Annotated in this window: 109 protein-coding genes (2 of these 109 only partly in view); 65 read left to right on the plus strand and 44 right to left on the minus strand. The window is 68.7% G+C overall.

Going from position 1 to position 111,736, the window contains the following annotated elements; genetic code table 11:
• The 3 genes in view from Q344_RS0103905 to Q344_RS0103915 are tightly spaced (each overlapping or abutting the next) and all read right to left on the minus strand, a layout consistent with a single transcriptional unit that may run on beyond the window.
• A protein-coding gene (locus Q344_RS0103905; RefSeq protein WP_028285516.1) for a glycosyltransferase family 2 protein crosses the window boundary here: on the minus strand, nt 1-2,182 show its 5' portion. Its footprint begins 146 nt before the window's first position; only the first 2,182 of its 2,328 coding nucleotides appear in the window; the start codon lies at nt 2,180-2,182; its stop codon lies beyond the left edge, outside the window.
• Nucleotides 2,179-2,820 (minus strand): sulfotransferase family protein, encoded by a 642-nt coding sequence (locus Q344_RS0103910; RefSeq protein WP_028285517.1) that lies wholly within the window; start codon nt 2,818-2,820, stop codon nt 2,179-2,181. The genes Q344_RS0103905 and Q344_RS0103910 overlap by 4 nt, the downstream gene beginning before the upstream one ends.
• On the minus strand, nt 2,817-3,842 hold the full coding sequence (locus Q344_RS0103915) for a glycosyltransferase family 2 protein (protein WP_028285518.1): 1,026 nt from the start codon (nt 3,840-3,842) through the stop codon (nt 2,817-2,819). Before Q344_RS0103915 ends, Q344_RS0103910 begins: the two co-directional genes overlap by 4 nt.
• Nucleotides 3,843-4,071: 229 nt before the next feature.
• Between Q344_RS0103915 and Q344_RS0103920 the strand changes: the two genes are divergently transcribed.
• The 6 genes from Q344_RS0103920 (at nt 4,072) to Q344_RS0103945 (ending at nt 10,360) form a co-directional block, all read left to right on the plus strand.
• Nucleotides 4,072-4,983: an AAA family ATPase gene (locus Q344_RS0103920; protein WP_028285519.1), complete on the plus strand. Its 912-nt coding sequence runs from the start codon at nt 4,072-4,074 to the stop codon at nt 4,981-4,983.
• Between the two features lie 91 nt (nt 4,984-5,074).
• Entirely contained in the window at nt 5,075-6,307 is a 1,233-nt protein-coding gene (locus Q344_RS0103925; protein WP_028285520.1) for a vWA domain-containing protein, read from the plus strand.
• Nucleotides 6,308-6,413: 106 nt separating this feature from the next.
• Nucleotides 6,414-8,261: an OmpA family protein gene (locus tag Q344_RS0103930; protein ID WP_028285521.1), complete on the plus strand. Its 1,848-nt coding sequence runs from the start codon at nt 6,414-6,416 to the stop codon at nt 8,259-8,261.
• A 356-nt stretch (nt 8,262-8,617) separates the two neighbouring features.
• Nucleotides 8,618-9,043: a PACE efflux transporter gene (locus Q344_RS0103935; protein WP_028285522.1), complete on the plus strand. Its 426-nt coding sequence runs from the start codon at nt 8,618-8,620 to the stop codon at nt 9,041-9,043.
• A 49-nt stretch (nt 9,044-9,092) separates the two neighbouring features.
• Complete coding sequence (locus Q344_RS0103940; protein WP_028285523.1) at nt 9,093-9,671, plus strand: nitroreductase family protein; 579 nt, start codon at nt 9,093-9,095, stop codon at nt 9,669-9,671.
• Nucleotides 9,656-10,360 carry an EI24 domain-containing protein gene (locus Q344_RS0103945; RefSeq protein ID WP_028285524.1) on the plus strand — a complete coding sequence of 235 codons (705 nt, stop codon included), beginning with the start codon at nt 9,656-9,658 and terminating at the stop codon, nt 10,358-10,360. Before Q344_RS0103940 ends, Q344_RS0103945 begins: the two co-directional genes overlap by 16 nt.
• Before the next feature lie 19 nt (nt 10,361-10,379).
• On the opposite strand, the gene Q344_RS23050 is transcribed toward Q344_RS0103945, so the two are convergent.
• Nucleotides 10,380-10,673 (minus strand): DUF1467 family protein, encoded by a 294-nt coding sequence (locus Q344_RS23050; protein ID WP_036538293.1) that lies wholly within the window; start codon nt 10,671-10,673, stop codon nt 10,380-10,382.
• Nucleotides 10,673-11,077, minus strand: a complete 405-nt coding sequence (gene mce / locus Q344_RS0103955) for a methylmalonyl-CoA epimerase (protein WP_028285525.1) — start codon at nt 11,075-11,077, stop codon at nt 10,673-10,675. Before mce ends, Q344_RS23050 begins: the two co-directional genes overlap by 1 nt.
• A 363-nt stretch (nt 11,078-11,440) precedes the next feature.
• Here mce and Q344_RS0103960 point away from each other — a divergent pair, with 363 nt between their 5' ends.
• The 3 genes from Q344_RS0103960 (at nt 11,441) to Q344_RS0103970 (ending at nt 13,976) form a co-directional block, all read left to right on the plus strand.
• Nucleotides 11,441-12,415, plus strand: a complete 975-nt coding sequence (locus tag Q344_RS0103960; RefSeq protein ID WP_028285526.1) for an XdhC family protein — start codon at nt 11,441-11,443, stop codon at nt 12,413-12,415.
• Nucleotides 12,412-13,416 carry a molybdopterin-binding protein gene (locus tag Q344_RS0103965; protein ID WP_028285527.1) on the plus strand — a complete coding sequence of 335 codons (1,005 nt, stop codon included), beginning with the start codon at nt 12,412-12,414 and terminating at the stop codon, nt 13,414-13,416. Before Q344_RS0103960 ends, Q344_RS0103965 begins: the two co-directional genes overlap by 4 nt.
• A 74-nt stretch (nt 13,417-13,490) precedes the next feature.
• Nucleotides 13,491-13,976 (plus strand): (2Fe-2S)-binding protein, encoded by a 486-nt coding sequence (locus Q344_RS0103970; protein WP_028285528.1) that lies wholly within the window; start codon nt 13,491-13,493, stop codon nt 13,974-13,976.
• A 138-nt stretch (nt 13,977-14,114) separates the two neighbouring features.
• Here the strand turns inward: Q344_RS0103970 and selD are convergent, their stop codons facing one another.
• The 6 genes from selD to Q344_RS23060 form a co-directional block, all read right to left on the minus strand.
• Nucleotides 14,115-15,170 (minus strand): selenide, water dikinase SelD, encoded by a 1,056-nt coding sequence (gene selD, locus Q344_RS0103975; protein ID WP_028285529.1) that lies wholly within the window; start codon nt 15,168-15,170, stop codon nt 14,115-14,117.
• A gap of 28 nt (nt 15,171-15,198) precedes the next feature.
• Nucleotides 15,199-16,245 carry a tRNA 2-selenouridine(34) synthase MnmH gene (gene mnmH / locus Q344_RS0103980; RefSeq protein ID WP_028285530.1) on the minus strand — a complete coding sequence of 349 codons (1,047 nt, stop codon included), beginning with the start codon at nt 16,243-16,245 and terminating at the stop codon, nt 15,199-15,201.
• 195 nt (nt 16,246-16,440) lie between these two features.
• Complete coding sequence (infC, locus tag Q344_RS0103985; RefSeq protein ID WP_229669130.1) at nt 16,441-16,932, minus strand: translation initiation factor IF-3; 492 nt, start codon at nt 16,930-16,932, stop codon at nt 16,441-16,443.
• Nucleotides 16,933-17,120: 188 nt separating this feature from the next.
• Nucleotides 17,121-17,573 carry a PaaI family thioesterase gene (locus Q344_RS0103990; protein WP_036538297.1) on the minus strand — a complete coding sequence of 151 codons (453 nt, stop codon included), beginning with the start codon at nt 17,571-17,573 and terminating at the stop codon, nt 17,121-17,123.
• Between the two features lie 61 nt (nt 17,574-17,634).
• On the minus strand, nt 17,635-18,312 hold the full coding sequence (locus Q344_RS23055; RefSeq protein WP_051630498.1) for a 3-oxoacid CoA-transferase subunit B: 678 nt from the start codon (nt 18,310-18,312) through the stop codon (nt 17,635-17,637).
• Complete coding sequence (locus tag Q344_RS23060) at nt 18,309-19,004, minus strand: 3-oxoacid CoA-transferase subunit A (protein WP_051630255.1); 696 nt, start codon at nt 19,002-19,004, stop codon at nt 18,309-18,311. Before Q344_RS23060 ends, Q344_RS23055 begins: the two co-directional genes overlap by 4 nt.
• A 292-nt stretch (nt 19,005-19,296) precedes the next feature.
• On the opposite strand from Q344_RS23060, the gene Q344_RS23065 reads away from it, so the two are divergent.
• The 4 genes from Q344_RS23065 to Q344_RS0104020 all read left to right on the plus strand — a co-directional run bounded on the left by Q344_RS23065 (nt 19,297) and on the right by Q344_RS0104020 (nt 24,093).
• On the plus strand, nt 19,297-20,961 hold the full coding sequence (locus Q344_RS23065) for an AMP-binding protein (protein WP_051630257.1): 1,665 nt from the start codon (nt 19,297-19,299) through the stop codon (nt 20,959-20,961).
• Nucleotides 20,962-20,970: 9 nt separating this feature from the next.
• Nucleotides 20,971-22,164 (plus strand): acyl-CoA dehydrogenase family protein, encoded by a 1,194-nt coding sequence (locus Q344_RS0104010; RefSeq protein WP_028285533.1) that lies wholly within the window; start codon nt 20,971-20,973, stop codon nt 22,162-22,164.
• A 9-nt stretch (nt 22,165-22,173) separates the two neighbouring features.
• The gene (locus Q344_RS0104015) at nt 22,174-23,280 is read left to right on the plus strand and encodes an acyl-CoA dehydrogenase family protein (RefSeq protein ID WP_028285534.1); all 1,107 of its coding nucleotides are present in this window, start codon (nt 22,174-22,176) and stop codon (nt 23,278-23,280) included.
• 132 nt (nt 23,281-23,412) lie between these two features.
• On the plus strand, nt 23,413-24,093 hold the full coding sequence (locus Q344_RS0104020; protein WP_308423303.1) for a nitroreductase: 681 nt from the start codon (nt 23,413-23,415) through the stop codon (nt 24,091-24,093).
• A 75-nt stretch (nt 24,094-24,168) separates the two neighbouring features.
• Here Q344_RS0104020 and Q344_RS0104025 read toward each other — a convergent pair whose 3' ends face one another.
• The 3 genes from Q344_RS0104025 to ilvD all read right to left on the minus strand — a co-directional run bounded on the left by Q344_RS0104025 (nt 24,169) and on the right by ilvD (nt 27,172).
• Nucleotides 24,169-24,867 (minus strand): dimethylsulfonioproprionate lyase family protein, encoded by a 699-nt coding sequence (locus Q344_RS0104025; RefSeq protein ID WP_028285536.1) that lies wholly within the window; start codon nt 24,865-24,867, stop codon nt 24,169-24,171.
• Between the two features lie 67 nt (nt 24,868-24,934).
• Entirely contained in the window at nt 24,935-25,261 is a 327-nt protein-coding gene (locus Q344_RS0104030; protein ID WP_028285537.1) for a TfoX/Sxy family DNA transformation protein, read from the minus strand.
• An 81-nt stretch (nt 25,262-25,342) separates the two neighbouring features.
• Nucleotides 25,343-27,172: a dihydroxy-acid dehydratase gene (gene ilvD / locus Q344_RS0104035; protein WP_028285538.1), complete on the minus strand. Its 1,830-nt coding sequence runs from the start codon at nt 27,170-27,172 to the stop codon at nt 25,343-25,345.
• Nucleotides 27,173-27,346: 174 nt separating this feature from the next.
• Between ilvD and Q344_RS0104040 the strand changes: the two genes are divergently transcribed.
• Nucleotides 27,347-28,252 (plus strand): DMT family transporter, encoded by a 906-nt coding sequence (locus Q344_RS0104040; protein ID WP_028285539.1) that lies wholly within the window; start codon nt 27,347-27,349, stop codon nt 28,250-28,252.
• A gap of 403 nt (nt 28,253-28,655) precedes the next feature.
• Here the strand turns inward: Q344_RS0104040 and Q344_RS0104050 are convergent, their stop codons facing one another.
• Together Q344_RS0104050 and Q344_RS0104055 are read right to left on the minus strand one after the other, a co-directional pair.
• The gene (locus Q344_RS0104050) at nt 28,656-29,645 is read right to left on the minus strand and encodes an NAD(P)H-dependent flavin oxidoreductase (RefSeq protein ID WP_028285540.1); all 990 of its coding nucleotides are present in this window, start codon (nt 29,643-29,645) and stop codon (nt 28,656-28,658) included.
• 143 nt (nt 29,646-29,788) lie between these two features.
• Nucleotides 29,789-30,481, minus strand: coding sequence for a GntR family transcriptional regulator (locus tag Q344_RS0104055; RefSeq protein ID WP_051630500.1), 693 nt, complete (start codon nt 30,479-30,481; stop codon nt 29,789-29,791).
• Between the two features lie 95 nt (nt 30,482-30,576).
• Between Q344_RS0104055 and dctP the strand changes: the two genes are divergently transcribed.
• The 11 genes from dctP (at nt 30,577) to Q344_RS0104110 (ending at nt 42,607) form a co-directional block, all read left to right on the plus strand.
• Complete coding sequence (gene dctP / locus Q344_RS0104060; RefSeq protein ID WP_028285542.1) at nt 30,577-31,554, plus strand: TRAP transporter substrate-binding protein DctP; 978 nt, start codon at nt 30,577-30,579, stop codon at nt 31,552-31,554.
• Nucleotides 31,551-32,120: a TRAP transporter small permease subunit gene (locus Q344_RS0104065; protein WP_028285543.1), complete on the plus strand. Its 570-nt coding sequence runs from the start codon at nt 31,551-31,553 to the stop codon at nt 32,118-32,120. The genes dctP and Q344_RS0104065 overlap by 4 nt, the downstream gene beginning before the upstream one ends.
• A complete protein-coding gene (locus tag Q344_RS0104070; protein WP_028285544.1) occupies nt 32,120-33,439 on the plus strand; it encodes a TRAP transporter large permease in 1,320 nt (439 codons plus the stop codon). The genes Q344_RS0104065 and Q344_RS0104070 overlap by 1 nt, the downstream gene beginning before the upstream one ends.
• A complete protein-coding gene (locus tag Q344_RS0104075) occupies nt 33,436-34,674 on the plus strand; it encodes a malonyl-CoA decarboxylase (protein ID WP_028285545.1) in 1,239 nt (412 codons plus the stop codon). The genes Q344_RS0104070 and Q344_RS0104075 overlap by 4 nt, the downstream gene beginning before the upstream one ends.
• Before the next feature lie 13 nt (nt 34,675-34,687).
• Nucleotides 34,688-36,193 (plus strand): malonate--CoA ligase, encoded by a 1,506-nt coding sequence (locus Q344_RS0104080; protein WP_028285546.1) that lies wholly within the window; start codon nt 34,688-34,690, stop codon nt 36,191-36,193.
• A 129-nt stretch (nt 36,194-36,322) separates the two neighbouring features.
• Nucleotides 36,323-37,648: a hypothetical protein gene (locus tag Q344_RS0104085; RefSeq protein ID WP_084178289.1), complete on the plus strand. Its 1,326-nt coding sequence runs from the start codon at nt 36,323-36,325 to the stop codon at nt 37,646-37,648.
• 94 nt (nt 37,649-37,742) lie between these two features.
• Nucleotides 37,743-39,032 (plus strand): ABC transporter substrate-binding protein, encoded by a 1,290-nt coding sequence (locus tag Q344_RS0104090; RefSeq protein ID WP_028285548.1) that lies wholly within the window; start codon nt 37,743-37,745, stop codon nt 39,030-39,032.
• Nucleotides 39,033-39,126: 94 nt separating this feature from the next.
• Nucleotides 39,127-40,053 carry a branched-chain amino acid ABC transporter permease gene (locus tag Q344_RS0104095; RefSeq protein WP_028285549.1) on the plus strand — a complete coding sequence of 309 codons (927 nt, stop codon included), beginning with the start codon at nt 39,127-39,129 and terminating at the stop codon, nt 40,051-40,053.
• Complete coding sequence (locus Q344_RS0104100) at nt 40,050-40,985, plus strand: branched-chain amino acid ABC transporter permease (RefSeq protein WP_028285550.1); 936 nt, start codon at nt 40,050-40,052, stop codon at nt 40,983-40,985. The genes Q344_RS0104095 and Q344_RS0104100 overlap by 4 nt, the downstream gene beginning before the upstream one ends.
• The gene (locus tag Q344_RS0104105; protein ID WP_028285551.1) at nt 40,982-41,710 is read left to right on the plus strand and encodes an ABC transporter ATP-binding protein; all 729 of its coding nucleotides are present in this window, start codon (nt 40,982-40,984) and stop codon (nt 41,708-41,710) included. Before Q344_RS0104100 ends, Q344_RS0104105 begins: the two co-directional genes overlap by 4 nt.
• Nucleotides 41,711-41,911: 201 nt before the next feature.
• Entirely contained in the window at nt 41,912-42,607 is a 696-nt protein-coding gene (locus tag Q344_RS0104110) for an ABC transporter ATP-binding protein (protein WP_028285552.1), read from the plus strand.
• On the opposite strand, the gene Q344_RS0104115 is transcribed toward Q344_RS0104110, so the two are convergent.
• The gene (locus tag Q344_RS0104115; protein ID WP_028285553.1) at nt 42,604-43,266 is read right to left on the minus strand and encodes a glutathione S-transferase; all 663 of its coding nucleotides are present in this window, start codon (nt 43,264-43,266) and stop codon (nt 42,604-42,606) included. The two genes, Q344_RS0104110 and Q344_RS0104115, sit on opposite strands and share 4 nt — an antisense overlap.
• Before the next feature lie 37 nt (nt 43,267-43,303).
• On the minus strand, nt 43,304-44,329 hold the full coding sequence (locus Q344_RS0104120; protein WP_051630259.1) for a ketopantoate reductase family protein: 1,026 nt from the start codon (nt 44,327-44,329) through the stop codon (nt 43,304-43,306).
• Between the two features lie 255 nt (nt 44,330-44,584).
• Between Q344_RS0104120 and Q344_RS0104125 the strand changes: the two genes are divergently transcribed.
• Both Q344_RS0104125 and Q344_RS0104130 read left to right on the plus strand, forming a co-directional pair.
• Nucleotides 44,585-46,732 (plus strand): anthranilate synthase, encoded by a 2,148-nt coding sequence (locus Q344_RS0104125; RefSeq protein WP_156954625.1) that lies wholly within the window; start codon nt 44,585-44,587, stop codon nt 46,730-46,732.
• A 340-nt stretch (nt 46,733-47,072) separates the two neighbouring features.
• Complete coding sequence (locus Q344_RS0104130) at nt 47,073-47,390, plus strand: H-NS histone family protein (RefSeq protein WP_028285556.1); 318 nt, start codon at nt 47,073-47,075, stop codon at nt 47,388-47,390.
• 1 nt (nt 47,391) lies between these two features.
• Here the strand turns inward: Q344_RS0104130 and Q344_RS0104135 are convergent, their stop codons facing one another.
• The 5 genes from Q344_RS0104135 to Q344_RS0104155 form a co-directional block, all read right to left on the minus strand.
• Nucleotides 47,392-48,663, minus strand: a complete 1,272-nt coding sequence (locus Q344_RS0104135; RefSeq protein WP_028285557.1) for an FAD-dependent oxidoreductase — start codon at nt 48,661-48,663, stop codon at nt 47,392-47,394.
• Nucleotides 48,663-49,487: an ABC transporter permease gene (locus Q344_RS0104140; RefSeq protein WP_028285558.1), complete on the minus strand. Its 825-nt coding sequence runs from the start codon at nt 49,485-49,487 to the stop codon at nt 48,663-48,665. Before Q344_RS0104140 ends, Q344_RS0104135 begins: the two co-directional genes overlap by 1 nt.
• A gap of 180 nt (nt 49,488-49,667) precedes the next feature.
• Nucleotides 49,668-50,432, minus strand: coding sequence for an ABC transporter ATP-binding protein (locus Q344_RS0104145; RefSeq protein WP_028285559.1), 765 nt, complete (start codon nt 50,430-50,432; stop codon nt 49,668-49,670).
• A 19-nt stretch (nt 50,433-50,451) separates the two neighbouring features.
• Nucleotides 50,452-51,480, minus strand: a complete 1,029-nt coding sequence (locus tag Q344_RS0104150; RefSeq protein ID WP_028285560.1) for an ABC transporter substrate-binding protein — start codon at nt 51,478-51,480, stop codon at nt 50,452-50,454.
• A 120-nt stretch (nt 51,481-51,600) separates the two neighbouring features.
• Entirely contained in the window at nt 51,601-52,377 is a 777-nt protein-coding gene (locus tag Q344_RS0104155; RefSeq protein ID WP_028285561.1) for a shikimate dehydrogenase family protein, read from the minus strand.
• A 71-nt stretch (nt 52,378-52,448) separates the two neighbouring features.
• Here Q344_RS0104155 and Q344_RS23070 point away from each other — a divergent pair, with 71 nt between their 5' ends.
• A complete protein-coding gene (locus Q344_RS23070; protein WP_051630263.1) occupies nt 52,449-53,600 on the plus strand; it encodes a chorismate-binding protein in 1,152 nt (383 codons plus the stop codon).
• On the opposite strand, the gene Q344_RS0104165 is transcribed toward Q344_RS23070, so the two are convergent.
• The 8 genes from Q344_RS0104165 to pepN form a co-directional block, all read right to left on the minus strand.
• Nucleotides 53,601-54,065, minus strand: coding sequence for a thioesterase family protein (locus Q344_RS0104165; protein WP_084178291.1), 465 nt, complete (start codon nt 54,063-54,065; stop codon nt 53,601-53,603).
• Nucleotides 54,066-54,067: 2 nt separating this feature from the next.
• Nucleotides 54,068-54,553: a thioesterase family protein gene (locus Q344_RS0104170; protein WP_028285563.1), complete on the minus strand. Its 486-nt coding sequence runs from the start codon at nt 54,551-54,553 to the stop codon at nt 54,068-54,070.
• Nucleotides 54,550-54,939, minus strand: a complete 390-nt coding sequence (locus Q344_RS0104175) for a rhodanese-like domain-containing protein (protein ID WP_028285564.1) — start codon at nt 54,937-54,939, stop codon at nt 54,550-54,552. Before Q344_RS0104175 ends, Q344_RS0104170 begins: the two co-directional genes overlap by 4 nt.
• 404 nt (nt 54,940-55,343) lie before the next feature.
• Complete coding sequence (gene gatB, locus Q344_RS0104180; protein ID WP_028285565.1) at nt 55,344-56,855, minus strand: Asp-tRNA(Asn)/Glu-tRNA(Gln) amidotransferase subunit GatB; 1,512 nt, start codon at nt 56,853-56,855, stop codon at nt 55,344-55,346.
• A 65-nt stretch (nt 56,856-56,920) separates the two neighbouring features.
• Entirely contained in the window at nt 56,921-58,249 is a 1,329-nt protein-coding gene (locus Q344_RS23075) for a hypothetical protein (protein ID WP_051630265.1), read from the minus strand.
• Between the two features lie 203 nt (nt 58,250-58,452).
• Nucleotides 58,453-59,013 (minus strand): type 1 glutamine amidotransferase domain-containing protein, encoded by a 561-nt coding sequence (locus tag Q344_RS0104190; protein ID WP_028285566.1) that lies wholly within the window; start codon nt 59,011-59,013, stop codon nt 58,453-58,455.
• Nucleotides 59,014-59,081: 68 nt separating this feature from the next.
• The gene (locus Q344_RS0104195) at nt 59,082-59,834 is read right to left on the minus strand and encodes an SDR family oxidoreductase (RefSeq protein WP_028285567.1); all 753 of its coding nucleotides are present in this window, start codon (nt 59,832-59,834) and stop codon (nt 59,082-59,084) included.
• Nucleotides 59,827-62,379, minus strand: coding sequence for an aminopeptidase N (gene pepN, locus Q344_RS0104200; protein ID WP_028285568.1), 2,553 nt, complete (start codon nt 62,377-62,379; stop codon nt 59,827-59,829). The genes Q344_RS0104195 and pepN overlap by 8 nt, the downstream gene beginning before the upstream one ends.
• A gap of 125 nt (nt 62,380-62,504) precedes the next feature.
• Between pepN and Q344_RS0104205 the strand changes: the two genes are divergently transcribed.
• Nucleotides 62,505-62,705, plus strand: a complete 201-nt coding sequence (locus Q344_RS0104205) for a hypothetical protein (RefSeq protein ID WP_028285569.1) — start codon at nt 62,505-62,507, stop codon at nt 62,703-62,705.
• 4 nt (nt 62,706-62,709) lie between these two features.
• Here Q344_RS0104205 and Q344_RS26745 read toward each other — a convergent pair whose 3' ends face one another.
• Together Q344_RS26745 and Q344_RS0104215 are read right to left on the minus strand one after the other, a co-directional pair.
• On the minus strand, nt 62,710-63,609 hold the full coding sequence (locus Q344_RS26745; protein ID WP_084178292.1) for an SRPBCC domain-containing protein: 900 nt from the start codon (nt 63,607-63,609) through the stop codon (nt 62,710-62,712).
• A gap of 12 nt (nt 63,610-63,621) precedes the next feature.
• On the minus strand, nt 63,622-63,969 hold the full coding sequence (locus tag Q344_RS0104215) for an ArsR/SmtB family transcription factor (RefSeq protein WP_028285570.1): 348 nt from the start codon (nt 63,967-63,969) through the stop codon (nt 63,622-63,624).
• Between the two features lie 288 nt (nt 63,970-64,257).
• Here Q344_RS0104215 and Q344_RS0104220 point away from each other — a divergent pair, with 288 nt between their 5' ends.
• Nucleotides 64,258-66,417: a malate synthase G gene (locus Q344_RS0104220; protein ID WP_028285571.1), complete on the plus strand. Its 2,160-nt coding sequence runs from the start codon at nt 64,258-64,260 to the stop codon at nt 66,415-66,417.
• Between the two features lie 164 nt (nt 66,418-66,581).
• Nucleotides 66,582-67,361, plus strand: coding sequence for a gamma-glutamyl-gamma-aminobutyrate hydrolase family protein (locus tag Q344_RS0104225; protein WP_028285572.1), 780 nt, complete (start codon nt 66,582-66,584; stop codon nt 67,359-67,361).
• A gap of 164 nt (nt 67,362-67,525) precedes the next feature.
• On the opposite strand, the gene Q344_RS0104230 is transcribed toward Q344_RS0104225, so the two are convergent.
• Nucleotides 67,526-68,278 carry an SDR family NAD(P)-dependent oxidoreductase gene (locus Q344_RS0104230; protein ID WP_028285573.1) on the minus strand — a complete coding sequence of 251 codons (753 nt, stop codon included), beginning with the start codon at nt 68,276-68,278 and terminating at the stop codon, nt 67,526-67,528.
• A gap of 100 nt (nt 68,279-68,378) precedes the next feature.
• On the opposite strand from Q344_RS0104230, the gene Q344_RS0104235 reads away from it, so the two are divergent.
• The 3 genes from Q344_RS0104235 to Q344_RS0104245 all read left to right on the plus strand — a co-directional run bounded on the left by Q344_RS0104235 (nt 68,379) and on the right by Q344_RS0104245 (nt 72,052).
• On the plus strand, nt 68,379-68,831 hold the full coding sequence (locus tag Q344_RS0104235; protein WP_028285574.1) for a methyltransferase family protein: 453 nt from the start codon (nt 68,379-68,381) through the stop codon (nt 68,829-68,831).
• Between the two features lie 131 nt (nt 68,832-68,962).
• Nucleotides 68,963-70,537, plus strand: a complete 1,575-nt coding sequence (locus tag Q344_RS0104240) for a Re/Si-specific NAD(P)(+) transhydrogenase subunit alpha (protein ID WP_028285575.1) — start codon at nt 68,963-68,965, stop codon at nt 70,535-70,537.
• A gap of 15 nt (nt 70,538-70,552) precedes the next feature.
• Nucleotides 70,553-72,052: an NAD(P)(+) transhydrogenase (Re/Si-specific) subunit beta gene (locus tag Q344_RS0104245; protein WP_028285576.1), complete on the plus strand. Its 1,500-nt coding sequence runs from the start codon at nt 70,553-70,555 to the stop codon at nt 72,050-72,052.
• Between the two features lie 191 nt (nt 72,053-72,243).
• On the opposite strand, the gene Q344_RS0104250 is transcribed toward Q344_RS0104245, so the two are convergent.
• The 4 genes from Q344_RS0104250 to Q344_RS0104265 form a co-directional block, all read right to left on the minus strand.
• Nucleotides 72,244-73,032, minus strand: coding sequence for a MauE/DoxX family redox-associated membrane protein (locus Q344_RS0104250; RefSeq protein WP_028285577.1), 789 nt, complete (start codon nt 73,030-73,032; stop codon nt 72,244-72,246).
• A 73-nt stretch (nt 73,033-73,105) separates the two neighbouring features.
• The gene (locus tag Q344_RS0104255; protein WP_028285578.1) at nt 73,106-74,083 is read right to left on the minus strand and encodes an ABC transporter permease; all 978 of its coding nucleotides are present in this window, start codon (nt 74,081-74,083) and stop codon (nt 73,106-73,108) included.
• Nucleotides 74,076-75,083, minus strand: coding sequence for an ABC transporter permease (locus Q344_RS0104260; RefSeq protein WP_028285579.1), 1,008 nt, complete (start codon nt 75,081-75,083; stop codon nt 74,076-74,078). The genes Q344_RS0104255 and Q344_RS0104260 overlap by 8 nt, the downstream gene beginning before the upstream one ends.
• 91 nt (nt 75,084-75,174) lie before the next feature.
• Nucleotides 75,175-76,884: a peptide ABC transporter substrate-binding protein gene (locus tag Q344_RS0104265; RefSeq protein WP_028285580.1), complete on the minus strand. Its 1,710-nt coding sequence runs from the start codon at nt 76,882-76,884 to the stop codon at nt 75,175-75,177.
• A 261-nt stretch (nt 76,885-77,145) separates the two neighbouring features.
• Between Q344_RS0104265 and Q344_RS0104270 the strand changes: the two genes are divergently transcribed.
• The 6 genes from Q344_RS0104270 (at nt 77,146) to Q344_RS0104295 (ending at nt 84,507) form a co-directional block, all read left to right on the plus strand.
• Entirely contained in the window at nt 77,146-78,969 is a 1,824-nt protein-coding gene (locus tag Q344_RS0104270) for an ABC transporter ATP-binding protein (RefSeq protein ID WP_028285581.1), read from the plus strand.
• Between the two features lie 245 nt (nt 78,970-79,214).
• A complete protein-coding gene (gene argE / locus Q344_RS0104275; protein ID WP_028285582.1) occupies nt 79,215-80,381 on the plus strand; it encodes an acetylornithine deacetylase in 1,167 nt (388 codons plus the stop codon).
• Between the two features lie 3 nt (nt 80,382-80,384).
• Nucleotides 80,385-81,551: a M20 aminoacylase family protein gene (locus Q344_RS0104280; protein WP_028285583.1), complete on the plus strand. Its 1,167-nt coding sequence runs from the start codon at nt 80,385-80,387 to the stop codon at nt 81,549-81,551.
• Nucleotides 81,552-81,566: 15 nt separating this feature from the next.
• A complete protein-coding gene (locus Q344_RS0104285; protein WP_028285584.1) occupies nt 81,567-82,736 on the plus strand; it encodes a M20 aminoacylase family protein in 1,170 nt (389 codons plus the stop codon).
• A gap of 17 nt (nt 82,737-82,753) precedes the next feature.
• Entirely contained in the window at nt 82,754-83,917 is a 1,164-nt protein-coding gene (locus Q344_RS0104290) for a M20 aminoacylase family protein (RefSeq protein ID WP_028285585.1), read from the plus strand.
• A complete protein-coding gene (locus Q344_RS0104295; RefSeq protein ID WP_028285586.1) occupies nt 83,917-84,507 on the plus strand; it encodes an SAM-dependent methyltransferase in 591 nt (196 codons plus the stop codon). Before Q344_RS0104290 ends, Q344_RS0104295 begins: the two co-directional genes overlap by 1 nt.
• Nucleotides 84,508-84,699: 192 nt before the next feature.
• On the opposite strand, the gene moaA is transcribed toward Q344_RS0104295, so the two are convergent.
• A complete protein-coding gene (gene moaA, locus Q344_RS0104300; RefSeq protein ID WP_028285587.1) occupies nt 84,700-85,707 on the minus strand; it encodes a GTP 3',8-cyclase MoaA in 1,008 nt (335 codons plus the stop codon).
• Nucleotides 85,708-85,792: 85 nt separating this feature from the next.
• Between moaA and Q344_RS0104305 the strand changes: the two genes are divergently transcribed.
• The gene (locus Q344_RS0104305) at nt 85,793-86,215 is read left to right on the plus strand and encodes a hypothetical protein (protein ID WP_036538308.1); all 423 of its coding nucleotides are present in this window, start codon (nt 85,793-85,795) and stop codon (nt 86,213-86,215) included.
• Here Q344_RS0104305 and Q344_RS0104310 read toward each other — a convergent pair.
• The 3 genes from Q344_RS0104310 to glmU form a co-directional block, all read right to left on the minus strand.
• Nucleotides 86,212-86,889 carry a DNA alkylation repair protein gene (locus Q344_RS0104310; RefSeq protein ID WP_028285589.1) on the minus strand — a complete coding sequence of 226 codons (678 nt, stop codon included), beginning with the start codon at nt 86,887-86,889 and terminating at the stop codon, nt 86,212-86,214. The genes Q344_RS0104305 and Q344_RS0104310 overlap by 4 nt on opposite strands.
• Before the next feature lie 175 nt (nt 86,890-87,064).
• Nucleotides 87,065-88,882, minus strand: coding sequence for a glutamine--fructose-6-phosphate transaminase (isomerizing) (gene glmS / locus Q344_RS0104320; protein ID WP_028285590.1), 1,818 nt, complete (start codon nt 88,880-88,882; stop codon nt 87,065-87,067).
• Nucleotides 88,883-88,888: 6 nt separating this feature from the next.
• Nucleotides 88,889-90,238, minus strand: a complete 1,350-nt coding sequence (glmU, locus tag Q344_RS0104325; RefSeq protein ID WP_028285591.1) for a bifunctional UDP-N-acetylglucosamine diphosphorylase/glucosamine-1-phosphate N-acetyltransferase GlmU — start codon at nt 90,236-90,238, stop codon at nt 88,889-88,891.
• 109 nt (nt 90,239-90,347) lie between these two features.
• Here glmU and Q344_RS0104330 point away from each other — a divergent pair, with 109 nt between their 5' ends.
• Both Q344_RS0104330 and Q344_RS0104335 read left to right on the plus strand, forming a co-directional pair.
• Nucleotides 90,348-91,016 carry an HAD-IA family hydrolase gene (locus Q344_RS0104330; protein WP_028285592.1) on the plus strand — a complete coding sequence of 223 codons (669 nt, stop codon included), beginning with the start codon at nt 90,348-90,350 and terminating at the stop codon, nt 91,014-91,016.
• 32 nt (nt 91,017-91,048) lie between these two features.
• Nucleotides 91,049-92,239 carry a DegT/DnrJ/EryC1/StrS family aminotransferase gene (locus tag Q344_RS0104335; RefSeq protein ID WP_028285593.1) on the plus strand — a complete coding sequence of 397 codons (1,191 nt, stop codon included), beginning with the start codon at nt 91,049-91,051 and terminating at the stop codon, nt 92,237-92,239.
• Nucleotides 92,240-92,448: 209 nt separating this feature from the next.
• On the opposite strand, the gene Q344_RS0104340 is transcribed toward Q344_RS0104335, so the two are convergent.
• Nucleotides 92,449-92,910: a CreA family protein gene (locus Q344_RS0104340; RefSeq protein ID WP_028285594.1), complete on the minus strand. Its 462-nt coding sequence runs from the start codon at nt 92,908-92,910 to the stop codon at nt 92,449-92,451.
• Entirely contained in the window at nt 92,910-93,389 is a 480-nt protein-coding gene (locus Q344_RS0104345) for a pyridoxamine 5'-phosphate oxidase family protein (protein WP_028285595.1), read from the minus strand. The genes Q344_RS0104340 and Q344_RS0104345 overlap by 1 nt, the downstream gene beginning before the upstream one ends.
• 153 nt (nt 93,390-93,542) lie before the next feature.
• Here Q344_RS0104345 and Q344_RS0104350 point away from each other — a divergent pair, with 153 nt between their 5' ends.
• From Q344_RS0104350 to Q344_RS0104455, 22 genes are all read left to right on the plus strand, one after another.
• On the plus strand, nt 93,543-94,706 hold the full coding sequence (locus tag Q344_RS0104350) for an isovaleryl-CoA dehydrogenase (protein WP_028285596.1): 1,164 nt from the start codon (nt 93,543-93,545) through the stop codon (nt 94,704-94,706).
• Complete coding sequence (locus Q344_RS0104355) at nt 94,703-95,176, plus strand: lysozyme inhibitor LprI family protein (protein WP_028285597.1); 474 nt, start codon at nt 94,703-94,705, stop codon at nt 95,174-95,176. Before Q344_RS0104350 ends, Q344_RS0104355 begins: the two co-directional genes overlap by 4 nt.
• Nucleotides 95,176-96,741, plus strand: coding sequence for an AMP-binding protein (locus Q344_RS0104360; RefSeq protein ID WP_028285598.1), 1,566 nt, complete (start codon nt 95,176-95,178; stop codon nt 96,739-96,741). The genes Q344_RS0104355 and Q344_RS0104360 overlap by 1 nt, the downstream gene beginning before the upstream one ends.
• Complete coding sequence (locus Q344_RS0104365; protein WP_028285599.1) at nt 96,738-98,345, plus strand: carboxyl transferase domain-containing protein; 1,608 nt, start codon at nt 96,738-96,740, stop codon at nt 98,343-98,345. The genes Q344_RS0104360 and Q344_RS0104365 overlap by 4 nt, the downstream gene beginning before the upstream one ends.
• Before the next feature lie 16 nt (nt 98,346-98,361).
• Nucleotides 98,362-99,324, plus strand: a complete 963-nt coding sequence (locus tag Q344_RS0104370) for a nitronate monooxygenase (RefSeq protein WP_028285600.1) — start codon at nt 98,362-98,364, stop codon at nt 99,322-99,324.
• The gene (locus Q344_RS0104375) at nt 99,321-99,818 is read left to right on the plus strand and encodes an O-acetyl-ADP-ribose deacetylase (protein WP_308423305.1); all 498 of its coding nucleotides are present in this window, start codon (nt 99,321-99,323) and stop codon (nt 99,816-99,818) included. Before Q344_RS0104370 ends, Q344_RS0104375 begins: the two co-directional genes overlap by 4 nt.
• Nucleotides 99,818-101,752, plus strand: coding sequence for an acetyl-CoA carboxylase biotin carboxylase subunit (locus tag Q344_RS0104380; protein ID WP_028285602.1), 1,935 nt, complete (start codon nt 99,818-99,820; stop codon nt 101,750-101,752). Before Q344_RS0104375 ends, Q344_RS0104380 begins: the two co-directional genes overlap by 1 nt.
• Nucleotides 101,749-102,405, plus strand: a complete 657-nt coding sequence (locus Q344_RS0104385) for a glutathione S-transferase family protein (RefSeq protein WP_028285603.1) — start codon at nt 101,749-101,751, stop codon at nt 102,403-102,405. Before Q344_RS0104380 ends, Q344_RS0104385 begins: the two co-directional genes overlap by 4 nt.
• Complete coding sequence (locus Q344_RS0104390) at nt 102,405-103,259, plus strand: hydroxymethylglutaryl-CoA lyase (RefSeq protein WP_028285604.1); 855 nt, start codon at nt 102,405-102,407, stop codon at nt 103,257-103,259. The genes Q344_RS0104385 and Q344_RS0104390 overlap by 1 nt, the downstream gene beginning before the upstream one ends.
• Nucleotides 103,260-103,261: 2 nt before the next feature.
• Nucleotides 103,262-104,044: a crotonase/enoyl-CoA hydratase family protein gene (locus Q344_RS0104395; protein WP_028285605.1), complete on the plus strand. Its 783-nt coding sequence runs from the start codon at nt 103,262-103,264 to the stop codon at nt 104,042-104,044.
• A gap of 616 nt (nt 104,045-104,660) precedes the next feature.
• On the plus strand, nt 104,661-105,026 hold the full coding sequence (locus Q344_RS0104400; RefSeq protein ID WP_028285606.1) for an NADH-quinone oxidoreductase subunit A: 366 nt from the start codon (nt 104,661-104,663) through the stop codon (nt 105,024-105,026).
• Nucleotides 105,017-105,637: a NuoB/complex I 20 kDa subunit family protein gene (locus Q344_RS0104405; protein WP_028285607.1), complete on the plus strand. Its 621-nt coding sequence runs from the start codon at nt 105,017-105,019 to the stop codon at nt 105,635-105,637. Before Q344_RS0104400 ends, Q344_RS0104405 begins: the two co-directional genes overlap by 10 nt.
• A 6-nt stretch (nt 105,638-105,643) precedes the next feature.
• Nucleotides 105,644-106,252, plus strand: coding sequence for an NADH-quinone oxidoreductase subunit C (locus Q344_RS0104410; protein WP_028285608.1), 609 nt, complete (start codon nt 105,644-105,646; stop codon nt 106,250-106,252).
• Nucleotides 106,249-106,440 carry a hypothetical protein gene (locus tag Q344_RS0104415; protein WP_028285609.1) on the plus strand — a complete coding sequence of 64 codons (192 nt, stop codon included), beginning with the start codon at nt 106,249-106,251 and terminating at the stop codon, nt 106,438-106,440. The genes Q344_RS0104410 and Q344_RS0104415 overlap by 4 nt, the downstream gene beginning before the upstream one ends.
• On the plus strand, nt 106,440-107,654 hold the full coding sequence (locus Q344_RS0104420) for an NADH-quinone oxidoreductase subunit D (protein ID WP_188781511.1): 1,215 nt from the start codon (nt 106,440-106,442) through the stop codon (nt 107,652-107,654). The genes Q344_RS0104415 and Q344_RS0104420 overlap by 1 nt, the downstream gene beginning before the upstream one ends.
• 65 nt (nt 107,655-107,719) lie before the next feature.
• The gene (locus Q344_RS0104425) at nt 107,720-108,010 is read left to right on the plus strand and encodes a hypothetical protein (protein ID WP_028285611.1); all 291 of its coding nucleotides are present in this window, start codon (nt 107,720-107,722) and stop codon (nt 108,008-108,010) included.
• Nucleotides 108,011-108,046: 36 nt separating this feature from the next.
• Nucleotides 108,047-109,225 (plus strand): NADH-quinone oxidoreductase subunit E, encoded by a 1,179-nt coding sequence (locus Q344_RS23085; protein ID WP_036538311.1) that lies wholly within the window; start codon nt 108,047-108,049, stop codon nt 109,223-109,225.
• 38 nt (nt 109,226-109,263) lie between these two features.
• Entirely contained in the window at nt 109,264-109,911 is a 648-nt protein-coding gene (locus tag Q344_RS23090; RefSeq protein WP_028285612.1) for a hypothetical protein, read from the plus strand.
• Between the two features lie 3 nt (nt 109,912-109,914).
• Nucleotides 109,915-110,163, plus strand: a complete 249-nt coding sequence (locus tag Q344_RS0104440) for a DUF5337 domain-containing protein (RefSeq protein WP_028285613.1) — start codon at nt 109,915-109,917, stop codon at nt 110,161-110,163.
• A 4-nt stretch (nt 110,164-110,167) separates the two neighbouring features.
• Nucleotides 110,168-111,466: an NADH-quinone oxidoreductase subunit NuoF gene (gene nuoF / locus Q344_RS0104445; protein WP_028285614.1), complete on the plus strand. Its 1,299-nt coding sequence runs from the start codon at nt 110,168-110,170 to the stop codon at nt 111,464-111,466.
• Between the two features lies 1 nt (nt 111,467).
• Nucleotides 111,468-111,719 (plus strand): DUF3291 domain-containing protein, encoded by a 252-nt coding sequence (locus tag Q344_RS23095; protein ID WP_028285615.1) that lies wholly within the window; start codon nt 111,468-111,470, stop codon nt 111,717-111,719.
• A protein-coding gene (locus tag Q344_RS0104455; RefSeq protein ID WP_036538314.1) for a hypothetical protein crosses the window boundary here: on the plus strand, nt 111,716-111,736 show its start. It continues 333 nt past the right edge of the window; the window shows 21 of its 354 coding nt (coding positions 1-21); its start codon is at nt 111,716-111,718; the stop codon falls past the right edge of the window. Before Q344_RS23095 ends, Q344_RS0104455 begins: the two co-directional genes overlap by 4 nt.

Below are 111,736 nucleotides of genomic sequence, written 5' to 3' on the forward strand. Positions count from 1 at the left end.
CATGCAATGCCTCGAGCGCGGGGTCGGCGCGCAGGCGGGCCATTTCGGTCTTCAGCCGGGGCAGGTTGCGTTGGATCGTGACGTCCCGCGTGTCGTTCCAGTCCATCCGGATCCAGTAGTTCAAGCCGATCGCGCGGTCGACATGCAGAGCCCGGCCGCGCTGGCGTTTCACGAGGTAGCTGTCGGCCGATCGCAGGGCATAGTGGTTCAGCTGCACGAGGTCGTAGCCGATCGAGCGCCGCGAATTGCGCCAGCCGTTCCGGACCACCTGCGGACCCATCGGCGCACCCGAGCCGTTCACCCAGGTGATCTCGTCCACGCGGTCGGGATCGGGCCTGTTGGGCCGGTGGCAGGAGAGCCGGGAATAGACCCCGTTGTTGCGGAAGAGGGTCTTGAAACCCCAGGCCGTATGCGGCTTCGGGGCGAATTTCGGGGCGCAGGAGGTGAACTGCGCGATCACCGGCCGGTCCTTTATCCGCGTCACGCCGTCATGCCCGAAGAGACGCCAGGTCATCGCGATGTTGGTCGCGTCGCCGGTGCGGGCGAAGAGGTCCCCGAGCGTCCCGTTGCCGCAGCGGATGTTCACGAATTCGTCCACGTCGATATGGGCGATCCATGCGGCGTTGCGGAAGACGGGCTCCGCCATCGCCGCATCGAGCGCGCATTGCTGCGGGGAATTGCCGGTCCAGCCAGTGTTGTCGCGATGATGGACCACGCCCATCTCGTCCAGACGGGCGAGTATGGCGTCGGTCCCGTCCGAGCAATCGTTGGTGTAGATCAGGAACGTGTCGAAGCCGATCGCACGGTGATAGGCGATCCATTCGAGGACGTAGGGCGCCTCGTCCTTCATGCAGGCGACGATCAGGTTGCCGGAGGAGCCGGGGCCGGGCGTCCGGGCCGGGGCAGGCGCGTAGGGCGTGCCGGGCGTTTCCTCGTCCACGCTGCCCAGGCGGTTGTGCGGCCGGAAGGGTGAGCGGAGGATCTCCTGATACTTGCGGATCGCCTCGGGCGGCATCTGCGCGCGGGCGGCCTCGGGCGGGAGGTCGGGCTTCTGGAGAGGTGCCGCCTGGCCGTCAAGCCGCGTGGCGGCCTTGGCCTCGGCGGTCGCCTTGTCGATCCGCCAGAGGAAGGCCGAGAGGTATTGCGAGGCGCGGAAGCCGTGGCGCGGGTCGGCCTCCTGCCAGGCGTCGGCGGGCGCGGGCGGCGGCGGTAGATGCAGGCCAGGATGGGACCGCTCCAGCCTCGAAAGCATCGGTGCGAACCTTTCGGAAATTCTGGAAAGAGACGCCGGATCAACCGGTTCTCCGTCTATCCTCATCTCTTCCATGAAACGCATCTGAAGCGGCCGCGGCAGGACCCGGTCGCGTCGCGCCAGCATCCGCAATGTGAGCGCGTTGAAGGCGCGGCCCCGGGCGAGCCATGCGGCCGATGGCGGCTCGGGCGGCGTGGCAGGCTCGGCCTTGCCGATCCGGGGCTCGATCCCGAAGGCCGTGCGGATCTCCTCCGTCGCGCCGGGGCCCCAGATGCTCTCATCGGTGGAGCGGAGCGCCACCCGTCCCGCTCCGAACACGCTTTCCCAATGGCTTGCGAGGCGTTCGTAATCCAGCCAGAAGGCCGGGCCCTGCACCTCGGCAAAGATCCCGGCCGCCGGATCGGCCCCGGGCGTCGCGGCAAGGGCAGCCTGCCACCACTCGGGCCCCAGCCCCAGCTCGACCTCCAACCCGGACGCGCGACCCTCGAGCACCTGCGCCGCGTAATGCCGGGCCAGCAGGGAGGCGGGCGCGTCCACGTGGGCCACCACCCGAATATCGTTCGACCAGCCCGAGAGCATGTCCCGCAGCCGCTCCAGCTCGGACCGCCGCGCAAGGCCCTGGCCCAGCTGGACGGCCGAGAGCACCAGCGTCTCCGGCCGCTGCGCCGCGATCTCCCTGGCGAGCCCCGCCGTCACGTCCTCCCGCAACCGCGCCTGGCGCGCAGGCTCGGCAAAGCCGCGGTTGTCGCGCAGCGTGTCGACATGATCCGGGTCGCTCACCGCCATGAAGAGGCGCGTGTGGTTCTCGTTCCCGGGACTGCGCGGGAAGAGCACGCCCTTCGCGGCAAGCTGCCCGCGCTTGGCCGCCAGCACCGATTGCAGCCGCGCGACCGCCCGCGTGTCGACCCCGATGTGCAGGACGATCCTCATCCCTTGCCCCCCGCAAGAGACGGATCGGGGTTCGGATTGGCGCGTCCCCACCACGGCAGTGCGATCCCGAGGAAATCGGCGAGCTGCTCGCGGGCATCCTCGGCCGCCACGTCGAGCATCAGGAACTGCTCCGAGCGCGCCCCGAAGATGCGCCGCAGGTGCGCGTAATGCGCCTTGATCCAGGTGACCCGTTCCAGCGTCGTCTCTCCATACCCATTCGGCAGCCCCGGGATCTGCGCCCGCTGGAGCCGGTCGTTCATGTTGCTCCATGCCAGCATGGAGCGCGCAAGCAGCTTCGGCCGCCGGTGCGTGGCGACGAAGCGGACGCCGTCGTGGTGGGTGCGGATCGCTTCGATCAGGCCGAAATCCATCTGCGGCCAGACCGACCGCGGGCCGGTGAGATACGAACATTCGGCGATCGCGTCGAAGGCGTCGAGCTCGGCCAGCGGATCGCCGGTGCGGAAATACCCGGCGTAGAGCAGATCGCCCACGAAACGCCGCCGCCTGTCCCCGGACCCAATCTCCGCCCCGGGGATCCGGTGGTCGGCGACCGAGAGCCCGGCGCGCTTCAGCGCCTCGCCCAGCGTGGTCGTGCCGCTCTTCGGCAGGCCGAGGTTGATGACCCTGAGCCGGCTCACGGCGCGAGCCCCAGCTCGGCCAGCAGCGCCGCCTCGCGCGGGGGGAGCGTGCCCGCGGCCTTCAGCTGCGCCCGCAGGGCGCGGTATCCGGGCTGCGTGTCCAGCGCGGCGCATTTCGCGCGGTGCAGCGCCACGGCCTCCGCGTGCAGCGCGGCGACGCCGGGCAGGTCCTTCAGCGCGGCGATCTCGCGCTCGAGCGCCGGCAGGTGGCGCAGGATGCTGCGGTCCTGCCAGGCGATGTCGGCCCGCTCGCGCCAGTAGGTGTCGTCGAAGGCGCGGTTCTCGCGGTTCACGTCGCCGCGGTCGGTCTTCACGAGGTAGCTGTCGAGCGAGCGCAGCGCATAGTGGTTGAGCGTGGCGAACGCGCGCGCGCCGCGGGCCGGGAACTTGCGGATCCGCCGCTCATGCGCCGCGCGCAGGAAATTGTCGGGCACCGGGCGGCCGGATCCGTCGGTCCAGACCGGGGCGGCCTTCGCGGATTTCCGGACGAAGGGCCGGTGCGCGCCGAGATACTGCAAGGGAAAGTCCCCGCGGACCAGCGTCTTGACCTCGATCGCGGTCTCGCTGCACCAGATGTCGGGATTGTGGGACCGGGTGAATTGCGCGATCACCGGCCGGTCCTCGAACCGCTCCACGCCATCGTTGCCGAAGAACTGGAAATGCACCGAGATCGCCTGCGGATCGCCGCAGGCTGCGATCAGGGCGGGAATCGTGTGGCCCTCGGCGTGGATGTTCAGGAACTCGTCCACATCCGCGACCCAGAGCCAGTCGGCCTCGGACACCACCGCCTGGCGCCTTGCGTCCTTCAGCGCCTCCATCTGGTAATTGCGCCCCTCGGCCGGGTTGGGCAGGTGCGTCACCAGCCCGTGACCCGCCAGCGCGTCGAGCAGCCTGTCGGTGCCATCGGTGCAATCGTTCGAATAGACCAGGAACCCGGTGACCCCGATCAGCCGGTTGAAGGCGATCCATTCCAGCAGGAAGGGCCCTTCGTTCTTCACGCAGGTGACGGCGGTTATGCGCATCTCCGCGCCTCCGCCTGTTTGCTCGGTGCCATTCTGTCGCTCGCAGCCTCTCGGGCGCGGTTGAACCGTCTTTCCTTGGCCAAAAGATGACCCGATCGGGGAGTTTGCGTCAATCGTCCGCCCCGGTTTCGCCACGGCAGCCGTGACTTCTGCACGAGGCGCGCGCCCGGCGGCTTGACTGCGCCGCGCCGGGGTGCAGGCTGGCGCGGGCAGAGGGGAAGGGACGCGCATGCAGGCACCCGGAAGTATCGACGCGATGCAGCAGACGCTGGGCCGGGCGGGCTACGTCGCCTCCCGTCCGCTTGCCACGGTGGCCTTCCTCGCGCTGCGGCTCGGGCGGCCGCTCTTTCTGGAGGGCGAGGCCGGGACCGGCAAGACCGAGATCGCGCGCACGCTGGCCGCCACGCTCGGGCGCGACCTGATCCGGCTGCAATGCTACGAGGGGCTGGATGCGACGACGGCGGTCTACGAATGGAATTTCGCCGCGCAGATGATCGCGATCCGCACCGCCGAGGCGGCGGGAAACGCCGACGCGGAGCTGCTGAACCGGGATCTCTTCGGCCCCGACTTCCTGATCGAACGGCCGCTCCTGCAGGCCATGCGCCCGCATGAGAACGGCCCGCCCGTCCTGCTGATCGACGAGATCGACCGCGCCGACGAACCCTTCGAGGCCTTCCTGCTCGAGGCGCTCTCGGACCACCAGGTGACGATCCCCGAGCTCGGCACGATCCGCGCGCCCGAACCGCCGATCGTGGTGCTGACCTCGAACCGCACGCGCGAGGTCCATGATGCGCTGAAGCGCCGCTGCCTCTACCACTGGGTCGATTACCCGGACTTCGCGGCCGAGATGGAGATCCTGGCCGCCCGCGTGCCCGAGGCCGGCGCCCGGCTCGCGCAGGAGGTCACGGGCTTCGTCCAGCGTCTGCGGGCCGAGGACCTCTTCAAGCGGCCCGGCGTGGCCGAGACGATCGACTGGGCGAAATGCCTGCTCGCCCTCGACGCGGTCGCGCTCAGCCCCGAGCTCATCTCGGACACGCTGGGCGCCGTGCTGAAATACCAGGACGACATCGCCCGGATGGAGGGCTCCGAGGCCGCCCGCCTCCTGTCCGAGGTCCGCGCGCGCCTCGGACCCGCCGCATGACCGGGCCCCTTCCTCTTGCCGGAAATATCCTCGGGGGGAGGCGGGCCGCAGGCCCGGCGGGGGGCAGACAGCCCCCCTGCACCCGCCCCGCATGAGCCGCGCCCCGGCAGAGGCGCCGCAGCTCGCCGCCAACATCGCCCATTTCGCCCGCGCCCTGCGGCGGGCGGGGCTGCCGATCGGACCCGCTCGCATCGCCGATGCGGTCGAGGCGGTGGCCGCCGCGGGCTTCACGGAACGCGCGGATTTCTACTGGACCCTGCACGCCTGTTTCGTCTCGCGCCCCGGGCACCGGGCGGTCTTCGCGCAGGTCTTCCGGATGTTCTGGCGCGATCCCCGGGCGCTCGAGACGCTGATGGCGGCGATGATGCCGGCCCTGCGCGCGGCCGGCGCACCCGAGACACGGCCCCCCGCGGAGACGCGCGCGGCCGAGGCGCTGCTCGACGGGCTGATCCCGGATCCCCCCCGCGAGGAGCGGCCCGAGCTCACGCTCGACATGCGCGGCACCGCGTCGCCGGGCGAACGCCTGCGCCGTCTCGACTTCGCCCAGATGACCGGGGCCGAGCGCGCGGCGGCCGAGCGGATGATCGCGACCCTCGCCCTGCCGGTCCCGCCGGTGCCCGCGCGGCGCGGCCGTGGCGCGGCGACGGGCCGGATCGACCGTGCCCGCACCCTGCGCCGCGCGCTGCGCCGGGGCGGAGAGCTCTCGGCCCCGGTCCGCGAACGCCCCCGCCCGCGCGCGCCGAACCTCGTCGTGCTCTGCGACATCTCCGGCTCGATGACGGCATATTCACGGATGCTGCTGCATTTCGTTCATGCGGTCGCCAGCCGGCGCGGGGCGGGCTGGGCGCGGGTCCATGCCTTCACCTTCGGCACGCGGCTGACCAACATCACCCGCCACATGGCCGCGCGCGACGTGGACGAGGCGCTGGCGGCCGCCGGCGCCGAGGCGCGGGACTGGCAGGGCGGCACCCGGATCGGGGACAGCCTGCGCGCCTTCAACCGGGATTGGTCGCGCCGCGTTCTGGGGCAGGGCGCCGTGGTGCTGCTGGTGACCGACGGGCTCGACCGCGGCGACCCGGTGCAGCTTGCGGCCGAGGCGGAGCGGCTGCGCCTGTCGGCCCGGCGTCTGATCTGGCTGAACCCGCTGCTGCGGTTCGACGGTTTCGCACCCCGCGCCCGTGGCGTGGCGGCCCTTCTGCCGCAGGTGGACGCGCTCTGTTCCGCCCATGACGTCGCCTCGCTGGAAGATCTTGGCGACCGGCTGTCGCGCGCCAGCGGAGACGGTGAAAAGACCCGTCTTATCAATATTTTGAAGCCCCGCTGACATCGGCGGGACATCGCCTGTCGCGATTCATGCATGAAACCCGATGCATCGTCGCGCGTTCCTCCCCTGATCCCGCATTGAGGCGGAATGGAGAAGGACCACACCGATGCAGAGCAAATTCCTGAAATCCACGACGGCGATCGTGCTGGCGCTCGCTGTCGCGGCGCCCGCACCGATCCTGGCGCAGGACGCACCGACCGAAGAAGAACTGCAGAAGCAGCTCGAGCAGGCCGCGGAAGAAGGCACCACCGAGGCCGTCACCGACGAGACCCTGCCCGCCGAGACCGAGGCCGAAGTCGACGCGGCCACGACGGAGAACACCGAGACCACCACCACCGAACAGCAGGCCGAAACCTCGACCGACGCCACCGCGACGGAAGAGCAGGCGGAGACCTCCACCGACGCCACCGCGACCGAGCAGCAGGCCGAGACCTCCACCGACTCGACCGCGACCGAACAGCAGGCCGAGACCTCGACGGACGCCACGGCGACCGAAGAACCGCAATCGGCTGACGCCGAAGAACTGCCCCAGGCCGAGGCCGCCGGCAGCATGAACGCAGAGGCCACGACCGAAACGCAGGTCGAAAGCGGGGACGCCACCACTGCCGAGGCAGGGGCCGAGCCGGAGGCCACGACGGAGGCCGATGCCCCCGAAGCGACCGCCGAAACCACGACCGAGACCGATGCGACCTCGGACGAGGCCGTGACGACCACCGAGGCGCCAGCGCAGGACTCCGCGACCACGGAAGCCGCTCCGACGGCCGAGGCCGAGGCCACCGGCGACGCAACCGCGACCGAAGAGGCGACCGCTGCAGGCTCCGAGACCGAGACGACCGCGGAAGAGCCCGTCGAGGCGCGGTCCGAGCCGTCCGAGGAGACGCTTTCGGGCGAAGCGCCCGAAGTTCAGGCCGCCGCCGGATCGGAAGAAGGTGAGCTGGTCGAAGAGACCGTGACCGAGGAGACCGCCCGCAGCTCGGACGAGGAGTTCGAAACGCAGGTTGACGCTCAGGCTCAGGCCCAGGCCGCGCCTGCGGCCGAGGCAGAGGCCGAAGAGGACGACGAAGGTCTGTCGACCGCGCAGAAGATCGCCATCGGCGGCCTTGGCGCGCTCGCCATCGGTGCGCTGCTGAACAACGGGCAGCGGGTCGTGTCGAACTCGGGCGACCGTGTCGTGGTCGACGACAACGGCACCTACCGCGTGCTGAAGAACGACGACAGCCTGCTGCGCCAGCCGGGCGCCGACGTGAAGACCTATTCCTTCTCGGACGGCTCGACCCGGACGGTCGTGACCAACCCGGACGGCAGCCAGGTCGAGACCATCCGCGCCTCGGACGGCCGGGTGCTCAGCCGAACCCGCATTCTCGCGGACGGGCGCGAGGTCGTGCTCTTCGACGACACGCGCTCCTTCCAGGAGGTGACGGTCAACGATCTGCCGCAGGTCGAGGACAGCCGCCGCAGCATCGACTTCCAGCAGACCGACGAGCAGGCGCTGCGCCAGGCTCTGCAGGCCCGTCTGGAGAACGATCCCGGCCGCAGCTTCTCGCTCGCGCAGGTGCGCAACATCCAGCAGGTGCGGGCGCTCGCTCCCGAGATCGAGGTGAACAACGTCAACTTCGACACCGGCTCGGCCGTGATCCGTCCCGAGGAGGCCGAAGAGCTGGCCGCCCTCGGCGCCGCGATGAAGGACGCGATCGAGCAGAACCCCGGCGAGGTCTTCCTCGTCGAAGGTCACACCGACGCTGTCGGCGGCGCGGGCTACAACCTCGCCCTGTCCGACCGCCGCGCGGAATCGCTCGCACTGGCCCTGACCGAGTATTTCGGCGTCCCGCCGGAGAACATGGTCGTGCAGGGCTACGGCGAGAGCGACCTGAAGGTCGAGACCGCCACGGCCGAACGCGCCAACCGCCGCGCCGCGGTGCGCCGGATCACCCCGCTGCTCGGCCAGAGCAGCTGATCCGACACCAGCCCGCGGGCTGACCGACAGACGCCCCCGCAGCCATCTGCGGGGGCGTTTTTCATCTCCGGGCCCGCCGGAGATGCCCGCCGCCGGTATAGCCTCTTCGCTCAGGCCGGCCGCGCCCGGGGCCGCTTTGCGGTCCGCGGGTATCTTTCGGGGCATTTTCATCATGCGCGTCGCGTTCTGCTGGCCGTCGCCCTCACTCTATTGATCTCCGCCGGCCTTCGCCCGGAGCTGGCAGGGCATCGCGCTTGACGGCATCCGCGCCCCGGCGGCTTGCGTTTTCCCCTCGCCCGCGTATGGATCGGCCGCGACGGTGGGGACCTGGCCCGACCGAGACGCGGAGGGCCGAGATGCGCAAGACGTCAGACCGTATCCGGCAGGCCGTGGCGTTCGAGCTTGTCGCGCTGCTGATCGTGAGTCCGCTCGGGGCCTGGGTCTTCGGCCACAGCCCGTGGGATTTCGGCCTGCTCGCGCTGCTCTGCTCGTTGGTGGCCGCGGTCTGGACCTTCCTCTACAACCTCGCCTTCGACCATGCGCTGCTGCGGCTGCGCGGCGGGGTGGACAAGACGCTGCCGCTGCGGCTGCTGCACGCCGTCCTGCTCGAGGCGGGGCTGATCGGCTTTCTCGTGCCGATCGTCGCCTGGGTGCTCGGACTCGGGCTCTGGGAGGCATTCCTGGTGGACATCTCGCTCTCGGCCTTCTTCCTCGTCTATGCCTTCGTCTTCTACTGGGTCTACGACCGGGTCTTCCCGGTGCCGCCCGAGCCCGCCACTTGACCCTCCGGGCCCGAGGGCCGACATAGGCCGGGCAAGTACGGAGACCCGCATGCCCGATCGCAACCAACCCGCCCTCGATTTCCTGCTGAGCCGCAGGTCGCGGCCGGCGAAGACGCTGACCGGCCCCGCGCCGGACCGCGACGCGCTGACCGAGATCCTGACCGCGGCTGCCCGCACGCCCGATCACGGCAAGCTGGAGCCCTGGCGCTTCATCGTGCTGGAACGCGGCGCGCTCGACCGTCTCGCGGATCTCGCCAAGGCCCGGGGCGAGGCGCTCGGCCATGAGGCGCGCGATGTCGAGAAGGCGGTCAGCCAGTTCGCCGACTCGCCGCTCGCCGTCGTGGTGGTCGAGAGCCCGGTCATCTCGGACAAGATCCCGGTGATCGAACAGACCTATTCCGCCGGTGCCGTGGCCCTGTCGCTCCTGAACGCGGCGCTGGCCGCGGGCTGGGGCGCCAACTGGCTGACCGGGTGGGTGGCCTCGGACCCGGTCTTCACGACCGAGGGCCTCGGCCTCTCGCCGCATGAGCGCGTGGTCGGCACGATCCATATCGGCACCGAAACCGCCGCGCCGCCCGACCGGCCGCGCCCCGACCTCGAGCGGATCGTGACATGGCGCTCGGCGTAATCCCCGCCGCCTTCTCGCTCACGATCGGACAGCTCGGAGACCCGCGCTTCCGGCGGGTGCTGTTCATCGGCGTGGGGCTGACCTTCGCGCTGCTCGTCGCGGTCACGGCCGGGGTCCTGCTGCTCGTCAACTGGCTGCTCGGCCCCGAGGCGAGCCTGCCGCTGATCGGCCCGGTGACATGGGTGAACGATCTGGCCACCGTGACGGGCTTCCTGGTGATGCTGGTGCTCTCGGTCTTCCTGATGGTGCCGGTCGCCTCGGCCATCACCTCGCTCTTCCTCGACGACGTGGCGCAGGCGGTGGAGGACCGGCATTACCCCGCGCTTCCCCCGGTCGGGCATCAGGGCATCGGCGAGGCGGTGAAGGATTCGGTCGCCTTCCTCGGCGTGCTGATCGCGGCGAACCTGCTGGCGCTGGTGCTCTACGTGATCTTCGCGCCCTTCGCGCTCTTCATCTTCTGGGGGCTGAACGGGTTCCTGCTGGGCCGGGAATACTACACGCTGGCCGCGATGCGCCGGGTGGGCCGGGAAGAGGCCGCACGGCTCCGGCGGCGCCACATGGGCACGATCTGGATGGCGGGCGTGCTGATGGCGATGCCGCTGTCGATCCCGCTGGTGAACCTCGTGATCCCGATCCTCGGCGCGGCCACCTTCACGCACATCTTCCACAAGCTGCAGGCGCGGGGCTGAGACCCCGCGCCGGGCGGGATCAGCCCTGCGCCTCGATCCCCGTCGGCGGGGCCATGCGTTGGAACCAGTCGATGTCGCGGACCGAGATCCGGCCCGAGACGATGATGCCGGCGATCACCAGCCAGAGCACGACCGAGACGCCGGTCGTGATCCACATCTTCTTCTTGAGGTGATGCACCTCGGGCGCGCCGGCATGGGTGCCGGGCACCACCTCGCCCTCGTCGCCCTGGGTGCGGACGCGGACGGGGGCGAGGATCAGCAGCACCATGAACCAGATCACGGCGAAGAGGACGAGGGCGGAGGTCGGACCCATCAGACCTGCTCCAGTTCCACCAGGGTGCCGTTGAAGTCCTTGGGATGCAGGAACAGCACCGGCTTGCCATGCGCGCCGATCTTCGGTTCGCCATCGCCCAGCACCCGCGCGCCGGTGGCCTGCAGGTGGTCGCGGGCAGCCAGGATGTCCTCGACCTCGTAGCAGACGTGGTGGATGCCGCCCGCGGGGTTCTTGTCGAGGAAGCCGCGGATCGGGGAGGCCTCGCCCAGCGGGTAAAGCAGCTCGATCTTGGTGTTGGGCAGTTCGATGAAGACGACGGTCACGCCGTGGTCGGGCTCGTCCTGCGGGGCGCCGACATTCGCGCCGAGGGCGTCGCGGTACTGCGCGCAGGCGGTCTCGAGATCCGGCACGGCGATGGCGACGTGGTTCAGGCGTCCGATCATGATGGTCCTCCGAATGGGTGTCGCGGCCCTTATGCGCCGCCGCGCCGCCTCCATCAAGCGGACGGAGGGTCGCGGGCGGTGCGAAACGGAGCGCCGCAAGCGGCGCACACGACATTTTGCGATTTGCCGCGGGCAAATCGCGATGTGCCTCCGGCGGGGAGTGAGGTGCCTTCCCGGAAAGGCGCCGGTGGCGCATTTCGGCACCGAACGGGCGGAGCCCGCGACCAGAGGAAGGGGGAGGGGCTGGTTCTGCCTTCCTCTGGTCAATATATCCCGGGGGTACGGGGGCAGAGCCCCCGATCGGCGGCTGCCCCCGGGCGTGGACCTCCGGAGGGCGCGCCGCCACCACAGAAGGAGAGACGCATGGACCGTTTCGACGACAGCCCCGAACAGGCGCTGGCCTTCCACCGCGCCGGCAAGGGCGCGGCGCTGGCCACGGTGGTGGAGACCTGGGGCTCGGCCCCGCGCCGGACCGGCGCGATGCTGGCGGTGTCGGGAGAGGGCGACCTCGTGGGCTCGGTCTCGGGCGGCTGCGTCGAGGGCGCGGTGGTGACCGAGGCGATCGAGGCGATCGGGGACGGACGTTCGCGGGTGCTGACCTTCGGGGTCTCGGACGACGACGCCTTCGCCGTGGGGCTCGCCTGCGGCGGCACGATCCGGATCCTCGTGGAGCCCGTCGGCGGGGCGGGCGGCATGCCGGTCGCGCTGCTCGAGGCGCTCTGCGCGGCGCGGGGTGCGCGCGAGAAGGCGGCCTATGTGGTCGATACCGAAAGCTGGAGCCGCTCTCTCGGCGATCCCGGCGCCTACGAGGCGCGGTTCCGGGCGGACCGCTCGGGCTTCGAGGAGGACGGGCGGACCTTCGTCGCGATCCACAACCCGCCGCTCAGGCTGATCTGCGTGGGCGCGGTGCATATCGCGCAGGCGCTTTTGCCGATGGCGCGGATCGCGGGCTACGACCCGGTGGTGATCGACCCGCGGCCGGCCTTCGCCGCCGAGCACCGCTTCCCGGGCGAGGACATCCGCGAGGCCTATCCGGACGAGGTGCTGGACGATCTGGGCCTCGACAGCCGGACGGCGCTGGTGCTGCTGACCCATGATCCCAAGATCGACGATGCGGCGCTGGAGCAGGCGCTGGCCTCGGAATGCTTCTACATCGGCGCGCTCGGCTCCACCCGGACCCATGCGAAGCGGGTGACGCGGATGGAGGCGGCGGGGCATTCGGAGGGCGCGATCGGGCGCATCCACGGTCCCATCGGGCTCGACATCGGGGCGGCGGGACCGGCGGAGATCGCGGTCTCGATCCTGGCCGAGATGACGAAAGTGCTGCGGCAGGCATGAGGTTCGGTCCGGTTCCCCTGCAGGAGGCCGAGGGTGCGACGCTCGCGCATTCCGTGCGGCTGGCGCGCGGACGTCTGCGCAAGGGGCAGGTGCTCACGGCCGAGGATGTCGCGGCGCTGAGCGCGATCGGGATGGAGACGGTGATCGTCGCGCGGCTCGATCCCGGCGACGTGGACGAGGACCGGGCGGCGGCGGCGGTGGCCGCGGCGCTGGTGCCGGACCCGGCGGCGCAGGGGCTGCGGCTGACCGAGGCCTTCACCGGCCGGGTGAACCTGATCGCCGAAGCGCCCGGCGTGGTGGTGCTCGATGCCGCGCGTCTCGACCGGCTGAACCGGATCGATCCGATGCTGACGCTGGCCACGGTCCCGGCCTTCCAGCAGATGACAGCCGGCGGCATGGTGGCCACGGTGAAGATCATCTCCTACGCGCTGGCCGGCCTCCATCTGGAGGCGGCGCGGGAGGTGCTTGCGGGGCCGCCCGCGATCCGGCTGCAGCCGGTCGTTCTGAAGACCGCGCGGCTGATCGTGACGGAGATCCCGGGCGGGGCGGGCGAGAAGGGGGTCGAGGCGGTCCGCGGCCGGCTCGAGGCGCTCGGGATGGAGATGGCGGGGCCGGTCGCGGTGCCGCACGCGGCGGAGCCCCTGGCCGGGGCGATCTCGGCGGCGGAGGAGGACCTGATCCTCATCCTGACGGGCTCGGCGACCTCGGATCCGCAGGACGTGGCGCCGTCGGGCCTGGCGCTGGCCGGCGGGCGGCTCGAGCATTTCGGGATGCCGGTCGACCCGGGCAACCTGCTCTTTCTCGGGGCTCTGGGTGACCGCCCGGTGATCGGCCTGCCGGGCTGCGCGCGTTCGCCCGCGCTGAACGGGGCGGATTGGGTGCTTGCCCGCGTCGCCTGCGGGCTCGAGGTCAGCTCGGCCGATATCGCGGGCATGGGCGTCGGCGGGTTGCTCAAGGAGATCCCGACCCGCCCGCAGCCGCGGCGTCGCAGACGTGAATAGGGCGGATCTTCCCTTTTCCTCCCTCCCGACGCGTGTTTAACTCCGCCCGAAGCAGCATCCACAGAGGTCCAGGCATGCCCCAGATCAGCATGAAGGTGAACGGCGAGACGAAGAGCGGCGAGGTCGAGGGCCGGACGCTTCTGGTCGAGTTCCTGCGCGAAAACCTCGGGCTCACCGGGACCCATGTCGGCTGCGACACCTCGCAATGCGGCGCCTGCACGGTGCATGTGGACGGGCTGCAGGTGAAGGCCTGCACCATGTTCGCGGGCGAGGCGGACGGGGCCGAGGTGGTGACCATCGAAGGCGTGGCGAAGGGCGAGGAGCTCTCTGTCGTGCAGCAGGCCTTCCAGGAGCACCACGGGCTGCAATGCGGCTTCTGCACGCCCGGCATGATCATGGCGGCGGAATCGCTGCTGAAGGTGAATGCGAAGCCCTCGGAGACGGAGATCCGCGAGCATCTGCATGGCAATATCTGCCGCTGCACGGGCTACCACAACATCGTCAAGGCGATCATGGCGGCCTCCGGGCAGGACGTGTCGGACCTGACGCCGGCGGACTAGCGCGACCCGTCGGCCGGTCGCGGGGCGACCGGCGACGAAAAAGGGGGGCTGTCTGCCCCCCTCTTGGCCTGCGGCCAATTCATCCCCCGAGGATATTTTCGGCAAGAGGAAGCCGGGGACCCCGGGTCCGGTCCTGCGTCAGGCCAGCGTGACGCCGGCCGGTCCGTCGGTGACGCGGCCGATGGTCGTGGCGTGGTCGAACCCATGCGCCCGGAAGCAGGTGAGGACCGTCTCGACGGCGTCAGGCGCGCAGGAGACGAGCAGGCCACCGCTGGTCTGGGGATCGGTGACGAGGTTGCGGTCGGGCCCGGAGAGCGTGTCGAGGGTGACGCCGTCGCTGTAGCTGGCCCAGTTGCGGCCCGAGGCGCCGGTGGCAATGCCCTCGTCCGCGAGGCTCCGGGCCTCGGCGAGCACGGGGACCGAGGCCCAGTCGATCTCGAGCCGGGCGTTGGCGCCGCGGGCCATCTCGAGCGCGTGGCCGCCGAGGCCGAAGCCGGTGACGTCGGTCATGGCGTGCACGCCCTCGATGCGGGCGAGGTCGGGGCCGGGGGTGTTGAGGCGGGTCATGGTGGCGACCATCTCGGCGTAGCCCTCGTCCGAAAGGGTGCCCTTCTTCAGTGCCGCCGACATGATGCCGACGCCGAGGGGCTTGCCGAGGATCAGCACGTCGCCCGGCTCCGCGCCCGCGTTGCGCTTGAGCGCGTCGATCTCCATCAGGCCGATGGCGACGAGGCCGTAGATCGCCTCGACCGAATCGATGGTGTGGCCGCCGGCGATCGGGATCCCCGCGTCGCGGCAGGCGCCGGCGCCGCCTTCGAGGATTTTGCCGATGGTCTCGGGCGAGAGGACGTCGATCGGCATCCCGACGACGGCGAGGGCGAAGATCGGCGTGGCGCCCATGGCGTAGACGTCGGAGATCGCGTTGGTCGCGGCGATGCGGCCGAAATGCTCCGGGTCATCGACGATGGGCATGAAGAAGTCGGTGGTGGCCACCAGCGCCTGGCGGTCGTTGATCCTGTAGACGGCGGCGTCGTCCGAGGTCTCGATCCCGACCAGCAGCTCCTCGGGGACAGGCAGCGCCTTCGTGCCGCGCAGGAGGCCCGAGAGGACGCCGGGCGCGATCTTGCAGCCGCAGCCGCCGCCGTGGCTGAGGCTGGTGAGGCGGGGTTCCCGGGCGGTCGAGGTGTCGGGCATGGGGAGGGCTCCTTCTGTCGATCCGGATCTAGCGCGTGGCGATCATCCCGGCCAGCCGGTCGGCGATCTGCGGCAGGGCGTCGGGGGCGAGGCTCGGGGCCTCCAGCGGGGTCACGGGGACATCCGCGCGGCGGCGGTGCTTCTCGTAGCGGGGGTCGTAATGGGCCTCCATGAGCCCGTCGGCGAGGGCGGTGAAGGCGCCGGCGCGGGCCATCTCCTCCCAGGCGTCGACCAGCGCGCCGGGCTGGAACGGCCGCAGCGCCTCGAGCGTGGCGATCAGGCGGGCGGGATCGGCGATGATGTCGGCATAGGCGCGGGTGAGATAGGCCGCGCGCTCGGGGCGCGGGACGCAGAGCGCGATCCGGGGGGCGCGCTGCATCGCCTTCCAGAGGCGCGGCGGGACGATGCATTCGCCGACCTTGGCGCTCTCGGCCTCAAGCACCACGGGGCGGGCCGGGTCGAGGGCGGCGATCTCGACCGCGAGGCGGGATTCGAAGGCGCGCTGGCCCGGCTGGTCGCCCATGGCGCCGAAGAGGGAGCCGCGGTGACGGGCGAGACCCTCGAGGTCGATCACCTGGACGCCGCGGGCGGCGAGGAGGTTCAGGATCTCGGTCTTGGCGGAGCCGGTGTTGCCGTCGAGCACGACGACGGGGCAGGGGAAGGCGCCCTCGGAGACCTCGGCCAGGACCAGCCTGCGCCAGGACTTGTAGCCGCCCTGCAGGGTTTCGACCCGCCAGCCGATCTGGGAGAGGATCGTCGCGAAGGATCCCGAACGCTGGCCGCCGCGCCAGCAATAGACCAGCGGGCGCCAGCCGCCCTGGCGGTCGGCCAGCGGACCGGCGATGTGGCGGGCGGCATTGGCGGCCACGAGGGCCGCGCCGAGCTTGCGGGCGTCGAAGGGCGAGACCTGCTTGTAGATCGTGCCGACGCGGGCACGCTCGTCGTCGTCCAGCACCGGGAGCGAGATCGCTCCCGGCAGGTGGTCGTCGGCGAATTCCGACGGGGCGCGGACGTCGATGATGTCATCGAAGCCCTGCGACGCCAGGTCTGAAACGGAGGTCAGGGTGACGGGCATTCAGGCCGTCCCGGCCCGGCGCCGAAGCGCCGGTCGCCGTGTCACTTCGCCGGCCCGGTGCCGGTCATTTGACCGGCCCGATCATCATGACCATCTGGCGGCCTTCGCCGGTGTCTGCCCTGCAAACACCCTCCGGCCCCGCCGCGCGCTGCGAGAGCGGCAGGCGTTTGCGCCAGCAAAGGCCGGGAGCGCGGGTCATTTGACCGGCCCGATCATCATGACCATCTGGCGGCCTTCCATCTTCGGCATGTTCTCGACCTTGCCGATTTCCTTGACGTCCTCGGCGACCCGCTCGAGCAGTTCGCGGCCAAGGTTCTGGTGGGCCATCTCACGGCCGCGGAAGCGCAGGGTGACCTTCACCTTGTCGCCGGCTTCCAGGAAGCGGACCACGTTGCGCATCTTCACGTCGTAATCGTGCACGTCGGTGTTGGGGCGGAACTTCACCTCCTTCACCTCGATGATCTTCTGTTTCTTCCTGGCTTCGGATTCGCGTTTCTGCGTCTCGTACTTGAACTTGCCGAAGTCCATCACCTTGCAGACGGGCGGGGTCGCGTTCGGAGAGATCTCGACGAGGTCCAGCCCCGCTTCCTCTGCGATCTGCATGGCCCGGGCGGGCGTCACGACGCCGACGTTTTCACCCTCGGCGCCGATCAGGCGAACTTCGGGGGCACGGATCTTGTCGTTCACGCGGGGTCCGGTATCACGGGTAGGCGGCGCGTTATGGGGTCTGCGAGCCAGTTTATCACTCCTTCGATGGTGCAGAATAGTGAGGCGGCAAGGTAGTGCCGTGCCCCGTTTCTTTCAAGCGCAATCGGTGCGGTTCTGCATTTACGGCAGAGCCTGCCCGCGGAAATTCCGCCTCTCCGGCAAGGCGTTCACTCGGGATCGACCGGCACGCCCTCGGGCGCCTCGCTGCCGCGCATGTACTTGAAGGTGCCGACGGAATGGGCGCAGAGGTTGCCCTCGTCGTCGCGCACCTCGGCGGCGACGGAATAGATCGTGCGGCCGGACCGGGTGACATTGGCCTCGATGTGGAGCCTGCCGCCGCGCGACATGCCGACGTAGTTCACCGTGAGCGAGAGGGTGGAGCCCTTGCGGATGCGCCCCGGGTAGGGGCAGTAGAGGCCCGCACCGGTCGAGCAGCTGTCGAGCACCGCGGCATAGACCCCGCCATGGGTGAAGCCGGCCTTGTTCATGTGTTCGGCGCGCAGCTCGAGATCGGCCTTCAGGTGGCCCTCGCTGCGCTCGATGAACCGCAGGCCGAGCATCGTGTTGAAGCCGCCCAGCTTGTACATGCCGGTGTCGGCATCGGGTGTCGCGTCGTCCATTCTCTCTCCTCATGCGAAGGGGCGCGCCCGCCGGACGCGCCCCCCTGGTCCGGGTCCCGGGTCAGGCCGCCCGGGTCATGTCCGGCATCACGCCGCAGCCCTCTGCGAAGCGCAGCGGTGCGGCCGAACGGTTCTGAAGCTCCTCGGGGGTCATGCCGTCGATCATCTCGGTCACGAGGAAGCCCTCGGGCGTGACCTCGATCACCGCGAGGTCGGTGTAGACCCGCTTGACGCAGCCCGAGCCGGTCAGCGGGAAGGTGCAGTTCTCGAGGATGCGCGGCGCGCCGTCCTTGGAATTGTGCTGCATCATCACCCAGATGCGCTGCGCGCCGACGGCGAGGTCCATCGCGCCGCCGACCGAGGCGATCGGATCGCCGTGGTCCCGGCTCCAGTTCGCCAGATCGCCGTTCTGCGCCACCTGGTAGCCGCCCAGCACGCAGAGCTGGAGGTGCCCGCCGCGGACGAGGCCGAAGCTCATGGCATGGTCGAAGATCGAGGCGCCCTGCAGCATGGTGATGGGCTTCTTGCCGGCGTTCACCAGCGTCGGATCCTCCTGGCCCTCGGGCGGGGTCGGCCCCATGCCGAGGATGCCGTTCTCGGAATGCAGCAGGATGTCGCGCCCCTCGGGCAGGAAGTTGGCGACGCCCTCGGGCATGCCGATGCCGAGGTTCACGTGCCAGCCTTCCTCGATGTCCTGGGCGAGGCGGGCGGCGATGGCTTCGCGGCTGAGCGGTGTCATGCGGCGGCTCCCCATTCATGGTCCGCCACGGGGCGGGTGAGCACCAGGCGATCGACGCAGATGCCCGGCGTGACGATTGTGTTGGGCTCGAGCTGGCCCAGTTCGACGATCTCGTCCGCCTCGACGATGGTGGTCTTCGCGGCCATCGCCATGAGGGGCGAGAAGTTGCGGGCGAGGTTGAGATAGGTGAGGTTGCCCCACCGGTCCGCCTTGTGCGCTTTCACGAGTGCGAAATCTGCCTGCAGCGCGGTTTCGAGCACGCAGCCCTTGCCGTCGATCTCGCGGGTCTCCTTGCCCTCGGCCAGCGCCGTGCCATAGGCCGTCGGCGTGAAGAAGGCCGGGATGCCGCAGCCGGCCGCGCGGATGCGCTCGGCCAGGGTGCCCTGCGGGTTCACCTCGATGACCAGCCCGTGCTCCTTGATGAGCCGCTGCACCTCGTCGCCCATGGCGCCGCGCGGGAAGGAGCAGACGAGCTTCTTCACCATTTCGCGCCGGAGCAGCATGGCCAGCCCCTCGTAGCCCGCGCCCGCGTTGTTCGAGACCAGGGTGAGATCCTTCACCCCGGTGTCCATCAGGCACTTGATGAGGTAGTTCGGCCGCCCGGCCTCGCCGAAGCCCGAAATCATGACGGTCGCGCCGTCCTCGATCCCGGCCATGGCCTCCTCGATGCTCTTGCACCGCCTGTCCAGCATGGAAACTCCTCCTGCAATCTGCCGCTGTCCTGCCCGTCCTGCGCGAAGTCATGCGTATTGACGCGCGAAGCCGGGCTTCATAGCCTGTGCTAAATCGCGAAACACATTTCCGCAACGCGGAATGGCGGGCGATTTTTGCAATGCGGAGGAGCATAGTCATGTCCACATGAGGGGTCACCATCCAATCGGGTGGCGGGACTCCGGTTTTCATACTCGTGGACGAGGACGGGCCTCGGGCGCCGGACGGGAGGGTCCGGGCGCCGCGGGGCGGCAGGTTGCTAGGGAGGACAGCATGACGCGCGAAACGCCGGTCTGGGCGAAATGGTACACGGAAGGAAAGGACCCCTTCTACGTGCCCGAGGACATCTGTGTGAACACGATGCTCAAGCGGACGTTCGAGGCGCACGCCGACCTCGTGCAGTTCGAATATTACGGCCAGGAGCTGACCTATGCGCAGGTCCGGGACAAGGCCGCGCAGGTGGCGGCCGGGCTCAAGGCCGCGGGCATCCGGCGCGGCGACCGGGTGGCGCTGCACCTGCCGAATTCGCCCTGGCATCCGATCTTCTTCTTCGGCGTGCTGACGGCGGGGGCGGCGGTGACGCATCTCTCCCCGCTCGACGCGGAACAGGAGATCGCCCACAAGGTCCGCGACGTGGACGCGAAGATGGTGATCTCGCTCACCACGCCGGAATTCGCCGGACGCTTCGCCCGCCTCGTGCGGCAGGCGGATTTCCCGCCGGTCTACCTCTGCCCCGATCCGGTGTCGGCGCAGGGCCGGCCCTGTCCCGTGCCGGACGGGATGCACGCGGTCGAGGAGCTGATCGCCGGTCACGAAGGCGCGCCCTACGATCCGCCGGTCATGCGGACGGACGAGGTGGCGCTCCTGCAGTTCACCGGGGGGACGACCGGCGTGCCGAAAGCGGCGATCCTGACCCACGGCAACATCTCGGCCTCGGTCCAGACCTACAATTACGGCTCGGAGGGGGAGCCCACGGGAGAACCGGGCATGCCCGGGATGCTCTTTGCCCCGCTCTTCCACATCATGGGCCTGACCTCGGGCATGCTGAAGCGGACGATGGAGGGCGGCAAGATGCACCTCCGCCTGCGTTTCGACGCGGCCTCGGTGGTGGATGACATCGAGAAGCACGGGATCGTCTCCTGCGGCGGGGTCCCGACCTCGTGGATCGCGATCATGCAGCTTCCGAACATCGAGAAGCGGAACCTCTCGAGCCTCCAGTTCATCGGCTCGGGCGGCGCGCCCCTGCCGAAGGAGGTCTACAACCGCATCCGCCAGCTCACCGGCCTGCAATTGCGCGGAGGCTGGGGGATGACCGAGACGGCCTCGAACGGGACCTCCGTGCCGAAGGGGATGCCCGACGAGAAGCTCGGCACGATCGGCATCCCGCTGACCGGCGTGCAGATGGCCATCGTCGACATGGAGGATCCGACGATACGGCTGGGTCCGAACGAGACGGGCGAGATGATCATCAAGGCCCCCGCCGTGACGGTCGGCTACTGGAACAAGCCCGAGGAGACCGAGAACGCCTTCGTCGACGGCTGGCTGCTGACGGGCGACATCGGCTACATGGACGAGGACGGCTGGTTCTACATCGTCGACCGCAAGAAGGACCTGATCCTCTCGGGCGGGTTCAACGTCTATCCGCTCACCATCGAGAATGCGATTCACCAGCATCCGGACGTGGCCGAGGCGCTGGTCATCGGCGTGCCGGACGATTACCGCGGGGAAAGCGCGAAAGCTTTCGTATGCCTGAATAAGGGCGCCCGGGAATTTACCCTGGAGGAGTTGCAGGGTTTCCTCGCCGACAAGCTGGGCCGCCACGAGATGCCGCGCTTCCTCGAGTTCCGGACGGAGCTGCCCCGCACATCCGTGGGAAAAGCCTCCCGCAAGATGCTCAAGGACGAGGAACGGGCCAGAAGGGAAGCCGCAGAGGCCTGAGGAGGAACCATGGAACTCAAATTCACACCCGAGGAGGAGGCCTTCCGTCAGGAAGTGCGCGACTTCATCGACGCCAACCTGCCTGACGCGACGCGCCAACATCTCAAGCTGGGGAACGCCCCCACCAAGGAGATGACGATCGAATGGCAGCGGACGCTCAACAAGAAGGGCTGGGCGACGCCGCGCTGGCCCGCCGAATGGGGCGGCCCGGGCTGGACCGTGACCCAGCAATACATCTTCCAGCAGGAGAACCAGCGCGCCCCGGCGCCCGATCCGCTGGGTTTCGGCGTCAACATGGTGGGCCCGGTCATCATCCAGTTCGGCAACGAGGAGCAGAAGAAGCGCTTCCTGCCGCGGATCGCGAACATCGACGACTGGTGGTGCCAGGGTTTCTCCGAACCGGGGGCCGGTTCCGATCTGGCCAGCCTGAAGACGCGGGCCGAGAAGGATGGCGATCACTGGATCGTCAACGGCCAGAAGACCTGGACCACGCTCGCCCAGCATGCCGACTGGATTTTCGCGCTGGTGCGGACCTCGAACGAGGGCAAGAAGCAGGAGGGCATCTCGTTCCTGCTGATCGACATGAAGTCTCCGGGCGTGGAGGTGCATCCGATCCAGACCATGGACGGCGGGCACGAGATCAACTCGGTCTTCTTCACCGACGTGAAGGTCCCGGCCGAGAACATGATCGGCGAGGTCAACAAGGGCTGGACCTATGCCAAGTTCCTGCTCGGCAACGAGCGGCTCGGTGCGCCGCGGGTCGGCGCCTCCCAGGCCAAGCTCCAGGAGCTGAAGGAGATCGCCAAGAACCGGATCGTCCGGGGCCGGCCGCTCTGGGATCATCCCCGCTTCCGCGACAAGTTCGTCGAGGCGCAGATCGAGCTGAAGGCGCTGGAGATGACCGTGATGCGGGTGCTCTCGGGCATCGAGAGCGGGGCCGACCAGTCGAAGCCCGACCCGGCGACGAGCGTGATCAAGATCAAGGGCGCGCAGATGGTGCAGCGGCTGACCGAGCTCTACGTCGAGGCGGCGGGCGAGCAATCGGTGCCGTGGCTCGACGACGAGGGCGACAACGCGCAGGTCGGTCCCGACTGGACGATCCGCGCGGCGCCCAACTATTTCAACATGCGCAAGTCGAGCATCTACGGCGGGTCCGACCAGGTGCAGAAGGGGATCATCTCCAAGGCGATCCTTGGGCTCTGAGGTAATATCATGAACTTCGAACTGAACGACGAACAGCGGATGCTGTCCGACAGCCTCTCGCGTTTCCTGGCCGACCGATACGATTTCGAGAAGCGGAAGAAATACATCGCCACGGCCGAGGGCTTCGACCGCAGGATCTGGCAGGGCTATGCCGAGATGGGCCTTTTCGCGCTGCCCTATCCCGAAGACGAAGGCGGCATCGGGGGCACGCCCACCGAGACCATGCTGGTGGCCGAGGCCATGGGCGGCGCCATCGCCGTCGAGCCCTGGACCGAGGCCATCGCCATCGTCCCGGCGCTCCTGCAGGCCGCGTCCTCCGAGCAGCGGGCGGCGATCGCCGAGGGCATCATCTCGGGCGAGGCGGTGCCGACATGGGCGCATCGCGAGACCGGCATGATCGAGCGCGACGAAAAGATGAAGACGACGGCGCGCGACGGCAAGCTCTCGGGCGCCAAGACGGTGGTGTCCTTCGGAGCCGAGGCCGACGTGATCTTCGTCTCGGCCGTGGACGACGCGGGCGAGACCGGTCTCTACGTGGTCCGCAAGGGCGCCGAGGGGCTCGAGGCCCGCGGCTACCGCACCCAGGACGAGGGCCGGGCGGCGGAGCTGACCTTCGACGGAACGCCCGCGGAGAAGCTCGAGGGTGGCATTCCGGCGGCGGAGGCGATTGCCGCCGCCGAGGCGCGCGGACTCGCGGCCTCGATCGGCGAGGCGCTCGGGATCATGGAGAAGGCCATCGAGCTGACGGTCGAGTACATCAAGGGCCGCGAGCAGTTCGGCCGGCCCATCGGGACGTTCCAGGCGCTCCAGCACATCGCGGCCCAGGCCGTGGTGGAGAAGGAGCAGGTGAAGTCCATGGCGATGTATGCCGCCCTCATGTGCGACGAGGGGGACGCGGAGACGCGCGACCTCGCCTTGTCCACGGCCAAGGTGAAGATGTGCGACGCCGCGCGCTTCGTGGGGCAGATGTCGATCCAGCTGCATGGCGGGGTCGGGATGACGATGGAATATTCCATCGGGCATTACTTCAAGCGGCTGACCATGCTGGAGATCCTCTGGGGCGACCGGGATTTCCACATGGACCGGCTGTGCGAGGCGGGTGGTCTCGCCGCCTGAGGCGGCGGCACCTGCGGTGAGCGGGGGAAGGGGGGCTTTCCGCCCCCCTCTTGGCCTGCGGCCAATTCACCCCCCGAGGATATTTTCGGCAAGAGGAAGCAGGGGACCCTGCGCGGAAGGGAAGGTGAGGCGATGATGCAGCTCGATCAGGCGATGCTGGACAGGCGGAGTATCCGGGGGTTCACGGACGAGCCCGTGGCCCGGGAGGTTCTGGAAGAGATCATCTCGCTGGCGATCCGTGCGCCGTCCTCGATGAACACGCAGCCCTGGCACATGCATGTGCTGACGGGCGATGTGCTGGAGAAGGTGCGCGCGGGCAACACCGAGCGGATGCTGGGCGGGGTGCCGCCGTCGCGCGAGATACCCGCGCACGGGAAATACGAGGGCATTCATCGCGACCGGCAGGTCGAGATCGCCAAGCAGCTCTTCGCGGCCATGGGGATCGAGCGGCATGATGCGGAGGCACGGCAGGACTGGGTGATGCGCGGCTTCCGCCAGTTCGACGCCCCGGTCTCGGTGGTGGTGACCTATGACCGGGCGCTCGACGAGCACGGGCCGGTGGCGATCTTCGACGCGGGCGCGGCGGTCTACGGGCTGGTGCTGGCGGCCTGGAGCCGGGGCCTGGGCGCGGTGATCAACGGGCAGGGGATCATGCAATCGCCCGTGGTGCGGGAGCACGCGGAGATCCCCGAGGACGAGGTGATCCTCACCTGTGTCGCGCTCGGCTGGCCCGACCACGGGTTCGAGGCGAACGCCGTGCGTTCGCTGCGCCGGGAGGTGTCCGAGGTGGCGACCTTCCAGGGGTTCGAGTGACCGGCGCGGGAGGTGGCCGGGCCTCCGCGGCCGCCTGCGTCCTCCGACCGGGACTGTCCCGGGGCTGCGGGGGGCCTAGATCCCCTTCGCCATCCGCGACTTCCGCGTCGCCGTGAGCCTCATCCCCGGCGCAGCCAGCGAGGCCTCGGCCCCGACCCAGGCATAGGCCAGCAGGCAGGGTTCGAGTTCGGCCGTGGTGATCCGGTGCTCGTCCCCGGGGCGGTTGAGGATCAGCGAGCCGGGAGCATGCACCGCGACCTCGTTCTCGGACCAGGCGCCGGAGACGGAGATGTAGCTTTCCTCGATCTCCTTGTGGGAATGCTGCGGATAGGTCGTGCGGGGCGCGAAGAGGACGAAGCCGAGGATCAGCTTCTCGGCCTTCACCGGGCCGCGCGGGCCGAGGATCTCGCAATAGCCGTATTTCTGCGCCAGCGCCTTCGGCACCTTCTCGTAGCCCCATTCCCATGTCAGCCCGTCCGCGACGCGCGACAGCGCCCGGGCGAGGCCCGAGACCGCGCCGCTTTCGGCCCGGTCGAGCGCCCGGTTCAGGTGCGCGGTGACGGGCTTCACCTGCGGCGCGCGCAGGGCGAGCTCGGGGTTCGTGTCGAGGATGGCCGAGAGGGTGTCGCGCACCCGCTTGCGGTGGCTTCGGATCGGTCTGGAGCCGCCGGCAGATCCGTGGCGGTAGAGCGCCTCGAACTCGCGCAGGAGGTAGAGCCAGTCGGGCCGGTCCATCAGGCGGAGGCGGGGGGCTTCGGCGTTGTCGTCGGTCATGGGCGGCACCTGCGGGTTCGGAGAGACCTCTGCCGAGCTCTTCACGGATTCGGCGCCGGGCGGTCGCTCATCCGCGACGGTCTCCGGTGCCGATTGCGTCAAGGATCGCCTCCATCCCGGCGTCGCGCCGCGCCTGTGCCTTCAGCGCATCGAAGCGGGGGCGGAGGGCGGCCTTCTCCTCGGCTGAGCAATCGTGCCATGGGCGGCCCTGCAGGCCCATCACAAGGGCGTAGAAGCCGATGAAATGCGGCTGGCAGCCCGCCTTCAGCGCGGCGAGATAGGCGGTGTCGGCGCCGAGCGCGCGCAGCTCTTCCGCGCTGGTGATCCCGGCCCTGGCGTAGTCGCGGTCCGCGGCGGGGCCGAGGTTGGGGATGGAGGACACCGGGCTCGCCATGGCGCTACCGCGGTTGCGCGCGCGGCCGGGTCCCGACGGTCCCGCGCGAGGGGGAGGGCAGGGATCCGGCCGCGGCCTGCATCAGATCTGGCGCACGGCGCCCTTGGAGGCCGAGGTGGTCAGCGCCGCATAGGCCCGCAGCGCGCCGGTGATCTTGCGCTTGCGCGGTTTCGCCGGTTTCCAGCCCTTCTCCTCCTGCGCCTCGCGGCGGGCGGCAAGGGTGGCGTCGTCCACGGCCAGGTTGATCGTGCGGTTCGGGATGTCGATCTCGATCAGGTCGCCCTGTTCGACGAGGCCGATGGTCCCGCCCTCGGCCGCTTCCGGCGAGCAATGCCCGATGGAAAGCCCCGAGGAGCCGCCCGAGAAGCGCCCGTCGGTGACCAGCGCACAGGCTTTCCCGAGCCCCTTCGACTTGAGGTAGGAGGTCGGGTAGAGCATCTCCTGCATCCCCGGACCGCCGCGCGGGCCCTCGTAGCGGATCAGGACGACCTCGCCCTCCTTCACCTTGCCGGTGAGGATGCCCGAGACCGCGTCATCCTGGCTTTCGAAGACATGCGCCGGGCCCGTGAACTTCAGGATCGACTCGTCGACACCGGCCGTCTTCACGATGCAGCCGTCCTCGGCGAGGTTGCCGTAGAGCACCGCGAGGCCGCCGTCCTGGCTGAAGGCATGGGCCTTCTCGCGGATCACGCCGCCTTCGCGGTCGAGGTCCACGGAATCGTAGCGTCGGGACTGCGAGAAGGCGGTCTGGGTCGGCACCCCGCCGGGGGCGGCGGCGTAGAATTCATGCACCGAGTTCGACTGGGTCTGCCTGATGTCCCACTGGGCCAGCGCGTCGCCCATGGTCGTCGCGTGGACCGTCGGCAGCGAGGTGTTCAGCAGGCCCGCGCGGTCGAGCTCTCCGAGGATCGCCATGATGCCGCCGGCGCGGTGCACGTCCTCCATGTGGACGTCGTTCTTCGCGGGCGCGACCTTGCAGAGCACCGGCACCTGGCGCGACAGCTTGTCGATGTCGGACATGGTGAAATCGACCTCGCCCTCATGCGCGGCGGCGAGCAGGTGGAGCACGGTGTTCGTGGACCCGCCCATGGCGATGTCGAGCGACATGGCGTTCTTGAAGGCGTCGAAGGTCGCGATGGAGCGCGGCAGGACCGAGGCGTCCTCGCCCTCGTAATAGCGCCGCGCGAGGTCGACGATCAGGTGCCCTGCCTCGACGAAGAGCCGCTTGCGGTCGGCATGGGTGGCGAGGGTGGAGCCGTTGCCGGGCAGCGACAGGCCAAGCGCCTCGGTCAGGCAGTTCATCGAGTTCGCGGTGAACATGCCCGAGCAGGAGCCGCAGGTCGGGCAGGCATTCTGCTCGATCTGTTCGACCTCCTCGTCGGTGTACTTGTCGTCGGCCGCGTAGACCATCGCGTCGACCAGATCGAGCGCCTGTTCCTTGCCGTTCAGCACGACCTTGCCGGCCTCCATCGGGCCGCCCGAGACGAAGACCACGGGGATGTTGAGCCGCATCGCGGCGTTCAGCATGCCGGGGGTGATCTTGTCGCAGTTCGAGATGCAGACCATCGCGTCGGCGCAATGGGCGTTGACCATGTATTCGACCGAGTCCGCGATGATCTCGCGCGAGGGGAGCGAATAGAGCATCCCGTCGTGGCCCATGGCGATGCCGTCATCGACCGCGATGGTGTTGAATTCCTTCGCCACGCCGCCGGCGGCCTCGACCTCGCGCGCGACGAGCTGGCCCAGGTCCTTGAGGTGGACGTGGCCGGGCACGAACTGGGTGAAGCTGTTCACGATGGCGATGATCGGCTTGCCGAAATCGCCGTCCTTCATGCCGGTCGCGCGCCAGAGGCCGCGGGCCCCTGCCATGTTGCGGCCATGCGTGGTGGTGCGGGAACGATATGCGGGCATCGGAATCCTCCTGTCTTGGCGGCACCTATAACGCCCGTGGCGGTCCGTGACCATCCTCAAGCGTCGCAACCCGGCCTTGTCCCATATGGGCGGCGGCGGCGCGGCGTTCGGGGGTGGCCGCGCCGGGGTCATCTGTTACACCCGGGCCCAGAACGGGAGAGAGGAGCCGGGACGATGCAGGCGGCGGGAGACATGCGGCAGGCCAACCTGACCGGGATCGCGCTGATGTGCGCGGGGGTCTTCTGCCTGTCGATCAACGACGCCATCGCCAAGACCCTGACCGAGGACTACACCGCCTGGCAGATCGCCTTCCTGCGCAATGTCATCGCGCTGCCGGTGGTGCTGCTCATCACGCTCCGGATGGGCGGCACGGCGGCGCTGCGGTCCTACCGGCCGGTGACGCACCTGTGGCGCGGCGCGCTCTGGGTCATCGGCATGTTCTGCTTCTTCACCAGCCTGAAATACCTCGGCCTGGCCGAGGCGACGGCGCTGATCTTCGTGGCGCCCGTGCTGGTCACCGCGCTCTCCGCGCTGATCTTCCGCGAGGAGGTCGGCGCGCGGCGCTGGACCGCCGTGCTCGTCGGTCTGCTCGGCGTGGTGATCGTGGTGCGGCCGGGGGGCGAGGCGTTCCAGCCGGCGGCGCTGCTGGTGCTGGGGACGGCGTTCCTTTACGCGCTCATGCTGCTCAGCGCCCGGTTCGTCGATCCGCGCGAAAGCGTCTGGACCCTGTCGCTCTACCTCACCGGCAGCGGCGCCCTGATCGGCGTCTTCATCCAGCCCTTCATCTGGGTTCCGGTCGCGCCCGACGATCTCTGGCTCTTCGCCGGTTCGGCCGTCTTCGGGACGGCCGGCATGACGATGATGACGCAGGCCTTCCGCTTCGCGACCCCCGCCGTGGTGGCGCCGCTCGACTACACGGCGCTGATCTGGGCCTCGATCCTGGGCTATGTCTTCTGGGCCGAGATCCCGGATCTCTTCACCTACCTCGGGGCGGCGGTGATCATCGCCAGCGGCATCTACATCGTGCTGCGCGAACGCGCGCTCGGCAAGGAGCCGGTGCCGGAGCGGCCTGCGCCGTGATGCCGGGCCGCCCGGCCGGCCACCGAAATCGCGAGATCCTGTAACGATCCACGGCAGAATCGTGATGCCTGAGCGCGGGAACCGGCCGGTATCCATGCGCGCCGCGCAAGGCTCTCGCTGGCGTGATCCGCGGGGGCTTGCCAAGTCGTCGCGGGCGGCGCATCTGGCCGGAATGCGCGGCCCCGATTGTCGCGTGCAGACCTACAGGCAAACCATGAGCAGCGCTCCGACCACCCCGAACACCCAAGGCCAGCAACAGCAGGGCCAGCAGGCCTCCGCGCCCCGGCCCGCCGCGCCGACGACTCGGTTCAGCGACTGGGCCTCCATCTGAGGCCCGACCTGATGCGCGGAAACGGAAACGGCGCCGGATGGAGGTCCGGCGCCGTTCGTCTGTCCGCGGGGCTCAGGACGCGCGCTTGACCTGCGCGAAGAGCCGCTCCTGCGCCGCGTCGTATTCGGCGGCGAGCCGGTCGATCAGCGTGGCGGCGGGAAGGACCTCCTTCACCATGCCGATGCCCTGGCCCGAACCCCAGATGTCCTTCCAGCGCTTGCCCTTGGAGCCGTCGCCCGAGCCGAAGTTCATCTTCGACGGATCGGCCGTCTCGAGCTGGTCGGGATCCATCCCGGCATTGGCGATCGAGGGCTTCAGGTAATTCCCCCAGACCCCGGTGAAGAGGTTGGAATAGACGATGTCCGACGCGCCGGACCGGGTGATCATCTCCTTGTAGCCCGCGACCGCGTTGGCCTCTTCCGTCGCGATGAAGCACGAGCCCGCATAGCCGCCGTCCGCGCCCATGGCCTGGGCGGCGAGGATCGAGTCGCCCTTGGCGATCGCGCCCGAGAGGTAGAGCGGCCCGTCGAACCATTCGCGGATTTCCTGCACCAGCGCGAAGGGCGACAGCGCGCCCGCATGACCACCGGCCCCGGCGGCCACGGCGATCAGCCCGTCCGCGCCCTTCGAGATCGCCTTCTTCGCGAAGGTGTCGTTGATGATGTCGTGGAGCACGATCGCGCCCACCGAATGCGCCGCCTCGTAGACCCATTCCTGGGCGCCGAGCGAGGTGATCCAGACCGGCACCTTGTGCTTCACGCAGAGCTCCACGTCGCGTTCCAGCCGCGCGTTGGTGCGGTGCACGATCTGGTTCACCGCGTAGGGTGCGGCGGGCCGGTCGGGGTTCGCCTGGTTGTGGGCGTCGAGCTCCTCGTTGATCCGGACGAGCCATTTCTCAAGCTCGATCTCCTCGCCCTCCTTCTCGCGCGCGTTGAGCGCGGGGAAGGAGCCGACGATGCCCGCCTTGCACTGGGCCAGCACGAGGTCGGGGTTCGAGATGATGAAAAGCGGGCTTCCGATCAGCGGAATGCGCAGGTTCTGAAGTACGGCGGGCACGGCCATGTGGTTCCTCTCCCTCGTGTCCGGACCGCGCGGCGGCGGCCCCTGAAGTCCTGTTCGCGCCCAGTTCTGTCAGGCAAGCCCCATGTTGTCACGAGGGCCGCTGCGTCATTGCTTGCAAATGCATGTACCTGCGGCGCCGCGCCTCAGCCCGCGCCGTCGAGCCGCAGCTGCGTCAGCAGGTGGTGGAACTTCTCGCCCTGGACGGCGACGTGGCGGCGCAGCTGTTCCGCCGCCTCCGCCGCATCGCCCGCGGCGATGGCCGCGACGATCGCCTCGTGCTCCTCCATCGACTGGGCCAGCCGCCCGCGCAGGTACAGCTGCATCCGTCGATAGGGCTTCAGCCGGCGGTGCAGGCGCGAGGCCTCCTGTTCGAGGAAGCGGTTGCCGGAGAGCGCGTAGATCAGGTGATGGAAGGTGCCGTTCTCGGCGTAATAGGCATCGGCGTCGCCCGCCTCCAGCGCCGCGTGGCAGAGCAGGTTCGCGGCGCGGAGCTTCTCGACATCGGCTTCCCTCGAGCGCAGGGCGGCGAGGCGGCCGCAGACCGCCTCGAGCTCGGCCATGACCTCGAACATCTCCATGATCTCGACCGCCGTGGCCTGCCTCACGAAGATCCCCCGGCGCGGCGCGTGTTCGACGAGGCCCGAGAGCGCAAGCCGCTGGAAGGCTTCACGGATCGGCGTGCGGGATACCTTGTGCTCCTCGGCCAGGGACGCCTCGTCCAGCCGGGTGCCGGGCGGGAAGCGCCCCGTCAGGATCTGCTCTTCCAGGAGCGCCGCGATGCGGTCCGCGCGACTGCGTCCATCGGCAGGATCCGGGTGATGCGTATTCGGTGTCATGGTTTTCGTATACAAGACGGTTGACATCGTAGGCAATCAAAAGCCTCATGACGTCACGCCTGTCCCGGGGAGGGGCAGCCATGGGAGGAACAACAATGAAACGCCTGATTTCGGCGAGCGCGCTCGCCATCCTTGTCGGCGGCGTGGCACATGCCGAGACGCTGAAGCTGTCGCACCAATGGTCCGAGGGCGATGTCCGCCACAAGGTCGCGCAGATGGTGGCGGACGAGGTGAAAGCCGCCGATGTCGACCTCGACATCCAGATCTACCCCAACCAGACGCTCTTCAAGGCGCGCGAGCAATACACGCCGCTGAGCCGCGGACAGCTCGACATGACGATCTTCCCGCTCTCCTACGCGGGCGGACAGCAGCCGGCCTACAACCTGACGCTCATGCCGGGGCTGGTGAAGAACCACGACCACGCCGCGCGGCTCTCGGCCTCGCCCTTCATGGAGGACATCGAGGAGATCATGGCCGGCGACGACGTGAAGACGCTGGTGCATGGCTACCTCGCGGGCGGCTTCGGCTCGAACAAGGGCTGCATCACCGGGCCCGAGGACGTGCAGGGCGTGACGATCCGCGCCGCGGGCTCGAGCTTCGAGCAGATGCTGGCCGGGGCAGGGGCCTCGATCTCGTCCATGGCCTCGTCCGAGATCTACTCGGCGCTCCAGACCGGGGTGCTCGATGCGACGAACACCTCGTCCGAGAGCTTCCTGAGCTATCGCCTCTATGAGCAGCTCAAGTGCTACACCCCCGCGGGCGACACCGCGCTGTGGTTCATGTACCAGCCGCTTCTCATCAACAAGACGACCTTCGACAACCTGACCCCCGAGCAGCAGCAGGCGCTGACCGACGCCTCCGCCAAGGCGGAAGCCTGGTATCTCGAGCAGGCCAAGGAGGGCGACGCGGTCACCACCAAGGCCTTCGCCGACGCGGGCGTGGAGATCGCCGAGATGACGCAGGAGGATTTCGACGCCTGGCGCGAGCTGGCGAAGACGACTTCCTACCCGGCCTTCGTCGAAGAGGTGCCGAACGGGCAGGAACTGCTCGACGCGGCGCTGAGCGTCGAATGACCCATACGCCCGCCCCCTCGGAGGCGGGCGCCACCTACCGCCCGCCGCTGGTGCTTCGCGCATTGACGGCGGTGTCGGTGGGCTTCGGCGTCGTCGCGGCCTTCATGATCCTCGCCGCCGTGCTGGTGACCTGCCACATGATCTTCGTGCGCAGCGTGCTCGGCCAGTCCACCATCTGGCAGACCGAGGCGGTGATCTACCTCGTCATCGGCGCGACCCTGCTGGGCCTCGCCTACGTGCAGAAGCTGCGCGGGCATGTCGGCGTCGACCTGCTGCCGGGCCTGCTGCCGGTGCCCGCGCGCCGGGTGCTCGCCGTGATCGTCACCGCGCTGACCATCGCCATGGCGGCGACGATGCTCTGGTACGGCTGGGAGATGTTCCACCTTGCCTGGGAGCGGAACTGGACGTCGGAATCCGTGTGGAAGTTCCCGCTCTGGATCTCCTATCTCGCGATGCCGCTCGGCTTCGGCCTCTACCTCATGCAATTGCTGGTCGACCTCTGGATCGCGGCCTTCGCGCCGCCCGGGGCTCTGCCCGAAGTTCACCCGGAACGGAGCCTGGACTGATGGATCCCCTCGTTATCGGTGGCATCGTCGCGCTCGTGACGGTGATCGTCCTCTTCTCCGGCGTCTCGGTGGCGATCGGGCTCTTGCTGGTCGCGACGCTCTTTCTGTGGATCTTCGACGGGCCCCGGTCGCTGACCGCGCTGCCCGAGCTCTTCTACGCCGAGCTCAATTCCTTCGCGCTCCTGTCGATCCCGATGTTCATCATCATGGGCGCCTCCATCGCCTCGACCCGGGCCGGACCCGACCTCTACGAGGCCCTGGAGCGCTGGCTCACCCGGGTGCCCGGGGGGCTTCTGGTCTCGAACCTCGGCGCCTGCGCACTCTTCGCCGCGATGTCGGGATCGTCCCCGGCCACCTGCGCGGCCATCGGCAAGATGGGCATCCCCGAGATGCGCCGCCGCGGCTACCCGGCCGAGGTCGCGGCGGGCTCGATCGCGGCGGGCGGCACGCTGGGCATCCTGATCCCGCCCTCTGTCACCATGATCGTCTACGGCATCGCGACCGAGACCTCGATCGGGCGGCTCTTCCTTGCGGGGGTGATCCCGGGGCTGCTGCTGACGCTGCTGTTCATCGCCTGGGCGATCTTCGACACCTGGCGCCGCGGCGCGGCCTCCTCGGTCCTGTCGGGCGTGACCTATTCCTGGCGCGAGAAGTTCGAGATGCTGCCGCGGGTGATCCCGTTCCTGCTGATCATCGTCGGCGTGCTCGTCGCGCTCTACGGCGGGGTCGCCACGCCGTCCGAGACGGCGGCGGTCGGGGCGATGCTGTGCCTGCTGGCGGCGGTGCTGATCTACCGGATGTTCTCCTACCGCGACTTCTGGGTCGTGCTCAGGGACTCGACCCGCGAGTCGGTGATGATCCTCTTCATCATCGGGGCGGCGGGGGTGTTCTCCTTCATGCTGTCCTCGCTCTTCGTCACCCAGTCCGTCGCCCAGTGGATCGGCGCGCTCGAGGTGAACCGCTGGGTGCTGATGGGAATCATCAATCTCTTCCTGCTGGTCGCGGGCTTCTTCCTGCCGCCGGTGGCGGTCATCCTCATGTCGGCGCCCATCCTGCTGCCGATCATCACCGCGGCGGGCTTCGATCCCTACTGGTTCGCCGTGATCCTGACGATCAACATGGAGATCGGGTTGATAACCCCGCCCGTCGGCCTCAACCTCTACGTCATCAACGGCATCGCGCCGGACATCAGGCTGAAGCAGGTGCTTCTCGGATCGCTCCCCTTCGTCGGCTGCATGATCCTCGCGATCGTCATTCTCTGTCTCTTCCCCGGCCTGGCGACATGGTTGCCGACCGCGGTCATGGGAGTCGCGCTATGAGCCTTCTGTCCGACGTCCTCGCCACGCTCTTCGCCCGCCAGTCGAGAAAAGCCCTGCCGCCCCCGTCCGAGCGGACCACGCAGGAGCTGATCGGCGACATCCTGTCGACGCAGGGCGAGATCTCGGGCCTGACGGCGGCGGCGCAGCTGCTCGACCGGTTCGCGCAGATGGGCGATGACGAGAAGCTCGCCTTCTTCGACCATCTCGCCGGCGATCTGGGGATCGAGCCTGCAAAGGTGCGCGCCGCGCTCGACGCTTTCGAGGCCGACCCGTCGGCGGCGCATTACCGCAGGTTCCTCGCCTCGGCCGAACCCGCCCGGCAGGAGCTGGCGCGCCGCCTCAACCGGGTGCCGGGGGCCACGACGCAGCTGGTGGAGATGCGGGCGGACCTGCTCCGCCTGATCCCGCGCAGCGACGCGCGAGCGCGGATCGACCTCGATTTCCGGCACCTCTTCGCCTCGTGGTTCAACCGCGGCTTCCTGGTCCTGCGCCCGATCAGCTGGGAAAGCCCGGCGGCGATCCTCGAGAAGATCATCGCCTACGAGGCGGTCCACGCGATCGACAGCTGGGAGGACCTGCGCCGCAGGGTCGAACCCGCGGACCGGCGCTGTTTCGCCTTCTTCCATCCCGCGATGCCCGACGAGCCGCTGATCTTCGTCGAGGTGGCGCTGACCAAGGGCACGCCCGGATCCGTCCAGAAGCTGCTGGCCGAGGACCGGCAGGCGCTCTCGGCGCAGGAGGCGGACACGGCGGTGTTCTATTCGATCTCGAACTGCCAGGCGGGGCTCGCGGGGATCTCCTTCGGCAATTCGCTGATCAAGCAGGTGGCCGAGGACCTCTCGGCCGAACTGCCCAACCTCGAGACCTTCGTCACCCTCTCGCCGATCCCGACGCTCGCTGCCTGGATGAAGGAAGAGGGGATCGACCCCGCGAAGCTCGATGCGGAGGCGCTGAAGGCCACCGCGGCGCGCTTCCTCTTGACGGCGAAGCGTGCCGACGGCATGCCCTATGATCCCGTGACCCGGTTCCATCTGGGCAACGGGGCCTATGTCCACGCGGTCCATGCCGGGGCGGATACCTCGCCCAAGGGGATGGCCGAGAGCGCGGGGGCGATGGTCAATTACCGCTACGATCCCGACGCTTTCGTCGAGAACCACGAGAAGTTTGCCGGTGCGCAGGAGGTCGTCGCCTCGCGCGAGGTCCGCGCCCTGGTCCCGCCGCCCGCCGCGGCCTGAAGGAGAACGCCATATGCCAAACCCCCTCTACGACCGGATGTTCGCGCCGCTCGCCACCCGCGAGGACGCGCTGCTGATCCTGCGCGACGGGACCCGCGTCTCCGGTCAGGCGTTCCTCGCGACGGCGGCGCGGACGGCCCATGCGCTGACGGCGGCAGGGCTGAAACCCGGCGACCGGCTGGCGGTGCAGGTCGAGAAATCCCCCGAGGCGCTGGCCCTCTATGCCGCCTGCGTCGCGGCGGGCGTGGTCTTCCTGCCGCTGAACACGGCCTACACGGCCTCGGAGCTGGAGTATTTCATCACCGACAGCGCGGCCGGCGCGGTGGTCTGCGGCACCGGCGCCGAGGCGACCGTCAAGGGCATCGCCTCGGTCCCCGTGCTGACGCTGGACGCGGACGGGACGGGCAGCCTGACCGAGGCCGCCGCCGGGCAGCCGGACAGGTTCGATCCGGTGGACCGCGAGGCCGAGGACCTGGCCGCACTGCTCTATACCTCGGGCACCACGGGCCGGTCCAAGGGCGCGATGCTCAGCCAGACGAACCTTCTGTCGAACGCCGAGGCGCTGGTCGACCTGTGGCGCTTCACGGCCGACGACGTGCTGCTGCACGTCCTGCCGATCTTCCACACCCACGGGCTTTTCGTGGCCTCGCACGTGGTGCTCGCCGCGGGCGGCTCGATGGTCTTCCTGCCCAAGTTCGACGCGGCCGAGGCGCTGGACTGGCTGCCGCGGGTGACCACGATGATGGGCGTGCCCACCTTCTACACGCGCCTTCTGGCCGAGCCCGGCTTCGGCCGCGAGACCTGCGCCAACATGCGGCTCTTCACCTCGGGCTCCGCGCCGCTCCTGGCCGAGACGCACCGCGAGTTCGAGGCCCGCACCGGGCATCGCATCCTCGAGCGCTACGGCATGACCGAAACCAACATGAACACCTCGAACCCCTATGACGGCGAGCGGCGCGCGGGCACCGTGGGCTTCCCGCTGCCGGGCGTCGAGCTGAAGATCACCGACCCCGAGACCGGCGAGACGCTGGACGACGGCGCATCCGGCATGATCGAGGTGCGCGGGCCCAACGTCTTCCAGGGCTATTGGCAGATGCCCGAGAAGACCGCGGCCGAACTGCGCGAGGACGGCTTCTTCATCACCGGCGACATCGGCATGATCGACCCGGACGGCTACGTGCACATCGTCGGCCGCGCCAAGGACCTGATCATCTCGGGCGGTTACAACATCTACCCGAAGGAGATCGAGCTGATCCTCGACGAACAGCCCGGCGTTCTGGAAAGCGCGGTGATCGGCGTGCCGCACCCCGATTTCGGCGAGGGCGTCGTGGCGGTGCTGGTCGCTGCGCCGGGGCAGACGATCGATTGCGACGCGGTGCGCGCGGCCGCGGGCGAGAGGCTGGCGAAGTTCAAGCAGCCGAAGGCGCTCGAGGTCGTCGAGGAGCTGCCGCGGAACACGATGGGCAAGGTGCAGAAGAACCTGCTGCGCGACCAGTTCGCGGGTGCCTTCACCGGCTGATCCCGGAGACCGCGGGCAGGGCGGGCCGCCGTCTCTGCCCGGGCCGGGCCCCTTTACCTCGGCGCCTCGGCGGGGTTCTCTCTGGCGATGCGCTGGCTGATCCATCTTTCCTTACTCCTGTCGCCAGGGATGGCCGCGGCCCACGCCTCGGAGCAGGGCTTCGTGCTGCTGCTGCCGACCGATCTCTACATCGCGGGCGGGGTGGCGGCCGTGGCGCTGACGGTGCTGCTGGTGGCGGCCGTGCCGGACCGGGCCGCCCGGCGCCTGTTCCGGCCCGTCCCGCTCTGGCCTGCCGCGCGCAGGCGCCGTGGCGGCTGGCCCAGCCTGCTGTCGGCGCTTTGGCTCTGGTGGCTGATCTGGCGCGGGCTGAGCGGATCGCAGGACCCCACGGTCAACCCTTTGCCCCTGGTGATCTGGACGGCGGTCTGGCTGTGTCTCGTGATCGCGCAGGCGCTGGTCGGCGACCTCTGGCGCGCGCTCAATCCTTGGACCGGGCTCTGGGCCCGGCTGGGCCGGCCGCGCCCGCTGCAGTATCCGCGCGCGCTCGGGCATTGGCCGGCGCTGCTCGGCCTCTTCGCGATCGCGGGCTTCCTGCTGGCCGACCCCGCCCCGGCCCGGCCCGAGCGGCTGGCGCTGGCGGCGGGCGGATACTGGGCGCTCAACATGGCCGGCACGCTGGCCTTCGGGCCGCGCTGGCTGCTCTCGGCCGAGGCGCTGACGGTGCTGATGCGGGCCTATTCCGGCCTCGCGCTGCCGGGGCGATGGCGGGGGCGTCGGGCCATCGGCCTGTCCGGGTGGCGCCACCTCGCGCGGGCCGACCCGCCGATGGCGCTGGCCCTCTTCATGGTCGCGATGCTGGCCGCGGGCAGTTTCGACGGGCTGAACGAGACCTTCTGGTGGCTCGCCCGGCTCGGCGTGAACCCGCTGGAGTTTCCCGGCCGCTCGGCCGTGGTGCTGCCGACGCTCGCGGGGCTGGCGCTGGCCTGGGCGGGGCTTGCCGCGCTCTTCGCCGCGAGCCTGCACGCGGGCGCCATCCTGGCCGAGGACGCGCGCCCGACGCCGGGACTTCTGCGCGCCTTCGCGCCGACGCTGCTGCCGATCGCCTTCGCCTACCATTTCGCCCATTACCTTCCCGCCATGCTGGTCGAGGGGCAGTACCTTCTGCTCATGCTGAACGATCCGGCGGGGACCGGCGCGAACCTTCTGGGGCTGGCCGGGATGCAGGTCACGACCGGCATCTTCAACAGCCGCGATACGGTCCGGGTGATCTGGCTTACCCAGGCCGGGGCCGTCGTCCTCGGGCACGTGGTGGCGATCCTGATGGCCCATGTCCGCGCGCTCGCGCATTTCGCGACACCGCGCCAGGCGCTCCTCAGCCAGGTGCCGCTGGCGCTCTTCATGGTGCTTTACACGCTTTTCGGGCTCTGGCTGCTGGCCGCGCCGCGCGGGGCCTGACGGCGGGGCAATTCGCTGGACAACCGTCTGAAGCGACGACAGACTCTCCCGACCCTCGCCTGCAGGGATTGTCCGATCAACAGGGGATGACATCATGTCGAAGTCCGACCACCCGCAATCGAGCTCCCGCCGCGCCGCATTGAAGACGCTGGGCGCCGCCGGGGCGGCCGCCACTCTGCCGCTCTGGGCGCGCTATACCCATGCGCAGACCGCCGCGCCGATCCGCATCGGCTTCCAGAAGCACGCGACCGGCATCGGCGCCGCCTATGGTCGCTGGTACGACCGGACGAGCCAGGCCGCGGTGGCCAAGATCAACGGGGAGGGGGGAATCAACGGGCGGATGATCGAGCTGGTCACCGAGGACGACGGCACCGATCCCAAGCGCGGCGCCGAGGTGATCGAGAAATTCGCCAACCAGTCGAAGTGCGACATCGCCTTCGGCACGCTGTTCTCCCATGTCGTGATCGGCTCCGCCCCCCGTGCGGGCGAACTGAAGCTGCCCTACTTCGTGGTCTCCGAAGGGCATCACGTCGCGAGCGGCATGCTGAACCGCTGGACGCTGCAGCCGGGGATCACGGATGTGAAATCGCAGGTGCAGGCGATGGCGCCCTTCATCACCGACACGCTCGGCAAGAAGGTCACGATGATCTATCCCGATTACGGGTTCGGCTACGATCACCGCGACAACCTCGTCCCCGCAGTCCAGGCGGCGGGCGGAGAGATCGTGGCCCAGATCGCGATCCCGCCGACCGAGACCTCCTTCACCAAGTACTTCCCGCAGATCCCGCGCGAGACCGAGGTGATCTATCACGTGATGGTCGGGCCGGCCGTGCTGACCTTCGTCAAGGAGATGGGCGAATTCTTCGGCCCCTCGCGCCCCGAGATCTTCGGCTTCATCGACAGTCTCGAGGCGGTCGACCTTGCCTCGCCGGGGCTGGACTTCCTCGAAGGCACCTATTTCTGGGAGGGGATGCCGCGTTACCTGCAGGCGGATGCCCCGGCCTACGTGACCGCCTACCGCGACGCGGTCGGCATCGACGCCAACGGGGCCAGCACCTCGGACCCGAAGGACGTCTCGACCGCGGCGCACATGTTCGGATGCTGGGAAACGCTGCACATCATCAAGGCGGGGATGGAGGCCGCGGGCTACAGCTCGACCGCCGACCGGCAGGCGCTGGTCGAGGCGGTCGAGGCGATGACCGAGATGCCCGCCGGCGCGGCGCATCCGCAGGGCGACAAGCTCTTCAACGGCAGGACGCACCAGGTCTTCGGGCCGCAATACATCTCGAAGGTCGAGAGTGGGAAGCTGAACGTCACCCATGTCGCGCCGATCGAGGACACGCTCTACCCGGACGAGGTCGATTACACCACGCAGAGCTTCTGATCCGCGCCGAGACGCGCAGCCGCCCGGACCGGGCTCCGGGACCGGGCGGCTTGAGACTTTCCCTGAAGACATCCGCGCAACCACCTGAGGTGTCATGGATTTCGGCCCCCACCTGATGCTCGCCCTGCTGGAAGGCGCGGTCCTGGCCGCGGTCCTGGCGCTGATGGCCTCGGGCCTCAGCCTCGTCTTCGGGGTGATGCGCGTGGTCAATGTCGCGCATGGCGAATTCTACATGCTGGGCGCGGTGGTCGCCTGGGCGGTGGCCGATCTCGTGGGCGGCGGGCCGGCCGTCGGCTTCATCGCGGCGCTGATCCTCGCGCCGCTCATCGTCGGCGGGCTGGCGGCGGCCGCGGACATGACGATCCTGAAACGGATCGACTACGACCCCGAGCGCACGATCGTGGCCACCATCGGCCTGCTCTACGTCATCCAGCAGCTCACCCTGATGGGATATGGACCCGAGGCGCGGCCGGTGGCGCCGCCCTTCAACACCCGCATCGCGCTGCCCTGGATCGAATGGGGCGCGGGCGGGCCCTCGGTCTATTTCCCGTGGGGCCTCTCGACGACCAGCTACAAGCTCTTCGTGATCGGGGCCGCCGCCGCCCTGATCCTCGCCATCCGGCTGGTGCTGCTGCACAGCAAGGCGGGTCTCGTGATGCGGGCCACGCAGCTCGACAGCGAGATGGCGACGGCCTTCGGCATCCCGGTCGAGCGGGTCTATGCCGCCGTCTTCGGGGTCGGCGCGGGGCTCGCCGCGCTGGCCGGGGTGCTGATCGTGCCGATCCAGCAGGCGCATTACCTGATGGGCGGCGAGGCGCTGCTGCTGAGCTTCATCGTCGTCATCATCGGCGGCCTGGGCAGCCTGACGGGCACCATCGTGGCGGCGGTGCTGATCGGGATGTCGGACGGGATCATCTCGGTCTTCTTCTCGCCGACGCTTGCCAAGATCCTCGCGACCCTGCTGGTGGCGCTGGTGCTGGTCTTCCGGCCGCAGGGGCTGTTCGGGGCGCGCGAGAGATGAGGGCATCGCTGGCGCTGCACCTCGGCCTCGTGGCGGTGCTCTTCGCGCTGAACTTCGTGCTGCCGGCCTATGCGCATGGCAATATCGCGCGGGTCATGACGCTCGCCGTCTACGCGATCGGCTACAACATCGCCTTCGGCTACACCGGGCTTCTGTCGCTCGGGCACGCGATGTTCTTCGCCGCGGGCATGTACGGGGCCGGGCTGCTGCTGCGCTTCACCGATGCGGGCGCGGTCGCGGCCTTCGGGGTGGCGCTGGCCTGCGGAGCGGGGCTCGCGCTGGTCACCGGGCTGCTGGCGCTGCGGACGGCGGGCGTGTCGTTCATGATCGTGACGCTGATGTTCTCGCAGGCCTGCGCCCTCGCGATCCTCTATTTCGCGGAGTACACCCGGGGCGACGAGGGCTTCGTGATCGCGGCCGCGTCCCGGGTCGTTGCGGGCCATGACCTCGGCGATGCGCAGGTGCGCTACCTTGCGGCCTGGGCGCTGTTCTCGGCGGCGTTCCTGTTCTCGCTCTGGCTGGTCAACCGCCCCATGGGCAAGGTCCTGGTCGCGATCCGCGAGAACGAGCCGCGGGCGCGTCTGCTGGGCTACGACACGTTCCGGCTGAAGCTGGGAGCGCTGGTCATCTCGGGCATGGTCTCGGCCGCCTCGGGGGCGGGCTACGGGCTGTTCTTCGGCTACGCGGGGGCGAGCTTCGCGGGGGTTCAATATTCGATCTTCCCGCTGCTCTGGGTGCTGCTCGGCGGGGCCGGAACGGTGATCGGGCCCTTCCTCGGGACGCTCTTCATGTTCTACCTGATCGATCTCTCCTCGGGGATCACCGATGCCTACATGCTGATCGCGGGCGTGGCGCTGATCGGGCTCACGCTCTTTGCGCCGCAGGGGATCGCGGGCGAGCTGCGCCGCCGGGCCTGGCGGGGGCTGCCATGAGCCCGATCCTCGAAACCCGCGGGCTGTCCCGCAGCTTCCACGGCCTGCGCGCGGTGCATGACGTGGATTTCGCGCTGGAGGCGGGCGAGATCCGGGCGCTGATCGGGCCGAACGGGGCGGGCAAGACGACCTTCGTGTCGATGCTGATCGGCCGGCTGGCGGCGGATGCGGGGCAGGTGATCTTCGAGGGGCGCGACATCACCGCCCTGCCGGATCACCGGCGCGTGGCGCTCGGGATGGCCTACACGTTCCAGATCACCTCGGTCTTCTCGCGGCTGACGGCGGCGGAGAACGTGGCGCTCGCCGCCCGCCGCCGGCTGGGCGGCGACCGCGCCGCGGTGGCGCGCGAGGTCGCGACGGCGCTGGAGCGCACCGGGCTGGCCGGGCAGGGGGAGGTGGCGGCCGAGGATCTCTCCTACGGGCACCAGCGGCTGCTCGAGATCGCCATGGGGCTGGCGCAGCATCCGCGGCTCCTGATCCTCGACGAGCCGACGCAGGGGCTGGCCGAGACCGAGATCGCCGCCTTCAAGGCGCTGGTGCGCGATCTGGCCGGGCAGACCACGATCCTGCTGATCGAGCACAACATGGCGGTGGTGATGGAACTCGCGCACCGGATCACAGTGCTGAACTTCGGCGAGGTGCTGGCCGAGGGCACCCCCGCCGCGATCCGCGCCGACCGCGCGGTGCAGGAGGCCTATCTCGGCACGGAGGCCGCCCATGGCTGAGCTTCGCGCGGGCCGCGACCGGATTGCGCGCGCCTGCGGCGCGCACGCGATGCCTTGCGATTTCCTCCGGAAATCGCGGATGCCTCCGGCGGGGATATTTCGGGCAAGAGGAAGCAGGCGGGCCGGTCCTCACTTCCTCTTGCTGCAAATATCCCCGCCGGAGGCAACGGCGCATGGCGCCGTTCCGCGCGGGTGGCGGTCATGCTGAGCGTCGAGGGGCTGACTGCCGGTTACGGGCACGCGATGATCCTGCGCGATCTCTCGCTGGTCGCCGAGGCGGGCCGGATCACCTGCCTGATGGGGCGGAACGGGGCGGGCAAGACCACGACGCTGAAGGCGATCATGGGGCTCGTGCCCCCGGCCGCGGGGCGTGTCGTTCTGGACGGAGAGGTCGTTTCGGACCTGCCCCCGCACCAGGTGCCGGGGCGCGGGATCGGCTATGTGCCGCAGGGCCGGCGACTCTTCGGCGCGCTGAGCGTGGCGGAGAACCTCGAGGTCGCGCTGATGGCACGCGGATCGGGGACAGGCCTGCGCGCGGAGGTGCTCGAGCTCTTCCCCCGGTTGCGGGACCGGCTGGGGCAGCGGGCGGACACGCTCTCGGGCGGGGAGCAGCAGATGCTCGCGACGGCGCGGGCGCTCTGCCTGCAGCCGAAGGTGCTGCTGCTCGACGAGCCGACCGAGGGGCTCCAGCCCTCGATGATCGACGCGATCCGGCAGGCCATGCTGACGCTGCGGGACCGCGGCGCGGCGATCCTGCTGGTCGAGCAGCGGATCGACGCGGTGCTGGCGCTGGCCGATCATGTGCAGGTGATCGAGAACGGCCGCACCGTCGAGACCTTCGACGCGGCCGCCCTGACCCGCGCGCCCGAGCGGCTGAGGTCGCATCTGGGCGTCTAGGCGTAGCGGTAGGGGCCGCCGATCTCGAGCGCGCGGCGATAGGCCGGGCGGGTGTGGATGCGCTTCAGGAAGGCCGCGATCGCCGGGCGCATCCCGGCGCCGCCCCGGTCCGCGGCGGCTTCGAGCGGGAAGGACATCATGATGTCCGCGGCGCTGAACTCGTCACCCACGAACCAGCCGCTGCGGGCCAGCGTCTGATCCCAGTAGTCGATGTGGAGCTTGATCTCGGGGCTGACGTAGCCGTTCCGCGCCTGCGTGGCCACCCGCGTCACGATCGGCCGCAACAGCGCCGGCGCGCGCCGTGGCAGGCTGTCGAACACCAGCTTCATCAGCAGGGGCGGCATGGCCGAGCCTTCGGCGTAGTGCAGCCAGTAGGTCAGCTCGCGCGCCTCCTTCGTGCCGGGCGCGGGTTCGAGCCGCCCGTTGCCGTGGCGGTCGAGGATGTGGCGGACGATGGCGCCGGTCTCGGCGAAGGTCTCGCCGTCCTCGACGATCACCGGCGAGCGCCCGAGCGGATGGATCGCGAGCAGCTCCTTCGGGGCGCGCATCGTCCTGGGGTCGCGCTTGTAATATGCGACCTCGTAGGGAACGCCGAGTTCCTCGAGCAGCCAGAGCACCCGCTGGGAACGGGAATTGTCGAGATGGTGCAGCGTGATCATGATCTCTCCTGGGGGTCGTCGGTGGCGTGGGGCCGGCTCAGCCGAGCGCGCGGCTGTCCTCGACCGCGCGCAGCATCTCGGTTGCGAGCTCGAGCCGCGGCATCGGCACGCCGCGGGACCGGCCGAGCGCGAGCGTGGCGCCGAAGATCGGCTCGATCTCCATCGGAGTGCCGCGTCGCAGATCCTGCAGGGTCGAGGGCGCGTGGTCGGGCCCGGTCTCGGCATGGTGCAGACGCTTTTCGGTGGTCATCCGGATCTCGGCGCCCTCGGCCGTGGCGAGGGCGCGGACCTCCTCCATGATGTCGGCCGCGAGTTCGCGCAGCGCGGGGGTGGTGGCGATCCGCTTCTGGGTCGCGCGCGCGAGGGCGGCCACCGAATTGAGCGAGCAGTTGGAGAAGAGCTTGGAGAAGAGCGAGTTCTGGAACGGCTCGGTCTCGCGGATCGTCCAGCCGGCGTCGCGCAGCAGCCCGGCGATGCGGGTCACATCCTCGCGCGGGGCGCCGGGCAGGCGGCCGAGGTCGAGATAGCCCTCGATCTCGACCGAGACGACGCCCGGCTCGGGGACCGAGGCGCCGAGATAGGCGATGGCGCCGATGGCACGCTCGGGCCCGATCTCGCGCCATAGGGTGCCGCCGGGATCGACCTCTTCCGCGCCGCGATGGCCGCCCTTGCCGTCGGGCAGGGGATACCACCAGGGCAGGCCGTTCACGACCGGCAGGATCCGGGCATGGGGCGCCATCAGAGCCTTCAGCGCGGCGGCCATCGGCGGGATCTGGTGGCCCTTCAGAGCGGTGATGACGACGTCCTGCGCGGGCAGCTCGGCCGGGTCGCCGACGGCGTGCAGCGCGACGTCGGTCGTGCCCCCGGGCGTCCCGAGGCGCAGGCCGTGGTCGCGGATCGCCGCAAGATGCGCGCCGCGGGCCACGACCGAGACGCGGCCGATCCCGCCGGTGCCCTGCGCCTGCGCGAGCCGCGCGGCGATCGTGCCGCCGATGGCGCCGGGGCCCACGACGCAGATATCCAGCGGGCGGTCGGGCAGCGGGGGCAGGTCGGTCTGGGGCATCTCTCTCTCCGGGTCGGGGCGGGGCGGGTCCTGCCGCCCGGTTTACGCATGCTTGCGCGGCTGCCGCAAGGTGACGCTGGCGTGTTTACAAACCGCGGACCCCTTGCTAATCGAGTCCGGCCCGAGCAACGGAGCGGATGCATGTGCGAACGATGGCAAGGCCGGTGGATGACCGGGCGATGGCGCAGCCCTCGCCAGACCTGACCCCTTTCCATCAACGCGGGCCACGCGCCCCGGCACATGAGATCACCTGAAATGAGCAACCAGACCTTTGTCACCAAGGGTGGCATCACCGTTACGCGTCGCGAGACCGAAGGCACCTACCTCGAGTCCTCCGAAGCGCTGATCGACCGGCTGGACAGCCACGTCGGCGCGCTCTTCTCGTCGAACTACGAATATCCCGGGCGCTACACCCGGTGGGAGTTCGGCTTTGCCGAGCCGCCGCTGATGATCGACGCGCGCGGACGCAAGATGGCGATCCGGGCGCTGAACCCCCGGGGCGAGGTGCTCGTCGCGATCCTGCGCCCGGTGCTCGAGGGGCTGGAGGCGCTCGCCTCCGTCGAGGCGGTGGCCGACGGGCTTGCGCTCGAGGTGCGGCAGCCGACGCGGGTCTACAACGAGGAGGAGCGCTCCCGCGCGCCCTCCGTCTTCTCGGTGCTGCGCGCGATCACCGATCTCTTCCACACCGAGGAGGATCACCACCTCGGCCTCTACGGCGCCTTCGGCTACGACCTCGCCTTCCAGTTCGAGCCGATCGAGCTGAAGCTCGAGCGCCCCGCCGACCAGCGCGACCTGGTGCTCTTCCTCGTCGACAGCCTGCTGGTGACGGACCATTACGCGACCCGCGCCTACACGATCTCCTACGATTTCGCCTTCGAGACCCATTCGACCGAGGGGCTGGAGGGCGGCAGCGCGGCGGAACCCTTCCAGCGCGGGCCCGAGGATGTGCCGCGCGGCGATCACGTGCCGGGCGAATATGCCGAGCTCGTGAAGGAGGCGAAGAAGAGCTTCCGCCGCGGCGACCTGTTCGAGGTGGTCCCGGGGCAGGTCTTCTACGAACCCTGCAAGGACGCGCCCTCGGCCATCTTCCGGCGGCTGAAACGGATCAACCCCGCGCCCTTCGGCTTCATGATGAACCTCGGGGAACAGGAGTACCTCGTCGGCGCCTCGCCCGAGATGTTCGTGCGCGTCACCGGGCGCCGGGTCGAGACCTGCCCGATCTCGGGCACCATCAAGCGCGGGGCGGACGCGATCGAGGACAGCGAGCAGATCCTGAAGCTGCTGCAATCCAAGAAGGACGAGAGCGAGCTCACCATGTGCTCGGACGTCGATCGCAACGACAAGTCCCGGGTCTGCGAGCCGGGATCGGTCCGCGTGATCGGACGGCGCCAGATCGAGATGTATTCGCGGCTGATCCACACGGTCGACCATATCGAGGGGCGGCTGCGCCCCGGCATGGACGCCTTTGACGCCTTCCTCAGCCACGCCTGGGCGGTGACGGTCACCGGGGCGCCGAAGCTCTGGGCGATGCGATTCATCGAGACCCACGAGAAATCGACGCGCTTCTGGTACGGCGGCGCCGTCGGGGCGGTGCAGTTCGACGGCGACATGAACACCGGGCTCACGCTCAGGACCATCCGGATCAAGAACGGCGTGGCCGAGGTGCGCGCGGGGGCGACGCTTCTGAACGACAGCGACCCGGACGAGGAAGAGGCCGAGACTGAGCTGAAGGCCTCGGCGATGCGGGCCGCGATCCGCGGCGACATGAGCTCCAACGAGGGCGCGGGCGACGGATCGCGCGTGCCCATGGGACAGGGGCGCCGGGTGCTGCTCGTCGATCACGAGGACAGCTTCGTGCATACGCTGGCGAACTACTTCCGCCAGACCGGGGCCGAGGTGCTGACGACGCGCACCCCGCTCGACGACCAGGTCTTCACGGATTTCGCGCCGGACCTCGTGGTGCTGTCTCCGGGGCCGGGCAACCCCTCCGATTTCGACTGCCGCGCCACCATCGGCAAGGCGCTCGACCGCGACCTGCCGGTCTTCGGCGTCTGCCTCGGGCTGCAGGCCATCGCGGATTACTTCGGCGCCGAGCTGGACCAGCTGGCCGATCCGATGCACGGCAAGCCCTCGCGGGTGACGGTGCATCACCACGGCACGGTCTTCGCGGGCCTGCCCGACGAGGTCACCATCGGGCGGTACCATTCGCTGCATGCCCGCCCGGAAACGATTCCCGAGGAATTGCGGGTGACGGCGACGACCGCGGACGGCTGCGTGATGGGCGTCGAACATGCGACCCGGCCGATCGCGGCGGTGCAATTCCATCCCGAAAGCATCATGTCCCTCGGGCAGGACGCGGGCATTCGCATGATCGAGAATGTCGTGAGCCGTCTCGGAAAGTGACGCTGACCGGCATCGCTCATTGCGGGCGATGCCGATTTCATTCCCGAATGGCCCGGATTTCTTTACTTGGCATTAATCTCTTGCCTGAATAATTGTCGTTGTAAAACGTTCTTGACGCTATTGAGCGACAGTTTTCCGGCGATCAAATTGTGAGCGTTTCCTGTCGGATCGAAAGGAAAGTCCGAATTATCCCGGTGGCATTTCGCCGATTGCGGCGTCCGATTCCGGTGACACAAATGTGCCGCTTGACTTCTATCCGGCAAATACTCGATTCAGAAGCTGGGTAAGTGAGATTGCAAAACGTGCTGGCAGCATGAAAAACACAAGGACAGACAGAATAATGACAAAAGAACTCGACGGCATGTCCCTGGACGAGCTGAAGCAGCTCCGCAAGGAAGTGGACAATGCCATTCGCACCTACCAGGACCGTGAACGGAAAAAGGCGCTCGCCGCGCTCGAGGAAAAGGCGCAGGAGATGGGCTTCAGCCTTTCGGAACTGACCACCGCGGGCAGCAAGTCGCGCAAGGTGCATCCGGCGAAATACCGGCATCCCGACGATAGCTCGAAGACCTGGAGCGGTCGTGGCCGCCAGCCCGCATGGGTCAAGGAGATCCTGTCCTCGGGCGGCGACCTCGACGATTACCTGATCCGCAAATAGGTCAGATCAGGGCGCCCTGCGCCAGCAGCTGCGCGCGAACGGCGGCGGCGTCCGGGGCCTGCCCCGCGCCCGCCGTGAGCGCCGCGGCCACGCCCGCGGCTTCTCCGCTGGCAAAGGCGGTGCCCATGACCCGGGTCGAGCCATAGGCGCGGGGGTCCGCACCGATCACGCGGCCCGCGTACCACAGGTTGCCGATCCCCTTCGCATGAAGCGCGTCGAGCGGGACGTGGTAATAGCCCGGCCCGCCGATGAATTCGTAGGCCGGTTTCCCCGCCTCGGTGTGCAGCTCGATCGGCCAGGAGGCGCGGGCGACCCCGTCCTCCCGCAGGCGTCCCTGCAGCACGTCGTCATGGGTGATCTCGTAGCGCGCGGCCGGGTGGCGCGTCTCGCGCACGCCGATCTGCGGCCCGGTCTGGGCGAGGTAGGCACGTTCGAACCCCTCGACCTTGTCGCGCAGCACCTCGACCATCGTCACGGCCATCTCGCGCGCCGATTGCTCGGCCCGGGTGAAGCTGCGCGAGCTCAGGTCCGGCATCTCGCGGTCGATGATGAGCCACCAGAAATCGCCCGAGCCCTCCACCCGGGTGTAGATGCCGCCGTCGGTTCGGTTGATCTTTTCGGGCGAGCGTTCGTTGAAGGCGTCCACCGCCGCGATGATCCGCTGCCGGTCGATCCGTCCCTCGGCGGTCACGCCGCCGACGCGGATCGGCATGGTGAAGGCCTGGATGCGCCCCTCGCCATCGCCAAGCCGCATGGGCTGGCCCGCCACGAGCGCGAGGTTCGCATCCCCGCTGCCGTCCACGAAGCTCTCGCCGATCAGCCGGAAACGGCCGTCCATTCCGGCCACGGTCACGCTCTCGATCGCGTCCGCGGTGCGCGAGGCGGCGGCGACGCGGGAATGCAGGAAGACATCGACGCCATGCGCCGCCAGCACCCGGTCGAGCGCCACCTTCAGCCGCTCGGGGTCGAGCAGGATGATCCAGTTGCCGGTGGTCGGCGAATGGTAGGGTTTGCAGTCCAGCCCGAGGCGGCGCAATTCGTCGCGCACTTCCTCGCCCGCGCCCGCGACGGATTGCACCGCCTCGTTCCCGCCGTGGTGAAAGAAGCCGCAATAGGCCAGCACCTGGGCATTGGTCGCGGCGCCGCCGAGGAATCCGTATTTCTCGACCAGCGCGACACGGGCCCCGGCTTTCGCGGCGCCGATCGCCGCGCCGACACCGCCGGCACCGCCACCGGCCACGATGACGTCGTAATCGCTTTCATTGCGGGGCATCAGTTTCTCCAGGCCAGGAACCGGCGTTCCGCCAGCGTGATCAGGTAATTCACCGTCAGCCCGAAGACCGAGAGCATCGCCACCCCGGCGATGAGCTGATCGGTGGACATCAGGTTGCCGGCGAGAAGGACATAGGCGCCGATCCCGTATTCGGCGCCGATCATTTCCGCGGCGACGAGCAGGATGATCGAAATGGAGGCCGAGATCCGCATGCCCGAGAGGATCGCGGGCAGGGCGGCGGGCAGGACGATCTTGCGGATGATGTCGACGCGCGAGAGGCCGAAGCTCTGGCCCATGCGGATCAGGGCGCGGTCCACGCTGTCGATCCCGCCATAGGTGGCGATCACCGTCGGGAAGAAGCAGCCGAAGAGAATGGTCGCGACCTTGGAGCCTTCGCCGATCCCGAACCAGATGATGAAGAGCGGCAGCAGCGCAATCTTCGGGATCGGGAAAATGGCCGATACCAGAGGCGCCAATGCCGAGCGCGCGAGCGAATTGAGCCCGATGGCCGTGCCGACGATCAGCCCGAGAATGCTGCCGAAGGTGAACCCGAGGAAGAGCCGCCAGAGCGAGGCCGAAAGGTGTTTCTGCAGGTTGCCGGACCGGACGAGATCCATGAACGCCGCCCACGCCTCGGAGGGGGCGGGCAGGACGAGCGCCGGGATGACACCCGAGCGCGAGCCCAGTTCCCAGGCGAGCAGGATCACCGCGAAGGTGATGAAGCCGATGATGCGCCGGGGCTTCGGAAGGAAGCCGCCGCCGCGGAAGCGGACGGGCCGGGTCTCGGAGGGGGACGGGGTGGCGCCTGCGGTGACGTCAGCCATGGGGGGTCTCCTTCAAGGGCGCGGAGGGCAGCCGTCGAGCGGCGCAGGCATGCGCATGCCGGCGCTCAGACGGTTGCACGGAACGCGGACGCGGCCCGGTCCATTCGACCGGGCGGATGTTCGGTTCAAATGTCATGCCGTGTCGCCTCGGACCGGTGGCGGTGGCGTCGGGTGCGCGCATCACCCCGCCAGTTCCACGTCCGCGGCCTGCGCCTCTTTGCGCATCATGTCCCAGAGCTGTTGCTGGATCCCGGCCACCACCGGGTTCGACAGGGTGCGCTCCTTCAGGGGCATGTCGATCTCGACCACCTCCCGGATGAGCCCCGGGCGACGGGACAGGACAACGACCTTGTGGCCGAGACGGACCGCCTCGGCGAGGTTGTGGGTGATGTAGCACGAGGTGAAGCGCTCGCGCTCCCAGAGGTCGATCAGATCGTCCATCAGCAGCTCGCGCGTCTGGCTGTCGAGCGCCGAGAGCGGCTCGTCCATCAGCAGCACCGCGGGGTTCACCGACAGCGCCCGCGCGATGGCGACGCGCTGCTTCATCCCGCCCGAGAGCTGCTTCGGCACCGCATTGCGGAAATCCGACAGCCGCGTGCGCTCCAGCACGTCGGCGATCCGGGCCTCCTTCTCGGCGGCGGGAATCTTGTGGCCTTCGAGCACCAGCGAGACATTGCCCTCGACGCTCCTCCACGGCAGGAGCGCGAAATCCTGGAACACGTAGGTGAGGGGGTTGAGCGAGCCTTCCGGCGGCTCGCCCACTTGCAGGACCTGCCCCTCGGAGGGCTGTTCGAGCCCCCCGAGAAGACGCAGCAGCGTGGATTTCCCGCAGCCCGACGGGCCGATGACGCAGACGATCTCGCCCGCGTTGATCTCGAGGTTGATGTCCCTCAGGACCTCGAGATCGTCGTAGCGGTGAGACAGTCCTTCGACGCGCAGATCCATGCCGCTCGGGTCCTTTCGCTTACCAGGTCTCGACGAAGCTGTCGTCGACCAGCTGGTCCACGGTCAGGTCGCTCTTCACGAGGCCCTCGTCCTTGAACCACTGCATCTGCTCGGCGACATCCGTCTTGTTCAGCCCCATGCCGGGGTTCAGGTACATCGCGCCGTTGATGATCGAGGGCGCGGCCTTCTCGTAGGGCTGGTCGGGTGCGACGTAGCCGGCGATCAGCTTGGTCATCTCCTCGACCTCGGCCTCGTCCGCGTCGCCTTCGAGGTAGACGCGGTTCATGTCGGCGATGCCCTTGGAATAGGCGCGCACGAAGCGCTCGACCATGTCGCGGTTGTTCTCGATGTTGTCCACGCTCGTGATCATCGTCGAGATCTGGTATTCGGCGTAATCGTTCAGCCAGCCGATCTCCTTCGCGGCCCCGCTTTCGGCCAGCGCCTTGGCGATGTGCGGAACCATGATCAGGACATCGGTCTGGCCCGACTTGGTGGCCGCGACCATGGCGCCGACCTTCTGCAGCGGGACCATCTTCATCTCGGCCATGTCCCAGCCCTTCGCATCGGCGATCAGGTTGGTCATGTAGTGGAAGGTGGAGCCGACCTGCGTCATCGCGACCGAATGGCCCTTGATGTCGTCGACGGTGGTCATCCCGGCGTCATAGGCCTGGTTCGAGGCCATGACCATCATGCCGTCATAGCCCTTCTTCTCGTGCAGCACGCCGCCGACGATCCGGATCGCGTCCTTCTCGGCGAGGTTCATCAGGCCGCCGGTCACGCCGGTGATCCCGAAGTCCACGTCGCCGCCCGCGGTCGCCACGGCGATCGGCTGCGCGGCCTGGAAAAATTCGAAGGTCACGTCGAGGCCTTCCTCCTCGAAATAGCCCTTCTCGAAGGCGACGAAGCCCGCGGCATGGCTGGTGAAGCGCAGCGCGCCCACGGTCACGGGGTCGTTCGCGGCGGCGGCCGTTGCGCCGAGCGCCATCGTGCCGGCGGCGATCATCGAGACGCCGGCGAGCCACGCGCGGCGGGTGAGGGTCTTGGTCATCTGGGTTCCTCCCTTGCCCCCAAGGGGGGCCTCTGTCTGTGCGGGACTCGGTCCCGCAGGTCGCAAGACATTGGCGGAAAACAGCCGTTCGGAAAAGAGGGGCGGCTGTCCCAATCTGTGTCAGCTGTCGCTGCGTAACCCGAGCAGGTCGAGCACGAGGGGCAGCTGCCCGGCCGACATCTCGGCCCCGGTCTGGATGCGCGCGCCAAGATCCCTTGCCCGGGCGAGGAACGGCGTGATCTCGGGCGCGGCGATCACGTCGGCCACCAGCGCCTGCGCGTCGAGGCCGGTCAGCTGATGCGGCAGGGCGGTCCCGTCATGGCCCACGTCGGTCGCGTTCACGACAAGGCCGAAACCCCCGAGGCTGCCGGGCGGCGGCATCGCCTCGGCCCCGATCCGCGCCGCAAGCGCCACCGCCCGGGTGCGGTCCAGGTCGCTGACCGCGACCGTCGCGCCCGCCGCCACAAGGGCCGCCGCGATCGCCGAGCCGGCGCCGCCCGCGCCGATCACCAGCGTCCGAAGCCCGCGGGGTGCGACCGCGTGTCCCGCCAGGGCCGCCAGGAAACCGCCGCCGTCGGTGTTCTCGCCGTGAAGCCGGCCGTCCGGCGCGCGCCGGATGACGTTCACCGCCCCGGCGAGGCGCGCCGTGGCGCTGGCCTCGTCGACCAGGTCCAGGGCCAGCTGCTTCCAGGGTGCCGTCACCACCGCGCCCGGCACGTTCGCCATGCCGCGGAGACCGGCGACGACCGCGCGCAGGCCCGCCGCGTCCAGGTCGAGCGGGACCATGACCCGGTCGAGCCCCGCATCGCCCGCCAGCCGGTTGAACCGCCCCGGCATCGCCGTGCCCGAGACCGGGTGCCCCAGCATGAAGACCACCTGTGCCGCCGCCGTCACCATCCTGCCAAACCCCTCTGGACCCTCCCGGCATGCCGGGCCATGGTGCCGCCGAATACGGGAAGGGGATGCAAATGACCATCATGACCGACGCCCAGCGGAGCGCCGCCTCCGCTGCAGCCGCCTGCCGCATGGGCTATGCGATCTGGCGCGTGCCGGGCGGAGACGTCTTCCGCATGATCGTCGCGACCGGACCGGCCCGAACGCGTCCGGTCTTCGGGGCCGAGACGCCGCCGGGCTTCGTGCTCTGCCCCTTCGACGCGACGGACGGGAATGCCGCGCTGCACCTGGCCGCCGATATCGAGGTGGGCGCCGACATCCGCTATCGCCGGGGCGACGCGCTCACCGATACCCCGCAGACCGACGCGCAGGCGGCCTTCGCGGCGGCCGACGCCCAGGGGCCGCTGCAGGCGGCGCCCTCGGATCTGCCGGAGCCCGCGCCGACGGAGCGCGCCGCCTACGAGGCGCGGGTCGCCCGCGCGGTGGCCGCGATCGAGGCGGGCCGGGCCGAGAAGATCGTCCTGTCGCGCATCGACCCGCGGCCCCTTTCCCCCGATCACGACCTGCGCGACCTGCTGGAGGCGCTGGCGCGGGCCTATCCGCAGGCCTTCGTCTGCCTCACCTCCTCGGCCGAGGCCGGGACATGGCTGGTCGCCACGCCCGAGATCCTGCTGACGGCAGACGCCGACGGCGTGCGGACCATGGCGCTGGCCGGCACGCAATGGCCCGAGCCCGGGACCGACATCGCCGCGCTCACCTGGCCGCAGAAGATCGTCGACGAGCAGGCCGTCGTCGCGCGCGAGATCGCCCGCGCCTTCGCCGCGGCGGGCCTTCACGACACGACCGAGACCCCGGCGGGCACCGTGCAGGCCGCGAACCTCTGCCACCTGCGCTCGGATTTCCACGCGCCCGCCGCCACGCCTGAGCAGCTCGCCGACCTGCTGCGCAAGCTGCACCCGACCTCGGCCGTCTGCGGCATGCCGCGGGCCACGGCGCGCGACTTCATCCTGTCGGAAGAGGGACCGACCCGGGGTTTCTACACCGGCTACCTCGGCCCGGTGAACATCGACGGCGAGACCCGGCTGCAGGTCAACCTGCGCACCGCGCGGATCACGCCGACCCACGCCTACCTTCACGTGGGCGGCGGGATCGTCGCGGCCTCGGACCCCGCGACGGAATACGAGGAGACGGTGCAGAAGGCCCGCACCATCGGCGCCGTGCTGTGACTACTTCCTGACGCCCATCTGGCGGCCGACCCAGTCGGGCACCGGCAGCGTCCGGTGTTCGGCCAGCATCGCCTCGAGGTTCTGCATGACATGCGCCGGGTAGGGCGCGACCTTCGGCCCGCTCCGGTCGATGTGGAGCGAGATCCCCTCGCCGGTGGCCGAAAGCCAGCCGTCCTCGTGGTAGAGCTCCTGGCAGAAGTGATAGGCCTTCGGCCCGACGTCGAGCAGGCGGAAGGTCGAATAGACCGTCGATCCGGGCGGCAGCTCGCGGACGTAACGGATGTGGAACTCGGCCGAGAAGGTGGTGAAGCCCGAGGTCTCGGAGTAGTTCACCCCGAGGCCGACGCTCGCCTGCGCCTCGTCCACGCCCCAGTCGAAGAGCACCACGTAATAGGCCATGTTGAGATGGCCGTTGAAGTCGATCCATTCGGGCTTCAGCACCTGGTTGCCCGCCCTGTACGGCATGGTCATTTCCTCAGCCCCATCTTCTGTCCGATGAATTCCGGCCGCGGCAGATGCGCCTGCTCGGCCATGATCGCCTCGAGCGCGGACATGATCTGCGGCGGGTAGGGCGCGACGCGTGGGCCCGTCTGGTCGATGTGGAGCGAAAGCTCCTCGCCGGTGGCCGCGACCCAGCCGTCGGAATGGATCAGCTCCTGCACGTAGTGGAAGCTCTTCGGGCCCACGTCGAGCATCTGGAAGGCGCAGCGCACCCGGTCGCCCAGCTTCAGCTCGCGCAGGTAGCGCACCCGGAACTCGCCCGAGAAGGTCGTGTGCCGGTGCGCCCGGCGGTATTCGTTGCCGAAGCCGATGCGGCGGTAGACATGGGAGGAGCCCTTGTCGAAGAGCACCCCGTAATAGGCCATGTTCATGTGCCCGTTGTGGTCGATCCACTCGGGACGCACCTCCATCGGGTCGGAGAGGTATTTTCCGTCGAGCTGCGCCTCGGTCATTTCGGTTTGCGCTCTTCCACCGGCAGGCCCGCCCGCTTCCAGTCGCCGAACCCGCCCGTCAGGCTCGCGGCCTTCAGGCCCATCTCCTGCGCGACCTGCGTCGCCAGCAGCGACCGCCAGCCCGAGGCGCAGTAGAAGACGAAGGTCTTGTCCTCGGCGAACCATGGCTTGTGGTAGGGGCTTTCCGGGTCGATCCAGAATTCGAGCATCCCCCGGGGGGCGTGTTTCGCGCCGGGGATGAAGCCCTCGCGCTCGAGCTCGCGGACATCGCGGATGTCGACGAAGACGACATCCGCGTCCTGTGTCATCGGCTGCGCCTCGGTGTGCGAGACCGAGCGCACCTCCGCCTCGGCCCGTGCCATGAGTTCCTTGATTCCGACGGCCATCCGCGCCTCCCTCTGCTGGTTCCGGCGGAAGGTGCCGCGTGGGGCGGGGAAGGGCAAGGGGCCGGGCGGCGGTTTCGGGTCTGTGGCGGAGGGGGAGGTTTCTCGCGCAGGGCGGGGTTCACCCTGCCGTCCGCCCCCGGGCAAGCGCCGGCCCGTGGGATGGCGCTCGCCCCGATTGGACGGGAGCGATTTATGGTGCCAAGCACATTCCCCGCTCAGGGGTCGCGGCCAACGTCGACAAAGCGCCAGCCCGCGGGGACGGGCCGGCGCTTGCCCGGCGGCCTTCGGCCTTGTTCCGGGCATTGGTCACATGATTGGCGGTGCAAGGGGCGGGTGTGATCGCGGGATCGCCGGATCGCTGCCGCAGGCCGGGATCAAGCCCGGCACCACCGTTCCCCCGGACCTTAAAGCCCGAGCTTCTCGCTCACCATCTGGTTCACCGCCGCCGGGTTCGCCTTGCCGCCCGTGGCCTTCATCACCTGACCCACGAACCAGCCCGCGAGTTTCGGGTTCTGCTTCGCCTTCTCGACCTGCGCCGGGTTGGCCGCGATCACCTCGTCGACGGCCGCCTCGATGGCGCCGGTGTCGGTGACCTGGCGCATGCCCTCGGTTTCGACGATCTCTTCCGGGTCGCGCCCGGAAGTATAGGCGATTTCAAAGACATCCTTGGCGATCTTGCCGCTGATGTCGCCTTTCGAGATCAGCCCCACGATCTTGCCCAGCATCTCGGGCGCGATCGGGCTCTCGGTAATGTCGTGGTCTTCCTTCTTCAGCCGTCCGAAAAGCTCGTTGATGACCCAGTTCGCCGCCAGCTTGCCGTCGCGCCCTTCGGCCACCTTCTCGAAGAAGGCGGCATTCTCGGCCTCGGCGGTCAGCACGCCCGCGTCATATTCGGACAGGCCGAAATCCTTGACGAAGCGCGCCTTCTTCTCGTCCGGCAGTTCGGGGAGCGCGGCTGCGATCTCGTCGACCCAGGCCTGTTCGATCTCGAGCGGCAGGAGGTCCGGATCGGGGAAGTAGCGGTAGTCCTGTGCCTCCTCCTTCGACCGCATCGAGCGCGTCTCGCCCTTGTCCGGGTCATAGAGCCGCGTCTCCTGGTCGACCTTGCCGCCTGCCTCGAGGATCGCGATCTGGCGTTTCGCTTCGTAATCAATGGCTTGCTGGATGAACCTCATGGAGTTCATGTTCTTGATCTCGCACCGGGTGCCAAGGTGCGCGAAGTCCTGCGTCTCCTGGTACTTCTCGTATTGCCCGACCCGGCAGACCGAGACGTTCACGTCCGCCCGCAGGTTGCCGTTCTGCATGTTGCCGTCGCAGGTGCCGAGGTAGCGCAGGATCTGGCGCAGCTTCGCCATGTAGGCCGCGGCTTCCTCGGGCCCCCGGATGTCGGGGCGCGAGACGATCTCCATCAGCGGCACGCCGGTCCGGTTGAAATCCATGAAGGACATGTTCGGGTCCATGTCGTGGATCGACTTGCCGGCGTCCTGTTCGATGTGGATGCGCTCCACGCGGACCAGCCGGGCCACGCCCGGGCCCATGTCGACCAGGATTTCCCCTTCGCCGACAATGGGATGGTAGAGCTGGCTGATCTGGTAGCCCTGCGGGTTGTCCGGGTAGAAGTAGTTCTTGCGGTCGAAGGCCGAGACCAGGTTGATCTGCGCCTTCAGCCCCAGCCCGGTGCGGACCGCCTGTTCCACGCAGAACGCGTTGATCACCGGCAGCATGCCGGGCATCGCCGCGTCCACGAAGGAGACATTGGCGTTCGGCTCGGCGCCGAATTCGGTCGAGGCGCCCGAGAAGAGCTTGGCCCGCGAGGACACCTGCGCGTGCACCTCCATGCCGATCACCAGCTCCCAGTCGTGCTTGGCGCCGGCGATGACCTTGGGTTTCGGTGTCTCGTAGCTGAGATCCAGCATGGCCCGTCCTTTCCGCGTTGGAACAGAGCGCGTTCTAGGACAGGCCGGGAGAGGGGGCAAGAGCCTCAGGCCGGGGTCTGCAGCTCAAGCCCGCGCGGCGAGAAGGTGACCGTCCGGCCCGAGGACAGCTCTTCGCGGAAATGGCGCGAGATCAGGGTGCGGGCGAGCGCCTCGCCATCCTCGGCCAGCGCCTCGATATCGGGCATGGGATGGAACGGGGATTGCTGGGCCTCGGCCCAGTGGCGGGGATGCAGTTCGCGCAGGTGCCCGCGCACGATGCCGTCAAAGGCGGCGTTGATGCTGGCGCGTTTGCGGGCCGCAGTGGGGCTGAGGTCGTCCGACGCGCTGGTCGGGTCCATCGCCACGGCCGCATGGGCCGCCATGAGGTTCACGACATGCTGCGTCCCGCGCCGATCGAGAATGTCCGCCATGCCTTCGAGGTAGCGGTCGATGTCCAGCCGTTCGGCCGCATTGGGCACGGCGCGCAGCACGTCGAACCAGACCCAGGTGTAGCCGCCTTCGCCCCAGATGTCGCCGACACGTTCGGCCGTCTCGTGCGCGCGGTCGTCGATCCGGTCGAAACTGCCGTACCAGCGGGGCAGGAGGCGGAGGCCGAACCGGCGCATATGGGACGAATTGTCGGGATCGAGGTCGATGAGGTCCTCGAAATCGTCCGACACCCGGTCCGGCGCATCTGGCGCGGCCAGCAGCAGGTCGCAGCGCGCCTCGGCCATGAGGGGGCTGCCCAGCTCGACCGCGCAATAGGCGTCGAGGATCTCGGCCGCGCGGGCGAAATGGTGGCGGAAGACCTTGTTGTCGAGCGCGGGGCGCGTCGACGGGTGACCATTGCCGAGCGCGGCAAGGCCGATGTCCATATGCGCCTGCGCCACGACCACGGCCACGCCCCAGCACTCCGGGCAATCCTCCAGCGCCTCTTCCAGCGCGAGGATGACGTGGTTGTCGGGCATCTTGCCGCCCGCGAAGGCGCCCCGCGCGGCCTGCACGAAATCCTCGCGCGCGCCCTGCGACAGCAGCGTGGCGGTCGCGATTCCCTCCGAGGTCTTCTCGCGCGCGACATCGGTATCGCGGATCAGCTGGCCCAGTTCCTCCCACTGGTCCTGGCGGACGAGGAAGAGACCCTTGCCGAGGAAGGTCTGCCGCAGGTGGTCTTCCTGCCCGAGCGACTGCACCGGCAGGATGAGCCCGCGGTCCCGGTCATGGCTGGGCTTTCGGCCGCGCGACAGGCTCATGGCGTATTGCGCCGCGCCGACCGCGTCGGTCTGGCTGCGCGATGCCGGCTTCGGGGCACGGGCGTCCTTTTCCGGAGCCTCGGACCGCCGCGTCTTGTCGAGGCGAGAGGCGATCATGTCGGGAAGTTTGGCAATGCCGCGCATCGAAGGCTCCGGTCAGGTCTGTCTGTGACCGCAGCGTGACGCCGCAAAACGGCCAGATCGTGACCGCTTTCAGGAGATAAGGCGGAAGTTTGTGACCCCGCGAAATCGGCGGGAAAACGCCGCCCGGTTGTGGCCGGGCGGCGCAGTTCTGGTGGCAAGCCCGCATTTGAAGGGCTTTGAGGGGCCGCTCGGGCCCGCGCCGTTCAGGCGGCTTTCCGCTCGTGCGTGCCTTCCGCGATCTCTTCCGCGACTTTCGCCACGAAAGCGTCAAGATCGTCGGGCTTCCGGCTGGTCACGATGCCGTTCTCGCAGGCCACTTCGGTGTCCACCCACTTCCCGCCGGCGTTCTCGACGTCGCGGCGGATGGAAGGATACGAGGTCACTTCGCGACCGCGCACGGCGTCGGCCTCGATCAGCAGCCAGGGCGCATGGCAGATGGCGCCGATGGCCTTGCCCGCCGAAATGAAGCTCTTGATGAGCCCCATGGCGGTCTCGTCCACGCGCAGCAGGTCGGGGTTGATCTGGCCGCCCGGCAGGACGAGCGCGTCGTAATCGCCCTCGCTCACATCGGAAAGCTTGGCATCGACAGGGACTTCCTCGCCCCAGTCGTCTTCTTCCCAGCCCTTGATCGGCTGGCCGCTCGGGCTGGCGACGTGGACGGTCGCGCCCATCTCGCGCAGCTTGTCACGGGGAACCTCCAGCTCCGATTGCTCGAAACCGTTGGTGGCGATGATAAGGATCTTCTTGTCGCTGATATCCGGCATTTCAGCCTCCTTTCGTTTCGGAGGGTCAACGGACAGCCCCCGCCGCCCGTTCCGTCACCGAAAGGGGATCAGCGCCCTCCCGCCACGTCAACGAGGGTGCGGGTGACGTAGGAGGCGCCGTCGGACAGGAGCCACAGGATCGCGCTCGCCACTTCCTCGGCGCTCCCGGTGCGCTTCATCGGGACGTTGTGCGCCAGACGGCGCGCCCGGTCGGGCTCTCCACCCTTGCCGTGGATGTCGGTGTCGATCAGGCCGGGGCGGACGGCGTTCACGCGGATCCCCTCCGCGGCCAGTTCGTCGGCGAGGCCCAGGGTGAAGCTGTCGATCGCGCCCTTCGAGGCCGCGTAATCGAGGAACTGGTTCCCGGACCCGAGCCGTGCTGCGACCGAGGAGGTGTTCACGATCGCGCCGCCCGCGCCGTGGCGGCGCATCAGCTCCACCGCGCCGCGGGCCACCAGGATGGCCGAGACCACGTTGATCGCGAACATGCGCGTCAGGCGGGCGGGCGTCATCTCCATGATCGTCGCGGTCGCGTCCACCACGCCCGCGTTGTTCACCAGATCGAGCGGCAGGTCCGGGTCGGCCAGCGCCGCGGCCTCGGCGATCATCGGGGCGACGCTGTCGGGATCCGCGAGGTCGGCCTGCAGCAGGTGCACCTCGGCACCCTTCGCGCGGGCCTCCTCGGCCACCTGCGCGGCGCCGTCGCGGTTGCCGCCGTAATGCAGCAGGACGGTCAGGCCGGGCCGGGCGGCCATCCGCACGACCGCGGCGCCGATGCCGGAGGATCCGCCGGTGACGAACAGGGTGCGGGGCTCAGGCATCGAGGATCCGCCCGATCATCTCGGCGGTGTCGCGGCTCAGGTCCTTCTTCGCCATGATCCGTTCGAGCGCCTCTCGGATCAGCGCCTGCCGGTCGGCGTCATAGCGCCGCCACGTCTGGAAGGCCGAACACATCCGCGCCGTGGTCTGCGGGTTCAGGGCGTCGAGCTCGATCAGCCAGTCGGCCATCAGCCGGTAGCCATCGCCGCTGTCGTGATGGAACCCCGCCTGGTTCATCGCGAAGGCCCCGAAGACCGCGCGGAAGCGGTTGGGGTTCTTCATGGTGAAGGCCGGGTGCCGCGTCAGCCGTTCGACGGTCGCGGCGGTGTCCCCGGGTTCGGCATGGGCGACCTGCAGCGAGAACCACTTGTCCATGACGAGCCGGTCGTCCTTCCACTGCGCCTCGAAGGCCTTCAGCGCCTCCTCGCCCGCGCCGGCGGTCAGCAGGGCGGAAAGGGCCGCCAGTTGCTGGGTCATGTTGTCCGCCGTGTCGTATTGCGTCTGCGCCAGCGCGCCGCCGTCCCGGCGCGACAGCAGCATGAGCGCGGTGTTCGCCAGCGCACGGGAGGCGGCGGCATCGGCATCCGGGCGGTAGGGGCCGGGGACCTGGTGCGCCGCGTAGGCCGCGCGGAGCTGGTCCTCCAGCGCCTCGGCCATCGCGTCGCGCATCCGTTCGCGGACCGCGTGGATCGCCTGCGGGTCGGGCACGAGCCCCGCATCCACCTGCGCCTGCGCGAGGTCGTCCTCCGACGGCAGGGCCAGCACGAGCGCGACGAAGGCCGGGTCGAGGCTCTCGTCCGCCAGCGTCGAGGAGAGCGCCCCGAGGAACGCCTTGTCCGGCGCCGCGCCCTCGTTCAGCATCCTCAGCAGGACGTCGCGGGCAAGCGCCCGGCCGGCTTCCCACTTGCAGAACGGGTCGGTGTCATGGGCGAGCAGGAAGGCGCGTTCGGCATTGTCCGTCTCGCGGTCGAGGATCACCGGGGCGGAGAAGCCGCGCAGGATCGACGGCACGGGTTTCGCGGCGAGCCCCTCGAAGGTGAAGCTCTGCTCCGCCTCGGTCAGCTCCAGCAGGGTCGTCTCCTGCACCTCGTCGCCGTTCGGACCGAGCAGGCCGACGGCGATCGGGATGACGCGCGGATCCTTCACCGGCTGGCCCGGGGTGGGCGGCGTCGACTGGCGGAAGGTGAGGGTGTAGGTGCCATCCTCCCACGCCTCGTCGACCGACACGCGCGGCGTGCCGGCCTGGCTGTACCACCGCTTGAACTGCGACAGGTCCCGCCCGGTCGTGTCCTCGAAGACCTTGAGCCAGTCCTCGATCGTCGCCGCATCGCCGTCGTGACGCTCGAAATAGAGGTCGAGCGCCTTGGCATAGGCCTCGTCGCCGACAAGCCGCTTGAGCATGCCGATCACCTCGGCGCCCTTCTCGTAGACGGTCGCGGTGTAGAAATTGTTGATCTCGACGAAGCTCTCGGGCCGGACCGGGTGCGCCAGCGGGCCGTTGTCCTCGCGGAACTGCCGGCCGCGCAGGTCGATCACGTCGGTGATCCGCTTCACCGGTTCCGAGCGCATGTCGGCGGTGAACTGGGCGTCGCGGAAGACGGTCAGACCCTCCTTGAGGCACAGCTGGAACCAGTCGCGGCAGGTGATCCGGTTGCCGGTCCAGTTGTGGAAATACTCATGCGCGATGATCGCCTCGATCCGCTCGAAATTGGCGTCGGTCGAGGTCTCGGGCGAGGCCAGCACGGCGGCGGAGTTGAAGATGTTCAGCCCCTTGTTCTCCATCGCGCCCATGTTGAAATCGTCGACCGCCACGATGTTGAAGATGTCGAGGTCGTATTCCCGGCCATAGACCTCCTCGTCCCATTTCATCGACTTCTTCAGGCTCTCCATCGCGAAGGCGCATTTGCCCTCGTCGCCGGGGCGGACCCAGACGTTGAGCTCGACGTCCTTGCCGGATCTCGTCGTGAAGCTGCCGGAATGGTTCACCAGCTCGCCCGCGACCAGCGCGAAGAGATAGGCGGGCTTCGGCCAGGGATCGTGCCATTCGGCGAACCCCGCGCCCGAGGCGCCCGGGTTGCCGTTCGACAGCATGACGGGCAGCTCGCTCTCGATCCGGACGGTGAAGACGGCCATCACGTCGGGGCGGTCGGGGTAATAGGTGATCTTGCGGAAGCCCTCCGCCTCGCACTGGGTGCAATACATGCCGTTCGACATGTAGAGCCCCTCCAGCGCGGTGTTCCGCGCGGGCGCGATCTCGACCTCGGCCTCCCATGTGAAGGGGGCGTCGGGCACCTCGCAGGTCAGGCCCTCGTCGGTCACCGCGGGGGTGACGGCCTGGCCGTCCACGGAGGCCGAGACGAGCTTCAGCTCTTCGCCATGCAGGAAGAAGTCGCGGGACGCGGTCCCGGGGTTCGGCGTGAAACGGATGCGGCTCTTCACCCGCGTGGCCTCGGGCGCGAGCACGAAGGTCAGCTCGACGCGCTCCACGAGATAGGCGGGCGGGGCGTAATCCTTCAGGTAGATGGTCCGACCGTCCACGTCCTTCATCGCCGCCTCCTGTTCGCTGCGCGCCCATTGCTGGGGCAGGGGGCGCGGAAATGCAAGGGCGCCCGGCTGAAACCGCGGAGGGGGGTCGGGCGTTGTCCTTGCAAGCCAAAGCCAAGGAGGCCCCAATGTCCGCCCCGCAAACCAATATCGAGAAGCAGGAACGCCGTCACGCCGCCCCGATCTGGGGGATCATCCTCGCGGTGATCTTCGGCGTCTTCGTCGGCGCCTTCCTGTCGACCAGCACCGCCTTCTTCGGCGCCGACGAGCCCGAAGGCGCCGAAACCCAGGTGGACGGCCGGACCGGCGCCGCCGAACCGGCCGACTGAGCCCTCAGCGCGGCAGGATCCGCGCGACGGCTGCCAGTTTCGCAAGGGTCTCGTAGCCCTTTTCCAGCGCGCCGAACGCCATTGCGTCGGCGCGTTTCATGTCCTTGAAGGTCAGGCGCATGGTGATCCGGGTGCCGGTCCCCTCGGGGGTGAACTCCACCTCCACATCGGCATGGTGGCGCATGTCCTCGAAGCCCGACAGGCGATAGGTCAGCCGTTTCCCGGGCTCCATCTCGCCGAATTCGTGCAGGTTCGGGAAGCGCTGGCCTTCGCCCACCATCGTGAACCGCCAGCGCCCGCCGGGGCGGATGTCGATCTCTTCGGTCTCGCAATGATAGCCGTCCGGGCCGAACCATTTCGGCAGCAGCTCCGGGTCCGTCCAGGCCTTCCAGACCAGGTCGGGCGGCGCATCGATGTGGCGGGTGATGCGGATCTCGCGCTCGGGATCGGGGCCGCGGAGGGCCGCCGCCGACGCGCCGAGCTGGCCCGCCACGGTGCCCCAGCCCTCGAAGAAGCCCATCTCCTCATGGCGCCGTGCGGCCTCCTCGCTCCGGTGCCGGACGGTCACGTCATACCGGGTGTCGTCGCCCGCGTCGGAGAACTCGATGATCGCGGTCATGAACGGCTCGGGGTTCGGCTTCCAGCCGGGAGCATAGGTGTCGGTGAAGACGAAACGCCGCGCGGGGATCGCCTCGAGCACCACGCCGGGTTCCTTCATGACGGTGCCCTCCACCTCCATCTCGACGCAGAAGATGCCGCCCGGGCGGAGGTCGATCTCGGCCGACAGGGCCCTGTGCGGCTTCGGCATGAACCAGAGCGGGATCAGCGCCGGATCGGTCCAGCAGGCCCAGACGAGATCGCGGGAGGCCGGCAGGACGCGGGAGAAATGCAGGTCGGTGGACATTCGATACCTCTTTCAAGTGTCGGTGGGTGTCTGTCTGGCCAGCCCCAGCACCAGCGCGTCGAGCCGGTCGAGCCGCCCGGCCCAGAGCGCGCGCTGCGCGTCGAGCCAGTCGATCGCCGGGGCGAAGCCCTGCGGGTTGAGCGCGCAGGAGCGCACCCGGCCCGCCTTGGACGTCTCGATCAGCCCCGCCGCCTCGAGCTTGCCGAGATGCCCCATGAACGACGGCAGGGCCATGTCGAACGGGGCGGCCAGTTCGCTGACGCTGGCAGGGCCCTCGGCCAGCCGGGTCAGGATCGCCCGCCGCGTCGGATCGCCGAGCGCGGTGAAGAGATGGTCGAGAGAGGGGTCATGCTTAGCCATGTGCCTAAGTAATCCGCCGGCTTCCCTTCGGTCAAGAGATATTCAGGCAGAAGCCTAAGTAACGCCCGCGTTCCGCTGGCCGGACCGATGCCCCAGGGGCGCGGTCCGGTGGCGACCTCCACAGGACGGCGCGCGCCGCGGTCGTGGAGGATCGCCGCGCGCGGCGATGCCTCCGGCGGGGATATTTGCGGCAAGAGGAAGCGGGCGACCGCCCCGGGAGGCGGCGCGGGCGCTTGTGGGTGCGGGGCGGGGCTTGTAGCGTGGCCGGGATCACGAAGGAGGAGCCGCATGGTCGATAGGATCGAGGTCGAAGGGTTGCAGGTCGCGGCGGAGCTTCACCGGTTCCTCGCCGAAGAGGCGCTGCCGGGCACGGGCGTGGCGGCGGACGATTTCTGGCGCGGTTTCGCCGCCATCGTCGCCGAACTGGGCCCGCGGAACCGGGCGCTCCTGGAAACGCGCGAGGCGCTCCAGCAGAAGATCGACGCCTGGCACCAGCAGCGCCGGGGCGAGGCCCACGACCCGGCCGCCTATCGCGCCTTCCTCGAGGAGATCGGCTATCTCGTCCCCGAGGGCGGGGATTTCACCATCGAGACCGGGAACATCGACCCCGAGATCGCCCGCATCGCCGGGCCGCAGCTCGTGGTGCCGGTGACCAATGCGCGCTACGCGCTGAACGCGGCGAACGCCCGCTGGGGCTCGCTCTACGATGCGCTCTACGGGACCGACGTGCTGGGCTCGCTGCCGCATGGCGGCGGCTACGACGCGGCGCGCGGCGCGCAGGTGATCGCCTGGGCCAAGGCGCATCTCGACGCGGCGGTGCCGCTCGCCAAGGGGTCGTGGAGCGATGCCAAGGGCCTCTCGATCAACAATGGCGGGCTGGCGGTGACCACCGAGGCGGGGCCGGTCGGGCTCAGGGACAGCGCGCAGTTCATCGGCTGGCGCGAGGAGGACCAGGCGCCGCTCTGCGTGATGCTGCGCAGGAACGGGCTCCTGATCGAGGTGGTGGTCGATCACGACACCCCCGTCGGCCGGACCGATCCGGCGGGCATTTCGGACGTGCGGCTCGAGAGCGCCGTCTCGGCGATCATGGATTGCGAGGACAGCGTCGCCGCGGTCGATGCGGCCGAGAAGGTCGGCGCCTACCGCAACTGGCTGGGCCTGATGAAGGGCGACCTGTCCGAGACCGTGGAGAAGGGCGGAAAGAGCTTCACCCGCCGGCTGGCGAAGGACCGCGAGTTCACCCTGCCGGACGGAGAGATCCTGCGCGTGAAGACCCGCGCGCTGATGCTGGTGCGCAACGTCGGCCACCTGATGACCAACCCCGCGATCCTCGACGCCGAGGGCAACGAGGTCTTCGAGGGTCTGATGGACGCCGCGATCACCACCCTGATCGGGATCCACGACCTGACGAAATCGGGTGGGGACCGCAATTCGGTCGAGGGGTCGGTCTACGTGGTGAAGCCCAAGATGCACGGGCCCGAGGAAGTGGCCTTCGCGGACGAGCTCTTCTCCCGCGTCGAGGCGATGCTGGGGCTCAGGCCCTACACGGTGAAACTGGGGATCATGGACGAGGAGCGGCGCACCTCGGTCAACCTCGGGGAATGCATCCGCGCCGCGAAGCACCGGGTGGCCTTCATCAACACCGGCTTCCTCGACCGGACGGGCGACGAGATCCACACCAGCATGGAGGCCGGGCCCTTCCTGCCGAAGGGCGAGATGAAATCGACCGCCTGGATCGCGGCCTACGAGGATCGCAACGTCGACATCGGGCTTGCCTGCGGGCTGAAGGGGCGCGCGCAGATCGGCAAGGGGATGTGGGCGATGCCCGACCGCATGGCCGAGATGCTGGAGGCCAAGATCGGCCATCCTCAGGCCGGGGCGAGCTGCGCCTGGGTGCCGTCGCCGACCGCCGCCACGCTGCACGCGACGCATTACCACAAGGTCGACGTGGCCGCCCGGCAGGCCGAGATCGCCAGGGGCGGGCCGCGCGGCACGCTGGACGATCTTCTGACGATCCCGCTGCTCTCGGGCCGCAACCTGCGCGACGAGGAGGTCGCCCGCGAGGTCGAGAACAACGCCCAAGGGATCCTCGGCTACGTGGTCCGCTGGGTCGACCAGGGGGTCGGGTGCTCCAAGGTGCCCGACATCAACGACGTGGGCCTGATGGAGGACCGCGCGACCTGCCGGATCTCGTCGCAGGCGCTGGCCAACTGGCTGCATCACGGGGTGGTGGACGAGCAGCAGGTGATGGCCGCGATGCGCAAGATGGCCGAGGTGGTCGACCGCCAGAACGCCGACGATCCGGCCTATCGCCCGATGGCGCCCGATTTCGACGGCTTCGCCTTCCAGGCGGCCTGCGACCTTGTCTTCAGGGGCCGGATGCAGCCCTCGGGCTATACGGAGCCGGTGCTGCACCGGCGCCGGCTCGAGATGAAGGCGGCGCGCTAAGGCCCCGCGCGGACCAGCGGGCCGAAGCGCGCCCTGCGCGGACCCGGCTCTCTGCCCATTCGGCGGGCAGGCGCGCGCACTCTGCGCTGACGCACATGGTTGCCTGTTTATCTGGCGCCATGTGCACGTTACATTGGCGGAACCGCAATCGAGCAGGATTCATCATGTCGCGCCCCCGTGTCGGGATCATCACGAACCAGAACGTCGTCGACAACCAGTACCGGACCCATTCAGGCGGGGTGATGAACACCCAGGCCGTGGCCGAGGTATCGGGCTGCATGCCGCTGCTGATCCCCGCCGATCCGCGCTTCGTCTCGGTCGAGGAACTGCTGGAGAGCTTCGATGGCTTCGTCCTGACCGGCGGGCGTCCGAACGTGCATCCCGAGGAATACGGCGAGGCCCCGACCGAGGCGCATGGCGCCTTCGACCGCAACCGCGACGCGATCACCCTGCCGCTGGTGCGGGCCTGCGTCGAGCGCGGGCAGCCCTTCCTCGGCATCTGCCGCGGGTTCCAGGAGGTCGCGGTCGCCATGGGGTCTACCCTGCACCCCGAGATCCGCGAGATCCCGGGCCGGCTGAACCACCGGATGCCGCCCGACGGCACGATCGAGGAAAAGTTCGCGCTGCGCCACAAGGTGACCTTCACCGAGGGCGGCGTGTTCCACCAGCTCATGGGCGCGCAGGAGGTGATGACCAACACGCTGCACGGGCAGGGCGTCACCCGGCCCGGCAAGCGCTTCCGGATCGACGGCTATGCCCCCGACGAGACGCCCGAAGCGGCCTATGTCGACGGGGCCAAGGGGTTCACGCTCTCGGTCCAGTGGCACCCGGAATACAACGCCGCCGCGGATCCGGTCTCGCGCCCGCTGTTCGAGTCCTTCGGCGATGCCGCCCGGGCCTGGGCCGAGGGTCGGATGGCCCGCCCCGTGCTCCAGAGCGCCTAGAGCTCCGCGTCAATCGTCGGAGGATTGCCGTCCCGGTCGCGGGGGGCCCAGTTCGCGCGTGACGCGTAAGCGCAGCACGCGCGCCTGGACCGACCGCATCGCCAGCAAGTCGCTTCCGTGGATGACGGTGTAGTCCACCGCCCGGATATGGTCGAAGGGCGAGGTCAGAACTGGCCGCCGCCGATATGGATCTCGGTCCCGTTCACGCTTTCGCTCAGCGGGTTGCAGAGCCAGAGCGCCGCGGCCGCGATCTCCTCGGGCCGGATCAGGCGCTTGTGGCGGTTCACATCGACCATCATGCCGCGCGCCTCTTCGCTGCTCGCGCCGGTCCGTTCGGCGATCGAGGCGGTGTTGCGCTCGACGATGGGGGTGTCGACATAGCCCGGGCAGATCGAATTGAACGTGTAGGGCTGGCCGAGGAAATCCTCGCCGAAGGAGCGCATCATCCCGATCACCCCGTGCTTGGAGGCGGAATAGGCACCGGCACCGGCCGAGCCCTTGATCCCGGCAATGGACGAGACCGCGATGACCCGGCCCCAATCGGTGTCGAGCATCGAGCGCAGGCTCTCGCGCACCGTGTAGAAGCAACCGTCGAGGTTGGTGGCCATGATCTTCCGCCAGAAGGCGCCGTCGGTCTTGTGCAGCTTGCGGCCCTCGGCGATGCCGGCATTGGCCACGCAGACCTGCACCGGGCCGCGCGCCTCGACCGCGGCGGCGGTCACGTCGCGGACCTGCGCCTCGTCGGTGACGTCCATCACCATGGGGAACATGCCGTCTTCGGCCACGTCCTCCAGCACCTCCAGCCGGCGTCCGGTGATCGTGACCTTCGCGCCTTCGGCCACGAGGGCCCGCGCAATGGCCAGCCCGATGCCGGTGCCGCCGCCGGTGACGATCGCGTGCTTGCCTTCGAGATACATGACATCCTCCTCTTTCAGCGCCAACTTATCCGCTGTGCCCCGAGAGGCAAGGCGGCGAATGGGCATGGCAGGGGGAGGGCAGGCAGGCTAGGGTGAGGCCATGCGCAAGTGGATCGACATACCTCCGGTCTGGCTCCTCGGGGCGCTGTGCCTCGCCTGGGCGCAGGCGCAGTACCTGTCGCTGGGGCTGGGCTTCGGCACGACGTGGGGCCGCTTCCTGGGCGGGCTCCTGGTCGGGGGCGGGCTGGTCCTGATCCTGCTGGCCGCGTCCGAGATGCGGCGGCAGCGGACGACGATCCTGCCCCGGCAGCAGGCCGCGCGGCTGGTGCAGTCGGGCATCTTCAGCCGGACGCGCAACCCGATCTACCTGGGCGACACGCTGATCCTCGCGGGCATGATCTTGTATTGGGGGGCGGTGCTATCGCTACCATTGGTGCCGATCTTCCTCTGGGTCATTGAAAAACGCTTCGTCCTGCCCGAAGAAGATCACCTGAGGAGGAAATTCCGCGCCGATTACGCCCGCTACAGCCTCAAGGTGCGGAGATGGGTTTGACACCATGCGCAAGAACGTGCATCCCGTCCGATGAGAATGCGCAACAATATTGCGCGATGCAGAATTAACGGCTGCGCCGGGCACCGACCCCCGGTGCGGCATTGCCTTTGTCCTGAAGGGAGAAGACAGACGTGAAGATCGGAACGCCAAAGGAAGTGTTCGAAGGGGAGGCGCGGGTCGCGATGACCCCGGATTCCGCCCTCCAGCTTCAGAAGCTGGGCCACGAATGCTTCATCGAAACCGGCGCCGGCGTCAGGGCCGGGTTCCTTGATTCCGCCTATGAAGAGGCCGGAGTGACCGTGCTGGACAGCGCCGCCGCCCTCTGGGAGACGGCGGACATCATCGCCAAGGTGCGCCCGCCCTCGGACGAGGAAGCCGGACGCCTCACCGCGGACAAGACGCTGATCTCGTTCTTCTACCCGGGATCGAACGAAGCGCTGATGGAGCTCTGCAAGTCCAAGGGCGCCAGCGTCATCGCGATGGACATGGTGCCCCGCATCAGCCGCGCGCAGAAGATGGACGCGCTGTCCTCGATGGCCAATATCGCGGGCTACCGCGCGGTGATCGAGGCCGGCAACAACTTCGGCCGCTTCTTCACCGGCCAGGTGACCGCCGCGGGCAAGGTGCCTCCGGCCAAGGTGCTGATCGTCGGCGCCGGGGTCGCGGGTCTGGCCGCGATCGGCACCTCGACGTCGCTGGGCGCGATCACCTACGCCTTCGACGTGCGGCCCGAAGTGGCCGAGCAGATCGAGTCGATGGGCGCCGAGTTCGTCTATCTCGACTTCGAGGAGGCGGCGCAGGACGGCGCGGCCACCGGCGGCTACGCGGCGCCCTCCAGCCCCGAGTTCCGCGAGGCCCAGCTCAAGAAGTTCCGCGAGCTGGCGCCCGACATCGACATCGTCATCACCACCGCCCTCATCCCGAACCGGCCCGCGCCGGTGCTCTGGACCAGGGACATGGTCGAGATGATGAAGCCGGGTTCGGTCATCGTGGACCTCGCCGCCGAGCGCGGCGGGAACTGCGAACTGACCAGGCCGGACGAGAAGCTCGTGACCGACAACGGCGTGACCATCGTCGGCTACACGGATTTCCCGAGCCGGATGGCGACGCAATCCTCGGCGCTCTACGCGACCAACGTGCGCCACATGCTGACGGACCTGACGCCCGAGAAGGACGGGGTGATCAACCACAACATGGAAGACGACGTGATCCGCGGCGCGACCATCGCGCACGCGGGCGAGATCACCTTCCCCCCGCCGCCTCCGAAGGTGCAGGCCATCGCGGCCCAGAAGCCCAAGGAGAAGCCGAAGGAGCTCACGCCCGAGGAACGCCGCGCCAACGAGGTCGCGGCCTTCAAGGCGCAGACCAAGCAGCAGGTCGGCCTTCTGGCCATCGGCGGCGGTCTGATCCTGCTGGCCGGTCTCTATGCGCCGGCGAGCTTCATGCAGCACTTCATCGTCTTCGTGCTGTCGGTCTTCGTCGGCTTCCAGGTGATCTGGAACGTCAGCCATTCGCTGCACACGCCGCTGATGGCCGTGACCAACGCGATCTCCTCGATCATCATCCTCGGCGCGCTGATGCAGATCGGCTCGGGGAGCTTCATCGTGATCGTGCTGGCGGCGCTGTCGGTCTTCATGGCCGGGATCAACATCTTCGGGGGTTTCCTCTTGACACGGCGCATGCTTGCCATGTTCCAGAAATCGTAAGCGGGAGGTCGAGACATGGACTTCGGTTTCACAACGGCGGCCTACGTGGTCGCGGCCGTTCTCTTCATCCTCTCGCTGGGCGGTCTGTCGGGCCAGGAGAGCGCCAAGCGGGCCGTCTGGTACGGCATCGTGGGCATGGCGCTCGCCGTGGTCGCGACGCTCGTCGGGCCGGGCAGCGGCTTCTGGCTGCTGTCGCTGATCCTGATCGCGGCCGGCGGCGCCTGCGGGGTCTACGTGGCGCAGCGCGTCCAGATGACCGAGATGCCGCAGCTGGTCGCCGCGATGCATTCGCTGGTCGGTCTCGCGGCGGTCTTCGTGGGCTACAACGCGCATATCGAGATCGGCCGGGTCGCCGCGATCATGGCCGACAACGGGATCCCCTTCCCGGTGCCGCATGAGGGCTACGCGGGCGAGCTCGCGCTGCGCTATCACGCGGTCGAGGAGGGCTTCCGCGGCTTCGCCGCCATCGTCGCGCACAAGACGGGCGTCGAGATCAACATCCTCAGGGTCGAGCTCTTCCTCGGCGTCTTCATCGGCGCGGTGACCTTCACCGGCTCGGTGATCGCCTACGGCAAGCTGGCTGGCAGGGTGACCTCGGCGGCGACCAAGCTGCCGGGCGGCCATCTCCTGAACGCGGCCGCGGCGGCGCTCTCGGTGCTCTGCCTGATCTGGTACCTGTCGTCGGGCGGTTTCTTCCCGCTCTTCATCATGACGCTCTGCGCGCTCTTCATCGGCTATCACCTGATCATGGGCATCGGCGGCGCCGACATGCCGGTGGTCGTCTCGATGCTCAACTCGTATTCGGGCTGGGCGGCGGCGGCGATCGGCTTCAGCCTCGGCAACGACCTCCTCATCGTGGTCGGTGCGCTCGTCGGCTCCTCGGGTGCGATCCTGTCCTACATCATGTGCAAGGCGATGAACCGGAGCTTCGTCTCGGTGATCCTCGGCGGCTTCGGTTCGACCGGCGGCCCGGCGATGGAGGTCGAGGGCGAGCAGGTGGCGATCGACGTCGACGGCGTGGCCCAGGCGCTCGAAGAGGCCGACAGCGTGATCATCGTGCCGGGCTACGGCATGGCGGTGGCGCAGGCGCAGCAGAACGTGGCCGAGCTGACCCGCAAGCTGCGCGGGCAGGGCAAGGAGGTGCGTTTCGCGATCCACCCCGTGGCGGGCCGTCTGCCGGGGCACATGAACGTGCTCCTGGCCGAGGCCAAGGTGCCCTATGACATCGTGCTCGAGATGGACGAGATCAACGACGATTTCCCCGATACGGACGTCGTCATCGTCATCGGCTCGAACGACATCGTGAACCCGGCGGCGCAGGACGATCCGAATTCGCCGATCGCCGGGATGCCGGTGCTCGAGGTCTGGAAGGCCAAGACCGTCTTCGTGTCCAAGCGCGGGCAGGGGACCGGCTATTCCGGCATCGAGAACCCGCTGTTCTACAAGGACAACACGCGGATGTATTACGGCGACGCGAAGGACTCGATCGGCGCGCTGCTGAACAAGCTGGGCTGAGCCGATCCCTCGGGATGAAGGAAAGGGCGGTCCCCCGGGGGCCGCCCTTTTCCTGTGTGGAAAGATCCGGGGCGCTGCCCCGGACCCCGGAGTATTTCCGGAAAGATGAAGATGCGGGCCTGGAGCAGATCGGGCCGGAAGCCGTGCGGCCAAGGTCCGCCTGACGGTCCTGCCGGGCGCAGGTCCCGCGGTCAGATCACCAGCTTCGCCAGCGTCCAGGCGCCCATGACCATCATCATGAGGTTCTCGGTCAGCGAGACGAAGCCGAGCGGCACGTTCGAGCCGCCGCCGACGCAGGCGCATTTCAGCTCGCGCTTGTCGATGTAGACCGCCTTGAAGACGGAGACCGCCCCGACCGTCCCGATGAAGAGCGCCAGCGGCCCCGAGAGCCAGGGCAGCACGCCCGCGATCATCAGCAGGCCCGCCAGTGTCTCTCCGTAGGGGTAGACGTAGCCGTAGGGGACCCATTTCCGCGCGAGCAGGTCGTAGTTCAGGAACATGGTCGAGAAGCTCTCGACGTCCTGCAGCTTCTGAATGCCGAGCAGGACCATCGAGATCGCGATGAAGGTGGTGAGCGTCCGGAGCGAGACGAGCGGCGCGCCGGCGAGCCACATGACGGCGAGCGCCATCAGGAAGCCGGTTGCGAAGATCGCGATCACCGGGCGGTAGGAGGTCTCGTCCTCGCCCTTCAGCGCCTGCCCGAAGAAGGCGCGCAGGTCGTCGTAGCCGCCGATCCGCTCGCCGCCGATGAAGGTCTGGGGCGTGGTCTTTACCCCGTGCTTCTCCATGAAGGCGTCGGTTTCGGCGCGGGTGGTGAGGTGGTGATCCTCGACCTCGTAGCCTTCGTGCTCCAGCAGCCACTTCGATTTCCGCCCGAAGGGACAGAGGTGATCCGGCATCACCATGCGATAGAGGACCGCGCGGGGTTTCGCGTCGGCCTTCGGGTCGGATCGGCTCTGGGAGAGGGTGGTGTCGGTCATGGCGGGGCTCCGTCCTGTGTCTCGGATATCCCGAGATCAACGTGGAGCCCCGCCGAACCGTTCCGCTGGCGCCTCAGCGCCCCCGGATGCGCGGGTCGAGCGCGTCGCGCAGACCGTCGCCGAGGTAGTTCACCGAGAGCACGGTGAGCGAGATGGCGAGGCCGGGCAGGATCACCCGCTCGGGGTATTGCTGCATGTAGTCGACGCCGTCGAACAGGAGCCGCCCCCAGGTCGGGAAGTCCGGCGGGAAGCCGAGCCCGAGGAAGGACAGCGAGCTTTCGGTGATGATCGCGTTGGCGATCCCCAGCGTGGCCGAGACCACGATGGGCGAGATCACGTTGGGCAGGATGTGCCGCCCGATCAGCATGCCGTTCCGCGTCCCGATCGAGCGCGCGGCGAGCACGAATTCCCGCTCCTTCAGGGCGAGCACGTCGCCGCGCACGATCCGCGCGGTCGGCATCCACGAGGTGATGCCGATGGCCGTGACCATCAGGATGAAGATGCCGGTCTCGGGGCCGAAGGCCTTGGACAGGGAATCCCGGAACAGCATCACCATGACCAGCAGCAGCGGCAGCAGGGGCAGGGCGAGGAACAGGTCCGTCATCCGCATCAGCACGCCGTCGAGCTTGCGGTAATAGCCCGCGACGACCCCGATCAGCGTGCCGAGGAACAGCGCGATGAGCATCGCGACGATCCCGACCAGCATCGAGGTCTGCCCGCCCGCCATCATCCGGGCCAGCATGTCGCGGCCCAGCTGGTCGGTCCCGAAGGGATGCGCCAGGCTCGGGCCCTGATTGCGGGCGCGGATGTCGATGTAGCTGGGGTCGATGGTCCAGATGTAGGGGCCGATGAAGACCCCGATCAGGATGACCAGGAACACGATCCCGCCGGCGACGGCGCCCTTGTGGCGGATGAACTGCCCCCAGACCTCGCGCCACTGGCTGCGGGGCGGGTTGGTGGGCATCGGGCCGGTGTCGAGCACACCGTCGCCCGACGGGACGGCGCCGATCGGCGCCATGTTCTCGGTGGCAGGGTGCTTTTCGTCAGTCATAGCGAATCCGCGGGTCGAGGAGGCCGTAAAGGACGTCGGCGATCAGGTTGAAGAGCACGATCAGGATCGCGAAGATGAAGGTCAGCGTCTGCACCAGCGGCACGTCGTTCGCCTGGATCGCGGTGATCAGCAGCTGGCCGATCCCGTTCACCTTGAAGACCTGCTCGGTGATGATGGCGCCGCCGAAGATCTGCGGGATGCCGAGGGCGATCACCGTGACCACCGGGATCATCGAGTTGCGCAGGACGTGCACGAGCACGACGCTCTTCTCGCCGAGGCCCTTGGCCCGGGCGGTGCGGACGTAATCCTGGTTCAGGTTGTCCAGCATCGAGGCCCGCATGAAGCGCGAGAGCTGCGAGGTGATCTGCAGCGCGAGCACCATCACCGGCAGGATCATCTGCTGGAGCTGCTGCATGAAGCTGTCCCAGTCGTTGACCACCAGTGTCGTGTCATAGATCGAGGGGAACCAGCCGAGGTTCACCGAGAAGATCACGATCACCAGCACGCCCGAGAAGAAGGGCGGGACCGAGAAGCCGATCATCGTGATGAACGTCCCCACGTTGTCGAAGATCGAATACTGCCGGTAGGCCGAGTAGATCCCGATGGGCAGGGCGATGATGATCGCGACCACATAGGCGGTGCCGACGACCCAGAGGGTCTGCGGGATACGCTGCCAGACAATGTCCATCACCGGGGAGCGCGTCTGCCACGACAGCACGCGGGCGTCGCCGGCCGAGAAGCTGGTGCCGAAGATGCTGTCGATGACGACCTGCGGCTCGACGATGAAGAACTGGTACATCCACTTGAAGAAGCGGATCGGAAGCGGTTCGCCAAGGCCGAGCGAGATCCGGATCTGTTCGCGGACCGCGGGCGGGATGGTGAGGGGAAGCTGGGCCGTGGGATCGCCGGGGGCGAGGTCCAGCAGCAGGAAAATCACGAGACCGATGAACAGGAGCGTCGGAATCGCGAGCAGAAGCCTACGGGTGAAATAGGTCAACATTCAGGCGGCTCGCCTTCTACTAACTCGGCATTGCATATGGCGGAAATGGAAACGGGGGGGCGGTCGCGCCGCCCCCCCGGATTGGTCCGGATCACTCGACCCGATGCCAGTCAGCGATGTTCCACAGCTCGGAATCCCAGTCGGTCATCTTGACGCCGGCCAGGGTCTTTGCGTGGGCCGACTGACCACCGCGGTGGATCAGCGGGATGATCGAGTAGCCCTGAACGATCATGTCGTTCATCTGCTTGGCCAGCTCGCCCCGGGTCTCGAGGTCTGCCGTCTTCGACATCTCGGTCACGATCTCGTCGTAGGCCGGGTCGCAGAAGCGCTGGATGTTCGAGCCCTGCCACTGGGTCTTGGGCGTCGGGATCTCGGAGCAGCGCCAGTTCGCCATGTACGCCTCGGGGTCGACGCCCGCGAAGTTGTTCGTGTACATCTCGATGTCGGCGTAGAACTTCTGGAAGGTGTCCGGCGAGGACGGATCACCGCCGAAGAAGACCGACGCGTCGACGTTGCGCAGCTCGGTCTCGACGCCGATCTCGTTCCACCACTGCTTCACCAGCGCCTGGGTGTCCTGACGGACGGCGTTGGTCGAGGTCTGGTAGAGCACCGAAAGACGCATGCCGTCCTTCTCGCGCACGCCATCGGCGCCCGCCACCCAGCCGGCGTCTTCCAGCACCTTCTTCGCGCCTTCGATGTCCTGCGTCAGGCAGTCGTCATTGGCGGTCGAGGCATAGGCCTCGGGTGCGGGCAGGACGTTGCAGGTCGCCTTGCCGGCCTTGCCGTAGCCCACGTCGACCAGCAGCTGGCGGTCGATGGCCATGGAGAGGGCCTTGCCGACGGCCGGATCGGTCAGGAACGGGTGCTTGTTCTCGCCGTTCATGAAGACCGAACGCTCGTCCGGCCCGAGGCTCGAGTCGGCGTTGGTCTGGTTCAGGTGGAGACGCTCGACCGAGGTGCCGAAGGCCACGACGACCTCGCCCTTGCCGGCGGCCTCCATCTTCTCGAGCACTTCCGGCGCGAGCTGGAGGTTCCAGGCGTAGTCGAATTCGCCGGTCTCGAGCACGGCGCGTGCCGCGGCCGCCGCATCGCCGCCGCCCTTGAGCGTGACGGTCGCGAAGGCCGGCTTGTCGGCCTCACGATAGTTCTCGTTGGCCGAGAGCGAGATCACGTCGTTCGGCTTGAACTCGTCCACGGTGAACGGGCCGGTGCCGATCGGGCCGAAGTTCGCATCGGTGCATTCCGGGGCTTTCGCGCCGAGGCACTCGGAGAACTGGGCCTTCTGGATGACCGGGGATTCAGAACCGACGAAGGCGGTGTAGGGGAAGGGCTTGGGCTCGGTGAAGTTGACCTTGACGGTCAGCGGGTCCGGCGCCTCGACGCTGGCGACACCGTCGAAGTAGGACGATTGCGCGCAGCCGCCTTCGGGGTGGGTGCAGTATTCCCAGGTGAAGACGACGTCCTCAGCGGTGAAGTCGGAGCCGTCGGACCACTTGACGCCTTCCTTCAGCTTGTAGGTGATGGACTTCAGGTCCTCGGCGACGCCACCGTTCTCGACGGTCGGAATCTCGGAGACCAGCATCGGGACCATCTCGCCCTTCTCGTCGAAGCGGATCAGCGGTTCGATGACCATGGAAGAGGCCTCGACCTCTTTCGTGCCGCCCGAAAGGAAGGGGTTCATCGTCGACGGCGCCTGCCAGTAGATGATGTTGAGGTGGCCGTCGGCCCCTCGCTCGGCGTAAGCCGCCGGGGCGAGGGCGAGCGAAGCGGCCGCGCCCAGCAATAGCGTTTTGACGTTCATGTCACACTCCTAGTTGGTGTGCTCCGGTCTCTTGACGGACCGGGCTTCGGATTCCGGCGTTTTGCCCGTGGACGGCGGCCAGAGTCCAGACTTCCCGAAAGGCCTTCCGACCCCTCCCCACGGATGCGACTCATCGAAAACGGGTTCCGATTAAAATGCAAGCCCGGCCTTCACCTGACGCTAGGAGAGCGGGACGCGTCGTTTGACATTCGCACAAGATGATCGCTAGCGTCTGTCCATTCCGTGACAAGGACATGCCACATGCTGGACCAAGCGCTTGCCCGTATCGAGAACCTGAGGGTCGAGTTCGAGACCAAGGACGGAACCGTCGTCGGCGTCGAGGACGTGTCGTTCTCGATCCGTCCGGGCGAGACGGTCGCGGTCGTGGGCGAATCCGGGTCCGGCAAATCGGTGTCCTCGCTCTCGCTCATGCGGCTCGTGGAATATGGCGGCGGGACGATCGCCGGCGGCCGGATGATCTTCGACCGCAAGGACGGCCAGGAACTGGATCTCGCCACGGCCGCGCCCGACCTGATGAAGACGATTCGCGGCAACGAGATCGGCATGATCTTCCAGGAGCCGATGACCGCGCTGAACCCGGTCTTCACCGTCGGCAAGCAGCTGACCGAGGGGCTGCGCGTCCACATGGGGATGTCCAAGGACGAGGCCAGGGCCCGCGCGCTCGAGCTGATGAAGCAGGTGCGCATCCCGGAACCCGAGCGGCGGCTGAACCAGTACCCGCACGAATTGTCCGGCGGCATGCGCCAGCGCGTGGTGATCGCCATGGCGCTGGCCTGCGAGCCGCGCCTGCTGATCGCGGACGAGCCGACCACCGCGCTCGACGTGACGATCCAGGCCGAGATCCTCGCGCTGGTGAACCGGCTGAAGAACGAGACCGGCACGGCCGTCATGTTCATCACCCACGACATGGCCGTCGTGGCGCAGATGGCCGATCGCGTGGTCGTCATGTTCCGCGGCAACAAGGTCGAGGAAGGCCCGGTCGAGCAGATCTTCGAGAACCCGCAGCACGAATACACCAAGGCGCTGCTGGCGGCGGTGCCGAAGCTGGGCGAGATGACCGGCAAGCCGCTGCCCGAGCCGATGAAGCTCTTCGGCGCGGTGGACCAGAAGATCGCCCCGATCCCGGGCGAGAACCGTCCGCTGCTCGAGGTGCGCAACCTCACCACCCGGTTTGCCGTGAAGGGCGGGTTCTTCCGCAGCACTGTGGCGCAGGTCCACGCGGTCGAGGATGTCTCCTTCGTCATCAACAAGGGCCAGACCCTCAGCCTCGTCGGTGAATCGGGCTGCGGGAAATCCACCTGCGGCCGCTCGGTCCTGCGGCTGGTCGAACCGAATTCGGGCCACGTCTGGCTGGACGGCAAGGACATCATCGCGCTCGGGCAGCAGGGGCTGCGCAAGGCCCGGCTCGACATGCAGATGATCTTCCAGGATCCCTTCGCCTCGCTGAACCCGCAGATGAACCTGTCCGACCAGGTGGCCGAGCCGATGCGCAATTACGGCACCCACAAGGGCGCCGACATGCACAAGCGGATCGAGATGCTCTTCGACCGGGTGGAACTGCCGCGCAACTTCATGCGCCGCTACCCGCACGAGCTGTCGGGCGGCCAGCGCCAGCGGGTGGCCATCGCCCGCGCGCTCGCGCTGAACCCCAAGCTCATCGTCGCGGACGAGGCGGTCTCGGCGCTTGACGTCAGCGTGCAGGCGCAGGTGCTGAACCTGATGATGGAATTGCAGGCAGAGATGGGGATCTCGTTCCTCTTCATCAGCCACGACATGGCCGTCGTCGAACGCGTCAGCCACCGGGTCGGCGTGATGTACCTCGGCCGGATTGTCGAGATCGGCTCGCGCCAGGCGGTCTTCGAGAACCCGCAGCACCCCTACACGCAGGCCCTGATGAAGGCCGTGCCGGTCGCCGACCCGCACCGGCGGAAGAAGGAAAGCGAGCTGAACTTCAAGCCGATCCCTTCGCCGATCCACGGCCTCGACTACGAACCCGAGCCCTCGGTCTATCGCCAGATCGGCGAGGACGACCATTACGTGCTCATCACCGACAGCGGGTATTGATCACGTCATGACGGGCAGGGCGCGCAGGACGGATATCTGCCAGGAGCCGGAATGACCCTCCGGCACCTCGCCCGCCCCGAAGATACCTGCACGCCCGGCTTTGCCGGCCCGACGACTTGCAACCCCGACGCGGATCGGTCCGGATTGCCGGAGCGACCCGGCCGCGCGGCGCGCCGTGGTGCGCGCCGCGGCCGAAGGATCATGGCCGGGAAGACCCGGCCGGAAAACGACAGGAAAGACCGAAGATGACTGACCGTCTGACGCCCTACGAGATCATGGAGAAGCTTGTCAGCTTCCCGACAGTGAGCCGAGATACCAACATCCCCCTGATCGACTGGGTCGAGGACTATCTCACCTCTCACGGCGTCAAGACCTTCCGCCACCTGCACCCCGACGAACCGAAGGCCGGTCTCTGGGCCCATGCCGGGCCCGAGGTCGAGGGCGCGGTGGTCCTGTCCGGGCACACCGACGTGGTGCCGGTGGACGGGCAGGACTGGTCCTCGGACCCCTGGGTGGTCGAGGAGCGCGACGGCAAGTATTACGGCCGCGGCTGCGTCGACATGAAGGGTTTCGACGCGCTCGCCATCTGGGCGGTGGTCGAGGCGCAATATGCCGGCGTGAAGCGCCCGCTGCAGCTCGCGCTCACCTATGACGAGGAGGTCGGCCTGATCGGCGTCGATCCCCTGATCCGCGACGCGCTGCCGAATTTCCCCAAGGGCGATGTCGCCATCATCGGCGAGCCTTCCACCATGGAGGTCGTCACCGGCCACAAGTCGGGCAAGGGCTACGCCGTCCATGTCCACGGTTTCGAGGTCCATTCCTCGATCGCCTACAAGGGCGTCTCGGCCATCATGGAAGGCGCGCGGCTCATCATGTGGGCGAACGCGATGAACGCCGAAGGCATGGCGAAGACGCCCGAGGGGGTGGACGCGCTCTTCGATCCGCCCTGGACCAACGTGCATGTCGGCATGATCTCGGGCGGCACGGCGCACAACATCACGGCAAAGGACTGCGAATTCGTCCTGACCTTCCGCTGCGTGCCGGGCGACGATCCCGAGGAATGGGGCGCGCGCTTCCTGGCAGAGGTCGACCGGATCAATGCCGAGATCACGAAGGTCCGCCCCGAGGCCTGGATCGAGGTCTCCGAGAAATTCAGCGGAAAGGGCCTGACGCCCGAGGAGAATGGCGCCGCCGAGGAGCTCGCCCGCCGCCTGACCGGCGACAATGGCACCCATGTCGTCAGCTACGGCACCGAGGCGGGGTATTTCCAGGCGCACGGGTTTTCCGCCGTGGTCTGCGGGCCCGGCGACATCGCGCAGGCGCACCAGCCTGACGAATACATCACCGTCGAAGAATTCGAGAAGGGCCACGCCTTCATGCAGCGCCTGCTCGAGACACTGAAGGAGTCCTGACCCATGCCCATCCGTAACCGTTTCGCCGAACTGCAGGCCGAGATCGCGGAGTGGCGGCAGGACTTCCACCGCAACCCCGAACTGCTCTACGACGTGCACCGCACCGCCGGGAAGGTGGCCGAGAAGCTGCGCGAATTCGGCGTCGACGAGGTGATCGAGGGCGTCGGCCGCACCGGCGTCGTTGCCGTCATCAAGGGCAGGACCGACAGCTCGGGCAAGGTCATCGGCCTGCGCGCCGACATGGACGCGCTGCCGATCAACGAGATCACCGGGCTCGACTATGCCTCGCAGACGCCGGGCAAGATGCACGCCTGCGGCCATGACGGTCACACCGCGATCCTGCTCGGGACGGCGAAATACCTCGCCGAGACCCGCAATTTCGACGGCACCGCGATCATGATCTTCCAGCCCGCCGAGGAAGGCGGGGCAGGCGGCCTTGCCATGTGCGAGGACGGGATGCTCGAGAAATGGAACATCCAGGAGGTCTACGGCCTCCACAACGCGCCCGGTCTGCCCGTCGGCACCTTCGCGATGCGGAAGGGCCCGACCATGGCCTCGGCCGACCAGTTCGACGTCATCATCAAGGGCAAGGGCGGCCACGCCGCGCGGCCGCAGCTCGCCATCGACCCGGTGGTGACGGCGGGCCACGTGATCGTCGCGCTGCAATCCATCGCCTCGCGCAACATCGACCCGGTGAAGGAGGTCGTCGTCTCGATCTGCACGCTGAGATCGGACAGCGAGGCGCACAACGTCATCCCGATGTCGGTCAAGCTTCGCGGCACGATCCGCACGCTCGACCCGGAGGTGCGCGAACAGGTCGAACCCCGCTTCCGCGCCATCGTCGAGAACACCTGCGCGGCCTTCGGCGCCGAGGCCGAGATCGACTACGAACGCGGCTACCCGGTGCTGGTGAACCACGACGACAACATCGACTTCGCGGCCGAGGCGGCGAGGGCCGTCTCGGCGGAGGTGGACGTGAACGCCCCCGCGCGGCTCGGCGGCGAGGACTTCGCCTACCTGCTGGAGCGCCGGCCCGGGGCCTATATCTCGCTCGGCAACGGCGACAGCGCGCCGCTCCACCACCCCGAGTACAATTTCAACGACGACGCCATCCCCGCCGGGTGTTCCTGGTTCGCAGAGATGGTCGAGCGGCGCATGCCCGCCGCCTGAGAAGGACGAAGACAGATGCCAGTGAAGAACCGTTTCGCCGAGATGCACGAGGAAATCACCGCCTGGCGCCGCGATTTCCACGAGAACCCCGAGATCCTCTACGAGGTCCACCGCACCGCCGGGATCGTGGCCGAGAAGCTGCGCGCCTTCGGCTGCGACGAGGTGGTCGAGGGGATCGGCCGCACGGGCGTCGTGGGGATCATCAAGGGCCAGACGGACACCAAGGGCAGGGTCGTGGGGCTGCGCGCCGACATGGACGCGCTGCCGATGCCCGACATGTCCGGCAAGCCCTATGCCTCGAAGGTGCCCGGCGCCTCCCACGCCTGCGGCCATGACGGCCACACCGCGATGCTTCTGGGCGCCGCGAAATACCTCTGCGAGACCCGCCGCTTCGACGGCACCGCCGTGGTGATCTTCCAGCCCGCCGAAGAGGGCGGCGCCGGGGGCCGCGCCATGTGCGAGGACGGGATGATGGAGCGGTGGAACGTGCAGGAGGTCTATGGCCTGCACAACATGCCGGGCCATCCGGTGGGCTCGTTCCACATCCGCCCGGGCGCCGTCATGGCCTCGGCCGACGAGTTCGACGTCATCATCCGCGGCGTCGGCGGCCATGCCGCAATGCCGAACAAGACGGTGGACCCGGTGGTCGCGGCCTCGAACGTCGTGCAGGCGCTCCAGTCGATCAAGAGCCGCAACCTCGACCCGGTGAAGCAGCTGGTGATCTCGGTCACCTCGTTCCGCACCGAGACCGACGCCTACAACGTGATCTCGGACAACGTGCACCTCAAGGGCACGATCCGGACGCTCGATCCGGCCGTCCGCGACCTCGCCGAGGACCGGTTCAAGCCGCTGGTGACCTCGGTCGCCGAGGCCTTCGGCGCGAAGGCCGAGATCGACTATCGCCGCGGCTACCCGGTGACGGTCAACCACGAGACCGAGACGGAATACGCGGCGGCCGCGGCCGAGGCGATCTCGGGCGGGGTGGACCGCGACACGCCGCAGCTCATGGGCGGCGAGGATTTCGCCTTCATGCTCGAGGAGCGTCCCGGCGCCTACATCTTCCTCGGCATCGGCGAGGGGCGCCCCAACGTCCACCACCCGGAATACGATTTCAACGACGAGGCGATCCCCGCCGGATGCTCCTGGCTGGCCGAAATGGCCGAACGCCGGATGCCCGCGGCCTGATCGAGAAGGAAAGACGAATGCCCATCAAGAACCGTTTCGCCGAGCTTCAGGCCGACATCACCGCCTGGCGCCGCGACCTGCACGAGAACCCCGAGATCCTCTTCGACACGGTCCGCACCGCGGGCGTCGTGGCCGAAAAGCTGAAGGAATTCGGTGTCGACAGCATCGAGACCGGCGTCGGCCGGACCGGCGTCGTCGGGGTCATCAAGGGGAAGACCGACACCTCCGGCAAGGTCATCGGGCTGCGCGCCGACATGGACGCGCTGCCGATCCTCGAGGCGACGGGGCTCGACTATGCCTCGAAGACCCCCGGCGCGATGCATGCCTGCGGCCATGACGGCCACACGGCGATGCTTCTGGGTGCGGCCAAGTACCTCGCCGAGACGCGCAATTTCGACGGCACCGTCGTGGTGATCTTCCAGCCCGCCGAGGAAGGCGGCGGCGGTGGCCGGGAGATGTGCGAGGACGGGATGATGGACAAGTACGGCATCCAGGAAGTCTACGGCATGCACAACTGGCCCGGCGTGCCTCTGGGCCAGTTCGCGATCCGTCCGGGGCCGTTCTTCGCCGGGACCGACCAGTTCGAGGTGGTCGTGCAGGGCAGCGGCGGCCATGCCGCGAAGCCCAACGAGACGATCGACCCGACCGTCGCGACCTCCCAGCTCGTTCTGGCCCTGCAGACCATCGCGTCCCGCAACGTGGACCCGGTGGAGCAGATCGTCGTCTCGGTGACGTCGTTCGAGACCGCGTCCAAGGCCTTCAACGTGATCCCGCCCAGCGTGACCATCCGCGGCACGATCCGGACGCTGACGCCCGAGACCAAGAAACTCGCCGAGGAGCGGTTCAAGGCGATCTGCACCGCCACCTGCGCGGCCTATGGCTGCGAGGCTGAGATTGACTGGCGGCCGGGCTATCCGCCGATGGTGAATTCCGAGGCGCAGACCGCATTCGCGGCCGAGGTCGCCGCCGGCGTCGCGGGCAAGTGCGACCTGGCCGAGATCACCATGGGCGGCGAGGACTTCGCCTACATGCTGAACGAACGCCCCGGCGCCTACATCCTCGTCGGCAACGGCGACAGCGCCCCGGTCCACACGCCGGATTACAACTTCAACGACGAGGCGATCCCCGCCGGCTGCTCCTGGTGGGCCGAGATCGTCGAGAAACGGATGCCGGCCGCCTGATGTGGGAGGAACGCTACAGCGGCACGGGGGACTACCTCTTCGGCACCGCGCCCGCCGCGGTGCTGACGGAGAACCCGTGGCTGGCTGATGGCGCGAAGACCGCGCTCTGCGTGGCGGACGGCGAGGGCCGGAACGGCTGCTGGCTGGCCGGGCAGGGGCTGTCGGTGACGACCTTCGATCCGGCACCCACGGCCGTGGCCCGGGCGCGCGCCCTGGCGGCGGAGCGGGGCGTGAGGCTCGACGCCCATGTCTCGGACTGGGAGGGCTGGGACTGGTCGGGCCGCTACGACCTCGTCGTCGGCATCTTCATCCAGTTCGCGGAGCCCGAGTTCCGGCGCCGCCAGTTCGCCGACCTCCGCCGCGCGCTCGCGCCCGGCGGCCGTCTGCTCCTGCACGGCTACCGCCCGCCGCAGGTCGAGCTCGGCACCGGCGGCCCGCCCGATCCTGCGCATATGTATGACGAGGCCCTGCTGCGCGCGGCCTTCACCGGCCTGCAGATCGAGCGCCTCGCCTCCTACGAGCGCGACGTGCAGGAAGGCCGGGGCCATTCCGGCCGCTCCGCGCTGATCGACCTGATCGCCCGGGCCTGACCGAAAGGCGCGCCTGCGGCGCACATGATCCATTCTTGCTGACGAGGGGGTTTCACCCCCTCGAGCTCCCCCAGGATATTTCGGGCAAGAGGAAGGGCAGGGCGCGGGTCGCCTGAGTCCTCTTGTGATAAATATCCTCGGGGGGGCGCCATTGGTTCGAGCCCGATGCGACGGGCGACGCCCCGGGCGGGCTCAGCCGCCGGTGTGGCTCATGTGGCGCGAGACCTGGCCGTCCGCCTTCTGCCGCGAATAGTCGAAATCGTGGCCCTTGGGCTTGTGCGCGATCGCCTCCCGGATCGCCTCCCGCAGGGGGGCGTCGTCATTCGGGTGGTTGCGCAGCGCCGGGCGCAGGTCGGCCATGTCCTCCTGGCCGAGGCACATGTAGAGCTGGCCGGTGCAGGTCATCCGCACCCGGTTGCAGCTTTCGCAGAAATTGTGGGTGAGCGGCGTGATGAAGCCGATCTTCTGGCCGGTCTCCTCGAGCCTCACGTAGCGCGCGGGCCCGCCGGTGCGTTCGGGAAGATCGGTGAGGGTGTAGCGCTCGGCCAGGCGGGCGCGGAGGTCGTTGAGGGACCAGTACTGGCCCACCCGGTCCTCGTTGCCGAGATCGCCCATGGGCATGACCTCGATCCAGGTGAGATCCATGCCGCGGGCGGCGCAGAACTCCGACAGCGTGAAGATCTCGTCCTCGTTGAAGCCCTTCAGCGCCACGGCGTTCAGTTTCACCCGGAGCCCCGCGCGCTGCGCCGCATCGAGCCCGCGCAGCACCTGCGGCAGCCGGCCCCAGCGGGTCACGCGGGCGAATTTCTCCTCGTCCAGCGTGTCGAGCGAGACGTTCACCCGGCGCACGCCGGCGGCGTGGAGCTCTTCCGCGAAGCGTTCGAGCTGGGATCCGTTCGTCGTGAGCGTGAGCTCTTCCAGCGCGCCGCTTTCGAGGTGCCGGGTCATGCCCTCGAAGAAGGTCATGATGTCGCGCCGCACCAGCGGCTCGCCGCCGGTGATCCGGAGCTTGCGCACCCCGAGCCCGACGAAGGCCGAGCACATGCGGTCGAGTTCTTCCAGCGTCAGGAGGTCCTTCTTCGGCAGGAAGGTCATGTTCTCCGTCATGCAGTAGACGCAGCGGAAATCGCACCGGTCCGTGACGGAGACGCGGAGATAGGTGATGGGCCTGGCGAAGGGGTCGATCAACGGCGCTGTCATGCACCAAAGGTAAAGCCGCGCCCCTCCGCTCACAAGGGGGCGGAGACAGATTGCCGCCCGGGGGGGAACGCTCTACCTTCTGCGGATGATCACGCGAACACTCCTCCCGCTCGCCCTTGTCGCAACCGCGCTGACCGCCTGCAGCGCGCTGGAGAAGGTCACGCCCGCCGCCGCTCCGCCGCCCTCCGCGCCCGTGCCTGCGCCCGTCACCGGCGAGAGCGATGCCGAACGCGCCGACGAGGTCGCGCCGGAACCCGAGGCGGGCGGCCGGCTCGGCACCACGATCGTGTCGCTCGGCGATCCCGGGCGGGGCGGGGCCTGGCTCGAGACGCCGCTGGTCGATGCGGCGGCGAAGGGAAGGGTGGTCCATGCCGGCGAGAGCGTCGAGGTCGACCTGATCCCGATCCCGGGCGAGGTGGGCGCCGGCAGCCGCATGTCGCTGGCGGCCTTCCAGGCGCTCGGCGCCTCGATCACCGGGCTGCCCGAGGTCGAGGTCTTCCGCAACTAGAGGTGTTTCGCGGCCTCGGCCCGGGCGAAGGGCTTCATCCGGGCGCCATGTGCGTCGAGGAAGGCCTGCGCGCGGGGCACGTCGTGTTTCGACAGATCCCGCAGCCACCAGGCGACGGCCTTCTGGATGAACCATTGCGGGTCGTCCAGGTAGCCCGCCGCCCAGCCCAGCACACGGTCGCGGGCGGCGGCTTCCGCGACGCCCGGATGGTTCGCCCTGGTGAGCGGGAGGGTGATGACCAGCGCGGCGCGGCGGGTCCACATCTGCCCGGACGTCGTCCAGCGCGCCACCTCGTCGAGGCGGGAGAGGTCGGCCATGACCCGGCGATGGCCGGCGAGGCAGGCGTGGTCGGCGATGGCCCAGGCGTCGAACTCGGGCACCCAGCCGCAGATCATCCGCCAGACCGGGGTGTCGTCGGGCCTGATCCGAGCCTGCGTCAGCACCTTCGCCGCGGCAATGCGCGCCTCGTGGATGTCGGTGTCCCAGAGGCCCGCGGCGAGGGTGAGCCGGTCGTCCAGCGACAGGCTGTGCCGCCAGTCCGCGGCGAGGTCGTTGATCGCCGTGTTGCCGACGCCGAGATAGGACCGCGCGGCCTTGTGATAGCGGGCCATCGCCTCGGCCTTGCCGGGCTCGGCATGGGCGCGGAGCGCCTCGAGCGCGGCGTCGGGTGTCATGCGTCGGCGCCGATGTTGCCCGCGACGATGCCGGTCGGGGCGCCATCCAGCGTCAGGGTGTTCTTCTCGCGCCAATAGGCGGGCATCTTGGCCACGAAGAACATGTGCTGCGCCGATGAAGCGGCGGTGATCGTCCTCGATCCGGTCGAACTGCCTGGCCATCGGCTCCTCCGGGCTACTCCACGGTGACGGATTTCGCGAGGTTGCGGGGCTGGTCCACGTCCGTCCCCTTGGCGATGGCCGTGTGGTAGGAGAGGAGCTGCGCCGGCAGCGCGTAGAGGATCGGCGCCAGCAGGGGATCGACCTTCGGCATCTCGATGGACCGCCAGACACCGTCACCGGCGGCCGCGATCCCCTCGGCATCCGAGATCAGCAGGACGCGGCCGCCGCGGGCCATGACCTCCTGCATGTTCGAGACGGTCTTCTCGAACAGCGCATCGCGGGGGGCCATGACAACGACCGGGACATGGCTGTCGATCAGGGCGATCGGCCCGTGCTTCAGTTCGCCTGACGCATAAGCTTCGGCGTGCAGGTAGCTGAGTTCCTTGAGTTTCAGCGCACCTTCCAGTGCGAGCGGATACATCAGCCCGCGGCCCAGGTAGAGCACGTCGCGGGATTCCGCGAGTTCCTGGCTGACGGCGCGGGTCTGGTCGGCCCCGTCGATGGCATTGCCGAAGACCGCCGGAAGGGCGCGCAGCTTCGGCAGGATCTCGGCCATGCGGGCGGCGTCGATCTCGCCGCGCTGGCGGGCCGCTTCGAGGGCCAGAAGCAGCAGCACGGTGAGCTGGCAGGAGAACGCCTTGGTCGAGGCGACGCCGATCTCGGGCCCGGCATGGATCGGCAGGACGACGTCGCTTTCGCGGGCCATGGAACTTTCGGTCGCGTTCAGCACCGACAGGATCGTCGCGGCCTTGCCCTCGCAATAGCGCAGCGCGGCGAGCGTGTCCGCCGTCTCGCCCGATTGCGAGACGAAGAGCGCGGCGGTCCGGGCCGGGATCGGCGGCTCGCGGTAGCGGAATTCCGAGGCGATATCGACCTCGACCGGGATCCGCGCCAGCGTCTCGAACCAGTATTTCGCCGTGAGGCAGGCGTAATAGGCGGTGCCGCAGGCGACGAAGGTCAGCCGGTCATAGGCGGTGAAGTCGATGCCGTCGCCGGGCAGGGTGATCGTGTCGCCCTTGAGGTAATGCGACAGCGCCTCGCCGATGACGCGGGGCTGTTCGGCGATCTCCTTCGCCATGAAGTGCTTGTGCCCGGCCTTGTCCACCTGCGCGGTGTCGAGGCGGATGGTCCGGATCTCGCGGTTCGCGAGCGCGCCATTGGCATCGCGAATCTCGACGCTCTGGCGGGTGACGACGGCGATGTCGTCCTCCTCCAGATAGGTGATCCGGTCGGTCAGCGGGGCGAGCGCGATGGCGTCCGAGCCCACGTAGTTCTCGCCGTCGCCATGTCCCACGGCCAGCGGCGGGCCCTTGCGGGCGGCCACCATGAGGTTGTCGTCCTCCTCGAAGAGGAAGAGCAGTGCGAAGGCGCCCTCGAGCCGGCGGATCGTGCTGGTCGCGGCCTCGACCGGGCTCATGCCCTGCGAGAGATAGAGGTTCGCGAGCAGGGCGACGGTCTCGGTGTCGGTCTCGGTCTCGTGGCCGATCCCGTGGCCGGCGAGTTCCTCGCGGAGCTCGCGGAAGTTCTCGATGATGCCGTTGTGAACCACCGCGACGGGGCCCGCCTTGTGCGGATGCGCGTTCCCTTCGGTCGGCGCGCCGTGCGTCGCCCAGCGGGTGTGGCCGATCCCCGACTTTCCGCGCAGCGGCGCATGCACCAGCAGATCCGACAGGTTCACCAGCTTGCCGACGGCGCGCCGCCGGTCGAGCTGGCCGTTGTCGATGGCGGCGATGCCCGCGCTGTCGTATCCCCGGTATTCCAGGCGCTTCAGCGCCTCGACGAGGAAGGGCGCCGCTTCATGGTCGCCGAGGTATCCGATAATCCCGCACATATGGCCTCACCTGTCCCGCATTTGCGCTTTTTTCGCGCGTAGTATTTCAAAGAGCTTCCGGGCGCGCCCGGGCTTCGTCACCTGCTGGGCCCGGCCCAGGGCCAGCGCTCCGGGCTCGACGTCCTCGGTGATGACCGATCCGGAGGCCGTCATCGCGTCGTCGCCCACCGAGACCGGGGCCACCAGCATCGTGTTCGAGCCGATGAAGACCCGCGCGCCGAGCCGCGTCCGGTGCTTGAAGACGCCGTCGTAATTGCAGGTGATCGTGCCGGCGCCGATGTTCGTCTCCTCGCCGATCTCGGCGTCGCCGATATAGCTCAGGTGGTTCACCTTGGCGCCGCGGTCGATGCGGGCGGCCTTCACCTCGACGAAATTGCCGATCCTCACGTCCTCGGCCAGCTCCGCCCCGGGGCGGAGCCGGGCATAGGGCCCGATCACGCCGCCGCGCGAGACATGCGCGCCCTCGAGATGCGAGAACGCCCGGATCCGCGCGCCGCTTTCCACGGTCACGTCGGGTCCGAAGACGACGTTGGGCTCGATGATGGCGTCGCGGCCCACGACCGTGTCGAAGGCGAAATGCACCGTCTCGGGGGCGGTCAGCGTCACCCCGTCCTCCAGCGCCGCGGCGCGGGCCCGCGACTGGAAGGCAGCCTCGGCCGCGGCAAGCTCGGCGCGGGAATTGATGCCCATCGTCTCGGCCTCGTCGCAGGCGACGGCGGTGGCCGAGAGGCCACGCGCGCGGGCGATCTCGACGATGTCGGTGAGGTAGTATTCGCCCTTGGCATTGTCGTTCTTCACCGCGGCGATCAGCTCGAACAGCGTCGCGCTGTCGGCGCAGACCACACCGGAATTGCAAAGGGTGATCGCCTTCTCTGCCTCGCTCGCCTCGGCGAATTCGACGATCCGGGCAAGCTCCGCGCCCTCCATCACCAGCCGCCCGTAGCGCCCGGGGTCCTGCGCCTCGAAGCCCAGGATCACGACGTCGTGGCCCGCGCGGGCCTCGCGCATCCGCTCGAGCGTCCCGGCGCTGATGAAGGGCGTGTCGCCGTAGAGCACATAGGCGTCGCCCGAGAAGCTCCCGAGCAGCGGCCCCGCCTGCGCCACCGCATGTCCGGTGCCGAGCTGCTCCGCCTGCACCGCGATCTCGGCGCGTTCGTCCCAGTCGCGGGCGGTCGCGGCGACGGCCTCGCCGCCGTGACCGGTCACCACGACGATGCGGGCGGGCTCCAGCGCGGCGCCCGCCCGCATGGCATGGGCGAGCATCGGGGCGCCCGCGATCTCGTGCAGCACCTTGGGCAGGTCCGAGTTCATGCGCGTGCCCATCCCCGCGGCGAGGATGATGAGGGCGGTCTCCATCGTCGGTCTGCTCCTTGTTCTTCGCTGCCGCCCGTTCTATCCGGTTCCCGTGGCCGTGCAAGTCATGCGCGGATCACGAGAGGTGACGGGCAGAAACGGGGCGGACGGAATGGGCACGGTGATCTTCGATCTGGACGGGACGCTCGCGGACACGAGCGGGGACCTGCTCGCCGCGGCGAACGCCTGTTTCCGGAGCATGGGCGAGGGCGACCTGCTGGGGCCCGACGACGCCCCGGTGGCGCTGAACGGCGGGCGCGCGATGCTGCGGCTCGGGATGGAGCGGCTCGGCCGGGCCGGCGACGAGGCCGAGGTCGACCGGCTCTACCCGGTGCTGCTCGAGCATTACGAGGAGGCGATCGACCACCACACGCTGGTCTTCCCCGGCGCGATGGAGGCGATCCGGCTGCTCTCGGACGGCGGCTACCGGATGGGCATCTGCACCAACAAGCCCGAGCGTCTGGCGCAGCTGCTGCTGACCCGGCTCGGCGTGCGCGACGCCTTCGGCTCGCTCGTCGGGGCCGACACGCTCAAGGTGAAGAAGCCCGATCCCGAACCCCTGCGCGAGGCGATCCGGCGTGCGGGGGGCGATCCGATGCGCGCCTGCCTGATCGGTGACAGCAGGACCGACCGGGAAACCGCGCGCGCCGCCGGCCTTCCTTCCGTCCTCGTGAGCTTCGGCCCCTCCGGCCCGCTTACGGCGGCGCTGGAGCCCGAGGCGCTGTTCGCCCATTTCGACGAGCTGCCGGACATCGTCCGCCGCGTCGTTCCGCTCGCTTGACGGGCGGGTCGGGGCCGGGGAAGCTGTGCGGCATGGAGCGTTTCACCGGCACCTTCACCCAGCAGGAGCCGATCCCCGACGAGGCGATCGAGGCCGCCGTGGCGGTCATGCGCCACGGGCGGCTGCACCGCTACAACACGGTCGCGGACGAGGTCGCGGAGGTCGCGCTGCTCGAGTCCGAATTCGCCGCCGCCATGGGCGCGCGCTATGCGCTGGCCGTGGCCTCGGGCGGCTATGCCCTCGCAACCGCGCTGCGCGCCTGCGGGGTCCGGCCCGGGGACCGCGTGCTGACCAATGCCTTCACGCTCGCCCCGGTGCCGGGGGCCATCGCCTCGCTCGGGGCGGTGCCGGTCTTCGTGGGGGTGACGGAGGCGCTGACCATCGATCTCGACGATCTGGCCGCGAAGGCGGGGCAGGCCGATGTCCTGCTGCTGAGCCACATGCGGGGCCACATCTGCGACATGGCGGCGCTGATGGCGCTCTGCGACACCCACGGCCTGACGCTGATCGAGGATTGCGCCCACACGATGGGCGCGCGCTGGAACGGCACGCTGTCGGGGCGCCACGGGGTCTTCGGCTGCTATTCGACGCAGACCTACAAGCACCTGAACTCCGGGGAGGGCGGGCTGCTGGTGTCGGACGATGCGGAGCTGATGGCCAGGGCGGTGATGCTGTCGGGCAGCTACATGCTCTACGGGCGACACCTCGCGGGGCCATCCCCCGAGGCCTATGCCGACCTGCGCTACGACACGCCCAATGTCTCGGGGCGGATGGACAACCTGCGCGCCGCGATCCTGCGCCCGCAGCTCGCGCGGCTCGAGGCGCGCTGCGAGGCATGGACCGCACGCTACCGCGTGGTCGAGGAGGGGCTGCGGGACCTGCCGGGCCTGACGCTGATCGCGCGGCCGGCGGCCGAGCGGTTCGTCGGCTCCTCGATCCAGGTCCTGCTGCTCGACTGGAGCGATGCGGCGCTGCGCGAGGTGATCGCGCGCTGCGCGGCGCGCGGGGTCGAGCTGAAATGGTTCGGCGCGCCGGAGCCCGCGGGCTTCACCTCGCGCTACGAGTCCTGGCGTTACGCACCGTCCGAGCCGATGCCCGCGAGCGACCGCATCCTGCGCGCGATCCTCGACATGCGCCTGCCGCTGACCTTCAGCCTCGACGATTGTGCGCTGATCGCGCGGATCATCCGCGCCGAGGTCTCCGCGGTGTTTCAGGGCGCGTGACAGGGACGGATCGTTTGCCAGAGGCGGTGCCTCTGGCGACCCCGGGGGGCTGTCTGCCCCCCGGACCCCCCGAGGATACGAGACCAGAGGAAGGGCGGGCGCAACGCCTGCTTTCCTCTGGTTTCGTATCCCGGGGGAGTCGCCCCGCAGGGGCGGCGGGGGCAGCGCCCCCACGCCCGCGTCGGGCCGGGCCGGGCGGCGTTTCGGTGTCAGTCAGGGAGCCGCGTGTCGGTGCCGTAGAGCGGGACCGTGGACATCGAGAGCTTCGCGGATCCGTCGGTCAGTTCGGCGGCATGGGCGAGGTAGATCAGGGTCCGGTTCGCGCGATCATAGATCCGCTTGACCCGAAGCGACTTGAGGATGATCGAGCGCGATGTGCGGAACACGTCTTCCCCGGCCTCGTCCATGTCGATGTCGCCGATCTCGATCGGGCCGGTCTGGCGGCAGGAGATCGAGGCGTTGGACGGATCCTCGAACCAGTTGCCCTTCGACAGCCGGTCGATCAGCCCGCGTTCGAAATAGGCGATGTGGCATGTGACGCCCTTCACGTCGGGATCGGCGATCGCCTCGATGATGACGTCGTTCCCGACCCAGTCGACGCCAACCTCCCCGACCTGTTCCGCAACGGCCGGGGAGGCGGCGATGAGCGCCGCGGAAAGCAGCGCCCGCATCAGAAGCGCACCACGCCGTGCTCGCCCATGTCGGGCTTGTCATGCGTGATGTTCGCCTTGGCGATCTCGTAGAGGAAGCCGGCGCCGCCGTCGGTCAGCCAGGCCTCGGCGTGGGAGGGCGTGAACTTCACCAGCCGCACGTCCTCGTCTTCCTTGCCGTCCTCGAACCAGGCGGCCGCGACGGGGGACCAGAGTTCGTCCAGCTTCTCCCTGTCGTTCTCGACCGTCAGCCGGCCGTCGATCTTGGCGTAGATCTTTGCACCCGCCTCGGCGACGACGTAATGGACCTCCTTGCCCTCCTTGGCGGCGTCATAGGCATCCGTGCCGTCGGCGGTGATGAACCAGAACACGCCGCGCTCCTCGTCGGTGTAATGCGACATCGGCACCACGCGGTCGGGATCGGTGTGCAGCATCCCCGCCCGGACATCGTCCATCCGGTTCCAGAACGTCTCTTTCTGCTCGTGGGTGAGATCCTTCATCTCGTCCTCCTTCAATTCGGGCCGCGCGGTCTGCGCGGCGTCTGGGTGAGAACGCGGGCGCCGGGCGCTGGTTCCGGTCCGCTTGACCCGACTCGATATCCGTGCCAGTTCTGTGAACGACTGTTCATTAAACGCTCTCGGGAGGAGGCGCCGATGTTCACCGGATCCATGGAATTCGATCTGGGCGAGGACGTGAATGCGCTGCGCGACGCGGTGCATCGCTGGGCGCAGGAGCGGCTGAAGCCGATGGCGGCGGAGATCGACCGCAAGAACGAATTCCCGGCCGAGCTCTGGACCGAGATGGGCGAGATGGGGCTGCTCGGTCTCACCGTGCCCGAGGAATACGGCGGCACCGGGCTGGGCTACCTCGCGCATGTGGTCGCGGTGGAGGAGATCGCCCGTGCCTCGGCCTCCGTCTCGCTGTCCTACGGCGCGCATTCCAACCTCTGCGTGAACCAGATCAAGCTGAACGGCTCGGAGGAGCAGAAGGCGAAATACCTGCCGCGCCTGATTTCCGGCGAGCATGTCGGTGCGCTGGCGATGAGCGAACCCTCCGCGGGGTCCGACGTCGTCTCGATGAAGCTGCGGGCCGAGAAGCGGAACGACCGCTACGTGCTGAACGGCAACAAGTACTGGATCACCAACGGGCCGGACGCCGACACGCTCGTCGTCTATGCCAAGACCGACCCCGAGGCCGGGTCCAAGGGCATCACCGCCTTCCTGATCGAGAAGGAGATGAAGGGCTTTTCGACCTCGCCCCATTTCGACAAGCTCGGCATGCGCGGCTCGAACACGGCCGAGCTGATCTTCGACGACTGCGAGGTGCCCTTCGAGAACGTTCTGGGCGAGGAGGGCAAGGGCGTGCGCGTGCTCATGTCCGGGCTCGACTACGAGCGCGTCGTGCTCTCGGGCATCGGCACGGGGATCATGGCGGCCTGCCTCGACGAGGTGATGCCCTACATGGTTGAGCGCAGGCAGTTCGGCCAGCCGATCGGGAATTTCCAGCTGATGCAGGGCAAGATCGCGGACATGTACACCAAGCTGAACACGGCGCGGGCCTATGTCTACGAGGTGGCAAGGGCCTGCGACCGCGGCCGCGTGACCCGGCAGGACGCGGCGGCCTGCGTGCTCTACGCCTCGGAGGAGGCGATGGTCGTGGCGCACCAGGCCGTGCAGGCGCTCGGCGGGGCGGGCTATCTCAACGACAACCCCGTGGGCCGGATTTTCCGGGACGCGAAGCTGATGGAGATCGGGGCGGGAACCTCGGAGATCCGCCGGATGTTGATCGGGCGTGAACTCATGGGAACAATGCAATGATCCGATACGCTTTTCTTGCCCTGACGCTTGCCGGACCGGCGGCCGCGCAGGACCTGGCCTTCTCGCCCGAGGCGACCGAAACCTGCCTCGCGCGCGATGGCGCCGACTGCATCGGCCGCTCGGCCGACGCCTGCATGGAGGAGACCTCCGGCGGATCCTCCACGCCCGTCATGGGCGCCTGCTTCGAGAAGGAGCTCTCGTGGTGGGACGACCGGCTCAACACCGTCTACGGCAAGGCGATGGAGGCCGCGAAGACGGCCGACGCGGCCGAGGGTGAACGCCCGCTGACCGAACAGAAGGCCCTGCGCGAGATGCAGCGCGCGTGGATCGCGTTCCGCGACGCCAAGTGCGACTGGGAGACGGTGCAATGGGGCGGCGGCACCGGTGCGGGGCCCGCACGGCTGGCCTGCCTGATGCAGGAGACGGGGGCGCAGACGCGCGTCCTCGAACGGCGCCTCGAGGCGAGGTGATGCTGCCCCGGAGGCGCGATTTCGAGGGCCTGCGGCGGGACTTCCGCTGGGATCTTCCCGCGCGTCTGAACATGGCGTCGCAGGTCTGCGACGACTGGGCGGAACGGGCGCCCGGGAAGGTCGCGATCATCGACCTTTCCGGGCCCCGGACCGAGGTGAGCTATGCCGAGCTGAGGGACATGGCCGACCGGCTGGCCCTGGCGCTGCGGGCGCGGGGCGTGGCCGAGGGCGACCGGGTCGGCGTGCTGCGCGCGCAGGGCGCATGGTGCGCGGCCGCCCATGTCGCGGCATGGAAGCTGGGGGCGATTTCCGTCCCGCTGTTCAAGCTCTTCCGCGAGGATGCGCTCGCATCGCGTCTGACGGACAGCGGCGCCGGCGTTGTCGTGACGGACACCGAAGGCGCCGGGATGCTCGCGCCCTTCGCGGTGGATGTCCTGGTGCCCGAGACCGCGCGCCTGCCGGAGGGGCGCGTCGAGACCGCGGAGACCGCACCGGACACGCCCGCGATCCTGATCTACACCTCCGGCACGACCGGCAGTCCCAAGGGTGCGCTGCATGGCCACCGGCTGCTGACCGGGCACCTGCCGGGGGTGGAGTTGAGCCATGACCTGCTGGGTGCGCCGGAGGATTGCCTCTGGACGCCGGCAGATTGGGCCTGGATCGGCGGGCTCTTCGACGTGGCGATGCCTGCGCTGGCGCTCGGCGTGCCGGTGGTGGCGGCGCGCATGGCGCGGTTCGAGGTCGGGGAGTGCCTGAGGATCATCCGGGAAGGCTCTGTCCGGAATGTGTTTTTCCCGCCGACGGCGCTTCGCATGTTGAAGGCGGCGGGCGCCGAGGTGCCAGGCCTGCGCTCGGTGGCCAGCGGTGGAGAGCCGCTTGGCGCCGAGATGCTGGACTGGGGGCGCCGCGCCCTCGGCGTCACGATCAACGAATTCTATGGCCAGACCGAGTGCAACATGGTCGTCTCCGCCTGCGCGGCGCTCTACCCCGTGCGGCCGGGCGCCATCGGCCGGCCCGTGCCGGGGCACGATGTCGCCGTGATAGACCCTGCGGGGGCGGTGACCGAGGGCGAAGGCGACGTGGCCATCGGTCGAGGATCGGCCTCCATGATGCTGGAATACTGGAGGAAACCCGAGGAGACGGCGGCGAAGTTCCGCGGCGACTGGATGGTGACGGGCGATCGCGGCGTGATGGAGGACGGCACGTTGCGGTTTCTCGGGCGCGAGGATGACGTGATCACCTCGGCCGGATACCGCATCGGTCCTGCCGAGATCGAGGATTGCCTGCTGAAGCACCCTGCGGTTGCGACCTGCGGCGTCGTCGGAAAGCCGGACCCGGTCCGGACGGAAATCGTCAAGGGATACATTGTCCTGCGGGACGATGTTCAGCCTTCGGACGAGCTGGCGCAGGCCCTCATGGCCTTCGTCGGCGCGCATCTCGCCAGCTATTCCCGCCCGCGCGAGATCGCCTTCGTCGAGGCGCTGCCGATGACCGTGACGGGCAAGGTGATCCGCAAGGCGCTGAAAGCCCGCGCAGCGGCGGAAACGGAGGATGTGACCACATGAAACTGCAATCCCAGGTCGTTTCGGGCAGCGAAGAGTTCCGCGCGAACGTGAAGGGCCACATGGAAGCCCTTGATATCGTTCGGGACGCGGCCGAAGCAGCGACGGCCGGCGGCGGTGCGAAGGCGCGCGAGCGACACCTCGCGCGGGGCAAGATGCTGCCGCGCGACCGGGTCGCGGGGCTGCTCGATCCGGGCGCGCCCTTCCTCGAGATCGGCGCGACGGCGGCGCATGGCATGTATGACGGCGCGGCGCCGGGCGCGGGCATGATCGCGGGGGTGGGCCGGGTCGCGGGGCGCGACGTCATGATCCTGTGCAACGACGCCACGGTGAAGGGCGGGACCTATTACCCGGTCACCGTGAAGAAGCATCTCCGCGCGCAGGAGATCGCGATGGAGAACCATCTGCCCTGCGTCTACCTCGTCGACAGCGGCGGCGCGAACCTGCCGAACCAGGACGAGGTCTTCCCCGACCGCGACCATTTCGGGCGCATCTTCTACAACCAGGCCAACATGTCCGCCAAGGGCATCGCGCAGATCGCCGTGGTCATGGGCTCCTGCACCGCGGGCGGGGCCTATGTGCCCGCGATGTCGGACGTGACGATCATCGTGAAGGAGCAGGGCACGATCTTCCTCGCCGGGCCGCCGCTGGTGAAGGCGGCGACCGGAGAGGTCGTCTCGGCCGAGGACCTTGGCGGCGGCGACGTGCACACCCGCCTGTCTGGCGTGGCGGATTACCTGGCAGAGGATGACGCGCACGCGCTGGCGCTGGCGCGGCGGGCGGTCGCCAACCTTCGCGGTGCCGGGATGACGCCCGGCCTGCACCTCGAGACGGCGGAGCCGCCTGCCTACGACCCCGAGGAGATCCTCGGCGTCGTGCCTCCCGACCTGCGCCAGCCCTATGACATCCGCGAGGTCATTGCCCGCGTCGTCGACGGCTCCCGCTTCGACGAGTTCAAGGCGCGCTTCGGCGAGTCGCTGGTCTGCGGTTTCGCCCATGTCGAGGGGATGCCCGTCGGGATCGTGGCCAACAACGGGGTGCTCTTCTCGGAAAGCGCGCAGAAGGGGGCGCATTTCGTCGAACTCTGCTCGCAGCGGAAGGTCCCGCTGGTCTTCCTGCAGAACATCACCGGCTTCATGGTCGGCCGCCGCTACGAGAACGAGGGCATCGCGCGGCACGGCGCAAAGATGGTGACGGCGGTGGCGACCACGGCCGTGCCGAAGATCACGATGGTGCTCGGGGGATCGTTCGGAGCGGGGAATTACGGCATGTCCGGAAGGGCTTACCAGCCGCGCTTCATGTGGACATGGCCGATCTCGCGGATCTCGGTGATGGGCGGCCCGCAGGCGGCGGGCGTGCTGGCGACGGTGAAGCGCGACGCGATCGAACGCAGCGGCGGCACGTGGTCCGCCGAGGAGGAGGCCGAGTTCAAGCGCCCCACGATCGAGATGTTCGAACGCCAGTCGCATCCGCTCTATGCCAGCGCGCGGCTCTGGGATGACGGGATCGTCGACCCGCGCAAGACCCGGGACGTGCTGGCGCTGAGCCTGCGGGCCTGCCTCAACCGGCCCATCGAAGAGACGACGTTCGGCGTGTTCCGGATGTGATCCGGAGGGAGGGCAGATGATCGACACCAGCTTCACCCGCGCCTTCGGACTCGAGCATCCGATCGTCAGCGCCCCGATGGCGCGGGTCGCGGGCGGCCGTCTGGCCGCGGCGGTGAGCGCGGGCGGCGGGCTCGGGCTGATCGGCGGCGGCTATTGCGACGCCGACTGGATCGAGACCGAGATGGCCGAGGCGGGAAACACGCCCGTCGGCATGGGCTTCATCACCTGGAAGCTCGACCAGGCGCCCGGGGTGCTCGACCGGGTGCTCGAGCGCCGACCGCGGGCGGTGTTCCTGTCCTTCGGCGATCCGGTGCCGTATGGCGAGCGCGTCCGCGCGGCGGGGGCGCGGCTGTTCTGCCAGGTCCAGACGCTCGACGACGCCCGGTGCGCCGTCGATGCGGGCGCGGATGTGATCGTCGCGCAGGGCACGGAAGCGGGGGGTCACGGCGCGCGGCGGGCGACGCTGACGCTGGTGCCCGAGGTGGCGGATTACCTTGAGGGGGCCGCGCCGGGGACGCACCTGCTGGCCGCGGGCGGGGTCGTCGACGGGCGCGGGCTCGCGGCGGCGCTGATGCTGGGGGCCGGGGGCGTGCTCTGCGGCACCCGCTTCTGGGCCTGCCGCGAGGCGCTGGTCCCGGAGGGGCAGATGCGCATGGCGCTTGCCGCGGACGGCGATCAGACGACACGCGGCAAGGTGATCGACGCCGCGCGCGGGCTGACCGACTGGCCCGAGCGGTTCGACCTCAGGACCCTGCGCAATCCCTTCGTGGACGCATGGTCCGGCCGGGCAGAGGCGCTCGCGGCGGATGAAAAGGCCCGTGCCGCATGGTCCGAGGCGGCCGCACGGGGCGATCCCGAGATGGCGCCGCCCATCGTCGGCGAGGGCATCGGCATGATCTGCGACGCGCCCGCCGCGGCCGAGATCCTGGCGGCGATGAGCGGTGCGGCGGAACGTCTGCTGACGGGAGGATGGCGATGATCCGGGTCTGGCAGGGCGACATCACGACGCTCGACGTCTGCGCCATCGTGAACGCCGCGAACCGGAGCCTTCTGGGCGGCGGGGGCGTCGATGGGGCGATCCATCGCGCAGCCGGGCCGGGGCTGCTGGAGGAATGCCGCGGGCTCGGCGGTTGCGAGACGGGACGCGCGAAGATCACCGGCGGGCATGGTCTGCCGGCGCACCACGTGATCCATGCGGTCGGGCCGGTCTGGCACGGCGGCGGGCAGGGCGAGGCGGAGCTGCTGGCGGGATGCTACCGGTCGGCGATGGATCTGGCCGAGGCGGCGGGGTGCCGGACGGTGGCCTTCCCGGCGATCTCGACGGGCGTATACGGCTACCCGGCGACGGCGGCGGCCGCGGTCGCCGTGGCGACCCTGCGCGACTGGCTTGCGGGGCGCGAGGGATACGAGGTCACGCTGGTCGCCTTCGATGGGGCGACCGCGGCGATCCTGGAAAAGGCTTTGGAGGCATGATGTTCGACACGATCCTGATCGCGAACCGGGGCGAGATCGCCTGCCGCGTCATCCGCACGGCGCGCGCCATGGGGCTGCGCACGGTGGCGGTGTTCTCCGATGCCGACGCGGGGGCGATGCATGTGCAGATGGCCGATGACGCGGTGCATATCGGCGGCGCGGCGCCCTCCGAGAGCTACCTGCGGGGCGATGCGATCATCGCGGCGGCCCGGGCGACCGGCGCGCAGGCGGTGCATCCGGGCTACGGCTTCCTGTCGGAGAACCCCGATTTCGTGGAGGCCGTGGAGGCCGCGGGGCTGACCTTCATCGGCCCCTCGGCCAGGGCGATCCGCGCCATGGGGCTGAAGGACGCCGCCAAGGCGCTGATGGACGAGGCGGGCGTGCCGGTCGTGCCGGGCTATCACGGCGCGGACCAGTCGGACGAGGTGCTGACCCGGGCGGCGGAGGAGATCGGCTATCCGGTCCTCATCAAGGCCGTCGCGGGGGGCGGCGGCAAGGGGATGCGGCTGGTCGAGGACCCTAAGGATTTCGCCGACGCGCTGGCGAGCGCACGGGGCGAGGCGAAGACGGCCTTCGGCAACCCCGACGTGCTGATCGAGAAATTCGTGACGAACCCGCGGCATATCGAGGTGCAGGTCTTCGGCGACGGCACCTCGGCCGTGCATCTGTTCGAGCGGGACTGCTCGCTGCAGCGCCGCCACCAGAAGGTGATCGAGGAGGCGCCCGCCCCGGGCATGACCGGAGAGATGCGCGCCGCCATGGGCGGGGCCGCGGTGAAGGCGGCGGAGGCCATCGGCTACCGCGGGGCGGGAACGATCGAGTTCATCGTGGACGGCTCGGGCCCGCTCCGGACGGACGGGTTCTGGTTCATGGAGATGAACACGCGGCTTCAGGTCGAGCATCCGGTGACCGAGGCGATCACGGGCGTGGACCTCGTCGAATGGCAGATCCGGGTGGCGGCGGGGGAACCGATCCCTCTGGCGCAGGAGGACCTGGCGATCCACGGCCATGCCTTCGAGGCGCGGCTCTATGCGGAGGATGTCGAGAAGGGGTTCCTGCCCGCGACGGGGCGGCTCGGGGCGCTGGAGTTTCCGGAAGGCGTGCGGGCGGATACCGGGGTGCGGGCGGGGGACGTGATCTCTCCGCATTACGACCCGATGATCTCGAAGGTGATCGTGCATGGCGCGACGCGCGACATCGCCCTGCGGCAGCTCTCCCGCGCGCTGCGGGAGACGAAGGTGGCGGGGACCGTGACGAACCTCGCCTTCCTCGCCGCGCTCTCGGAGCATGAGGGCTTCCGGCGGGGCGAGGTGGACACCGGGCTGATCGGGCGCGACATCGAGGGGCTCGCCGCCGTGCCGCAGGCGACGGCGCAGGAGGTCGCGGTGGCGGCCATGGTCGCGCTCGGGCTCGACGGCGCGCCGGGGCGGTTCGACGGCTTCTCGCTCTGGGCGCCGATGGCGCGGCGGGTGGCGCTGCGGCACCGCGGGGAGGAGCAGGAGGTCCGGGTCGAGGTGCGCGGCCCCGGCGAGATCGCGCTGCGGGTCGGGGAGACCGACACCGCGGCCCGCTGGCAGGGCGGCGCATGGCGGCTCGACGGACGGGCGATGCCCGCGCATCACGCGGACGGCCAGCGGATCACGGTCTTTGGCGCCGTGGCGCAGGTCTTCGACGTGATCGACCCGCTGGAACGCGCGGCCGAGGCCGGCTCGGGCGACGTGATCGAGGCGCCGATGCCGGGGCTCGTGAAGCTGCTGACGGCCGAGGCCGGGCAGGCGGTGACGGCGGGGCAGAGGCTTGCCGTGCTGGAAGCGATGAAGATGGAACACGGACTTGTCGCACCGCGCGACGGTATTGTCGCCGAGGTGCTGGTGACCGAGGGTGCGCAGGTGGAGGCCGGGGCGCCTCTGATCCGGCTGGAGGGCGAAGAATGAAGCTGCATCACATCCCCATGACGCGGAGTTTCCGCATCCTGTGGCTATTGACCGAGATGGGCGAAGAGCCCGAGGTCGTGACCTATTCGATCACCGACGGCTCCTTGCGGACGCCGGAATACCTCGAGCGCTCGCCCGCGGGCCGGGTGCCGGCGCTGGAGGTGGACGGGCAGGTGATCCACGAGAGCGGCGCGATCACCGAATACCTGGTCGAGACGCGGCCCGAGCACGGGCTGGGGCGGTTGCCGGGCGATCCGGAGCGGGTGCCCTTCCTCGAGGCGATGCATTACGCCGAGACGATGGGGCATCTGGTCGCGAACCTGAACCTCCAGTGGATCTTCCTGCGCGACCCCTCGCACCGTTCGGACACCGTGGTGAAGATCGAGGCGCGGCGGCTGGCGGCCACGCTGGCGCCGCTCGAGAAGACCTTCGCAGAGCACGAGTGGATGCTGCCCTCGGGCTTCTCGGCGGCCGACACGATGATCGGCTGGACGCTGCTGGCCGCCCCCCGCTACGTGCGGTTCGATCCCTTCCCGAACATCCGCGCCTATGTCGAACGGATGAAGGCGCGTGACGGGTTCAAGCGGGCGCAGGAGCTGGACGGGGCGCCGAACTTCCACCGCGAAGAGTTCTACGCCGTCGGGGAATCGTGATGCCCGAACGGGTCGAGATCTTCGAGATGGGGCCACGCGACGGGCTCCAGAACGAAAAGCGCGCGATCCCGGTGGCCGAGAAGATCGCGCTTGTCGATTGCCTGAGCCGCGCCGGGTTCCGGCATATCGAGACGGCGTCCTTCGTGAGCCCGAAATGGGTGCCGCAGATGGCCGGAAGTGGCGAGGTCCTTGCCGGGATCCGCCGGGCGGAGGGGGTGCGCTACACGGCCCTCACGCCGAACCTGCGCGGGTTCGAGGATGCCCTGGCGGCGGGCGCGGACGAGGTGGCGATCTTCGCCTCGGCCTCGGAGGGGTTCTCGCGGGCGAACATCAACTGCTCCATCGCCGAAAGCCTCGAGCGCTTCGCGCCTGTGGCGGAGGCAGCCGCGAAGGCGGGCGTGCCGATGCGGGGCTATGTCTCCTGCGTGACGGATTGTCCCTATGACGGCGCGGTGCCGCCGTCCGAGGTCGCGCGGGTGGCGAAGGCGCTCGACGGGCTCGGGGCCTATGAGGTCTCGCTCGGGGACACGATCGGGCAGGGGACGCCGGCGAGCATCCGGGCGATGCTGGAGGCGGTGCTGGCCGAGATCCCGGCCGAGAGGCTCGCGGGGCATTACCACGATACGGCCGGGCGGGCGCTCGCGAACATAGAGGTGTCGCTCGAGATGGGCCTGCGGGTCTTCGACGCCGCGGTCGGGGGCCTTGGCGGCTGTCCCTATGCGCCGGGGGCGAAGGGCAACGTGGCGACGGAGGCGGTGCATGACCGGCTCTTGTCGCTGGGCTACGAGACCGGGCTCGACCGGGACGTTCTGGACGAGGCAGCGGCCATGGCGCGCCGGATGCGGGAGGGATGAGCATGTACGAGACCGTGACCATCGAGCGCGACGACCGCGACGTCGCCTGGCTCTGGCTCGACCGGGCCGAGAAGCACAACGCGATGTCGGCCCGGATGATCGGCGAGATCACGGCGGCGGCGAATGAGCTTGCGGCGGATGAAAGCGTGCGGGTCGTCGTGCTGGGCGCGAAGGGCCGGACCTTCTGCGCCGGGGGCGACCTGGGTTGGATGAAGGACCAGTTCGACGCCTCGCCCGATGAGCGCCGGCGCGAGGCGGCGGCGCTGGCCTACATGCTCAAGGCGCTGAACGACATGCCGAAGCCGCTGATCGGGCGGCTGCAGGGCAATGCCTTCGGCGGCGGCGTGGGCATGGCCGCGGTCTGCGACATCGCGATCGGGGTGGACACGCTCTCGATGGCGCTGACCGAGACCCGGCTGGGCCTGATCCCCGCGACCATCGGGCCCTACGTGGTCGCCCGGATGGGCGAGGCCAAGGCGCGGCGGGTGTTCTTCACCGGCCGCAGGTTCGATGCGGCCGAGGCGGTGGCGCTCGACCTGCTCTCGCGCGCGGTGCCGGAAAGCGAGCTCGACGCGGCGGTGGAGGCCGAGATCGTGCCCGCGCTCGACTGCGCGCCCGGCGCGGTGGCGCGGGCGAAGGCGCTCGTGCAGCATCTCGGGCCGCGGGTCGGAGAGGCCGAGATCGACCATTCCGTGGGCGAACTCGTGGCCTGCTGGGAAGGCGACGAGGCGCCGGAGGGGATCGGCGGGTTCTTCGACAAGCGGAAGCCGCGCTGGCAGGGGTGAGGGGCGGGCAGGAAGACGTCCGGAACAGGTGTTCGGCCGCTAGCGTGCAAGGCGCCGGGGGAACTTGTGCGTGCCGACATCCCCGGGCTTGGCCCGGGGACGTCGTGACCGGGAGATCATGCGGGCAAGCCGCATTGTGACGGAGCGAAGGCGAGAGCTGCGCGCCGTGTCATCGTCTCCGACAGCCGCGCGTCCTCCGCCCCCCATGCCCCGCTCCGGCAGCGCCGGGTCGGATCGCGCCCGCTCGCCATGGGGGCGCCATCGGGTCGAGCACCAATGGCGCCGCCCCCGGGGTCGGGCGCGATCCTTTCGCGGGTGCGATGAAGGTGCCGCACGGATCGAGCGGGATACGTTGCGCCGCGGTGAGTCGCGGCAGCGGAGGTTTAACGTTCGGGAAATCTTTACGAATTGCCCCGCCACCCGCTCCCCGGAGCCCTCTTTCACCGTGAATTTCCGTTGAATTCCGCCGATCCGGAGACCCATCACCGGCCGCCCATGCCGCAATGCGGAAAAGGCCCGGCTTCGGTTGACCCTGCCATGGGGCGGGAGTAAACCCGACACCAGCCAATGCGGCCCCCTCCCGGGGGGTCCGCCCGCGCAAGCAAAGGAGCCGACCTTGGAAGAGATGCTGCGGGAATACCTCCCCATTCTCGTCTTTCTGGCCGTCGCGATCGGCCTGGGCCTTGTCCTGATCCTCGCCGCCGTGATCGTTGCCGTCCGCAATCCCGACCCCGAGAAGGTTTCGGCCTATGAATGCGGCTTCAACGCCTTCGACGACGCGCGGATGAAATTCGACGTGAGGTTCTACCTCGTGTCGATCCTGTTCATCATCTTCGATCTCGAGATCGCGATGCTCTTCCCCTGGGCCGTGGCCTTCAAGGACGTGAGCATGGTGGGCTTCTGGTCGATGATGGTCTTCCTCGGCGTGCTGACGATCGGCTTCGCCTACGAATGGAAGAAAGGGGCGCTGGAATGGCAGTGAAGCACAACGACGACGCGCTCGTGACGCCCGTGCAGGGCGACGGGCTGCAGACCGACCGGGTGAAGTCCGGCCCCTCGGTGCCGCAGGCCTACGGCGCGACCGGTGCCGGCCCCGATCCCGAGGTCGCCACCCAGACGCTCAACAAGGAGCTGCAGGACAAGGGCTTCCTGCTGGCCTCCTCCGAGGACATCATAAACTGGGCGCGCACCGGCTCGCTGCACTGGATGACCTTCGGCCTGGCCTGCTGCGCGGTCGAGATGATGCACACCTCGATGCCGCGCTACGATGCCGAACGCTTCGGGATCGCGCCCCGCGCCTCTCCGCGGCAATCGGACGTGATGATCGTCGCCGGCACGCTGACGAACAAGATGGCCCCCGCGCTGCGCAAGGTCTACGACCAGATGCCGGAACCGCGTTACGTGGTCTCGATGGGGTCCTGCGCGAACGGCGGCGGCTATTATCACTACAGCTATTCCGTGGTGCGCGGCTGCGACCGGATCGTGCCCGTGGACATCTACGTTCCGGGCTGCCCGCCGACGGCCGAGGCGCTGCTCTACGGCATCATGCAGCTGGCGCGGAAGATCCGCCGCACCGGCACGATCGCGAGGTAGGGCGACATGACACAGGCACTCGAGGAACTCGGCACCCATATCGAACTGAAGCGCCCGGACAGCGTGCTCGGCTGGAGCGTGGCCTTCGGCGAGCTGACCGTGGACGTGGCGCCGTCGGGTCTGGCCGATTTCGTGGACTTCCTGCGCACCGACGCCAATTGCCGCTTCTCGACGCTGGTGGACATCACCGCCGTCGATTACCCGGCGCGGGCCAAGCGGTTCGACGTGGTCTACCATTTCCTGTCGATGTACCAGAACCACCGCGTCCGGCTGCGCGTCTCGACCCGCGAGGACGAGATGGTGCCCTCGATCACCGGCGTGCATCCGAGCGCCGACTGGTTCGAGCGCGAGGTCTTCGACATGTTCGGGATCATCTTCTCGGGCCACCCGGACCTGCGGCGCATCCTGACCGACTACGGCTTCCGCGGCTACCCGCTGCGCAAGGACTTCCCGACCACCGGCTACACCGAGGTCCGCTATGACGAGACCGCCAAGCGCGTGGTCTACGAACCGGTGAGCCTGGTGCAGGAATACCGCCAATTCGACTTCATGAGCCCCTGGGAGGGTGCGCAATACATCCTGCCCGGCGACGAGAAGAAGGACGGCGCGAAATGATGGGCGGCGGCGGAGGACTCCTGTGGTGGGTGATCGTCTGCGTGCTGCTGGTCGTCCCGTTCTGGCGGCTGCTGCCGCAGTTCGGGATCCCGAAGTATTTCGCCCTGCTGGCGGTGCTGCCGCTGGTCGCGATCATCCTGCTCTGGGTCATCGCCTTCCGGGACAAGTTTGACGGAGACATCAGATGATGGACGGCTCCAACCGTTTCGGCGACGCCGAGACCAACGAACAGAAGATCAGGAACTTCAACCTGAACTTCGGCCCCCAGCACCCGGCGGCGCACGGTGTGCTGCGGCTGGTGCTCGAGCTCGACGGCGAGATCGTCGAGCGCTGCGACCCGCATATCGGCCTGCTGCACCGCGGGACCGAGAAGCTGATGGAAAGCCGCACCTACCTGCAGAACCTGCCGTATTTCGACCGGCTGGACTACGTGGCGCCGATGAACCAGGAACACGCCTGGTGCCTCGCCATCGAGAAGCTGACGGGCGTTGAAGTGCCGCGCCGCGCCTCGCTCCTGCGGGTGCTGTTCTGCGAGATCGGGCGCATCCTGAACCACCTGATGAACGTCACGACGCAGGCGATGGACGTGGGCGCGCTGACGCCGCCGCTCTGGGGCTTCGAGCACCGCGAGAACCTGATGATCTTCTACGAGCGGGCCTGCGGCGCGCGCCTGCACGCGGCCTATTTCCGGCCCGGCGGCGTGCACCAGGACATCCCCGAGAAGCTGATCGACGACATCGAGGAATGGACGGTCGAGTTCCTCGACTTCATCGACGACCTCAATTCGCTGCTGACCGAGAACCGGATCTTCAAGCAGCGGAACGTCGACATCGGGGTGGTGACCGAAGAGGACATCCAGAACTGGGGCTTCTCGGGCGTGATGGTCCGCGGTTCGGGCTTCGCATGGGACCTGCGCCGCGCGCAGCCCTACGAATGCTATGACGAGTTCGAGTTCCAGATCCCCGTCGGCAAGAACGGCGATTGCTACGACCGCTACCTCGTCCGGATGGAAGAGATGCGGCAATCGACCCACATCATCCGCCAGTGCGTCGCCAAGCTGCGCGAGGAGCCGGGCGAGGTTCTGGCCCGCGGCAAGATCACCCCGCCGAAACGGGGCGACATGAAGACCTCGATGGAAGCGCTGATCCACCACTTCAAGCTCTATACCGAGGGCTTCCGGGTGCCGGCGGGCGAGGTCTATGCCGCGGTCGAGGCGCCGAAGGGCGAATTCGGCGTCTACCTCGTCAGCGACGGGACCAACAAGCCCTACCGCGCCAAGCTGCGCGCGCCGGGCTTCGCGCATCTGCAGGCGATGGACCATATCGCGGGCGGGCACCAGCTGGCCGACGTGGCCGCGATCATCGGGACGCTGGACGTCGTGTTCGGCGAGATCGACCGGTGAGCCTGCGGGCCGCCACATCACTGACAGGAGGCGCCGCAGAGCGCGTCCGCGAGGCGAGGGAAGACATGGCAAGACGAACGCACCTGGCCGCGGCATGCGGCGCTCTCGGGCTTCTGGCCGCCTGCGCGGTGCCGCCGGCAAGCGTGGGGCCGGACATGGTGGGCGCCTATGACGCCGCCGTCGCCTCCGTCGGCTGCGAGATGGTGAACGAACCGCAATATCGCGCCGTCGAGTTCCAGACCGGGATGACGCGCGAACAGACGATCGAAATGGGGCAGTACCGGATGGCCGCGGGCGCGGCTCAACCGATCGAGGGGGGCGGTATCCGCCTGACCTCGGGGCCCTGTGCCGGCTGAGCGCCGGCAAGCGAAGGTTAGAGGAACAGTCGAGACATGCTGCGACGCCTGCATCACGAACAGCCCGAGGGCTTTGCCTTCACCCCGGACAACCAGAAATGGGCCGAGGCGCAGATCACCAAGTATCCCGAGGGTCGGCAGGCCTCGGCGATCATCCCGCTGCTGTGGCGCGCGCAGGAGCAGGAGGGCTGGCTGACCCGGCCCGCCATCGAGAGCGTGGCCGAGATGCTGGGCATGGCCTACATCCGGGCGCTCGAGGTGGCGACGTTCTACTTCATGTTCCAGCTCCAGCCCGTGGGCTCGGTCGCGCATATCCAGGTCTGCGGGACGACCTCCTGCATGATCTGCGGCGCCGAGGACCTGATGGAGGTCTGCAAGGACAAGATCGCGCCCCGGCCGCACGAGCTGTCGGCGGACGGCAAGTTCTCGTGGGAGGAGGTCGAATGCCTCGGCGCCTGCGCGAACGCGCCCATGGCCCAGATCGGCAAGGATTACTACGAGGACCTGACCACCGAACGGCTGGCCGAGATCATCGACGAGCTGGCCGAGGGCAAGGTGCCGGTGCCGGGGCCGCAGAACGGGCGCTATGCCTCGGAACCGCTGTCGGGGCTGACCAGCCTCAAGGACCACGACAGCGGCAAGACGCAGTACAACGCCTCGGCGCAGCTGGCGACCGACATCGGCGACACGGTGAAGCGGATCGACGGGACCGAGGTGCCGCTGCTGACGCCGTGGCAGGACCGCGCCGACAAGACCCCGGCCGCGGCGGGCAATGCCGACCAGACGCCGGAAGAGTCCGTCGCGCAGACCGAGGCGCAGGAACCGCGCCCCGCCGAAGGCAAGCCGGTGGACGAGACCGGCGCCACCGAGCAGGAGGCGCAGGAGGTCGAGAAGGGCCATCCGCAATCCCGTGGCGATCAGCAGGAGGGCGGCAACCAGGAGGGGCCGAGGAACCCGCGCGACGTCACCGGCACGAGGCCCGCGGGCCTGACCGAGGCGCGCGATGGCAGGCCCGACGATCTGAAGAAGCTCCGGGGCGTGGGCCCGAAGCTCGAGGCGCAGCTGCATTCGATGGGCTATTATCACTACGATCAGGTCGCGGCCTGGAGCGAGGATGAGGTGGCCTGGATCGATCAGAACCTCGAAGGGTTCAAGGGCCGCGCCAGCCGCGATGGCTGGGTCGATCACGCGAAGGAGCTCGGGAAGAAGGGCTGAGAGGGCAGGCACAGGGGCGTGGCCGAGAGGATGAGACCATGGACTGGGAAAGCAAGGAAGGACGCTGCACGCTGGCCTGCTGGGCCGGGGCCATCGTCATCGGCCTCCTCGCCTTCTTCGTTCTCGACACCTTCCTCTTCAAGCTGCTGGCCCAGATCGGCGGGCTCCTGGTGCTCGTCGGGGCCGGTATCGTGCTGACGCAGACCGTCTGCGTCTCGCACAAGGCCCCGCCGCCTGATCCGGCCGATCTGTCGCCGGACGCGGTGGCCGCGCCGCAGGCCGCGCCCGCCCCGGGCGCGGGCGGCAGCGCGGCACTGGCGCAGCCCGGAAGCGGGGGCGCCGCACGGGTGCATGTTCCGGCGGATGCGGGAACGGCGGAATGGGACGAGGCGCAGGAGAGCGGCTCGACCGCGGCCACCAGCGCGGTGGCCTATGTGGAACCGGAGATGCCGGAAAGCCCGCAGGGCGGCACGGCGGACGATCTGAAACGGCTGGAGGGCATCGGCCCGAAGGTCGAGGAGACGCTGAACGGTCTCGGGATCTGGCGCTACGACCAGATCGCCGCATGGACCGGGGAGGACGTCACCCGGATCGAGGCCGAGGCGCCCGCGCTGCGGGGCCGGGCGGCAAGGGATGATTGGGTCGGGCAGGCGAAGGCGCTCTCGGCCGGGAACGATGTGACGTGAGAGATGAACCGGGAAGACAGGCAACAGACGGAACGGGCCATGGCCCGCAAGGGGCGCACCGTCGCCCTCGTCATCGCCGCGACGATGGTGATCTGGCTCGTGGGCACGACGCTCGTGCCCTACATGGGCTGGCCGGCACGCTTCGTCTTCCTCTTCGACATGGCCGCGATCGCCGCCTTCATCTGGGTGTTCGTGGTGATCTGGCAAATCTGGCAATTGCGCCAGCAACTGAACGAGAACGGGCCGAGGTAGCGTGATGCTCAAGGACGAAGACCGCATTTTCACCAACCTCTACGGCATGCACGACCGCACGCTGAAGGGCGCGCAGGCGCGCGGCCATTGGGACGGGACGAAGGACCTGATCGGTCTGGGGCGTGACAAGATCATCGAGATCATGAAGGCCTCCGGTCTTCGCGGCCGCGGCGGGGCAGGCTTCCCGACCGGGCTCAAGTGGTCCTTCATGCCGAAGGAAAGCGACGGGCGGCCGTCCTACCTGGTGGTGAACGCGGACGAATCCGAGCCCGGGACCTGCAAGGACCGCGAGATCATGCGCCATGATCCGCACACGCTGATCGAAGGCTGCCTGATCGCCTCCTTCGCGATGAACGCGCATGCCTGCTACATCTACCTGCGCGGCGAATACATCCGCGAGCGCGAGGCGCTCCAGATGGCGATCGACGAATGCTATGACGCGGGCTTCCTCGGGACCAATGCCTGCGGCACGGGCTGGGATTTCGACCTCTACCTCCACCACGGCGCCGGCGCCTACATCTGCGGCGAGGAAACCGCGCTGCTGGAAAGCCTCGAAGGCAAGAAGGGCATGCCCCGGATGAAGCCGCCGTTCCCGGCGGGCGCGGGGCTCTACGGCTGCCCGACCACGGTGAACAACGTCGAATCCATCGCCGTCGTGCCGACCATCCTGCGCCGCGGCGCCGAATGGTTCGCGGGCTTCGGCCGCGAGAACAACGCGGGCACCAAGCTCTATGCCATCTCGGGCCACGTGAATAACCCCTGCGTCGTCGAAGAGGCGATGAGCATCCCCTTCGAGGAGCTGATCGAGAAGCATTGCGGCGGTATCCGCGGGGGCTGGGACAACCTGCTCGCCGTGATCCCCGGCGGTTCCTCGGTCCCGTGCGTCCGCGGCGAGAAGATGCGCGACGCGATCATGGATTTCGACTACCTCCGGGGCGAGCTGCAATCCGGCCTCGGCACGGCGGCGGTGATCGTCATGGACAAGAACACCGACATCGTGAAGGCGATCTGGCGGCTGGCGAAGTTCTACAAGCACGAAAGCTGCGGCCAGTGCACGCCCTGCCGGGAAGGCACCGGCTGGATGATGCGGGTGATGGAACGGCTCGTGCGCGGCGACGCCAGCATCGAGGAGATCGACATGCTGCTCGACGTCACCAAGCAGGTCGAGGGCCACACGATCTGCGCATTGGGCGATGCGGCGGCCTGGCCGATCCAGGGCCTGATCCGCAACTTCCGGGGCGAGATCGAGGACCGCATCAAGGCCAAGCAGACAGGCCGCGTCTCTGCGGTGGCGGCCCGCTGAGGTGAGCGCCCCCATCCGTCATATCGCCGAGTTCAACATCGGCATCCTCCGGCACGGCTGGGACGATCCGCGGATCGCCGATTTCGTGAACGGGCTGGACCGCGTGAACGCCCTGGCGCACCGCGGGCCCGGGTTCGTCCGGATGGAGCGGCTCGAGCGTCTGACTGAACACGGGCCCACGGATCATGCCTTCGGCTGGGACGCGGTGAAGGCGCAGGGTTGGCAGGCACATCGGTGCGGGGAGGCGGCATGAAGCTGGTAGGTGCGGTG

It is taken from the genome of Pseudooceanicola nanhaiensis DSM 18065 (assembly GCF_000688295.1).
GTDB lineage: Bacteria > Pseudomonadota > Alphaproteobacteria > Rhodobacterales > Rhodobacteraceae > Pseudooceanicola > Pseudooceanicola nanhaiensis.

Coding starts and splice junctions, on each gene's coding strand:
- Q344_RS0104215 (WP_028285570.1), bottom strand. CDS start 63,969: ATGGCTAAGCATGACCCCTCTCTCGACCATCTCTTCACCGCGCTCGGC.
- Q344_RS0104405 (WP_028285607.1), top strand. CDS start 105,017: ATGGCAGTGAAGCACAACGACGACGCGCTCGTGACGCCCGTGCAGGGC.
- Q344_RS0104280 (WP_028285583.1), top strand. CDS start 80,385: ATGCCCATCCGTAACCGTTTCGCCGAACTGCAGGCCGAGATCGCGGAG.
- Q344_RS0103915 (WP_028285518.1), bottom strand. CDS start 3,842: ATGCGCATAACCGCCGTCACCTGCGTGAAGAACGAAGGGCCCTTCCTG.
- Q344_RS0104385 (WP_028285603.1), top strand. CDS start 101,749: ATGAAGCTGCATCACATCCCCATGACGCGGAGTTTCCGCATCCTGTGG.
- Q344_RS0104145 (WP_028285559.1), bottom strand. CDS start 50,432: ATGGATCTGCGCGTCGAAGGACTGTCTCACCGCTACGACGATCTCGAG.
- mce (WP_028285525.1), bottom strand. CDS start 11,077: ATGATCGGACGCCTGAACCACGTCGCCATCGCCGTGCCGGATCTCGAG.
- Q344_RS0104115 (WP_028285553.1), bottom strand. CDS start 43,266: ATGATCACGCTGCACCATCTCGACAATTCCCGTTCCCAGCGGGTGCTC.
- Q344_RS0104350 (WP_028285596.1), top strand. CDS start 93,543: ATGTTCACCGGATCCATGGAATTCGATCTGGGCGAGGACGTGAATGCG.
- Q344_RS26745 (WP_084178292.1), bottom strand. CDS start 63,609: ATGTCCACCGACCTGCATTTCTCCCGCGTCCTGCCGGCCTCCCGCGAT.
- Q344_RS23050 (WP_036538293.1), bottom strand. CDS start 10,673: ATGGGTCCGACCTCCGCCCTCGTCCTCTTCGCCGTGATCTGGTTCATG.
- Q344_RS23085 (WP_036538311.1), top strand. CDS start 108,047: ATGCTGCGACGCCTGCATCACGAACAGCCCGAGGGCTTTGCCTTCACC.
- Q344_RS0104065 (WP_028285543.1), top strand. CDS start 31,551: ATGACCCATACGCCCGCCCCCTCGGAGGCGGGCGCCACCTACCGCCCG.
- Q344_RS0104040 (WP_028285539.1), top strand. CDS start 27,347: ATGCAGGCGGCGGGAGACATGCGGCAGGCCAACCTGACCGGGATCGCG.
- Q344_RS0104440 (WP_028285613.1), top strand. CDS start 109,915: ATGAACCGGGAAGACAGGCAACAGACGGAACGGGCCATGGCCCGCAAG.
- Q344_RS0104335 (WP_028285593.1), top strand. CDS start 91,049: ATGGAGCGTTTCACCGGCACCTTCACCCAGCAGGAGCCGATCCCCGAC.
- Q344_RS0104105 (WP_028285551.1), top strand. CDS start 40,982: ATGAGCCCGATCCTCGAAACCCGCGGGCTGTCCCGCAGCTTCCACGGC.
- Q344_RS0104245 (WP_028285576.1), top strand. CDS start 70,553: ATGGACTTCGGTTTCACAACGGCGGCCTACGTGGTCGCGGCCGTTCTC.
- Q344_RS23055 (WP_051630498.1), bottom strand. CDS start 18,312: ATGACACCGCTCAGCCGCGAAGCCATCGCCGCCCGCCTCGCCCAGGAC.
- Q344_RS0103990 (WP_036538297.1), bottom strand. CDS start 17,573: ATGGACGACGCGACACCCGATGCCGACACCGGCATGTACAAGCTGGGC.
- glmS (WP_028285590.1), bottom strand. CDS start 88,882: ATGTGCGGGATTATCGGATACCTCGGCGACCATGAAGCGGCGCCCTTC.
- Q344_RS0104190 (WP_028285566.1), bottom strand. CDS start 59,013: ATGCCGGATATCAGCGACAAGAAGATCCTTATCATCGCCACCAACGGT.
- Q344_RS0103965 (WP_028285527.1), top strand. CDS start 12,412: ATGAGGTTCGGTCCGGTTCCCCTGCAGGAGGCCGAGGGTGCGACGCTC.
- Q344_RS0104270 (WP_028285581.1), top strand. CDS start 77,146: ATGCTGGACCAAGCGCTTGCCCGTATCGAGAACCTGAGGGTCGAGTTC.
- selD (WP_028285529.1), bottom strand. CDS start 15,170: ATGCCCGACACCTCGACCGCCCGGGAACCCCGCCTCACCAGCCTCAGC.
- Q344_RS0104290 (WP_028285585.1), top strand. CDS start 82,754: ATGCCCATCAAGAACCGTTTCGCCGAGCTTCAGGCCGACATCACCGCC.
- Q344_RS0104025 (WP_028285536.1), bottom strand. CDS start 24,867: ATGACCGACGACAACGCCGAAGCCCCCCGCCTCCGCCTGATGGACCGG.
- Q344_RS0104155 (WP_028285561.1), bottom strand. CDS start 52,377: ATGGTGACGGCGGCGGCACAGGTGGTCTTCATGCTGGGGCACCCGGTC.
- Q344_RS0103935 (WP_028285522.1), top strand. CDS start 8,618: ATGCGCAAGACGTCAGACCGTATCCGGCAGGCCGTGGCGTTCGAGCTT.
- Q344_RS0104310 (WP_028285589.1), bottom strand. CDS start 86,889: ATGACACCCGACGCCGCGCTCGAGGCGCTCCGCGCCCATGCCGAGCCC.
- Q344_RS0104285 (WP_028285584.1), top strand. CDS start 81,567: ATGCCAGTGAAGAACCGTTTCGCCGAGATGCACGAGGAAATCACCGCC.
- Q344_RS0104395 (WP_028285605.1), top strand. CDS start 103,262: ATGTACGAGACCGTGACCATCGAGCGCGACGACCGCGACGTCGCCTGG.
- Q344_RS0104225 (WP_028285572.1), top strand. CDS start 66,582: ATGTCGCGCCCCCGTGTCGGGATCATCACGAACCAGAACGTCGTCGAC.
- mnmH (WP_028285530.1), bottom strand. CDS start 16,245: ATGCCCGTCACCCTGACCTCCGTTTCAGACCTGGCGTCGCAGGGCTTC.
- Q344_RS0104250 (WP_028285577.1), bottom strand. CDS start 73,032: ATGACCGACACCACCCTCTCCCAGAGCCGATCCGACCCGAAGGCCGAC.
- Q344_RS0103925 (WP_028285520.1), top strand. CDS start 5,075: ATGAGCCGCGCCCCGGCAGAGGCGCCGCAGCTCGCCGCCAACATCGCC.
- Q344_RS0104205 (WP_028285569.1), top strand. CDS start 62,505: ATGTCCGCCCCGCAAACCAATATCGAGAAGCAGGAACGCCGTCACGCC.
- Q344_RS0104080 (WP_028285546.1), top strand. CDS start 34,688: ATGCCAAACCCCCTCTACGACCGGATGTTCGCGCCGCTCGCCACCCGC.
- Q344_RS0103940 (WP_028285523.1), top strand. CDS start 9,093: ATGCCCGATCGCAACCAACCCGCCCTCGATTTCCTGCTGAGCCGCAGG.
- pepN (WP_028285568.1), bottom strand. CDS start 62,379: ATGAAGGACGTGGACGGTCGGACCATCTACCTGAAGGATTACGCCCCG.
- Q344_RS0104170 (WP_028285563.1), bottom strand. CDS start 54,553: ATGACCGAGGCGCAGCTCGACGGAAAATACCTCTCCGACCCGATGGAG.
- Q344_RS0104100 (WP_028285550.1), top strand. CDS start 40,050: ATGAGGGCATCGCTGGCGCTGCACCTCGGCCTCGTGGCGGTGCTCTTC.
- Q344_RS0104075 (WP_028285545.1), top strand. CDS start 33,436: ATGAGCCTTCTGTCCGACGTCCTCGCCACGCTCTTCGCCCGCCAGTCG.
- Q344_RS0104410 (WP_028285608.1), top strand. CDS start 105,644: ATGACACAGGCACTCGAGGAACTCGGCACCCATATCGAACTGAAGCGC.
- Q344_RS0104140 (WP_028285558.1), bottom strand. CDS start 49,487: ATGGCTGACGTCACCGCAGGCGCCACCCCGTCCCCCTCCGAGACCCGG.
- Q344_RS23090 (WP_028285612.1), top strand. CDS start 109,264: ATGGACTGGGAAAGCAAGGAAGGACGCTGCACGCTGGCCTGCTGGGCC.
- Q344_RS23065 (WP_051630257.1), top strand. CDS start 19,297: ATGACGCGCGAAACGCCGGTCTGGGCGAAATGGTACACGGAAGGAAAG.
- ilvD (WP_028285538.1), bottom strand. CDS start 27,172: ATGCCCGCATATCGTTCCCGCACCACCACGCATGGCCGCAACATGGCA.
- Q344_RS0104375 (WP_308423305.1), top strand. CDS start 99,321: ATGATCCGGGTCTGGCAGGGCGACATCACGACGCTCGACGTCTGCGCC.
- Q344_RS0103960 (WP_028285526.1), top strand. CDS start 11,441: ATGGACCGTTTCGACGACAGCCCCGAACAGGCGCTGGCCTTCCACCGC.
- Q344_RS0104415 (WP_028285609.1), top strand. CDS start 106,249: ATGATGGGCGGCGGCGGAGGACTCCTGTGGTGGGTGATCGTCTGCGTG.
- Q344_RS0104305 (WP_036538308.1), top strand. CDS start 85,793: ATGATCACGCGAACACTCCTCCCGCTCGCCCTTGTCGCAACCGCGCTG.
- Q344_RS0104030 (WP_028285537.1), bottom strand. CDS start 25,261: ATGGCGAGCCCGGTGTCCTCCATCCCCAACCTCGGCCCCGCCGCGGAC.
- Q344_RS0104355 (WP_028285597.1), top strand. CDS start 94,703: ATGATCCGATACGCTTTTCTTGCCCTGACGCTTGCCGGACCGGCGGCC.
- Q344_RS0104235 (WP_028285574.1), top strand. CDS start 68,379: ATGCGCAAGTGGATCGACATACCTCCGGTCTGGCTCCTCGGGGCGCTG.
- dctP (WP_028285542.1), top strand. CDS start 30,577: ATGAAACGCCTGATTTCGGCGAGCGCGCTCGCCATCCTTGTCGGCGGC.
- Q344_RS0104050 (WP_028285540.1), bottom strand. CDS start 29,645: ATGGCCGTGCCCGCCGTACTTCAGAACCTGCGCATTCCGCTGATCGGA.
- Q344_RS0104120 (WP_051630259.1), bottom strand. CDS start 44,329: ATGCCCCAGACCGACCTGCCCCCGCTGCCCGACCGCCCGCTGGATATC.
- Q344_RS0104390 (WP_028285604.1), top strand. CDS start 102,405: ATGCCCGAACGGGTCGAGATCTTCGAGATGGGGCCACGCGACGGGCTC.
- Q344_RS0104365 (WP_028285599.1), top strand. CDS start 96,738: ATGAAACTGCAATCCCAGGTCGTTTCGGGCAGCGAAGAGTTCCGCGCG.
- Q344_RS0104015 (WP_028285534.1), top strand. CDS start 22,174: ATGAACTTCGAACTGAACGACGAACAGCGGATGCTGTCCGACAGCCTC.
- Q344_RS0103930 (WP_028285521.1), top strand. CDS start 6,414: ATGCAGAGCAAATTCCTGAAATCCACGACGGCGATCGTGCTGGCGCTC.
- Q344_RS0104165 (WP_084178291.1), bottom strand. CDS start 54,065: ATGCCGTACAGGGCGGGCAACCAGGTGCTGAAGCCCGAATGGATCGAC.
- Q344_RS0103945 (WP_028285524.1), top strand. CDS start 9,656: ATGGCGCTCGGCGTAATCCCCGCCGCCTTCTCGCTCACGATCGGACAG.
- Q344_RS23060 (WP_051630255.1), bottom strand. CDS start 19,004: ATGCTGGACAGGCGGTGCAAGAGCATCGAGGAGGCCATGGCCGGGATC.
- Q344_RS0104230 (WP_028285573.1), bottom strand. CDS start 68,278: ATGTATCTCGAAGGCAAGCACGCGATCGTCACCGGCGGCGGCACCGGC.
- Q344_RS0104055 (WP_051630500.1), bottom strand. CDS start 30,481: ATGACACCGAATACGCATCACCCGGATCCTGCCGATGGACGCAGTCGC.
- Q344_RS0104420 (WP_188781511.1), top strand. CDS start 106,440: ATGGACGGCTCCAACCGTTTCGGCGACGCCGAGACCAACGAACAGAAG.
- Q344_RS0104085 (WP_084178289.1), top strand. CDS start 36,323: ATGGCCGCGGCCCACGCCTCGGAGCAGGGCTTCGTGCTGCTGCTGCCG.
- Q344_RS0104020 (WP_308423303.1), top strand. CDS start 23,413: ATGATGCAGCTCGATCAGGCGATGCTGGACAGGCGGAGTATCCGGGGG.
- Q344_RS0104370 (WP_028285600.1), top strand. CDS start 98,362: ATGATCGACACCAGCTTCACCCGCGCCTTCGGACTCGAGCATCCGATC.
- Q344_RS0104255 (WP_028285578.1), bottom strand. CDS start 74,083: ATGACTGACGAAAAGCACCCTGCCACCGAGAACATGGCGCCGATCGGC.
- Q344_RS0104340 (WP_028285594.1), bottom strand. CDS start 92,910: ATGCGGGCGCTGCTTTCCGCGGCGCTCATCGCCGCCTCCCCGGCCGTT.
- Q344_RS0104125 (WP_156954625.1), top strand. CDS start 44,585: ATGAGCAACCAGACCTTTGTCACCAAGGGTGGCATCACCGTTACGCGT.
- argE (WP_028285582.1), top strand. CDS start 79,215: ATGACTGACCGTCTGACGCCCTACGAGATCATGGAGAAGCTTGTCAGC.
- Q344_RS0104295 (WP_028285586.1), top strand. CDS start 83,917: ATGTGGGAGGAACGCTACAGCGGCACGGGGGACTACCTCTTCGGCACC.
- Q344_RS0104110 (WP_028285552.1), top strand. CDS start 41,912: ATGCTGAGCGTCGAGGGGCTGACTGCCGGTTACGGGCACGCGATGATC.
- Q344_RS23070 (WP_051630263.1), top strand. CDS start 52,449: ATGACCATCATGACCGACGCCCAGCGGAGCGCCGCCTCCGCTGCAGCC.
- Q344_RS0104090 (WP_028285548.1), top strand. CDS start 37,743: ATGTCGAAGTCCGACCACCCGCAATCGAGCTCCCGCCGCGCCGCATTG.
- Q344_RS0104130 (WP_028285556.1), top strand. CDS start 47,073: ATGACAAAAGAACTCGACGGCATGTCCCTGGACGAGCTGAAGCAGCTC.
- Q344_RS0104265 (WP_028285580.1), bottom strand. CDS start 76,884: ATGAACGTCAAAACGCTATTGCTGGGCGCGGCCGCTTCGCTCGCCCTC.
- Q344_RS0104175 (WP_028285564.1), bottom strand. CDS start 54,939: ATGGCCGTCGGAATCAAGGAACTCATGGCACGGGCCGAGGCGGAGGTG.
- Q344_RS0104260 (WP_028285579.1), bottom strand. CDS start 75,083: ATGTTGACCTATTTCACCCGTAGGCTTCTGCTCGCGATTCCGACGCTC.
- Q344_RS0104380 (WP_028285602.1), top strand. CDS start 99,818: ATGTTCGACACGATCCTGATCGCGAACCGGGGCGAGATCGCCTGCCGC.
- Q344_RS0103920 (WP_028285519.1), top strand. CDS start 4,072: ATGCAGGCACCCGGAAGTATCGACGCGATGCAGCAGACGCTGGGCCGG.
- Q344_RS0104220 (WP_028285571.1), top strand. CDS start 64,258: ATGGTCGATAGGATCGAGGTCGAAGGGTTGCAGGTCGCGGCGGAGCTT.
- Q344_RS0104095 (WP_028285549.1), top strand. CDS start 39,127: ATGGATTTCGGCCCCCACCTGATGCTCGCCCTGCTGGAAGGCGCGGTC.
- nuoF (WP_028285614.1), top strand. CDS start 110,168: ATGCTCAAGGACGAAGACCGCATTTTCACCAACCTCTACGGCATGCAC.
- Q344_RS0104010 (WP_028285533.1), top strand. CDS start 20,971: ATGGAACTCAAATTCACACCCGAGGAGGAGGCCTTCCGTCAGGAAGTG.
- Q344_RS0104070 (WP_028285544.1), top strand. CDS start 32,120: ATGGATCCCCTCGTTATCGGTGGCATCGTCGCGCTCGTGACGGTGATC.
- Q344_RS0104195 (WP_028285567.1), bottom strand. CDS start 59,834: ATGCCTGAGCCCCGCACCCTGTTCGTCACCGGCGGATCCTCCGGCATC.
- gatB (WP_028285565.1), bottom strand. CDS start 56,855: ATGCTGGATCTCAGCTACGAGACACCGAAACCCAAGGTCATCGCCGGC.
- Q344_RS0104150 (WP_028285560.1), bottom strand. CDS start 51,480: ATGACCAAGACCCTCACCCGCCGCGCGTGGCTCGCCGGCGTCTCGATG.
- Q344_RS0103970 (WP_028285528.1), top strand. CDS start 13,491: ATGCCCCAGATCAGCATGAAGGTGAACGGCGAGACGAAGAGCGGCGAG.
- Q344_RS0104135 (WP_028285557.1), bottom strand. CDS start 48,663: ATGCCCCGCAATGAAAGCGATTACGACGTCATCGTGGCCGGTGGCGGT.
- glmU (WP_028285591.1), bottom strand. CDS start 90,238: ATGGAGACCGCCCTCATCATCCTCGCCGCGGGGATGGGCACGCGCATG.
- moaA (WP_028285587.1), bottom strand. CDS start 85,707: ATGACAGCGCCGTTGATCGACCCCTTCGCCAGGCCCATCACCTATCTC.
- Q344_RS0104425 (WP_028285611.1), top strand. CDS start 107,720: ATGGCAAGACGAACGCACCTGGCCGCGGCATGCGGCGCTCTCGGGCTT.
- Q344_RS0104330 (WP_028285592.1), top strand. CDS start 90,348: ATGGGCACGGTGATCTTCGATCTGGACGGGACGCTCGCGGACACGAGC.
- Q344_RS0104360 (WP_028285598.1), top strand. CDS start 95,176: ATGCTGCCCCGGAGGCGCGATTTCGAGGGCCTGCGGCGGGACTTCCGC.
- Q344_RS0104345 (WP_028285595.1), bottom strand. CDS start 93,389: ATGAAGGATCTCACCCACGAGCAGAAAGAGACGTTCTGGAACCGGATG.
- Q344_RS23075 (WP_051630265.1), bottom strand. CDS start 58,249: ATGCGCGGCATTGCCAAACTTCCCGACATGATCGCCTCTCGCCTCGAC.